The organism is Streptomyces rubellus (assembly GCF_036323805.1).
Classification (GTDB): Bacteria; Actinomycetota; Actinomycetes; order Streptomycetales; family Streptomycetaceae; genus Streptomyces.
The window spans coordinates 1-98,386 of the sequence record NZ_JAZDCX010000025.1 but is presented as its reverse complement, the minus strand read 5'-3'; the positions used below and the strand labels follow the sequence as shown (position 1 = coordinate 98,386).

The following is a 98,386-nucleotide window of genomic DNA, read 5'->3' as shown; positions in this document are numbered from 1 at the left end:
TGCCTCTTCTCGGTTGGTGCGGGGCGGAAAGACGGGTCACGCGCTCGGCGTGGGGTGGCGTGGGCCGCTGAATCCCGGACTGCTGTATCCGGGGCCGGTGGGACCTGGGCCGGGATGCGCCGTCCGTGAATACTCCGTTGGTTCTGGAGCGAGGGTGGAGTGCGGCAGGCGGAGCTGGTCGCGGAGGAAGGGGAGGATGCCGCGTGTCAGGAGAGCCTGCCGCCAGGACTCGTGGAGTCGCCGCAGTTCGGCTTCTCGGTCCCAAGTGCTCCCTGGCGGTGAGGAGTGGTGGCGGGCAACGGTGAGCAGAAGGCAGGCGACGCCGATTGCGATCGAGATCGATGCGGCGATCACCGCTGTGTGTCCCGCGCCTATCAGCGCGTCCGCGAGGGTTCCTTGGGCGCTGCTGAGGCTTATCCCGTAACCGAGGACGAGGAAGAACGCGGCCGCGGCCGAGGAGGGGATCGGTGTGAGGACGACCACCGCTGCCAGGCAACCGTGCCCGTCGGCCGATGCTGTGCCCTCGGCGTGTCCCTTCCAGGATCCCGCCCCGGCGGCTCCGCGCCGCTCGAGGTGTGCCTGGTACTCGGTGGCGGCTGCTGCCGCGATGATGTGCCTCTTCTCCATGGCTCTGTCGCGCAGGTGTCCCAGGGTGAGTTCTCCTGGGACCTGGCGTATGGCGTGTCGGATGTCCGCCCTGCGCAGTGCTTGGTGTACGAGTTGCTCGAACTCGGGTTCTTCTGTTCGTAAGTACGTTGGTGGGATCATGGATGGTTCCTCGGCGGAGTGGTCTGGCTCTGCGGTACGGCTTCCGGGGGCGAATCCCGGCTGTGTGTCCTGCGCCGAACGTGTCCGGGGTGCCGCCCGTGCAGGGCCGGTCCACGGGTTCGGACGCGGACTCAGACGTTCACTCCGAAGTCCTGCGCGATCCCGCGCAGACCGGAGGCGTAGCCCTGGCCGACGGCCCGGAACTTCCACTCGGCGCCGTGGCGGTAGAGCTCGCCGAAGACCATGGCGGTCTCGGTGGAGGCGTCCTCGGTGAGGTCGTAGCGGGCCAGTTCGGCCCTGTTGGCCTGGTTGACCACGCGGATGTAGGCGTTGCGGACCTGGCCGAAGCTCTGCCCGCGTGCCTCGGCGTCGTGGACGGAAACGGGGAAGACGATCCTGTGGATGTCGGCGGGAAGGGTGGCGAGGTTCACCTTGACGACTTCGTCGTCGCCCTCGCCCTCACCGGTGAGGTTGTCGCCGGTGTGCTCGACCGAGCCGTCGGGGCTGGTGAGGTTGTTGTAGAAGACGAAGTGCCGGTCGGAGGCGACTTTCCCTGCCTCGTCGCACAGCAAGGCGCTGGCGTCCAGGTCGTAGTCGGCGCCGGTGGTCGTACGCACGTCCCAGCCAAGGCCGACGAGGACCGCGCTCAGGCCCGGTGCCTCCTTGCTGAGCGAGACGTTGCCGCCCTTGGACAGGGATACTCCCACACTCTCCTCCTGTGGTGCGCGTCGGTCTTAAGATCCTGGGTCTGCCAGGCCCACTGTTTATTCTACATGAATGTAGAAGACCTGGAGGGTGATCGGGCTACCACCCGCTTACGATGTACCGCCGACTTGGCGAGCACAGCGGGAAGTTCTGGAGCTGGAGGGAGAGGGCATGGCGGACCAGGACACGGGCGGGCAGTCCCGTCGGCCCCGTGCGCGTCGGCGCGGCCAGGGCGAGCTGGAGGTGCAGGTGCTGTCGGCGCTGTGCCAGGCTCCGGGGCCGGTGGACACGGCCTGGGTACGGGAGCGGCTCGGCGGCGACCTGGCGTACACCACCGTGATCACCATCCTGACCCGGCTGCTGGCCAAGGGCGCGGTCGTACGGGAGAAGGCGGGACGCTCGTTCCTGTGGTCGCCGACGGCGGACGAGGCGGGGCTGGCGGCGCTGCGCATGCGGCGGGTGCTGGACGGGGAGAGTGACCGTCAGGCGGTGCTGGCGAGTTTCGTGACCTCGCTGCCGCCGGGGGACGAGCGGCTGCTGCGGGAGCTGCTGGAGCGGGCCGAAGAGCTGGGGGAATGAGGCGGTTGTGGGGGTCTTCGTCTTCCTGCCGCTGGTGTTGCCGCTGACGGCCTGGCCGATCGCGCGCCTGGCCGAGCAGCATCTGCATCCGCGCACCGCCACGGTGCTGCTGTCGGTGGCGGCCGGTGTGCTGGCGGTGTGCAGCACGGTGTGCCTGGCACTGCTGATGGTGGTGGGCACCGCGCAACTGCCGGGCAACCCGCTGCCGGACGGCTGGTCGGACGAGGAGGTGCGCGAGGCGGTCCCCTACGACGAGGTCGCGGGCCGGGCGGCCATCCCCGCGCTGCTGGCGGTCGTGGTGGCCTGCGCGCGGACGCTGTGGGCGCACCGCCGGGTGCGGCGCCGGTCGGTACGGGCGCTGGCGGGCGCGCGCGGCCGCTCGGTGGCGGTGCTGCCCGACGGCGAGCCGTACGCGTACGCCCTGCCCGCGGGCCGGGGCGGGCAGGGCCGGGTGGTGGTGTCCACGGCGATGCTGTCGTGTCTGGAGGGCGGGGAGCGGCGGGCCCTGTTCGCGCACGAGCGGGCGCACCTGGCCGGCCGGCACCACCGGTTCCTGCTTGCCGTGCACCTGGCCGCGCGGGCGAACCCGTTCCTGCGGCCGCTGCGGACGGCGGTGTCCTACACCGCGGAGCGGTGGGCGGACGAGGAGGCGGCGGAGGCGGTCGGGAGCCGGCGGACGGTGGCCCGGGCGGTGGGCAGAGCGGCCCTGGTCTCCCGCGCCGCTGGCCGCCCGGCCGCCGCGCCGGTCCACTTCGCCGCGGCAGGACCGGTGCCGCGGCGGGTGGCGGCCCTGCTGGAGCCGGCTCCGGTGGTGCGCAGCTGGCCGCCGGTGTTCACCACGGCGGGGCTGGCGGCCTGGACGGCCGCGGCGGGGACGACTGTCTCGGCGCTGTCGTCGGCGAACTCCGCCGTCACCCTGTTCCTGGTGCTGAAGGCAGCCACCCCGCTGTAGCAGCATCGTGAGTTCTCGGGGACGACCGCCGCGTGGTCCGGATGGCCGCCTCAGGGGGGCGGACAGCCTCAGCGGCCCTTGAGGCGTTCGACGAGCGCGACGCCACCGGCGGCCAGGGTGATCTGGATGACCAGTTCGATCCAGTCGACGCCATCGGTTTCGGACACGCCCAGGCCTGCGGCGATGGCGGTGCCGACCAGGGCGGCGAGGATGCCGACTCCGATGGTCAGCAGCACCCCGGTGCGCTGGCGGCCCGGCAGTGCCAGTCTTCCCAGAATGCCGATGACAATGCCGATCGCAATCGCGCTGATGAGGCCGGAGATTTCCATGCTGTCCCTTTCCGGGGTCGTCCGCTGTGCCTGCGTGTGCCGGTTACAGGTCGAACTCGTGGGGCGGCAGGTTGAGGGCGTAGCAGGCTTCGCGGACCACGGCCCGCTCGGTGGTGTCGAAGTCACCGTCGGCGCCACCGATGACGATGCCGAGCTGGATCACCGCGCGGGCCTCGGCAGGCTTCTTCCTCGCTTTGGCGACCTCCTGCAGGACGCTCACCTTGCCCAGCTCGAAATCCGCGGTCAGCTTGTTCAGGTGGTCGTTGAAGCGGCGCTGGAGGTCCTCCGCGAGAAAGTTCTGCAAGACCTCGTTGTTGGCGATCAGATAGGCGACACGCTGACGCTCGGCCGGGTCGATCGTGCCGTCCGCTGCCGCGACGAGCGCGCACATCGCCATAGAGGCATCCCGGAAGGCGCCGCTTTTGAGATCGTTCTTCTTCGCCTCCAGTTGGGCCTGCATCGTCTGAGCGGATTCCTTGATGCGATCCCACAAGGCCATGGCAACTCCATACATCGCTCGGGTCCGGGCCGCGCAGATGCGGCCCGGACCCAGACTATCTTCTACGGTTCTGTAGAAGAAAAGGATTGGGTGGGCAACCTACGCGTCCTCGTCACCCTCGTCCTCGAAGGCGTCGCCGATCTCATCGACGACCTCGGCGGCCACCAGTCCGCCAGCGACGCCGACGGCCAGTCCGGCCGCGCCTGCGGCGATGGCCGTTCCCATGCCGGGACCGGAGTGGTGGCCGCCGTGGTGCTCGTGCCCGTGGTGACCGTGGTTGTCCTTGTGAGCGGACCCCTCACCGCAGGGACCGGGCTGCCCGTAGGGGGCCGACGCGGCGAGGTGGCCGCGGTGGGCGACCAGCTGACGGACCCAGGCGTCGACGGCGGCGCTCCAGTCGCGGTGCGCCGCGCCCTCGTGGCCGACGGCATGGCGGTTGAGGGCGTCGTGGCCGCCGGAGAAGAAGCCGCCGGGCTTGTCGGCCTCCAGCACCACCTCCATCCCGCCGGGGTTGGCCAGGAAGGTCACCTCCAGTTCCCGCATGGCGTGCGCGTACTGAGGGGCGGGGGCGAGTTCGATCTCCTGGTAGAAGGGGAGGGTCTGGCCGGTGCCGCCGATGTGCCCGTACTCCAGGTCGGCCGATTTGAAGCCGAAGCCGAGCTGCCCGAGTGCCTCCAAGATCGCCTCCTGCGCCGGCAGTGGGCCGATCGTCAGGGGGTCCAGGTCGCCCTTGTCCTTCGCGCCGGCCACTGACAGTTCGGTGCGCACCCCGAGCACGATGCCCAGCGGCTGCCCATGCAGTTCGGTGGCCGGCGTCTCCCACGGCAGCGCCACGGTGAAGGGGAGGCTGCGCCGCTCGCCTTCGGCAAGGCGGAAGCTGCCGGCGACGGTGAAGCGCTCGAAGGCGATGGCGCCCTCGGACTCGCCCTCTTCATGCTCGGCCTCGACGCGGGCGACCAGTTCCAGGGTGATGTGGTCGATGTCGAAGTCGGCGCTGCCTCCTTGGAGGTGGACCTGGCCGGTGAGGCTGCCGCCGGGCAGGAAGGGGCCGGAGTCGAGGACGGTGTCGACCGTGGGCCCGCCCACGCCGAGTGAGCCGAGCAGCCGTTTGAACACCATGGTGGCGTTCTCCTTTGCATGTGCGTGTGAGGGAGCGCGCGGCGCCGTGCCCGGCGGACGGGGGATCCGCTCATGCGGCGCCGCGCGGTCTTCTGGGATTACTTCGCCGCGTTGTCCAGCGCGGCCAGGGCCTGGGCCCAGCGGACGTACTTCAGCTTGGCCAGGTCGGCGACGGTCTTCACGCCGAACGCCTGGTCCAGCAGCTCGCCGTCGCGGTTGGAGACGCCCTTCAGGGCGGAGACGGGTGCGTCCATGATCTCCGGCAGGGCCTTGTCCGCCCATGCCTTGTCCAGCACCTTGTCCAGGTCGATCGAAGCCACGTATGCCCTCCCAGGCTGACGATGCACGGATGGGGTGGCAGGATCGGCCGCCTCGCGGTCGTGCAGCGGCCGGGGCCCTGTCCGGCTGCGGGAACCGCGTGTGCCTGTTGCTCCACTGCTTTTCGCGGACGGAGATGTCTCCATCCATCCCTCCCGCGAGACGTGTATGCCTGCCGGTAGCCGGGAATACCCATGGCCACCCCTCGTATTTTCTACACGAGTGTAGAAGTGTAGAGGGTGCGGAGTCCCGCCCGGTGCACATCCAGGCAGCCGGTCGGGAAAAGTCCGAAAACAGCCCCTCAGGGGCGACCTCATCCCTGAGGGCACGGGGCTTTGCTCCTCCTTTACGATGGCGCGGCAAGACCCTCCAGCCAGCACATCGGGGCCCGTCGGCCCCTTGAGAGACACAAGGAGTACTCACCCCGCCATGGGCGAACCTCCCAGTACCAGCGGTGCCACCCTCCCGGTATCGAGTCGGGGACGGGGGGTGCCACGGTGACCGAGATTCTGCTCCTCCTGCTTGCCCTGGCCCTCACCCTGGGCTGCGCGGTCTTCGTGGCCGCCGAGTTCTCCCTGACCACCGTCGAGCGCGGCGAACTGGAGCAGGCCGCGCGCGAGGGGAAGCGTGGCGCCGACAGCGCGCTGAAGGCGGTCCGGCGCCTGACCTTCCAGCTCTCCGGCGCCCAGCTGGGTATCACCGTCACCTCACTGGTCATCGGCATGCTCGCCGAACCGTCCCTGGCCGCGCTGCTGCGCAGCCCGTTGCGGACCGCCGGCCTGGGCGGTGCCGCAACCCGCACCTCCCGATGGGCCACACGGGGAGAAAAGCACGCCGAACTGCGGGAACTCTGCGGCCGGGGTAGCAATTCCCCCAGAACGGACACCGCAGACCATGCGGTGCAGCGGCGGTCCGGTGGAACGTGTCTGCTGTCGACCTGTGCGGCCGCCGCGGGGCACGGCCGTATCGTCTTCCGTACAGTCCGCCGAAACCGAGGAGCCGTTCTTGCAAGCCCGTCCGCAGGGTGAGGTCTGCTGTACCCGACCCGTCACCCGTCCTGGGGGCGGGGAGCGGTGACCGCCTGGCTCGGTCTGCTCGCCGTCCTCGTGCTCACTGTCGGCACCGGATACTTCGTCGCCCAGGAGTTCGCCTACGTCGCCGCCGACCGGCTCGCGCTGGAGCGGCAGGCCGCCGCCGGTGACAAGCGCGCCGCCCGGGCGGTGAAGGTGCTGGGCCGGCTGTCGTTCATGCTCTCCGGGGCGCAGCTGGGCATCACCGTCACCGGCCTGGTCGTCGGCTTCCTCGCGGAACCGGCGCTCGCCGAGTTGCTGCGCCCGGTTCTGACGGGTGCCGGAGTCCCGGAGGCCGCCGTGGGCGGGGTGGCGCTGACGATCGCGTTCGTCCTGGCCACCGTGCTGCAGATGGTCATCGGCGAACTCGCGCCCAAGAACCTGGCCCTGGCCGTCCCGGACCGGCTGGCCAAGGCCCTGGCCCCCTCCACCCTGGCCTACCTGAAGGTGACCGGTCCGCTGATCCACGTCTTCGACAGCACCGCGAACAGGCTGCTGCGCCGGGTCGGCATCGAGCCGGTGGAGGAACTCCACCACGGGGCGACGCTGGAGGAGGTCGGTCACCTCATCGAGGCCGCGCACGAGCGGGGCCACCTTCCGCGGCACACGGCCGACCTTGTCGACCACGCCCTGGAGTTCGGCGACCGCAACACCGGCACGGTCATGGTGCCCCGGGTGGAGACCACCTTCGTCGCGGCGAATGCCCCGGCGACCGAGGTCATCGAGCTGATCGCCGCCCACGGACACTCCACCTACCCCGTGCTCGGCGACCGCCCCGACGACGTCGTGGGCGTCGTCGGCGTGCGCGACCTCATGCGGCGGGATGCGGCCTCCATCGCGGCGGCGACCGCCGGGGAACTGGCCCGCCCCGCGCTGCTGCTGCCCGAGACCCAGCCGCTGCCGGACGCGGTCGACCAGATGCGCGAGCGGGACGAGGAGTTCGCCGTGGTCCTAGACGAGCACGGCGGTCTCGCCGGGATCATCACCTTCGAGGACATCGCCGAGGAACTGGTCGGCGAGATCGCCGACGAGACCGACCGCCTGGCCGAGACGGCGGTGCCCGACGGCGACGGCTGGCTGGTCGACGCCGGCCGCCGGCTGGACGAGGTCGCCCAGGCCACCGGCATCCACCTGCCCGAGGCCGAGGACTACGAGACGGTCGCCGGACTGGTCATCGACCACCTCGGGCGCTTCCCCACCGTCGGTGACCACGTCGCCCTCGTTCTGCCGACGCAGGACGGGCACGCGGCCGTCGAGGTGCTGTCCCTGGACCGGCACGTGCCCAAACGCGTACGGCTGGCCCGCACCACCGCCACCGATCCCGACACCGACACCGAACAGACCGGCCAGGGGGAGAACGTATGAGCCCGTGGACCGCCGCGCTGGTCACCGTCCTGCTGCTGATCGCCAGTGGCTTCTTCGTCGCCGCCGAGTTCGCCCTCGTCGCGGCCAAGCACCACCGCATGGAGCGTTACGCCGACCAGGGCCGCAGAGGGGCGAAGTCGGCGCTCGCCGGGATGCGGGAGCTGTCGCTGATGCTCGCCGGCGCCCAGTTGGGCATCACGGTGGCCACCCTCGGTCTGGGCAGCATCTCCAAACCGGCGATCTCCTACCGGGTCGAACCGCTGCTGGAGTCCCTGGGACTGCCGGGCGGGCTGGCGTACGGCATCGCCTTCCTCTTCGCCATGACGGTCGTGGTCTTCCTGCACATGGTCGTCGGGGAGATGGCGCCCAAGTCCTGGGCGATCGCGCACCCGGAGAGTTCCGCGATGCTGCTCGCTCCGGCGTTCCGCGGCATCACCCTGCTCGTGCGCCCGCTGCTCTGGGTGCTCAACAAGATCAGCAACGGGCTGGTGCGGCTGTGCCGGGTCACCCCGCGTGAGGAACTGACCTCGGTGCACAACCGGGAGCAGCTCACCCATCTCATCACCGAGTCGCAGCGCCTGGGCCTGATCACCGAGAGCGACTCCGGTCTGCTGACCCGCTCGCTCACCGCACCGCAGGAACCGGTCGGCGCGCTGATGGTCCCCGCCGACCGCGTCGTCGCCGTCCCCGCCGGCGCGGACGCGGACACCGTCCTGGCCACCACCTCCCGGCACGACCGCACCCGGCTGCTGGTACTGGACGGCGCGCAGGTCATCGGCTCGGTCCATGCCCGCGACGCACTGGTGGCCCGCGCCCGCGGCCGCGCCACCACGGCTCGTGCCCTGGCCCGCCCGGTGCCGGAACTGGAACCGCACAACACCGTCGCGGACGGTATCGAGCTGCTCCGGCAGCGCCGCGCGACACTTGCCGTCATCCGGGACGACCGGGGCGGTCTGGCCGGGATCGTGAGCCTGGACGACCTGATCGCCCGCCTGACCCACGCGGCGTGACCCAGCCGGGTCAGCCTTGCGGCCGGGACCCCGGCCCGGCCGCAAGGCTGACCCGGCGCCGACGCGCCGACGGGACGGCGCCGGCCTCCTCGCGGTCACCCCTCGTCGGGGCCGGCCGCCCGCCCACTGTCGTGCCGCGCCTCCCCGCCGGGCCGTCCGCCGTCGGCCGGCCGGAGACGGACCGCGGTGATGGCGTGGTGGTCGACGGCGGCCACCTCGATGCTCCCTCCGGCGACCTCGACGCGCTCCCCGGGCCGCTGCGGGATGTGCCCCAGCTCCGTCAGGACGAGCCCGGCGACGGTGGTGTACCGGTCGTCGGGCCGCTCTCCGATGCCGACGCCGACATCGGGCAGGTCGTGGGCGGGGAAGGTGCCGGGGAGCAGCAGGGCCCCGTCGGGCTCGGTGCGCACCGTCACCAGCCTCACGCGGGTCAATGCATCTAGCAACTGTTCATCATGAAGACCACCGGGGCAACGCCGACGGCTGTCAGGACGCCTTGATCCGCGCATGGACGCGGATCCAGGTCATGTCTGTGCGGCGTGGGCTGCTCAGCAAGGAGTCCATGAGCTCAGCACCGAAAGGACTCGAACCTGCGGCCAAGCGCTTAGAAGGCGCCTGCTCTGTTCTGGTGGTTCGGCCGTCTGGTCGAAACTCGCCGGACGGCCTCCGCGTGGCCGTGAGGGTCGCCGCGATTCGCCGACGGAAGACGCATCGGGGTCGGAAAGGACTGGAAGAGATCGCCGAGCGCAAGTCAACCTGGAGCGGTTCCAGGAAGTCGCAGTGCCGCTCTCTCGGCCCTTTCAGCGTTGATCCGCAGAGCTGGAAGCCTGGTCGCGTCGTGCTTGTAACACGAGAACGCCGGTTAGCCAAACCGGCGATTCTGCAGACCATTGACGCGCTGGTCGGCTGTGCGGCACCGCACAGTGGGCCGACGCTGTGTTCACCTCCCCGAGCCCTGCCCAAAGGAGTTTGTTCATGACCGCCGCGACTGGCGACGAAGCGTTCCTTCTCACGGAACGGCAGTGTTCTGCCATATTGGACGCGGTTGGCGAACGGCCGCAGGACGGCCGCGTACTGCGTGCCTTCCTGGCAACCATCGCTCTCGCGGCGCTGAGGCCGGCGGAGGCGCTGGCGCTGCGGGTCCGGGACCTGGAACTGTCTGACGGAGGGCCCAACGCTCTGCTGGTCCGCCCTCAAGGGCGAACGGGCCATCGCAGCGGAATCAGCGAAGCGGAAGCCGTTCGGAGCGTCCCCGCGTGCTCGGATCTCGTGGCGATCCTCAAGGCGGAGATCACTCGTCGTGGACTCGGGCCGGACGACGCGCTGTTCACCCTCGACGAGGGGCGGCCGCTGACCGGTGAGACCTACCGGAGGGTCTGGAAGCATGCGCGGGCAGCGGTTCTCGAAGCACACGGGATCGACTCGCCGCTCGGCAGGAACGTCTCCGCCCTGCGCGACGCGTGCATCGCGGCCTGGTTGCGCAACGGCGACCAGACGGCGGCGCACATCGCCGCGGTGGCTGAGTGCGCGGGCGTGAGCGCCCCTCGGCTCGCCGAACGCTTTTCGCACTGCCTCCGGAAGCCGACGCCGGCTGAGGTCCCCTGGGACCGCCTCGAAGCCGCTTTCCGCCTTCCCACTCCGCGGAGCGAGCCGATGACCACTGCCCGCCGCCCGTAGCGCGGTGCCGTGCTACGGCTTGTCCGCGAAGTCCCCCGCTACCTCACCACGAGCCACGGGTGGTCGGAGAACCGGTCTCCGCCACCCGGACCCGACCCCTTCTGCACCCCACAGAGAACCTTCCATGCCAGCACAACCGCTTCTTGCTCCTTCCACCGCCCGCACTCCTGCGAGTGCCACACGCACGGCGTTCCTGACCGCGAAGGACGCGGCCGAGTACCTCGGCCTCTCACCCCACACCCTCTACGTCTGGCGCCACCGGCGGCAGGGACCGCCGAGCTTCCGCATGGGGCCACGCGGCCGCGTCATGTACCGGCTGGAGGCCCTCGACGCCTGGGTCCGTGAACAGGAACAGGCCGACTCGCGGTCCAACACGGCCCTGAACCCGCTGAACGCCCGTCCCCAGGAGCGGCCCGCCCGCTTTCCCGGTGCCTGACGCTCCAGGCGCCGTACAGCGCCGTCTCCCTCCACTTTCGTCAAGGAGTTCCACCTGGTCGGCTACATAGAAGACCGATGGCTGAAGAAGCGGCCCAACCCGAAGACCGGCAAGCGCGAGCGCACGGCCATGCACGGCAAGTGCACCCGCCACCGCGTCAAGGGCATCCCCGGCGTCAAGGACCGCTCCTTCGACACCCTTCAGGACGCCAAGACCTGGCTCGCCCAGGCCCAGACCGACGCGCGCCGAGGCGAGTTCGTCGATCCCCGCGACGGAGCCATCTCCCTCAGGGACTACACCGAGACGCACTGGTGGCCCACCCGGAGCGGAGACCCCTCCACCATCGAGCGCACCGAGCAGCAGGTGCGTCGGCACATCCTCCCGCACCTCGGCTCCCAGCCGCTGAACGGGATAGGTGCGGAAGGGCTGCGCAACTGGAAGAAGCGCCTTGAGAAGGATCTCGGCCCGGCCTCGATCCGCCTTGTCTGGGCAACGCTCTCCAGCATTCTCCAGACCGCTGTCGAGGATCGGCGCCTCGCACGCAATCCGTGCCGTTCCAGCACGGTCGGTCCGCCGACCGCTGGACAGGGAAGAGTCGAGGCATGGTCGCCCGAGCGTGTGCTGGCCGTCCGCGCGGCGATGCCGGAGCGCTACCGGGTCCTCGTCGAGCTCGGGGCGGGCCTGGGGCTGCGACAGGGGGAGGCGCTCGGGCTGAGCGTGGAGGATGTCGACTTCGACAAGGAGGTCGTCCATGTCCGGCGCCAGGTGAAGATGGTGCGGGCCAAGCTGTGCTTCGCGCTTCCCAAGGGCCGCAAGGTCAGGGACGTGCCGTTGCCGTCCAGCGTGGCCCGGGCCGTCCAGCGGCACACGGAGCGCTTCGCGCCCGTGCCGGTCACGCTGCCCTGGGACGATCCCCGTCCTCCCGAGACGCCCGTGGAAGCCAAGCACCGGCGGCCGAGGACGTACAGCCTCCTGGTGACGGGACGCGAGCGGAAGGCGATCAACCGGAACTACTTCAACTCCCACGTCTGGAAGCCGGTCCTGACCAAGGCGGGCGTGATCGCTCCGCTGGAGGAGTCCACGGGCGGGTCCCGGGTGTGGGAACCGTCCCGGGAGCACGGCTTCCATGCCCTGCGCCACTTCTACGCCTCCGAGGAACTGGAGGCCGGTGAATCGGTCGTGTCGCTGGCGCGGTGGCTGGGCCACTCCGATCCCGGGTTCACGCTGCGGAAGTACTCCCACTTCCTGCCCCGTGCGGGAGCACGGGGCAGCGCCGCCATCGACGCGATCTTCGCTTAGCGCCGGGCTCGGGAACGGGCCGCGGGAGCCCGGCCCGGGCGCAAAGTCCCAGAGAAGTCCCACGGACGCCGCCGCCCCCTGCCCGGCCTGCGTTTCTGCAGGTCAGACAAGGGGCAGTGGTACTCGCCGATCAGATGTCGAAGTACAGCTCGAACTCGTGCGGGTGCGGGCGGAGCTGGATCGGGGCGATCTCGTTGGTGCGCTTGTAGTCGATCCAGGTCTCGATCAGGTCCGCGGTGAAGACGCCGCCGGCCTGCAGGTACTCGTTGTCCGACTCCAGGGCCTCCAGAACGGCGCCGAGGTTGGTCGGGACCTGCGGGACGTTGGCGTGCTCCTCGGGGGCCAGCTCGTAGAGGTCCTTGTCGATCGGCTCGGCCGGCTCGATCTTGTTCTTGACGCCGTCCAGACCGGCCAGCAGCAGGGCCGAGAAGGCCAGGTACGGGTTGGAGGACGGGTCCGGGGCGCGGAACTCGACGCGCTTGGCCTTCGGGTTGGAGCCGGTGATCGGGATGCGCATCGCGGCGGAGCGGTTGCGCTGCGAGTACACCAGGTTGACCGGGGCCTCGAAGCCGGGCACCAGACGGTGGTAGGAGTTCACCGTCGGGTTGGTGAAGGCCAGCAGCGAGGGGGCGTGCTTGAGGATGCCGCCGATGTAGTAGCGGGCGGTGTCCGACAGGCCCGCGTAGCCCTGCTCGTCGTAGAACAGCGGCTCGCCGCCGGACCACAGCGACTGGTGGACGTGCATGCCCGAACCGTTGTCGCCGAAGATCGGCTTCGGCATGAAGGTCGCGGTCTTGCCGTTGCGCCAGGCGACGTTCTTGATGATGTACTTGAAGAGCATCAGGTCGTCGGCGGCGGCCAGCAGCGTGTTGAACTTGTAGTTGATCTCGGCCTGGCCGGCGGTGCCCACCTCGTGGTGCTGGCGCTCGACCTGCAGGCCGGCCCTGGCCAGCTCCAGGGACATCTCGGCGCGCAGGTCGGCGAAGTGGTCGACCGGCGGGGCCGGGAAGTAGCCGCCCTTGTAGCGGACCTTGTAGCCGCGGTTGTCCTCCAGCGCACCGGTGTTCCAGGCGCCGGCCTCGGAGTCGATGTGGTAGAAGGACTCGTTCGCGCTGGTCTGGAAGCGCGCGCTGTCGAAGACGTAGAACTCGGCCTCGGGGCCGAAGTACGCGGTGTCGGCGATGCCGGAGGAGGCGAGGTACGCCTCGGCCTTCTTCGCCACGTTCCGCGGGTCACGGCTGTACTGCTCGCCGGTGATCGGGTCGTGGATGAAGAAGTTGACGTTGAGCGTGGCGTCCTTGCGGAACGGGTCCAGGCGGGCGGTGGACAGGTCCGGGACGAGGGCCATGTCGGACTCGTGGATGGCCTGGAAGCCGCGGATCGACGAGCCGTCGAACATCAGCTGCTCGGCCGGGTCGAAGGTCTCGGCAGGCACGGTGAAGTGCTGCATGATGCCCGGCAGGTCACAGAACCGGACGTCGATGAACTTGACGTCGTTGTCCGAGATGTACTTCTTTGCCTCGTCGGCGTTCTGGAACATCCAAGTCCTCCTAGTCCCGCCGCGCGAGGGGACGGGGTGACAGCTCTGGTGGCAGTCCAGGGTGCGTCCTGCTGTGCCCGACCTTAGATTTGCGGGATTTCTCAGGCATGACCCGATCGTTTCGGCGATGTTAACCAGGCGGACGGGGCGGCCGGTGTGCCCGGCGTCACTCGGCGCGTCCGCATACGTTCCGCGCGGCGGAGGCGGCCGGGTACCCGGAGACGCGGCACGTTACCGTTTACGGGTGGACAACAGGCAGGCAATCGGATCGTGGCTCTCCGGCCCCCGGGCGGCGGCCGAGCAGATGGGCGCGGACTTCGGCTACCGCGGCGAGCGGCTGGGACTGCCCGAGGAGGGGCCGGGATCCGTCGCCCCGCTCGGCAGACGGCTGGCGGCGATCCTCTTCGACTGGGGTCTGTGCCTGCTGATCGCATACGGCCTGATCACGGGGGGCGACCTCGGCGCGGCCGGGAACTGGGCGCTGGCGGTGTTCGTGCTGCTGGGCGTGCTCACGGTCGGCACGGTCGGTTCCACCCCCGGCAAGCGGCTGCTGGGCCTGCGGGTGATCGCCGTGAACGGCGCGCGGCTCTCGTTCCCCCGCGCGGTGTTCCGTACGGTGCTGCTGGCGCTCGCCGTGCCGGCGCTCGTCTGGGACCGCGACACCCGCGGTCTGCACGACCGGCTCTCGGGCGCCGTGCAGGTGCGCGGCTGACCGTGCCCGACGGGCCCGGCGGCGGACGCGGCCGGCATGCGGAGCGGGTGGTGGCCCGGTGCCCCGCGGGGCACCGGGCCACCACCCGCTCCGGCTCTTTGTTCTCGGCGTTCTCGGCGTTCGACGGCGCGTTCCCGGCTGCTCAGCGGCGGGTCGGCGGCGGGTCAGCGGCGGGTGGTGGGTCCCTTCGGCATCCGCATGCCGCGGCCGCGCGGCATCGGGCCCTTGGGCAGCGGGAGGTTGTTCATCAGGTCGCCCATGGCCCGCAGCCGGTCGTTGATCTCGGTGACCTGGTGCCCCTGGAGCGTCCGGGGCAGCTTGACCAGCTTGGTGCGGAGCTTCCGCAGCTCGGTCTGGCCCTCACCGGTGCCCACCACGATGTCGTGCACCGGGACGTCGCCGACGACGCGTGCCATGCGCTTCTTCTCGGACGCGATCAGGGTGCGCAGCCGGTTGGGGTTGCCCTCGCCGACGAGCACGATGCCGGGCCGGCCGACGGCCCGGTGGACGACGTCCTGCTGGCGGTTCATGGCCACCGCCGGGGTGACCGTCCAGCCCCGGCGCAGGTTCTCCAGGACGGCCGCCGCGGCGCCGAGCTGGCCCTCCATCTGGCCGAAGGCCGCCCGCTCGGCCCGCCGCCCGAAGACGATCGCCATGGCCAGCAGGGCCAGCAGGAAGCCCAGAATGCCCAGATAGACGGGGTGGCCGAGCCAGAAGCCGATCGCGAGAAGGACCCCGAAGGTGACGAGCCCCACGCCCGCGATGACGAAGCCGACCTTCTTGTCGACGCGCTGCGTCATCCTGTACGTCAGGGCGATCTGCTTGAGCCGCCCGGGATTCTCGGATGTTTCCTTCCTCGCCATACGGCGCAGTCTACGTCGCCCGCCTGGCCCCGGTCGCCGCGGCCTCCAGCCGGGCCGCCGCCTCGCCGCGCGCCCGCGCCCGGCGGCGGTCCTCCAGGACCGCGTTCCAGGCGTTGCGGCGCGCGGTCCGCTGCTCACCGGAGAGCAGCAGCCCCTCCAGCCTCTCCAGGACCCGCAGGGTGGTGTGCATCGTGGGTTCCCTCCGCATGATGCTCCTCGCACGGCGAGTGGCGTGGACGATCCGTTCCCCCGATCGTCGTCGGACGGTGTTACCGGGGGATGACACGGCGGTCAAAGCCTCCGGAAAGACCGGACGGCGACGAGGTGAACGGCCGGTCGGCCGGCCGTGCGGCCCGCGCGGGACGCGGGCACCGCGGGTCAGGCCGCGTCGGCGCCCCGGCGCTCGACCGCCTGCCGGTACAGCCGCCCGGCGCGGTAGGAGGAACGGACCAGCGGGCCGGACATGACACCGGCGAAGCCGATCTCCTCCGCCTCCTCCTGCAGCTCCACGAACTCCTGCGGCTTCACCCAGCGCTCCACCGGGTGGTGCCGGGGCGTGGGCCGCAGGTACTGGGTGATGGTGATCAGCTCGCAGCCGGCCGCGTGCAGGTCGAGCAGCGCCCGGGAGACCTCCTCACGGGTCTCTCCCATGCCCAGGATCAGGTTGGACTTGGTGATCAGTCCGTCCGCGCGGGCCCGGGTGAGCACCTCCAGCGACCGCTCGTAGCGGAAGGCAGGGCGGATGCGCTTGAAGATCCGCGGAACCGTCTCGACGTTGTGGGCCAGCACCTCCGGACGGGCGGAGAAGACCTCGGCGAGCTGCTCGGGCACCGCGTTGAAGTCGGGGATCAGCAGCTCGACACCGGTGCCGGGGGTCATCGAGTGGATCTGGCGGACGGTCTCGGCGTACAGCCAGGCGCCGCCGTCGGGCAGGTCGTCGCGCGCCACACCGGTGACGGTGGCGTACCGCAGCTCCATCTGCTTCACGGACTCGGCCACCCGGCGCGGCTCGTCGCGGTCGAACTCGGCGGGCTTCCCGGTGTCGATCTGGCAGAAGTCGCAGCGCCGGGTGCACTGCTCGCCCCCGATGAGGAAGGTCGCCTCGCGGTCCTCCCAGCACTCGAAGATGTTGGGGCAGCCCGCCTCCTGGCAGACCGTGTGCAGCCCCTCGCGCTTGACCAGGGACTGCAGGGCGTTGTACTCGGGGCCCATCTTCGCCCGGGTCTTGATCCACTCGGGCTTGCGCTCGATGGGGGTCTGGCTGTTCCGGACCTCCAGGCGCAGCAGCTTCCTACCGTCGGGTGCGACAGCGGACACGTCCGGTTCCCCTTTTCCGTGTTCTCCGTGTTGCCTGTGGCGTTGCCTTCGAATGTGCGGCGAACACCAGCCTACGCCCCGGGTTTCGCAGTCAGACGGCCCGGGGCGCCGGCTCGGCCCGCTCCAGCACCGCGCGCAGCTGCTTCTCCACCACGGGCAGCACCTCGCCGACCGTCACCCGCCGGCCCAGCTCCCGGGAGAGCGAGGTGACCCCCGCGTCCCGGATGCCGCACGGCACGATGCGGTCGAACCAGGTGTTGTCCGGGTCGCAGTTGAGGGAGAAGCCGTGCATGGTGACGCCCTTGGCGACCCGGACCCCGATCGCGCCGAGCTTGCGGTCCTCGCCGCGCTGGCCGGCGTTGGAGGGCGCGTACTCCGGGCCGCTCAGCCGCGGGTCGAACTCATCGTCCCGCCCGCCGTGGAGCCCGGGGGCGAAGTCCAGTTCCAGCCCGCCCGGCGCGGGTGCGGGCCGCCGCGCCGGGTCGCCCAGCACCCACACCCCGCTGCGGCCCTCCACCCGGGTGGTGGCCAGGCCGAACTCCGTGCAGGCGCGGATCATCGCCTCCTCCAGCCGCCGTACGTGGGCGATGACGTCCACCGGCCGGGGCAGCTTGAGGATCGGGTAGCCGACGAGCTGGCCGGGGCCGTGCCAGGTGATCTTGCCGCCGCGGTCCACGTCCACCACGGGCGTGCCGTCCAGCGGGCGCTCGCTGTCCTCGGTGCGGCGCCCGGCGGTGTAGACCGGCTGGTGTTCCAGCAGCAGACAGGTGTCGGAGATCTCGTCGGCGAAGCGCGCCGCGTGGACCTCGCGCTGCCGCTGCCACGCCTGCCGGTACTCCACGGCCTCGTCGCCGAACCCCAGGTGGACAAAGCGCAGCTCGCGCACGGCGGGATCCTCCTCGCGGTCGGTCGGGTGCCGCCGCGGGGCGCGGCGGTGCCCGGCAACAACTCTACGGCGCCCGGCCGGACGGCGGGGCCGGCCGCCGCGAGCCGGGCGCCCCGCTGCCGCGTGCCGCCCCCTCACACGTATGGATGAAACCTGCGCCCAGACCCCCGGAAAGCCGCTCCGGAAAGCTACATTCGCGCCGTTCCGGCAGGGCGCCCCGGCGTCTGCCGTACCTGGAGCCGTCAGGCAGGAGACCGCAGAGCAGATGTCGACGGAACGACCTGGGAAGCCCTCCCAGCGCACCCCCAACCGCCAGCTGGCCGCGCTCATCGCGGAGGCCGGGTTCTCCAACGCCGGACTCGCGCGGCGGGTCGACCAACTCGGGTTGGAGCACGGACTGGACCTCCGCTACGACAAGACCTCCGTGACCCGCTGGCTCCGCGGCCAGCAGCCGCGCGGCACCACCCCCGCGCTGATCGCCGAGGTCTTCACCCGCCGTCTGGGCCGCCGGCTCACCGCCCAGGACCTGGGGCTGGACGCGTGCGCGCCGGTCTACGCCGGGCTGGAGTTCGCGGCCACCCCCGGCGAGGCGGTGGACATCGTCGGCGGACTGTGGCGCAAGGACAGCGGCAGCCACGCCGAGCTGCGGAAGATCGCCTTCACCCCGGCCGGGCTGGTGGTGCCCAGCCGGGACTGGCTGATCGGCCGCCCGGACGAGCGCGTCGCGCGCGGCGAGTCCGCCCCCGAGCCGCCCGCCCCGCGGGTGCCCCCGCAGGTGCGCGGCCCGGCGGGCGGGCCGCCGCCCGGCGTCCCGCGGGCGCACCGCTCCGACGGCCGTGCCGACAGCCGTGCCGACGGGGTGGAACGCGGCCCCGGGCAGCGGGTCACCCCGGGGGACATCGCCGCGCTGCGCTCGGTCGGCGAGCTGTTCCGCACCCTCGACCACGCCTACGGCGGCGGGCACGCCCGCCAGGCGCTGGTGCGCTATCTGGAGCACGAGGCCGAGCCGATGCTGCGCGGCACCTACGGGGAGCAGACCGGCCGCCGGCTGTTCGGGGCGGTGGCCGACCTGACCCGGCTGGCGGGCTGGACGGCGTACGACATCGCCGCCCACGGGCTGGCGCAGCGCTACTTCGTGCAGGCGCTGCGGCTGTCCCAGGCCGCCGGGGACCGGGCGTACGGCAGCTACGTCCTGGCGACGATGAGCAGGCAGGCGGTGTACCTCGGGCACGGCCGGGAGGCCGTGCAGCTGGCACGGGTCGCCCAGCAGGGCGTCGGATCCTCGGTGCCGCCCGCCGCGCAGGCGCTGCTGCACGCGGCGGAGGCGCGCGGGCACGGGGTGCTCGGGGAGGTGCGGGCCTGCACGGCGTCGCTGGCGCGGGCCGAGCGGGCGCTGGAGCAGGCGCGGCCGGGGGAGGAGGTGCCGCAGTGGGCGAAGGCCTTCGGCGAGACGCACCTCGCCGACGACTTCGCGCACTGCCACCGGGACCTCCAGCAGTACCGGGCGGCGGCCCAGCACGCCGAGCGCGCCCTGCGGATGCGGTGCCCGGGGCAGATCCGCAGCCGGCTGTTCTGCCAGGTGGTGCTGGCCACGGCCCGGCTGGGGCTGGGCGATGTGGAGCAGGCGTGCGCGCTGGCCGCGGAGGCGGCGGAGCAGGCCGCCGAGCTGCGGTCGGTGCGGGCGCACGAGTACGTGCGGGACTTCGAGCGCCGACTGGAGCCGTACCGGGACGCCGCCGCGGTCCGCGGCTACCGGGAGCGGATCGCCGCCCTGAGCTGACACCCCGGTCCGACGCGACGCCCCGGCCGGTGCGTCGGACCACCCGCCCGGTCACCCCGGGCCCCGGGACCGGCAGTGCCGCCGTGCCGCCACGCGGCGGCACTGCCATGTCCTGAGCCTTGCCGGAGTCCCCCGGCCGGGTGCGGGGCCGGATGCGGGACGGTACGCCGGCCGGAGGCGCCGGCCCGGGGCGTCAGGCCGCGGCGGGCAGGGCGGGGACCGCCGTCCTCGCCTGCGGGGCGAAGTCCCGGCGGATCGCCTCCGCGGCCCGGCGGGCCGAGCGCAGCGCCCCCTGCACCCCGGCGGTGTCCCGGTGGTCGCCGCAGACGTACAGACCGCTCAGCATCCGCACCGGGCGCTGCGGGTCGTGCGGTGCGGGCGTCGCCGGGACGGCGCGGGCGTCGTGGCGGACGGCCAGCAGCCGCCAGTGGTCCGTCGGGACCCGGTACAGCGCGGCGAGCTGGCGCCGGGCGGCCTCGTCCAGCGCCTCGGCCGGCCCGGCCGCGGCGGGGCCGAGCACCACAGAGGTGACCAGGGCGCGGCCCGGCCGGGCGCGGGAGGGGTCGACGGCGCTGGCCACGGCGGTGTACGCCACCGGGCCGCGCCGGTCGGCGTCGAGCAGCAGCAGCGGTTCGGCCGCGGGCGCCCCGGGGCCCGCCGGGTCCTCCACCGCGTGGTGCAGCACGGTGACCGGGTGGAACCGCGGTACCCGCAGCCCCGGCAGCAGCCGCGCCGCCTCGTGCGCACCGGTGGCGATGAGCACCGCGCGACAGCGGACGGTGCCGTGCCCGCGCGTCACCACGGCGTTCGTGGCCACCGACAGGACGTGCACGCCGGTGCGCACGGTGCCCGGCGGCAGCCCGGCCGCCAGCAGCCGGGAGACGGCCGAGGCGCCGCCTGCGGGCAGGAACAGGCCGTCGCGGGCGAAGCCGCGCAGTGCCAGGTCGCCGACGCGGCTGGAGGTCGTCAGCTCCGGGTCGCACAGCAGCGCGCCGAGCAGGGCCCGCAGCGGATCCCCACAGGCGCGGGGCAGCGTGCCGCGGACGGCCAGGGCCTGGGCGGCGGACAGCTCGGGCCGCCTGCCCAGTCGCTCGGCGGGGGTCGTGGCGAGCCGGTTGAGCCGGGCGCGCAGCCGGGCCAGGTCCAGCGCGCCGCCGAGCGAGCCCGCCGGGACCCCCGGCACACCGAGTGCGCCGCGGCCGGCCCGGACGTGCCGGGCGGTGCGGGGCGCCCCGATCCGCAGCCGCCGGCCGCCGCTGCGGATGACGACCCCGGAGGAGAAGGGGCGCAGGGCGAGCCGTTCCAGGCCGGGGCAGTGGCGCAGTTCGGATCCGCCGGACCACAGCGGCGGGCCGTCGTCCAGCCGGTAGCCGTCCACCTCCTCGGTCGCCGGGCGGCCGCCGACCCGGTCGGCGGCCTCCAGGACGGTGACCCGCAGCCCGGCGCGGGTCAGATGGTGCGCGGCGGCCAGGCCCGCCGGGCCCGCGCCGATGACGGCGACATCGGGTGTGCCGGGCGGGGTGCCGGGGACGCCGGTCTCCGGTCGGAGTTCGCTGCCGAACATGTGTCCTCCCCTGGTCGGCGCGACCGCGCGACGATGCGCGTCCGCAGGGTTACTGCCCGTACCAGACGCGTTCGATTCGCGTGCTCCGTCCGACCCTAGGGGCCCGGGAGGGACTGGACAGCGCGCACGAACCGGGCACAGTCGCACAACCGGCGCACGCAGTCGCACAACTGGCCACGCAGGCGCGCCCGGCTCAGCGCAGCGCCGCCCGGATGGCGTCCTCGATCCCGGGGAAGGCGAACCTGAACCCCGACTCCAGCAGCCGCCGGGGCAGCACCCGCTGGCTGCCCAGCACGTCCGTGGAGAACTCGCCCAGCACCGTCCGCAGCACGGGCGCGGGCACCCACAGCAGGGCCGGCCGGCGCAGCACCCGGCCCATCGCGGCGGCCACCTCGCGCTGGGTGACCGGTTCGGGGGCGGTGAGGTTGACCGGCCCGGACAGCTCCTCGGTGTCCAGCAGGTGCCGCAGCGCGGCGATGTGGTCGTGCAGCGCGATATGGCTCCAGTACTGGCGGCCGCTGCCCAGCCGGCCGCCGAGCCCCGCCCGGAAGACCGGGAACAGCCGTCCCCAGGCGCCGCCGGAACGCGAGACCACCAGTCCGGTGCGGGCGTACACGGTCCGGATGCCGGCCTCCTCGGCCGCCGCCGCGGCCTCCTCCCACTCCTGGCAGACGTCGGCGAGGAAGCCGTGCCCGGGGGGCGCGCCCTCGTCCACGGCCCGGTCGCCGGTGTCGCCGTAGTAGCCGACGGCGGTGCCGACCACCAGGGTGCGCGGCGGGGTGTCGAGCGAGGCGACGGCCTCGGCGATCGCGGCGGTCCCCAGCACCCGGCTGTCCCGGATCCTGCGCTTGTAGGCCTCCGTCCAGCGGCGGTCCCCGACGCCCGCGCCCGCCAGGTGCACCACGGCCTCGCAGCCCGCCAGCGCGGCGGTGTCCACGTACTGGCCCTCGGGGTTCCACTCCACCTCGTCACCGCTCCGCGCCGGACGCCGCACCAGACGCACCACCTCGTGGCCGTCCGCGCGCAGGGAGCGGAGGAGGGCCTGACCGATGAGACCGGAGGAGCCGGTGATCGCGATACGCATGGGCCCATCCTGATGGACTCCCGGGCCGATCGCGAGGCACAGTGGCCACCATGTCAGCCTCCGTGCCGGCCCGGGCGCCGCAGCAGCCCCTGATACGGCCCGCCGCCGAGGAGGACGGGGCGGCCCTCGGCGAGCTGGACCGGCGTGCCTGGTCGCCGCTGCACGCGGTCCTGCCCCGGCCGAGGCCGCCGTACGACCCGTTCTTCGACTCCACCCACCGGCCCCGGGAGTTCCTCCTCGCCGAGTCGGGCGGCCGGCTCGTGGGATACGTCCGGCTGGTGCGCGCCGGCCGGCTCGCCGCCAAGGCCCATGTCCGCACCCTCCAGGGCCTGGTGGTGGACGACCGGGCGCGCGGCAGGGGAGTGGGCCGGGCACTGGTGCGGGCCGCGCCGGCCGAGGCGCGACGGCAGGGCGCCTCCAGGGTTGCTCTGGGAGTGCTGGGCCACAGCGCGCCCGCGCGGGCGCGCTACGCCTCCGAGGGCTTCGCGGTGGAGGGGGTGCTGCCCGGGGAGTTCCTGCTGGAGACCGGCTTCGCGGACGGTGTGCTGATGGGACGCTCCCTCGGCGCCGCGGCACCGGACGCCGCTCCCGGCACACCGCCCGGCACCGTGCCCGGCGTCACTCCGGGAGCCCCCTGAACCGCTCCCACAGCCGGGGGAAGCGGGCGGCCAGGGCGCGGTCGTCCTCGAAGGGCGGTGCGGTGCCCTCCGGTTCCGGGGGCGGGCCGGGCAGGTCCAGTTCGGGCAGCGGTCCGCCGGTGAGCTGCTCGTAGGCGTCATAGGCGGCGCAGCCGAGGTCCCCGCCCTCGCCGTCCACGTCCGGGTCGAAGTCCTCCAGCAGCTCGGCGAGCGCCTCGGGGTCGTGCAGGGCGCCCTCGAACACCTTCCGGCCCCGGCCCACCAGCCAGCAGCGGAAGGCGTCGAAGACGTCGTCGCTCGCCCCGTCGAGCAGCACCCAGGCCGCGCCCCACAGTTCCCAGCGCCAGGCCCGGTTGACCCGGGTCTCGAAGTGGCGGGCGAAGTCCACGACGGTCTCCGGGTCGAGCCGTGTCAGCCTCTCGACGAGGAGTTCGGCGTGGTCCACCGGGTCGCCTCCGGCGGCCTCGCGGGTCTGGTCGATCAGCTCCCAGAACTCCGTCTCGTGCATCGTCACGCCACCAGCATCCGGCGCGCCGACCCGCTCCGCACGCGCAACGCCGGGGCGGCGGGAGACGGGGACGGAACGGAGGACGGGCCCACCGGAAAACCCGACAGAAGATGTCCGGTATCGGTGGCAGCGTGCCGGTGTAGGCGACTGGAGGAGGAGCACGCACATGAGCACGGAGACGGCACGTACGGCACCGGCCGCGCGGACGACGGGACAGGGGGCCCTGAGCGGCCGGGTGGCCCTGGTGGCGGGAGCCACCCGGGGCGCGGGCCGGGCGATGGCCGTGGAACTGGGCCGGGCGGGCGCGACGGTGTACGCCACCGGCCGCACCACCCGGGAGAGCGTCAGCGAGGTGGGCCGTCCGACCGAGACCATCGAGGAGACCGCCGAACTGGTCACGGCGGCCGGGGGCACCGGCATCGCGGTGCCGACCGACCACCTCGACCCCGCGCGGGTGCGCGCCCTGACGGAGCGGATCGACCGCGACCACGGACGGCTGGACATCCTGGTCAACGACGTCTGGGGCGGCGACCACCTGCTCGACTTCGACCGGAAGGTGTGGGAGGTGGAGCTGGAGCGGGGCCTGCGGATGCTGCGCCTCGGCGTGGAGACCCACCTGATCACCAGTCACTTCGCGCTGCCGCTGCTGATCCGGCGGCCGGGCGGTCTGGTGGTGGAGGTCACCGACGGCACCGCCGAGTACCACCGCGACCAGTACCGCGGCAACCTCTTCTTCGACCTGACCAAGAACGCCCCCATCCGGGCGGCCTTCGGTCTTGCGAAGGAGCTGGCGGAGCACGGCGGCACGGCGGTCTGCGTCTCCCCGGGCTTCCTGCGCTCGGAGGAGATGCTGGACGCCTTCGGGGTGCGGGAGGAGAACTGGCGCGACGCGGTCGCCAAGGAGCCGCACTTCGCCATCGCCGAGTCGCCCGCCTACCTCGGCCGGGCGGTGGCGGCGCTGGCGTGCGACCCGGACCGGGGCCGCTGGAACGGGCAGTCCCTCTCCAGCGGGCAGCTCGCCCTCGAGTACGGCGTCAGGGACACCGACGGCTCGCAGCCGGACGGCTGGCGCTACTTCATCGAGGTCGTCCACGGGGGCAAGCAGGCGACCGCCGAGGACTACCGGTAGGCCCGCCGGCGGGCCTGCCACCGGTGACCGATCACCGCGTTCACCGGTAGCGCGCCGCCATGCGCTCGGCCGCCCGCGCCATGCGCTCCCGCAGCGCGGGCGGTGCGAGCACCTCGCACTCCGGGCCGAGGGCGAGCAGCTGGCTGAAGGCGACGTCCAGGGACTCCACCGGCAGGGTGACGGTGGTCCGCCCCCGCTCGTCGGTCCGGCCCCCGGCCAGCGCCTCCCCGGCCGCCGCCCGGTCGGTGGCGTACCGCAGGGCGCGCGTCCCGGCCTCCGTCAGCCGGAGCACCACGTTCTCCCGCAGGATCGAGCGGGCGAAGGCGGCGGACCGCTCCGCCCAGAAGCCGGGCAGGTCGAACTCCTCGTCCCGCCCGAAGCACTCGTTGAGCGGAACGACCGAGGCGAAGCGGTCCACCCGGTAGACACGGTGCTCGCCCGGGTGCTCGCGGGGGCCGCCGGGGCGCTCGCCGGCGGGGACGGCGCGGGCGACGAGGTACCACACACCCGCCTTGAGCACCAGGCCGTACGGCTCCAGCGTCCGCGCCACCTCCTCGCCGTCCCCGCGGCGGTAGCGGACGGCGAGGCGGCGGTCGTCCCACACGGCCTCGGCGATCGCCGGCAGCCCCTCCGGCGTCCCGGGCGGCTGCCACCAGCCGGGTGCGTCCAGATGGAAGCGCTGTGCGGCGGTGCGCGGGGCGTCGGCGAGCTCGGGGTTGAGGGCCGCCGACACCTTCAGCCGGGCCGCCGACGCCGCGTCCGCCAGGCCCATGTCGCGCAGTGCGGAGGGCACCCCGGACAGGAACAGCGCCTCCGCCTCGTCGCGCCCGAGGCCGGTCAGCCGGGTGCGGTAGCCGCCGACCAGCCGGTATCCGCCGGTACGGCCCCGGTCCGCGTAGACGGGGATGCCCGCCTCCGACAGCGCCAGGACGTCCCGGGACACCGTCCGCTCGGAGACCTCCAGCTGCTCGGCGAGCTCGGCCGCGGTCATCGAGCGGCGGTTCTGGAGAAGCAGCACCATCTTGATCAGCCGGGCAGCACGCATGGGGCCATCATCCCGCCGAAGGAGGCGGTGTCCCGCCGGAGGACGCGACGAGGGGCGCCACTGGGGGCGCTGTCGACACAGAGTCAGCATATAGTGACAGGATCGGAGGAACATATGTAGTGCTTTATAAAGGAAGCCGCACAGGAGAGAGCGCATATGGCCACTGAATCCAGTCGGGGGCGGCCCCGTGAGGCGTGGGGGTCCCGAGCGGGCTTCCTGATGGCGGCGATCGGCTCGGCCATCGGGCTCGGCAACATCTGGCGTTTCCCGTCCGAGGCGTACAAGAACGGCGGCGGGGCGTTTCTGCTGCCCTATCTGCTCGCCCTGCTGACCGCGGGACTTCCGCTGCTGATCCTCGAGTACGTGATCGGCCGCCGGTACCGGAGGTCGCCGCCGGCCGCGTTCCGCCGGATGTCCGCGCCGGCGCAGGTGATCGGCTGGTGGCAGGTGGCGATCTGCTGCGTCATCGCCGCCTACTACGCCGTCATCCTCGCCTGGGCCGTGCGCTACGTCGGGTTCTCCGTCGGCGAGCGGTGGGGGGACGATCCGGACGCCTTCTTCTTCGGTGACTTCCTGGGCACCGCGGAGCAGCCGGGATGGATCTCCTCCTACGTCGGCGGGGTGTTCTGGCCGCTGCTGGTCATCTGGATCGCCGTCCTGGTGGTCCTGGTCCTCGGCGTGCGGCGGGGCATCGAGCTGGCCAACCGGATCTTCATCCCGCTGCTGGTGCTCTTCTTCGTCGCCCTGGTGATCCGGGCGGTCACCCTGGACGGCGCCGCCACCGGTCTGGACGCCCTGTTCTCGCCCGACTGGGGAGCCCTGACCAGGGGCAGCGTCTGGGTGGCGGCCTACGGGCAGATCTTCTTCTCGCTCTCGGTCGGCTTCGGCATCATGATCACCTACGCCTCCTACCTGCGCCGCCGCGCGGACCTCACCGGCTCCGCGCTGGTCGCCGGGTTCGCCAACAGCTCCTTCGAGATCCTGGCGGGCATCGGGGTCTTCGCCACGCTCGGCTTCCTGTCGCTGAACACCGGGACACCGGTGGACGAGACCGTCACCAGCGGCATCGGGCTGGCCTTCGTCGCCTTCCCGACGATCATCTCCAACATGCCGCTGGGCACCCTGTTCGGGCTGCTGTTCTTCGGTTCCCTGGTGATCGCCGGGCTGACCTCGCTGCTGAGCATCGTGCAGGTACCGGTCGCGGCGGTACAGGACCGCACCGGCCTCGGACGCACCCCGGCGGTGCTGGGAGTCGGCGGGGCGATCGCGCTGGCCTCCATCCTGCTCTTCCCGACCGACAGCGGGCTGTACCTGCTGGACGCCGCCGACCACTTCATCAACCAGTACGGCATCGCGCTGGCCTCCCTGGCCGCGGTGGTCACCGTCGCCTGGCTGCTGCGCCGGCTGCCGGCGCTCCAGCGGGACGCGGACGACACCTCGGCGGTCCGGCTGGGCGTGTGGTGGCGGGTGGCACTCGGGGTGATCACCCCGCTGGTGCTGGGCTGGATGATGATCGACAGCCTGCGGGCCGAGTTCGACGAGAACTACGGCGGCTACGAGACCGGCTTCCTGTTCTGGGCCGGCTGGGCGGTCGCCCTCGGCGCGCTGCTCGCCGCCGTCCTGCTCTCCCTCGTTCCGTGGCGGCGCGACCGGGAGCCCACCGACACGGACTCGGACACGCTCTTCGAAAGGGGACGCTGATGTCGGCAGGCGCCGTCGTGATGATGATCGTCGCCATGATCGTGGTGTGGGGCGGGCTGGCCGCGGCCATCCTCATGCTCCGCGGCCACCCCGACGAGCAGCGGGACGGGACCCCGGCCGGGGAGGGCGGCTGACGGGGGACCGCACGCACACCCCCGCCGGCCGCCCGGTCTCCCGTGTCCCGCCGGGCGCCACGGCCGGGCCTCAGGCCAGGCCGTAGCGCCCGGCGGCCTCGCGGACCGTCTCGCGCTTGACCTCGCCGCGCCGGGCCAGCCGGTCCAGGGCGGCGACGGTCACCGACCCGGCGTCCACCCCGAAGTGGCGGCGGGCGGCCTCGCGGGTGTCCGACAGGCCGAAGCCGTCGGTGCCCAGTGAGAACCAGTCCTGCTCGACCCACGGGGCGATCTGGTCCGGCACAGCCCGCATCCAGTCGCTGACGGCGAGGACCGGGCCGGGCGCGCCGCGCAGCGCGCGGGTGACGTACGGGACCCGCTCCTCACCCCTGAGCTGCGCCGCGTCACAGGACAGGGCGTCGCGGCGCAGCTCGCTCCAGGAGGTGGCGGACCACACGTCGGCGGTCACGCCCCAGTCGTCGGCGAGGAGGCGCTGGGCGTCCAGCGCCCAGTGGATCGCGGTGCCGGAGGCCAGCAGCTGGATCCGCGGCGCGTCGCCCCCGGCGGGGGAGACGCCCGGGACGCCCGCGCGGAAGCGGTACAGCCCCTTGAGGATGCCCTCCTCGACGCCCTCCGGCATGGGCGGCTGGACCTTCGGCTCGTTGTAGACGGTCAGGTAGTAGAAGACGTTCTCCGGCTCGGGCCCGTACATCCGGCGCAGGCCGTCGCGCACGATCACCGCGATCTCGTAGGCGAACGCCGGGTCGTAGTTGAGCGAGGCCGGATTGGTGGCCGCGATCAGGTGCGAGTGGCCGTCGGCGTGCTGCAGGCCCTCGCCGGTCAGCGTGGTGCGGCCGGCCGTGGCGCCGACGACGAAGCCGCGGCCGAGCTGGTCGGCGAGCTGCCAGAACTGGTCGCCGGTCCGCTGCCAGCCGAACATCGAGTAGAAGATGTAGAACGGGATCATCGGCTCGCCGTGCGTGGCGTACGAGGTGGCGGCGGCGATGAAGTCGGCCATGGCGCCGGCCTCGGTGATCCCCTCGTTGAGGATCTGCCCGTCGGCGGCCTCCTTGTAGTACATCAGCTGGTCGCGGTCGACCGGCTCGTACGTCTGCCCCCTGGGCGAGTAGATGCCCGCCGAGGGGAAGAGCGACTCCATGCCGAAGGTGCGGGCCTCGTCGGGCACGATCGGCACCCACCGCCGCCCGGTCTCCTTGTCCCGCATCAGCTCCTTGACCAGGCGCACGAACGCCATGGTGGTGGCCATCTCCTGCTTGCCGGACCCCTTGGCCAGGGCCGCGAAACCGCGCTCGGCGGGCTCGGGGAGGGCCGGGACCGGGTGGACGCGGCGGGCCGGGGCGGGTCCGCCGAGCGCGGCGCGGCGCTCGGCGAGGTAGCGGACCTCGGGGGAGTCGGGGCCCGGGTGGCCGTACGGCACCAGGTCGCCGTCGAGGGCGCGGTCCGGGATCGGCAGGCCGAGCAGGTCGCGCATGTCCCTGAACTCGCCGGCCGTGAGCTTCTTCATCTGGTGGTTGGCGTTCTTGGAGGCGAATCCCGGGCCGAGGGTGTGGCCCTTGACCGTCTGCGCCAGGATCACGGTCGGCGCGCCCCTGTGCTCCAGGGCGGCCCGGTAGGCGGCGTACACCTTGCGGGGCTCGTGGCCGCCGCGCGAGGTGCCGAAGCACTCGGTGAGCTTCGCGTCGGACAGCCTCCCCGCCAGCCCGGCCAGGGCCGGATCGGTGCCGAAGAAGTGCTCCCGCAGGTAGCCGGCGTCCCGGGTGGCGTACGTCTGGAACTGTGCGTCGGGCACCTCGCGCAGCCGCCGGACCAGGGCGCCGGTGGTGTCGAGGGCGAGCAGTTCGTCCCAGGCGGAGCCCCACAGCGTCTTGACGACGTGCCAGCCGGCGGCCCGGAACTGCGCCTCCAGCTCCTGCACGATCTTGAAGTTGGCGCGCACCGGCCCGTCGAGGCGCTGGAGGTTGCAGTTGACCACGAAGGTGAGGTTGTCCAGCCCCTCCCGTCCGGCCAGGGCCAGCGCGGCGGTCGACTCCGGCTCGTCCATCTCGCCGTCGCCGAGGAAGGCCCACACGTGCGAGCCGGAGGTGTCCTTGATGCCGCGGCCGGTCAGATAGCGGTTGAAGCGGGCCTGGTAGATCGCCGAGAGCGGGCCGAGCCCCATGGAGACGGTGGGGAACTCCCACAGCCAGGGCAGGCGGCGCGGATGGGGGTAGGAGGGCAGCCCGTTCCCGCCCGCCTCCTGCCGGAAGTTGTCGAGCTGAGCCTCGGTCAGCCGTCCGTCGAGGAAGGCGCGGGCGTAGACGCCGGGGGAGGCGTGGCCCTGGATGTAGAGCTGGTCGCCGGAGCCCGGTGCCTCAGGTGAGTCCTTGCCGCGGAAGAAGTGGTTGAAGCCGACCTCGTACAGCCAGGCGGCGGAGGCGAAAGTGGCGATGTGGCCGCCGACGCCGAACCGGGCGCCGCGGGTGACCATGGCGGCGGCGTTCCAGCGGTTCCAGGCGGTGATCCGCCGCTCCAGCTCCTCGTCGCCGGGGAAGGCGGGCTCGGCGGCGGTGGGGACGGTGTTGACGTACTCCGTCTCCAGCAGCGGGGGCAGTCCCAGACCGGTGCGCCCGGCGTGCTCCAGGGTGCGCCGCAGCAGATACGCGGCGCGGTGCGGGCCGGCCTCGCGGGTGACGGCGTCGAGGGACTCGGCCCACTCGGCGGTCTCCTCACGGTCGCGGTCCACGAGCTGGTCCAGCTCACTGGGCCGGCGTTCGGCGTCGGACATGGTGACCGCCTTCCGGACAGAGGGGCAGGGGCGAACAGGGATGGGGTGTGTCACACCCGGAGCCGACTGTAAGTCATCGATCGATGATCGATCAAAGCATCAGGGCGAGAAAAGTGCTTCACGCGCAAAATTGACATTCAGTGCCAGCTGTTAGGCACGGGGTGCACATCCCAGGACGTGCTCCTTGACCAGCTCGCCCACCCGGGGGTCACGCCGCCGGAACGCCTCGACGACCGCCTCGTGCTCCTCGGCGTACGACTGCTGCCGGGTGCCCAGCCAGCGGATGGCGAGCGTCGTCCACACCCCGATGCCCAGCGACTCCCAGGTGTGCAGCAGCACGCTGTTGCCCGCCGCGCGGACCAGCTCCCGGTGGAAGGCCACCGTGTGCCGTACCTGTGCCTCCCCGTCCCCGGCGCGGTCGGCCCCGTACAGCAGCGCCACCTGCTCCGTCAGCGCCGAGACGTCCTCGGCCAGCCGGCCGGCTGCCAGCTCGGCGGCGATCTGCTCCAGCCCGGCCCGCACCGGGTAGATCTCCTCCAGATCGGCCGCGGTCAGGTTCCGCACCCGCGCGCCCTTGTTCGGGGCCGACTCGATCAGCCGCAGCGCCTCCAGCTCGCGCAGGGCCTCGCGCACGGGGGTCTGGCTGACCTGCAGCTCCGCCGCGATCCGGCGCTCCACCACGCGCTCGCCCGGCTTCCAGCGCCCCTGGACGATGCCCTCCACGATGTGCTCACGGATCTGCTCGCGCAGGGAATGGACGACGGGCGGGGCCATGGACTGCTCCTTGCGGGCTCGTGGCGGGGGACCAACGACGATACGGCGGGACCACCGTGGCGGACACCGTGGCGGACAAGCCGGTGCCCCCGCCCGGCGCCTGCCGGACGGGGGCACGACCGGGGAGCGGTCAGAGACCCAGCTCGCCCTCGAACTCACCGGCCTCCAGCCGGGCCTTGACGTCCGCCAGGTAGCGGGCGGCGTCCGCGCCGTCGACCAGCTGGTGGTCGTAGGACAGGGTCAGGTAGACCATGTCCCGGACGGCGATGGTCTCGCCCAGCTCCGGGTGGTCGATCACGACCGGGCGGCGCACGGTGGCGCCGATGCCCAGCTCGGCCACCTGCGGGTAGTTCACGATGATCGTGTCGAACAGCGCACCGCGCGAGCCGGTGTTGCTGATCGTGAACGTGCCGCCGGACATGTCGTCCGGGCTGAGCTTGCCGGTGCGGACCTTGCCCGCCAGCTCCGCCGTCTTCTTGGCGATGCCGGCCAGGCTCAGGTCGCCCGCGCCCTTGATGACCGGGACCATCAGGCCCTTCTCCGAGTCCACCGCGATGCCGACGTTCTCGACGTCGTGGTAGGTCACGGTGCCGTCGTCGTTGATCTTGGCGTTGATGGCCGGGTGGGCCTTCAGCGCCTCGGCGGCGGCCTTGACGAAGAACGGCATCGGGGAGAGCTTGACGCCCTCGCGGGCCAGGAACTCCTCCTTGGCCCGGGCCCGCAGCCGCATGATCCGCGTGACGTCCGCCTCGACCACGGTGGACAGCTGCGCCTGGTTGTGCAGCGCCTTCATCATGTTCTCGGCGATGACCTTGCGGATGCGGGTCATCGGCACCGTCTGGCCGCGCAGCCGGGACGCGGCGGCCGGAGCCGTGGCGGCCCGCCCGCCGGCCGGCGCGGCCGGGGCCGAGGCGGCCTTGGCCTTGGCGGCCTCGGCGGCGGCGAGGACGTCCTGCTTGCGGACCCGGCCGCCGACACCGGTGCCCTTGACGGTGGACAGGTCGACGCCGTTCTCGGCGGCGAGCTTGCGCACCAACGGGGTCACATAGGCGCCCGCGCCACCCGAGGGCGCCTGCTGCGGCGCGGCCGGGGCCGGGGCGGGCGCGGGTGCCGACGGAGTCGGGGCGGGCGCCGGGGTCTCCCGCTGCTGCGGAGCGGGAGCGGTCGGAGCCTGCGGCTGCGGCTCGGGCTGCGGCTGCTGCTGAGGTTCGGGCTGCGCCTGGGCCTGGGGCTGCGGCTCGGGCTCGGGGGCCGGCTCGGGCTGGGCCTGCGGCTCGGGCTGGGCCTGCTGGGCGGGAGCGGCGCCGGCGGCACCGATCACGGCCAGCTTGGCGCCGACCTCGGCGGTCTCGTCCTCGCCCACCAGGATCTCCACCAGGGTGCCCGAGGCGGGGGAGGGGATCTCGGTGTCGACCTTGTCGGTCGAGACCTCCAGCAGCGGCTCGTCGGCCTCGACCTCCTCACCGACCGACTTCAGCCAGCGGGTGACGGTGCCCTCGGTGACGCTCTCGCCGAGCGCGGGCAGCACCACGTCGGTGCCCTCCGCCGAGCCGCCGCCCCGGGCCTGCGGCTCGGGCTGCGGCTGCTGCTGAGGTTCGGGCTGCGCCTGGGCCTGCGGCTGCGGCTCGGGCTGCTCCTGCCGGGGAGCCGGAGCCTCGGCGGCGGCCGGGGCCTCGGCCTGCTCCGGAGCGGGCGACTCGGCCGGGGCGCCGCTGCCGTCGTCGATGACGGCCAGCTCGGCGCCGACCTCGACCGTCTCGTCCTCGCCCACCTTGATGGCGGACAGGACACCGGAGGCGGGGGAGGGGATCTCGGTGTCGACCTTGTCGGTCGAGACCTCCAGCAGTGGCTCGTCGGCCTCGACGTGTTCACCCTCGGCCTTCAGCCAGCGGGTGACGGTGCCCTCGGTGACGCTCTCGCCGAGCGCCGGAAGGGTTACGGAAACCGCCATGGTTTCGGTTGCTCCTAACGAAAAGTGCGGACGTCGCGATGCTGCCGCGCCCGGAAGGGTCAGTCGTGGGAGTGCAGCGGCTTGCCGGCCAGCGCCAGGTGCGCCTCGCCGAGTGCCTCGTTCTGCGTCGGGTGCGCGTGGACGAGCTGCGCGACCTCGGCGGGCAGTGCCTCCCAGTTGTAGATGAGCTGGGCCTCACCGACCTGCTCACCCATCCGGTCACCGACCATGTGGACGCCGACCACGGCACCGTCACGGACCTGGACGAGCTTGATCTCGCCCTGCGTCTTGAGGATCTTGCTCCGGCCGTTCCCCCCGAGGTTGTACTTCAGTGTCACGACCTTGTCCGCGCCGTGGATCTCCTTGGCCTTGGCCTCGGTGATACCGACGGAGGCGACCTCCGGCTGGCTGTACGTCACGCGGGGCACACCGTCGTAGTCGATCGGCACGACGTCCAGCCCGGCGAGCCGCTCGGCCACCAGGATGCCCTCGGCGAAGCCGACGTGCGCGAGCTGGAGGGTGGGGATGAGGTCGCCGACGGCCGAGACGGTCGGCACGTTGGTGCGGCAGTACTCGTCGACCAGGACGTAGCCGCGGTCCATGTTGACCCCGGCCTCCTCGTAGCCCAGGCCCTGCGAGACCGGGCCGCGGCCGATGGCGACGAGCAGCAGCTCGGCCTCGTACTCCTTGCCGTTGGCGAGGGTGACCTTGACACCGTCCTGGGTGTACTCGGCCTTCTCGAAGAAGGAGCCCAGCGAGAACTTGATGCCGCGCTTGCGGAAGGCGCGCTCCAGCAGCTTGGAGCTGTTCTCGTCCTCGGCGGGCACCAGGTGGGGGAGGCCCTCGACGATGGTGACCTCGGTGCCGAAGGACTTCCAGGCGGAGGCGAACTCGCAGCCGATGACGCCGCCGCCCAGGATGACGGCGGACCGCGGCACCCGGTCCAGGGTCAGCGCGTGGTTGGAGCTGATGATCCGGTTGCCGTCGATCTCCAGACCCGGGATCGACTTGGGCACCGAGCCGGTGGCGAGCAGGATGTGCCGCCCCTCGTAGCGCTGCCCGTTCACCTCGACGGAGGTGGGGGAGGACAGCCGGCCCTCGCCCTCCACATAGGTGATCTTGCGCGAGGCGATCAGCCCCTGCAGACCCTTGTACAGGCCGGAGACCACGCCGTCCTTGTACTTGTGGACGGCGGCCATGTCGATGCCCTCGAAGGTGGCCCGGACACCGAACTCGGCGCTCTCCCGGGCCTGGTCGGCGATCTCACCGGCGTGCAGCAGGGCCTTCGTGGGGATGCATCCGTAGTGCAGACAGGTACCGCCGACCTTGTCCTTCTCGATCAGGGCGACGTCCAGACCCAGCTGCGAAGCCCGCAGGGCAGCGGCATAACCGCCGCTACCGCCCCCGAGGATCACTAGGTCGAAAACGGTGCTGGCGTCGTTCGCCACGTCACGTCCTCCATGCATGGGTACGCCGGAGCCGGTCCATCGGAGACCGGGCGGCTTTATTTCGGCCGCTTCTTGCTCGGCCCTGTGGGTTGAGCGGGCCCTGTCCTGCCGGGACAACATCTTTGCACTTGTTCCCCGGCGGTGGGACGCCGGGCCGCCGTCCGAACCGCTCACACTCGTCTGAACAGGAGGATTGCGAGAGGGGCACGCGTGTCTACCCGGCAGTAGCCCGACGGGGATCGCTCAGGGCGAACACCGGGCCGGAAGCGGGGTGCCGGACCGGCCGTCGTCTTCCCCGTCCGGCCGGTTTCATGTGCCGGGTGTCCACCGGGCGAGACGGCGACCGCCCCGCGTCCTTCCCGGCGCTCCCGCCGGGGCCGGGGGGAGCGAACCGCAGAGAGGGCGGTGCCCGGGCACACTCGTGTGCCCGGGCACCGCCCTCTCCCTGCGCTCCGTGCTCCGCTCAGCGCCGTCCGGCGGCGCTCACACCACGTCGCCGTCCGCCACCCGCTCGGCGAGGCGGACCAGGGTGCGCACCGCGGAGCCGGTGCCGCCCTTGGGGGTGTAGCCGAAGGGGCCGGACTCGTTGAAGGCCGGGCCCGCAATGTCCAGGTGCGCCCAGGTGGTGTCCTCGGCCACGAACTCCTTCAGGAACAGCCCGGCGACCAGGCCGCCGCCCGCCCGCTCCCCCATGTTGGCGATGTCGGCGACGGGCGAGTCCATGCTCTTGCGCAGCTCGGCGGGGAGCGGCATGGGCCACGCCTGCTCGCCGGCCTCGCCGGCCAGCTCGTGGAGGGCGGTGCGGAACGCGTCGTCGTTCGCCATGATCCCGAAGGTGCGGTTCCCCAGGGCCAGCACCATCGCGCCGGTAAGGGTCGCCACGTCCACCACCGCGTCGGGCTTCTCCTCGCACGCCCGGGTCAGGGCGTCGGCCAGGACCAGCCGGCCCTCGGCGTCGGTGTTGAGCACCTCGACCGTCCTGCCGCTGTACATGGTCAGGACGTCGCCCGGCCGGGTCGCGGTGCCGGACGGCATGTTCTCCGCCAGCGCCAGCCAGCCGGTGACGTTCACCCGCAGACCGAGCCGGGCGGCGGCGACCACGGCGGCGAGGACGGCGGCGGCACCGCTCATGTCGCACTTCATGGTCTCGTTGTGGCCGGCGGGCTTGAGCGAGATGCCGCCCGAGTCGTAGGTGATGCCCTTGCCGACCAGGGCCAGGGACTTCTTCGCCCTGGAGGCGGTGTAGGCGATCCGCACCAGGCGGGGCGGGTTGGCCGAGCCCTGGCCGACTCCGAGGATGCCGCCGTAGCCGCCCTTGGCGAGGTCCTTCTCGTCCAGCACCTCCACCGTCAGCCCGTGCTCCTTGGCCGCGGCCTGGGCGGCGGCGGCGAAGGACTTCGGATTGAGGTCGTTGGAGGGGGTGTTGACCAGGTCCCGGGCGCGGTTGACCTCGGCGGCCAGGACGCCGGCGCGCTCGGCCGCGGCCTTGTGGGCCTTGTCGCGCGCTGCGGCGCCGAGGACGACGACCTCGGCGAGGGGGGCGCCGCGGTCCTTGTCCCCGCCCTTCCGCGCCTTCCGGCCCTTGCCGGCCTTCCCGGCCTTCCCGGCCTTCTCCGCCTTGTCGCCCTTGTCGTCCTTGCCGCGGTAGGCGGTGAAGGCGTACGCCCCCAGCAGGGCGCCCTCGCAGACGGCGGCGACCGCTGCCGGGTCCCCGGCCGGGAGCGCGAAGCCGGCCTTCCCGGTCCCGGCCAGCGCGCGGGCCGCCGCACCGGCGGCGCGGCGCAGTGCCTCCGGGTCGTACGCCCCGTCCTCCGACGGGGCGGCACCGAGTCCGACCGCCAGCACCAGGTCCGCCTTCATCCCGTCCGGGGCGGGCAGCTTGACGGTCTCACCCTCGCCGCCCGAGGCACCGAGGGTCTCCAGGGTGGCGGCCAGCGAGCCGCCGAACGCCTCGTCCACGGCCTCTCCGCCGGGGGCGACCGCGGGGCCGTCGGGGCCTTTGACGACACCGACGACGACGGCGTCCGCGCGCAGCGCCGCGGCGGACGAGGTACTGAGAGTGAGAGCAGACACGGTGGTGGGAATCCCTCTTCTGTCGGCAAGCCGAGTTGGTGTGCTCGGCTTCGGGCACGGGCCGAGCCTACGCGGCGGCCCGGGTGGGAGCGGCGGGGGTGCCGGGCGCCGCGGAACCGGCCCGCCGGTACGGGGACCGGCGGGTGTACGGACGTCCGACCGGAATTGTGCGGGGGGTGCTAACCCAGTGCAAGCACCAGCAGGGCGGTGGTGAAGGAGGTTTCGGCCAGGGCGCCGAAGACGTCGCCGGTCACCCCGCCCAGCCGGCGGCGGCAGCGGCCCAGCAGCAGTTCCGCCGCGCCCAGCGCGAGGAGCACCGCCGCGGCGTACCGCACTGCTCCGTACGGCCCCCACAGCGCTCCCGCGCCGGCCGCCGCGAGCACCGCCGCCGCGGCCACGGCGGCCGCGTACCGGCGCGGCACCACACCGGCGACCGCCGCGCCCAGCCCCTCGGGACGGGCCGCGGGGACGCCCTCGCGGGCGGCGAGGGCGAGCGCCGTACGGGCGGTCGCCGCGGCCACCGCGACGGCGGCGGCGCCGTACGCCCAGCCCGCCTCGTACAGCTCGGTGACGGCCGCCACCTGCGCGAGCAGGACCAGGAGCAGGGTGACGGTGCCGAACGGGCCGATGTCGGAGCGCTTCATCACGGCCAGCGCGTCCGCCGCGGGGCGCCCGCTGCCCAGGCCGTCGGCGACGTCCGCCAGGCCGTCCAGGTGCAGTGCCCGGGTCAGGACGGCGGACACCGCGAGGGTGAGGACCGCGGCGAGCAGGGCACCGGCGCCGAGCAGCAGCGCGACGCCCCCGAGCGCCGCCGCGCACAGCCCGACCACCGCCCCGGCCGGCGGCGCGCACACCATGCCGCGCCGGGCGGCGGCCCGGTCCCAGCGGACCCGGGACACCGGCAGCACGGTGAGGGTGCCGAAGGCGAAGCGCAGCCCGTCCGTCAGCCGCCCGGCGATGCCCTGCGGACCACCGCCCGGGCCACCGCCCGAGCCGCCTCCCGGCCCGTCGGCGGGCGGCGGCGGAGGTGGCGGTTCCGGGGGCGGCGGCGGTACGGCCGGCGGTGTGGTGTCCATCGCGGCGCAGGCTACCCGGCGGCGGCGCCGGCCCGTCAGGTCGCGTCGAGCATCTCCGCGGCACCGGGCCGCCCGTCGTCCTGTCCGGACCCGCCCGCACCGTCCGGATCCGCCGCCGCCCGCACCGGCAGTTCGGCGGCCAGCGCCGAGGCGGCCTGGACCAGGGGCAGGGCGAGCAGCGCGCCGGTGCCCTCGCCGGTGGTCACACCGTGGTCCAGCAGCGGGTCGAGCGCCATCCGGTCCAGCGCCCTGGCCTGCGCGGGCTCGCCGCTCGCCTGCCCGGCCAGCCACCAGTCCGGGGCCCGGAACGCCACCCGCTGGGCCACCAGCGCGCACGCCGCGGACACCACACCGTCCAGGACGACGGGGGTGCGGCGCACCGCCGACTGGAGGAGGAAACCGGTGATCGCGGTCAGGTCCGCGCCGGCCACCGTGGCCAGCAGCCGCAACTGGTCGCCGAGCGCGGGCCGGGCGCGGCGCAGCCCGTCCCGGACGGCGGCGCACTTGCGCATCCAGGCGAGATCGTCGATACGTCCGCCGCCGCGCCCGGTGACCACGGAGGCGTCGGTGCCGCACAGGGCGGCCACCAGCACTCCGGCGGCCGTGGTGCCGCCGACGGAGATGTCGCCCAGGAGCACCAGATCCGTGCCGGCGTCGGCCTCCTCGTCGGCGACCGCCATCCCGGCCCGGAAGGCGCGCTCGGCCTCCTGGGCCGTGAGGCTGTCCTCGATGTCGAGCCGGCCGCCGGAACGCCGCACCCGGTACCGGGTGACCTCCTCCGGCAGTCCGCCCGGGTCGCAGTCCAGCGACATGTCGACGATCCGCAGCGGTACGCCGAGCCGCCGGGCCAGCACCGCCGCCGGGCTGGTGCCCTCCAGCGCGGCCCGCACCAGGGTGTGCGCGCCGCCCGCGGGACGGGCGGAGACGCCCAGCGAGGCCACCTCGTGGTCCCCGGCGAACAGCAGGACCTTCGGCCGCGAGACCGGCTCCACGGGGACCCTGCCCTGCGCCGCCGCCAGCCACTCGCCCAGCTCGTCCAGCCGCCCCAGGGCTCCGGCGGGCAGCCCGGTGCGGGCCCGCCGCTCCTCGGCGTCCCGGCGGACGCCGCTGTCGGGACGCTCGATGAGGTCGCCGAAGTCGTCGAGATTCAGGCTGCCGTCGCTCATGCGGCCGACACTATCGCCCCCGCACGGCGCTCCGTCCGCCGTCCGCCCTCCCCTCGTCCGGCCTCGTCCGCCTCGTCCGGTCCCCGCCCGGGGAGCCGGGCGGGGACCGGACGAGGCGGACGGCCTCAGCCGCGCAGCGGCAGGGCGGTGCCCGCCGTGACCAGCAGGACGTGCTCGCACTCGGCCGCCACCGCGGCGTTCAGCCGGCCCAGCTCGTCACGGAACAACCGGCCCGCCGCGGTGCCGGGCACGACCCCCGAGCCGACCTCGTTGCTGACCGCGACCACCGTGCGGGTGGCGGCGCGGAAGGCCGCGACCAGTTCGGCGGTCCGGCCGGCCAGCACACGGGCGGCTTCTGCGGAACGCCGGGGGTCCTCGTCCCAGCAGCCGGCCGAGTCCATGGCGTCGGCCAGCCACAGGGACAGGCAGTCGATCAGCAGGGGCGGGGCGTCGGGCGCGGTGAGCAGCGGCACCAGGTCACAGGTCTCGGCCGTGCGCCAGGAGGCCGGGCGGCGCGACCGGTGGGCGGCGACCCGGTCCGCCCACTCGGTGTCGCCGTCCCGGGAGCCGCCCGTCGCCGCGTACAGCACGCCGGGGAAGGCGGCCAGCCGCCGCTCGGCCTCGGCGGACTTGCCTGAGCGGGCGCCGCCCAGCACCAGGGTGCGCCGCGGCAGATCGGGAACCGCCCGGTAGTCGCCGACCACCGCGGTGGTGCCGTCCGGCACGGTGCGGGCCCCGGCCGCGGCCAGCCGCCGGTGCAGCTCGGGGCCGGGCGGGACACCGTGGTCGATGTGGACGGCCAGCACGTCCGTGGTCGGGCCGACGGCCCCGGCCGCCCGCAGCCGGGCGAGCGCGTCGGGCCGCCCGAGGACGTCCAGGAGCACCAGGGAGTACGGCGCGGCCGGAGCGTACGGCGCGCCCGGCGCACCCTCCCGGACCGGGGAGCCGGGCAGCCCGGCGGGGCCGGCGCCCGGCGGCAGGTAGAGCAGGCGTTCGCCGTCCGGGCCGCCGATCTCGTACCCGGTGCCCGGCGCGTCCAGCGCCACCGCCCGTACCCGGTGACCGCTGATCAGCGTCAGCCTCCGGCCGTCGGCCACCCGCACCGGCGCGGGCAGCCCGGGCGGCACCTCCTGCGCGGGGCCGTCGTGGGGATGGGACAGCAGCAGCTGCCGCACCCCGTGCAGGGTCCGGCCCGCGCGGGCGGCGGCCAGGGCTGGGCCGGGGGTCAGGTCGAGCAGCAGTACGTCGTCCACGAGCAGCGCGGTCGCCGCCCGCGCGTCGGCGCCGACCGCCGTCGCACAGGCCGCGCAGGGACAGCCGGGCCGGGGGAGACCGGCGGGCGCGCCGGTGCCGAGCAGAGTGAGTTCCACGGCACGATCGTCTCGTGTCGGCCGGGCCGCCGCGCGAGCGGCACTAGTCTGCGGCCGACTGGACAGGATCAAGGACACATGACAGGCGGCACCCGGCACCCGGGCGCCGGCAGACACCGGGGAGGCGCACATGGCGTGGACGTGGCGGTTCGAGAAGGCCGACGGCACGGAGACGGAGCCGGCCGTCCGGCCGGAGGAGTTCACCACCCAGGGCGACGCGGAGAGCTGGGTCGGCGAGAACTGGAGGGAACTGCTGGCGGGCGGCGTCGAGCAGGTGACGCTGCTGGAGGACGACACCGAGATCTACGGGCCCATGAGCCTGCGCGCGGCGGAGGAGAGCTGACGGGCCGGGGAACCGCCCGGGCGGGCGCACCGGCTTCCGCCGGCGCGCCCGCCCGGCGGCCGCTCAGCGCTCGCCGAGGGTGACCGTGACGGTCCGCTCGTCCCCACCGCGCCGGTAGGTGACCTCCACCTCGTCGCCCGGTTCCCGGGAGGCCAGCGCCTGCGCCAGCGCGGTCACCTGCGGGGTGTCGGTACCGCCGACCGCTGTGATCACATCGCCCTCGCGCAGCCCGGCCTCGTCCGCCGCGCCGCCGTCCTCCACCTCCACCACGGCGACCCCGGCGGGCCGGTAGTCGTCGCCGAGCACGGTGCGCACCGTGGCCTCGAGCGCCGCCTCGTCGGAGTCGCGCACCTCGCCGTGCTCGATCATCTGGTCGGCCAGGTGGCGAACGGTGTCGGAGGGGATGGCGAAGCCCAGGCCCGGTGCCGTGCCGCCGCCCTGCTCGCCGGCGGCCAGGGTGGGGACGCCGATGACCCGGCCGGAGAGATCCACCAGGGCGCCTCCGCTGTTGCCCGGGTTGATCGGCGCGGAGGTCTGGATCAGGTTCCCGAGGGTGGCCTCGGCGCTGCCCTCGCTGAGCGAGCGGCCGGTGGCCGAGACGATGCCCTCGGTGACGCTGGAGGACAGCCCCAGCGGGTTGCCCATGGCCAGCACGATCTGGCCGACGTCCACCTCGGAGGACTTCCCGAAGGTCGCCGGGCGCAGGTTGCCGGGCGGGTCGGTCAGCTTCACCACGGCCAGATCCTCGTCCGGATAGCTGGCCACCAGTTCCGCCGCCAGGTCGTCCCGGCCGGTGGCCAGGGTGACCCGGAACCGTTCGGCGTCGCCCACCACATGGGCGTTGGTGACGATGTGGCCCTCCTCGTCGTAGACCACACCCGAGCCCAGCCCCTGGCCGGTGGTGACCTGGACGACGGACGGCAGGACCTGGTCCACCACGTCCTGGAAGGCGTCCTGCAGCGCGTCGGCCTCCCCGGGCACGGGTACGGAGGCGCTGGGAGAGGGAGAGCTGCCGGAGTCCTCGTCGGAGCCGCCGCCGGTGCACCCGGTGAACAGGACCGCCGCGGCGCACAGTGCGGCGGCACCGGCGCGGAGCCCGCCGCGCCCGCGGGAGGAAGACATCGTGAGGAGCCCCTTTCCGTAGGTGTCCCGGCCGGCCGGGACACCGGGCCGGGCCGTCACGACCTCGGCCCCTCCGCGTTCCCCGCCTGGTCCGCCGGAAAACGCGCCCCCGCCGGGGGCGCCGGCTCGTGGACCGTGCGCCGGCCGGAGGGCCGCCTCGTCCGGCAGTGATCGCGCCGGGCTTCCGAGGCGGGGAACCGCTCACCGGCGGCGGGTACGGACCGGCCGGGAGGAGGGGGCGGCGGCCCGGCGGGCGCCCCCGGGAGACACCGCGCCGGAACCGCGGGGGAGGCGCCGGGCCCCGGGCTCAGTCGCGCACGGCGCACAGGTGCAGCAGCGCGGCCACCGCGCGGTACGGGTCGGTGCGTCCGGCCCGTTCCTCGGCGGCCAGCAGCAGCTCCCCCTCCTCGCCCCCGGGGAGGGGGGCGCCGGGAGCGGTGAAGACCTGCACCCCGTACCAGCGGTGCAGTGGGGTGCTCATCCCGGCCAGGCCGGCGGCCAGGGCGTCCCGGCGCAGGGCGCGGTCCGCGGGGGCGAGCCGCTCCAGGGCCCCGGCCCAGTCGCCGGCCAGCCCCTGGCGCATGGCCGCCGCCTCGGTGTTGGGCACCACCAGCGACAGCAGCCCACCCGGAGCCAGTACCCGGCCCAGCCCGGCGAGCAGCGGGCCCGGTTCGTCACCGGGGGCCGGCCCCGTGTGGCAGAGCACGACGTCGAAGGAGCCGGGCAGGAAGTGGGCGCCGGTGTTGCGGCTGTCCTCGTGGATGATCCGGGTGCGCTCCCGTATCCCCTCGGGCTCCTCCAGCAGGGTGCGGCGCACCGCGTCGGCCAGCTCCGGGTCGGACTCCAGTCCGGTCACCCGGTGCCCGGCCCGGGCCAGACGCAGTGCCTGGTGGCCGTCGCGCACCGCCACGTCCAGTACCTTCAGGCGCCGCCCCACGGGGAAGCGGGCGGTGATCTGCTCGTCCAGCTGCCGGGCGATCAGCAACTGGCGCAGGCGGTGTCCATCGGTGTCCATCGGTGTCCGCAGGGCTCCGTCAGCGTCCGTCGGTATCCGTCAGCGTCCGTCAGTGTGTGCCGCCGGCCGTGCCGGACACGGCCGGCACCTGGCCGTCGGGGATGGTTGCCCGGAGATCCGGCCGCTCAGCGGCGCGGTGCCTCGCCCCGGGCGATCTGCGGCTTGGGCAGTCGCATACGGCGCATCTGGAGGGTGCGCATCAGCGCGTACGCCACGGCGCCCCGCCGGTTCTCGTCGGGGAAGCGCTCGCGCAGCTGCCGCCGGAGCCGGAACCCGGTGACGAACGAGTCGGCGACGATCATCACGATGACGCCCAGCCACATCAGCAGGGAGGCGTTCTTGACCGCGACCGAGGGCACCATGCTCAGGACCAGGATCAGCACGGCCAGGGGCAGGAAGAACTCCGCCATGTGCCACTTGGAGTCCACGAAGTCGCGCACGTAGCGCCGCACCGGTCCGCGGTCGCGCGCCGGGAGGTAGCGCTCGTCGCCGCCGGCCAGGGCCTCGCGCTGCCGGGCCAGTTCGGCACGGCGGGCCTCACGGGCCCGCTTGGCGGCCTCCTTGCGGGAGGCCGGCGGCTTGACCACGGCGCGGCGCAGGGCCTCGGCCTCGCTGCGCTTGGGCGTGGGGCGGCCCTTGGGGGCCTGCGGGTCGCGTCGCTGTGCGGTCGGCTCCGCAGTCTCCCGGGGGGCCGCGGCCTGGTCGTCTTTGGAACGGCTTCGGAACACAGTGCCAAGAGTACGGGGAGCTCAGGTGTGGACCCCACCCCCACGGGGAACGATCCGGCAACGGTGGGTTGCCTGGCTCCCTACTTCCTGGGCGGGAGAGAGCCGGGCGCCGATCGTCCTGGAGGAGGAGCACATCCGGGCCCGGACAGTGCGGTAATGGAGACAGGGCCCGTAGTGTGGGACCTGTCGATGTGCGAGGCTCAGTCCGTCATGAAGGGGGCGCGCGAAGCCCATGAGCGGTGTCATGAAGCGTATGGGGATGATCTTCCGCGCGAAGGCCAACAAGGCTCTGGACCGGGCCGAGGACCCGCGCGAGACACTCGACTACTCCTACCAGAAGCAGCTCGAACTGCTGCAGAAGGTGCGCCGCGGCGTCGCCGACGTGGCGACCTCGCGCAAGCGCCTGGAGCTCCAGCTCAACCAGCTCCAGGGGCAGTCCGCCAAGCTGGAGGACCAGGGCCGCAAGGCGCTCGCCCTCGGCCGTGAGGACCTGGCCCGCGAGGCGCTGTCCCGCCGTGCCGCCCTCCAGCAGCAGGTGACGGACCTGGAGCAGCAGCACCAGACCCTCCAGGGCGAGGAGGAGAAGCTCACCCTCGCCGCACAGCGCCTCCAGGCCAAGGTGGACGCCTTCCGCACCAAGAAGGAGACGATCAAGGCCACCTACACCGCCGCCCAGGCCCAGACCCGCATCGGCGAGGCGTTCTCGGGCATCTCCGAGGAGATGGGCGACGTGGGCATGGCCATCCAGCGGGCCGAGGACAAGACGGCACAGCTCCAGGCCCGGGCCGGGGCGATCGACGAACTGCTCGCCTCCGGCGCGCTCGACGACCCCAGCGGGATGGCCAAGGACGACATCGCCGCCGAACTGGACCGGATCTCCGGCGGTACGGACGTCGAACTGGAGCTCCAGCGCATGAAGGCCGAGCTGTCGGGCGGCTCCGGCGCCGACCGGCAGGCCATCGAGGGCGGCCAGGAGCAGGCCCAGCAGCCCCAGGCCCAGCAGGCGCAGCAGCCCCAGGCGCAGCAGGCGCCGGACACCCCCCGCTTCGACAAGCAGTAGTACGGACGGGCGGCGGCGGGCGCACCGGGAGCGGAAAGCCGGAGGCGGGGGGCATCACCTCCGGCACACCGGGCACCGGGCCGGAGGAAGCAGGTCCTTCGGGAAGGAGAGCGTCGTGATCGTGCGAATCATGGGCGAGGGCCAGGTCGTCCTCGACGACAGCCATCTGCCCGGGCTGAACGCGCTGGACGACGAACTGCTCGACGAGATGGAGCACGGCGACGAGCCCGGCTTCCGCCGCACGCTGAACGCTCTGCTGGACGCCGTCCGGTCGCTGGGCACCCCGCTGCCGGACGACTCCCTGGAGCCCTCGGAGCTGATCCTGCCCGCGCCCGGGGCCGGCATCGAGGAGGTGCGCGCCATGCTCGGCGAGAGCGGGCTGTTCCCCGCCGACACCACCGGCACCACCGGCGGCACCACCGCCACCGGCACCGTCGCCGACTCCCGCTGATCCCGGCCTCCCGCCCCGCCCGTGCGGCGGGCCCCTCACAGGAACGCGGCGGAGGGGATGTACGGCGTCGGCGGCCGCATGCCGCGCAGGCAGACGTAGCCGGCCGTGCTCACCTCCAGTCCGGCGGCCAGCCCCACGTCCACCGCCCACTGCTGCTCGGCGGTCAGACTGTGGACCAGCACCGGACGGCCCTCGCCGAGGACGCCCAGGGCGGCGGTCAGCAGCCGGGTGGCCAGCCGCCGGGAGGTCGCGGCCAGCAGCTCCACCCCGCCCGCGGTCCCCTCCTCGCGCACGTAGCAGTAGCCGCTGCCGGTGAAGTCGTCGGTCACCAGCAGCCGGGTGTGGCGCAGCAGCTCCTCGTGGTCCGGCCCGTGGGCGCCGCCGCGCAGCCGCCGGTCCACCGAGTCCATCAGGTCCCGGTCACCGGGCCCGCCCTCGGCCACCACGCCGTCCGGGACGGGCAGCCGCTTCACACGGACCGCTCCGGCCAGCCGCATCGCCGGATGCAGTTCGAGGCCCGCCCGGCGGCAGACACGGGCGGCGGCCGGATGGGACGTGCCGCACACGATGCCGCGCAGACAGGCCCGGCCGTGCTCCATGGCCCGCCGCAGCAGGGCCGTCCCCACCCCCCGGCCCTGCGCCTCGGGGCGTACCGCCAGCAGCGACAGGCCCCAGGTGCCCTCGCGCCGGGTGGACAGCGCGGCCCCGACCGTGCGGCCCGCGGCGTCCTCGGCGAGCCAGCACCCCCCGGGGTCGGTGCGGGCCAGATGCCGGATGTGGCTGTGCCACCGCCCGGCGTCGGGGTCGGCGGGAACGGGCAGGGGCGGCCCGCCGCCGGTGCCGTCCGCGGCGGTGCGGGCGGCATGGGCGGCGGACCGTACGGCTTCGGCGTCCTGGCTGGAGTCGCGGACCGGGCGCAGCAGCATGCCGACCATCCTGGCCGACCGCCGTGCACCCGGTCACGGCCCTTCGATCAACGACCTCGTGCGGCGGCCCCGTGGCCCCGTGACCGCGGTCCCGCCGTCACGGCAGGGCGAGCATCTGCTCCAGGGCCAGCCTGGCGAACTTCTCGGTCTCCGGGTCGACCTGGATGCGGTTGACCACCCGGCCGCCGGCCAGGGACTCCAGGGCCCAGACCAGATGGGGCAGGTCGATCCGGTTCATGGTCGAGCAGAAGCAGACCGTCCGGTCGAGGAAGACGACCTCCTTGCCCTCGGGCGCGAAGCGGTTCGCCAGTCGGCGCACCAGGTTGAGTTCGGTGCCGATGGCCCACTTCGAGCCCGCCGGGGCGGCCTCCAGCGTCTTGATGATGTACTCCGTGGAGCCCACGTGGTCGGCCGCCTCGACGACCTCGTGGCGGCACTCGGGGTGCACCAGCACGTTGACGCCGGGGACGCGCTCGCGCACGTCGTTCACCGAGTCCAGCGAGAAGCGGCCGTGCACCGAGCAGTGGCCGCGCCACAGGATCATCCTCGCGTCCCGCAGCTGCTCGGCGGTCAGCCCGCCGCCCGGCCGGTGCGGGTTGTAGACGACGCAGTCCTCCAGGGACATGCCCATGTCCCGTACGGCGGTGTTGCGGCCCAGGTGCTGGTCGGGGAGGAAGAGGACCTTCTCCCCCTGTGAGAACGCCCAGTCCAGCGCCCGCCTCGCGTTGGAGGAGGTGCAGATGGTGCCGCCGTGCCGGCCGGTGAAGGCCTTGATGTCGGCGGAGGAGTTCATGTACGAGACCGGGACGGTGGTGCCGGCGACGCCCGCCTCGGTGAGCACGTCCCAGCACTCGGCGACCTGCTCGGCGGTGGCCATGTCGGCCATGGAGCACCCGGCGGCCAGGTCGGGCAGGACGACCTGCTGGTGGTCGCCGGTGAGGATGTCGGCGGACTCGGCCATGAAGTGCACGCCGCAGAAGACGATGTACTCCGCCTGGGGCCGGGCGGCGGCGTCCCGGGCCAGCTTGAAGGAGTCGCCGGTGACGTCCGCGAACTGGATGACCTCGTCGCGCTGGTAGTGGTGACCGAGCACGAAGACCTTCTCGCCGAGCCGCTCCTTCGCCGCGCGGGCGCGCTCGACCAGGTCCGGGTCCGACGGGGCGGGCAGGTCGCCGGGGCACTCCACACCGCGTTCGCTCCGCGGGTCGGACTCGCGGCCGAGCAGGAGCAGGGCGAGCGGGCTCGGCCGCACGTCGAGTGCGTCCGCGGGCGCCGCGGTGGCAGGTGCGGTGGGAGAGGGCTGGGCGGTGGTCACGGCACACACCCTTTCGTCGGATTCAGCGGGTCTTTTCGTCGGTTTGACGCTATCCATCATAACCGGTTCGTGTCACTTTGACGATGTCGGTCGCGTCGATGTGACGCATCCCCGGTCGTGCGTTTCCGGAGTGGTTCGGAAGTGACCCCGGGGTACCGGGTGTGCGAGCATGAAAGCCGCGACAGACATGCCCGGCCCGGAATGAAACCGGGAGGCCGCTTGTTGCGGCAGGCGGCAAGAGCAGTCCGTACAACCCGGGAGAGAAGCAGATGTCCGTATCGGACGAGACCGCTGTGACGACTGACGGAATCATCCTGTCCGACACCGCCGCGGCGAAGGTCAAGAGCCTCCTCGAACAGGAGGGCCGCGACGACCTGGCCCTCCGGGTCGCCGTCCAGCCCGGTGGCTGCTCCGGCCTGCGGTACCAGCTCTTCTTCGACGAACGTTCGCTCGACGGCGACGTCGTCAAGGAGTTCGACGGCGTCCGGGTCGTCACCGACCGGATGAGCGCCCCGTACCTCAACGGCGCCTCCATCGACTTCGTCGACACCATCGAGAAGCAGGGCTTCACCATCGACAACCCCAACGCCACGGGCTCCTGCGCCTGCGGCGACTCCTTCAGCTGAGCCGGCCGGCCGCCGTGCCGGCGGCCCACCGCGCCGACGACGAGGGCGGCGGTCCCGGACACCCGGGACCGCCGCCCTCGCGCGTACGGCTACTCCCGCGGTTGACGGTCCGGGTCGCCCTCCGGCAGCGGCTCGCCCTCCGCGTCGAGGATCCTCCGGTCGCCCACCGGCTCCTCCAGCGTGACCTCCGCGGTCATCTCCTTGGCGATCTGGACGCAGACCCTGCCCGGCTGCTCGGGCCGCTCGGTGATCCGCACCGTCACCGTCTCCGCGCTCTCCCGCGCGGTCACGTCGTGGCGGTGGCACACCCCGCCCCAGAAGTGAACCGTGAGCGTGCGGTCCCCGGGCGCGTACTCCTCGACGTACCGCGCGGTCCGCGGTGACTTCTCCGGCTCCTGCCCCGGGTCGGCCGGCGCGGCCGTGCCGCCGTCACCGCCGGGATCCCCCGAGGACGGGGCGGGCGGGGCCAGGAACTCCGGCTCCACCGCCGGGTGGGCCACCGTGTACGGGTCCCCGCCGGCCGGTGCCGCCTCGAACAGCCAGGACGGCACCAGGACCGGGCGGCCCTGCGACAGGTACGTCGACAGCCCGAACACCGCCTCCGTCACCTTCACCGGTTCGCGCTTCCCGGGCTTCCCGGACGGGCCGCAGGGCTCAGGGGCCCCCGGCTCCCGGGTGGCGCCGTCCGCCGGACCGACGGCGCCGGGCCCGTCCGCACCGGGCCGTGCCGCCCCGGAGTCCGTGGTGCCGGAGTCCGGGGAGGCGGGAGTGGCGAGCCGCTTCTCCGGTGCCTTCCACGGGGAGCCCTCCTCCAGGGCCTTCCGCTCCGGAGCGCCCTTGTCCGGTAGATCCGGCAGAGGGGCGCACAGCAGGCCCGGCCTGACCCGGCCGCTGCGCTCGTTGAGCGCGGCGAGGGTGTCCTCGGCGCTCAGCACCGGGTACTCGTCCCCGGTCTTCCGCAGCTCGCCCAGCCGCCCGCTGGCCTCGCCCAGTGCTCCCAGATGGCCGATGTGGAACTCGGTCGTCCAGCCGTCGACGGGCAGCCCGTCCTGCCGGGGCTCGACGGTCACGGTCCGGCCGTCCGCCCGCAGCGGGCCGACCTCCGTCCTGGCGTCCTCCAGGCCCAGGACCTCGAGGACGGGAACGACCGCCTCCTCGGCCTGCTCCTCGGAGACCTCCACCTGCCCCGGTTGCGGCACCGGCCCGAGGAACGACCAACTGCCCGTGTCGGCGTCCACCGTGAGCTCCGCGCCATCGTCGGCCGTCCAGGTGCCGTCCTTCTCGCGGAGTCCGCCGTCCACCTCCAGCGCCTCCGCCAGCTCGGCCACCCGCTCCCGGCCGATCTCGCCGGCCGGCCGGTAGGCGGGTGCGCTCCCGGGCCCGTCGGGCAGCGGCACCGCCGCCTTGTAGACGGGGCCCCCGTCCGGGGCCGGTGCGGCGGGGGAGCCGTCCCCCGACTCCGCCGTGGTCCGCCGCTCGCCGTGGCCGCCGTAGCCGTCCAGGACCAGCGGCCTCGGCCTGTCCCCGGCATCCTGCCGGAGGTCCTCCCCGCCGCCAGAAGCGGTCGAGGCCCAGTACGCGCCGCCGCCCCCGGCGAGCAGGACGGCGAGGGCCACCGGGACGGTCGTCAGCCGGTGCCGCCGCGGTCGTGCGGCTTCCGGGGTGTGGTCGGTACTCACCGCATCGCTCCTTCGCTTCCCTGTGCTCGCTGTACTCGCCGTGCCTGCCGTCCCGTGCCGCGTGCCGCCGCACGGGCGGGGACGCCGGTGGGACGGAGCCGGGGCGCGGACGGTTCCCCCGGGCGGTGGCCGGGGGGTGTGTGCCCACCGTGTACCCACGGCGGCGGCCGGAGGAAGTAGCGTGGTGCTGCCCGCCGCCCCACCCGACGACCCGATCCAGGAGCAGCCCGCCGTGCGTATCGCTGTCACCGGCTCCATCGCCACCGACCATCTGATGACCTTCCCCGGCCGCTTCGCCGACCAGCTCGTCGGCGACCAGCTCCACACGGTCTCGCTGTCGTTCCTGGTGGACACGCTCAACGTCCGGCGCGGCGGGGTCGGCGCGAACATCAGCTTCGGCATGGGCCAGCTCGGGGTGCGCCCGGTCCTCGTCGGCGCGGCGGGCGCCGACTTCGGGGAGTACCGGGCCTGGCTGGAGCGGCACGGTGTGGACACCGAGTCGGTGCGCATCTCCGAGGTCCTGCACACCGCGCGCTTCGTGTGCACCACCGACGCCGACCACAACCAGATCGGCTCCTTCTACACCGGGGCGATGAGCGAGGCCCGGCTGATCGAGCTGAAGGCCGTCGCCGACCGGGTCGGCGGTCTGGACCTGGTGCACATCGGGGCGGACGACCCCGAGGCGATGATGCGCCACACCGAGGAGTGCCGCGCCCGTGCCATCCCCTTCGCCGCCGACTACTCCCAGCAGCTCGCCCGGATGGACGGCGAGGAGATCCGCGGCCTGACCGAGGGCGCGGCGTACCTGTTCACCAACGAGTACGAGGCCGCCCTGGTGGAGTCCAAGACCGGCTGGAGCGCCGGGGACCTCCTGGCGAAGGTCGGCACCCGGGTCACCACCCTGGGCGCGCGCGGCGTGCGCATCGAGCGGGCGGGGGAGGAGCCGGTCACCGTGCCCTGCCCCCCGGAGGAGGGCAAGGTCGACCCGACGGGCGTCGGCGACGCCTTCCGGGCCGGCTTCCTGTCCGGCCTGGCCTGGGAGCTGGGTCTGGAGCGGGCCGCGCAGCTCGGCTGCATGCTGGCCACCCTGGTGATCGAGACGCTGGGCACCCAGGAGTACGAGCTGCGGCGCAGCCACTTCCTGGAGCGCTTCACCAAGGCGTACGGCCACGACGCGGCGGCCGAGATCCGGGCCTGTCTGTCCTGAGCCCCGCAGGGGCCGGTCCGCGGGGGAGCCGGACGGTCAGACGAGGCGGCGCACCCGGTGGGCGTGGCCGTCCGAGCCCAGGTACTCGTGGCCGCGCATCCCGCACCAGGCCGGCACGTCCAGCCGGGCCGCCTCGTCGTCGGCGAGCAGCAGCACCGTGCCGCCGACCGGCACCCGGCCGATCACCTTCGCCAGTTCGATGACCGGGATCGGGCACCGCTTGCCCAGGGAGTCGACGGTGAGCGAGGGCGCCTCGGCCGTCTCTCGCGGCTCCTCCGGCGCCGGCGGCCCCCCGGCCGCCGGGTCCGCGGGCTCCGGGGCGACGGGTGCGGCGAGCCGGTCGCGCACCTCCCGTACCGCCTCCGGCAGCACCGCCAGGAAGGCGTCGACATCGGCCCCGGCCGTGCCCGGCGGCAGCGAGACGCGGATGTTGCCCTCCGACAGCACCCCCATCGCGCGCAGCACATGGCTGGGCGTCAGGGTGCCGGAGGTGCACGAGGAGCCCGAGGAGACCGAGAACCCGGCCCGGTCCAGGGCGTGCAGCAGCGCCTCGCCGTCCACGTACAGGCAGGAGAACGTCACCAGGTGGGGCAGCCGCCGCACCGGGTCGCCCACCACCTCCACGTCCGGCACCAGTTCCGGCACCCGGGCGCGTACGCGGTCCACCAGGGCGCGCAGCCGTACCGCCTCGGCGTCCGCCTCGGCCCGCACCGCCCGCAGCGAGGCCGCCGCGGCGACGATCGCGGGCAGGTCGGCGAAACCGGGCGAGCGCCCCGACTCCCGCTCGTCCACCGGGGGCGGCGGAGCGAACCGCACCCCCTTGCGCACCACCAGCAACCCCACTCCGCCCGGGCCGCCCCACTTGTGCGCGCTGGCCGCCAGCAGCGACCACCCGCCGGGCACCGGGCCCCAGGGCAGCGACTGCGCGGCGTCCACCAGCAGCGGCACACCGTCCGCCGCGCAGCGCTCCGCCACCTCGGCCACCGGCTGCTCGGTGCCCACCTCGTGGTTCGCCGACTGCAGACAGGCCAGCGCGGTGCCGTCCCCCGGTGAACCGCCCCCACCGGTGCCGCGCAGCCCGGCACCGAAGTCCTCGGCGCTCACCCGTCCGGAGCGGTCCACGGGGATCTCCACCACCGTGCCGCCGTCCGCCTGATGGGCCTGTGCCGCGTGGAGCACGGCCGAGTGCTCCACCGCGGAGACCACCAGGGTGCGGCCGGCGCGCCGCCGTCCGGCCAGCGCTCCCGCGATGCCGGTGTGCAGGGCCCGGGTCCCCGAAGGGGTGAAGGACAGTTCGTCGGGGCGGCAGCCCACCGCCTCGGCGGCCGCCTCGCGCGCCGCGTCCAGCAGGAGCCCGGCCCGGCGGCCCTCACGGTGCAGCCGGGCCGGATCGGCCCAGCCCTCGTCGAGCGCGGCGAGCAGCGCCTGCCGGGCAACCGGGTGGAGGGGCAGGGAGGAGGCGGCGTCGAAGTAGGGCACACCGGCACGTTAGCCCCTCCGCCCGGAACGACGGAGGACGGTGCCTCCGGCGGGTGCCGCGGGGCGGCGGAAGCGCCCGTTCCGGCCGGGCGGCACTCCATCGGCGGCCCCCGCGGCGCGTTGGGTACCCTCCCCGCGTGCCCCCGGAGGGCGTCGAGTAGGGTTTGGTCCGCATAAACATCCAAACCCCTGCCCGTGCCAGGGCCGGAGCCCGACCACAGCGGCCGAGCCCGGGCCGAGCGGGCGAGACTCTCGGGAAGGCGCTACGTGAGTCCCAACGGCTCGGACCTCCCCCACCGCCCGAAGGGCGTGGGCGGTAACCCCATGCCGCGGCGCCCGATGCGGCGGAAGCTGCCGCAGGCGCTTGCCGCGGGCCTGGTCCTGGCGACCGCGACCGGTTGCACATACAAGGACTTCCCCCGCCTCGGTATGCCCACCCCGGTCACGGAGGAGGCGCCGCGGATCCTCTCCCTGTGGCAGGGCTCGTGGGCGGCCGCGCTCGCCGTGGGCGTCCTGGTGTGGGGTCTGATCCTGTGGTGCGTCATCGTCTACCGGCGGACCAGGACCAAGGTCGAGGTACCTCCGCAGACCCGGTACAACCTCCCCATCGAGACGTTGTACACGGTGGTCCCGCTCATCATCATCTCGGTGCTCTTCTACTTCACCGCCCGGGACGAGACGAAGCTCCTGGAGCTCTCCGAGAAGCCCGACCACGTGATCAACGTGGTCGGCTACCAGTGGAGCTGGGGCTTCAACTACCTCGAGGACGTGGACGGTGACGACTCCACGTCCAACCTGGACTCCATCGAGCTGGAGGGCGTCCCGGACGAGATGCTGGAGCCCGTCCCCGAGGGCGCCGAGGGCGTTCACGTGGTGGGCACCCCGGCCGACAAGAACCCGCAGACCGGCAACCCCGGCCCCACGCTGTGGCTGCCGAAGGGCGAGAAGGTGCGGTTCATCCTGACCTCCAGGGATGTCATCCACTCCTTCTGGGTGGTGCCGTTCCTGTTCAAGCAGGACGTGATCCCGGGTCACACCAACCAGTTCGAGGTGACCCCCGACAAGGAGGGCACCTTCCTCGGGAAGTGCGCCGAGCTGTGCGGCACGGACCACGCCCGGATGCTGTTCAACGTCAAGGTCGTCTCCCCCGAGCGCTACCAGCAGCACCTGGAGGAGCTGGCGGAGAAGGGCCAGACCGGCTACATCCCTGCGGGGGGACCCCGCCAAGAACGAGAAGGCCAGTAACCCGTGAGCATCCTCAACGAACCCCAGGGTGCCGCCGCCGCGACGGCCGAGTCGGCGGACACCCCCGCCCCCCTGCGCCGGCAGGAACGCGGCAACCGTGTGATCCAGTGGCTGACCACCACCGACCACAAGACGATCGGCACGCTCTATCTGGTCACCTCCTTCGTCTTCTTCTGCATCGGCGGCGTCATGGCACTGGTCATGCGCGCCGAACTGGCCCGCCCGGGTCTGCAGATGATGTCGAACGAGCAGTTCAACCAGGCGTTCACCATGCATGGCACGATCATGCTGCTGATGTTCGCCACCCCGCTGTTCGCCGGCTTCGCGAACTGGATCATGCCGCTGCAGATCGGCGCGCCCGATGTGGCGTTCCCGCGGCTGAACATGCTCGCCTACTGGTTCTACTCCTTCGGCTCCCTGATCGCGGTGGCCGGCTTCCTCACCCCGGGCGGCGCCGCCAGCTTCGGCTGGTTCGCCTACACCCCGCTGAGCAACGCCGTCCACAGCCCCGGGGTCGGCTCCGACATGTGGATCATGGGGCTGGCGCTGTCCGGCTTCGGCACGATCCTCGGCGCGGTCAACTTCATCACCACGATCATCTGCATGCGCGCGCCCGGCATGACGATGTTCCGGATGCCGATCTTCACCTGGAACGTGCTGCTGACCGGTGTGCTGGTGCTGCTCGCCTTCCCGGTGCTGGCCGCCGCGCTGTTCGCGCTGCAGTCGGACCGGACGTTCGGCTCCCACATCTTCGATCCGTCCAACGGCGGCGCGCTGCTGTGGCAGCACCTGTTCTGGTTCTTCGGGCACCCCGAGGTGTACATCATCGCGCTGCCGTTCTTCGGCATCGCCTCGGAGGTCATCCCGGTCTTCAGCCGCAAGCCGATCTTCGGCTACATCGGCCTGATCGGCGCGACCATCGCCATCGCGGGCCTGTCGATCACCGTGTGGGCGCACCACATGTACGTCACCGGCGGTGTGCTGCTGCCGTTCTTCGCCTTCATGACGTTCCTGATCGCGGTGCCCACCGGAGTGAAGTTCTTCAACTGGCTCGGCACGATGTGGAAGGGCTCGCTGTCCTTCGAGACGCCGATGCTCTGGACGATCGGCTTCCTGATCACCTTCCTGTTCGGCGGTCTGACCGGTGTCATCCTGGCCTCCCCGCCGCTGGACTTCCACGTCTCCGACAGCTACTTCGTGGTGGCGCACTTCCACTACGTGGTCTTCGGCACGGTGGTCTTCGCGATGTTCGCCGGCTTCCACTTCTGGTGGCCGAAGTTCACCGGGAAGATGCTCGACGAGCGGCTCGGCAAGATCACCTTCTGGACGCTGTTCATCGGTTTCCACGGCACCTTCCTGGTCCAGCACTGGCTGGGCGCCGAGGGCATGCCGCGCCGGTACGCCGACTACCTGGCGGCCGACGGCTACACCGCGCTGAACACGTTCTCCACGATCAGCTCGTTCCTGCTCGGCCTGTCGATCCTGCCGTTCCTCTACAACGTCTGGAAGACGGCCAAGTACGCGCCGAAGATCCAGGTGGACGACCCCTGGGGCTACGGCCGCTCGCTGGAGTGGGCCACCTCCTGCCCGCCGCCGCGGCACAACTTCCTCACCCTGCCGCGGATCCGCTCCGAATCCCCCGCGTTCGACCTGCACCACCCGGACGTCGCGGCCGTCGACCAGTTGGAGAACACCCAGGGTCCCGACGGTCCGGTGCTCTCCGGGGCCAAGGAGGCCGGCAAGTGAAGATCCAGGGACACATGTTCATCTGGCTGTCGGTCTTCATCCTGGCCGTGGCCGTCGTCTACGGGGTGTGGTCCAAGGAGCCGGTCGGCACCACGGCACTCCTCCTGTCCTTCGGCCTGGCCCTCATGGTCGGCTTCTACCTGGCCTTCACGGCTCGCCGGGTGGACACCGGGGCGCAGGACAACAAGGACGCGGACGTCGCGGACGACGCCGGTGAGCTGGGCTTCTTCAGCCCGCACAGCTGGCAGCCGCTGGGCCTGGGCCTCGGTGCCGCGATCGCCTTCCTGGGCGTCGCCATCGGCTGGTGGCTGGTCTACGTCTCGCTGCCGATCATCCTGCTGAGCATCTTCGGCTGGGTGTTCGAGTACTACCACGGGGAGAACCAGAACCAGTAGGTCCTCCCGCCGCGAACGGGCCGCCTCCGGAGCGTCTCCGGAGGCGGCCCGTTCGTACGTGTCCGGGATGCCGCCCGGACGCCGCTCCTGCCGTGACAGCACGGCTCGTGGAGCGCGCGGGACGGCGGCGGGCCGCCTCCCCGGCGATGGGTGCCGCCGCTCGTGGTGGGACCCGCGGCCCGCGGCGACGACGGCAGGCCCACGGACAACTGGTCCGCACGGCCGGCGGACCGGCGAGGGGCTGCGCGGCGCACCGACGGGGAACCGCGCCCGCCGGGCGGAGGCCGTCGTGGACAGCGCGGAGACGGCGACGGTGCCGGCCGTGCGCCGGGACGGCGGGCCCTGCGGACACCCGGTCACCACCGGCGGGCCCGGGTGCCGCAACCGGAAGGGCACCACGGTGGTCCCCGGCCGGCCGCCGTACGGATCACCGGTACCGGCGGCACCGGCCTTCCGGAGGGCGGCGAGTTCGCACACCGCGCCCCGGCCGGGGCGCGGCCGGCCACGGTCGCACGGGGCATGAGCACCGCGGACGCCCACCGGTTCCCCCGCACCGCGCGTCCGGGCGGCCCCGCCCGGACGCGCGGGAAGAAGGAGCGGGACCGGGCGCCGGCCCCCGGCGACGGCCACGGCGACCGGATCCTGTCCCGGCGGGAGCGGCGGGAGCGCGGCGTTCTGCGGGGCCCCGCGGGCCCGCCGCGGCACGCCGCCTCCGGTGCCGGTGCGCCCGGCGGCACGCCGAGCGTCCGGCCGTTCCCGGCGGCCCGGGACGGCGCGGGCCGCCCGGGTCAGGCGGCCGTACGCGACGCCCTGCCGCGCAGCAGGGCGGCCAGCGCGTCGGCCAGCGCCACCGGGTCGACCGGGTGCGGGACCGCGGCCTCGGCCCGGCTCCAGGTGGCCAGCCAGGCGTCCTGCGGACGGCCGATCAGCAGCAGTACGGGCGGGCAGTCGAAGATCTCGTCCTTGATCTGGCGGCACACGCCCATCCCGCCGGCGGGCACCGCCTCGCCGTCCAGCACGCAGACGTCGATGCCGCCCTCCTCCAGGGCGGCGAGCACCGCGGGGAGAGTGGCGCACTCCACGTACTCGACCGGCGGCACGTCGGCGGCCGGACGGCGCCCGGCGGCCAGCCGCACCTGCTCGCGGGTGTTGGCGTCGTCGCTGTAGACCAGCACCGTGGCGGTCGGCTGCATGGTTCCTCCGTGTCCTCAGGGGTCCATGGGGCCGCGGGGCCGCGGGGGCCATGGGGGCGTCCATGGTGCGAATAGCCGTCGTTGGCGGATGCTACTCCGTTCCTCCGGCGCCCGTCAGCGTCCCGGAGCGCGCCGCGGGGGGCCGTCTGAGCAGGAAACCGGCGGGTGGACACACCGAAGGGCACCCCCCGAGGTGAGGGCTGGATAAGCGACCGACATAATGTCGGCGTGGCGACAGCAACAGCAGTAGATACCGGGCACGCGCACCCGTCGGTCAACCGGCCGAACCTCACCAGCGTCGGAACCATCATCTGGCTGAGTTCCGAGCTGATGTTCTTCGCGGCCCTCTTCGCGATGTACTTCACCCTGCGGTCGGTGACGGGATCCGAGTACTGGCAGGAGCAGGCGAGCTCCCTGAACCTGCCGTTCTCGGCGACGAACACCACGATCCTGGTGCTCTCCTCCCTCACCTGCCAGCTGGGTGTCTTCGCCGCCGAGCGCGGCGACGTGAAGAGACTCCGCATGTGGTTCGTGGTCACCTTCGTGATGGGTGCGATCTTCATCGGCGGCCAGGTCTTCGAGTACACGGAGCTGGTGGAGCACGAGGGGATCACGATCTCCTCGGGCCCCTACGGTTCGGCGTTCTACCTGACCACCGGCTTCCACGGCCTCCACGTGACGGGCGGCCTGATCGCGTTCCTGTTCGTCCTGGGCCGGACGTACGCGGCCAGGCGGTTCACCCACCACCAGGCCACCGCGGCCATCGTGGTGTCCTATTACTGGCACTTCGTCGATGTCGTCTGGATCGGCCTCTTCGCCACGATCTACCTGATCAAGTGATCCGGTAGATCCGGTCCCGCCGGCGGTCAGCGCGGCGGACAGCCACAGCCAGAAGCATCGACGCAGAAGATCCTGACACCGGGGTAATCCGTGAAAAAGCTCTCCGCACGACGGCGCCATCCGCTGGCGGCGCTCGTCGTCCTACTCTTCGCGCTGGCGGCCACCGGGGGGCTGTACGCCGCGTTCGCCCCCGCGGACGAGGCGAAGGCCGACACCACGTCGGCCCAGTCCCTCGCCATCGAGGAGGGCAAGAAGCTCTACGCCACCGGCTGCTCCAGTTGCCACGGGACCGGCGGCCAGGGCACGAGTGACGGTCCCAGCCTGGTGGGCGTCGGCGCCGCAGCCGTGGACTTCCAGGTGGGTACCGGCCGCATGCCGGCGCAGTCGCCGGGCGCTCAGGCGCCCAAGAAGCCGCAGGTCTACACGCAGGCGCAGATCGACCAGCTCGCGGCGTACATCGCCTCGCTGGGCCCCGGTCCGAGCATCCCGACCGAGGAGGAGTACGACCCCTCGGGCGCCGACAGCGCACGGGGCGGTGAGCTGTTCCGCACCAACTGCGCGCAGTGCCACAACTTCACCGGTGAGGGCGGCGCCCTCACCCACGGCAAGTACGCCCCCGACCTCGGCGGCGTCTCCGACAAGCACATCTACGAGGCCATGCTCACCGGCCCGCAGAACATGCCCGCCTTCCCCGACAGCGTGCTGCCGGAGAAGGAGAAGAAGGAGATCATCGCCTACGTCAACGAGGTCCAGGGCGAGGAAGCCAAGTCCCCCGGCGGCTTCAAGCTGGGCGGCTTCGGCCCGGTCGCCGAGGGCATGTTCGGATGGACGATCGTCCTCGCCCTTATGATCGCCGTCGCCGTGTGGGTCGCGGCACGCACCGCCAAGGCCAGGAAGTCATGAGTAGCCAGACCGGATCCAACCCAGACGCCCCGGGCGAGAACCTGCCGGGCAAGCACACCCACGCCGGTGAGGCGGCGGAGAAATCCGACAGCCCCTTCGCCGACCCCGGTCTGCCGCCCCACGAGCCGCGTGTCCAGGACATCGACGAGCGGGCCGCCAAGCGCTCCGAGCGCACGGTCGCCCTGTTGTTCACGGTGTCGATGCTGGCCACCATCGGCTTCATCGCCTCGTACGTGCTCTTCCCGATCGACCAGTACGTGCAGATCTGGCCGCTCGGCCGGATCAGCGCGCTGAACTTCGCGCTCGGCACGACCCTGGGCATCGCCCTGTTCTGCATCGGCGCCGGCGCGGTCCACTGGGCCCGCACGCTGATGTCGGACCACGAGCTGATCGGCGAGCGGCACCCGATCGAGGCCGACGAGCCCACCAAGGCCACGGTCCTCGCCGAGTTCCAGCAGGGCGCCAAGGAGTCGCAGCTCGGCCGGCGCAAGCTGATCCGCAACACCATGTTCGGCGCGCTGGCCCTGGTGCCGCTCTCCGGTGTGGTGCTGCTGCGCGACCTGGGCCCGCTGCCCGAGGACAAGCTGCGCCACACCGCGTGGGAGCGGGGCAAGCTGCTGGTCAACCAGAACACCGACGAGCCGCTGCGCCCGGAGGACATCACCGTCGGCTCGCTGGTCCTCGCCAAGCCCGAGGGCCTGGAGGAGGGCACCCACGAGTTCATGGCGGAGATCGCCAAGGCCGCGGTGATGCTGGTCCGGCTGGAGCCCGGCGACATCAAGGACAAGCAGGAGCTCGACTGGTCCCACGAGGGCATCGTCGCCTTCTCCAGGATCTGCACCCATGTCGGCTGCCCGGTCACCCTGTACGAGCAGCAGACGCACCACGTCCTGTGCCCCTGCCACCAGTCGACGTTCGACCTGGCCGACGGCGCACGGGTGATCTTCGGCCCGGCCGGCCACCCCCTGCCGCAGCTGCGGATCAGTGTCAACGAAGACGGTTTCCTCCAAGCGCAGGGTGACTTCGCGGAGCCCGTCGGCCCGAGCTTCTGGGAGCGCGGATGAGTACTGTGAGCGACGCCCCGAAGCGCCGGGGCAAGGCACCCGCCGGTGAGCGGGTCGCGGACTGGGCCGACGGCCGGCTGGGCGTCTACAGCCTGGCCAAGGCCAACATGCGCAAGATCTTTCCGGACCACTGGTCCTTCATGCTCGGTGAGGTCTGCCTCTACAGCTTCATCATCGTCCTCCTGACCGGCGTCTACCTGACGCTGTTCTTCGTGCCGAGCATGGCCGAGGTGGAGTACCACGGCACCTACGTGCCGATGCACGGTGTGCACATGTCGGAGGCGTTCGCCTCGACGCTGGACATCAGCTTCGACGTCCGCGGTGGTCTGCTCGTGCGGCAGATCCACCACTGGGGCGCGGTGATCTTCGTGATCGGGATGTTCGTGCACATGATGCGCGTCTTCTTCACCGGCGCGTTCCGCAAGCCGCGCGAGATCAACTGGCTGTTCGGCTTCCTGCTGCTGGTGCTGGGGATGTTCACCGGCTTCACCGGCTACTCCCTGCCGGACGACCTGCTGTCGGGCACCGGCCTGCGGTTCGTGGAGGGCGCGATCCTCTCCGTCCCCGTGGTCGGCAGCTACCTGCAGATGTTCATGTTCGGCGGCGAGTTCCCGGGAACGGAGATCATCCCGCGGCTCTTCGTGGCGCACGTCCTGCTGCTGCCCGGCCTCATGCTGGGCCTGGTGGTGGCGCACCTGATCCTGGTCTTCTACCACAAGCACACCCAGTTCGCCGGGCCGGGCCGGACCGAGAAGAACGTCGTCGGCATGCCGCTGCTGCCGGTCTACATGGCCAAGGCGGGAGGCTTCTTCTTCCTGGTCTTCGGCATCATCGCGTTCGTCGCGGGGACGGTCAGCATCAACCCGGTCTGGGTGCTGGGCCCGTACCGGCCGGACCAGGTGTCCACCAACGCGCAGCCCGACTGGTACATGGGCTTCTCCGAGGGCCTGATCCGGGCGATGCCCGCGTGGGAGATGGTGCTGCCCGGCGGCTACACCCTCAACCTGGGCGTGGCGCTGCCGCTGCTGGTCATCTTCCCGCTGATCCTGGCGTCGATGGCGCTGTACCCGTTCATCGAGTCCTGGGTCACCGGCGACAAGCGCGAGCACCACATCCTGGACCGCCCGCGCAACGCGCCGACGCGCACCGCGTTCGGCGCGGCCTGGATCAGCGTGTACTTCCTGCTGCTGGTCGGCGGCGGGAACGACCTGTGGGCCACCCACTTCCACCTGTCGATCAACGCCATCACCTGGTTCATCCGGATCGGCTTCTTCGTGGTGCCGGTGATCGTCTTCATCGCCACCAAGCGGATCTGCATGGGGCTGCAGCGGCGCGACCGGGAGAAGGTGCTGCACGGCCGGGAGAGCGGCATCATCAAGCGGCTGCCGCACGGCGAGTTCGTCGAGGTGCACGAGCCGCTCTCCCAGGAGCAGCTCCACACCCTCACCGCGCACGAGCAGTACCGGCCGCTGGAGATCGGTCCGGAGACGGACGAGAACGGCGTGCGGCGCAAGGTCGGCCCGGTGCAGAAGCTCCGCGCCAGGCTCAGCCGCGGCTACTACGGCGAGGGCAGCCAGGTGCCGAAGCCCACGACGGAGGAGTACAAGGAGCTCACCAGCGGTCACGGCCACGGCCACTGAGAGCGGACGGCACACCGGTCGCCACACGAGGGGCCCCGGTCCTCCTCCGGGAGGGCCGGGGCCCCTCGGCCCGTCCGGCTCCCGTGCCCGGCCCGGTGTGTCCGGAGTACGGGCAGCGCACGTCGCGGCCGCGCCGCGCCGCTAGGCTGGCCGCGAGCCGTGCCGCCGGCTCCGCCCGTCCCCGCCGCTCCCCGGAGAGCGGCGGCCACCGTCCGACGACGCCAGGAGTGATCCCCATGAGCGCTGCTACCCCCACCGGAGGCGACACCGTGGCGGCGCACACCTGGCCGGACGTGCTGAGCGCGCTGCTGGCCGGTGAGGACCTGACCGCGGAGAGCACCGCCTGGGCGATGGACCAGATCATGCGCGGTGAGGCGACCGACGCCCAGATCGCCGGCTTCGCGGTGGCGCTGCGCGCCAAGGGCGAGACGGTCGACGAGGTCACCGGGCTGGTCCGGGCGATGTACGAGCACGCCAACGTGATCGAGGTGCCGGGTCCCACGGTCGACATCGTCGGCACCGGCGGCGACCGGGCCAGGACGGTGAACATCTCCACCATGTCCTCGATCGTGGTGGCCGGCACCGGCGCCCGGGTCGTCAAGCACGGCAACCGGGCGGCCTCCAGCGCCAGCGGCGCCTCGGACGTGCTGGAGAAGCTGGGAGTCAATCTGGAGCTGACGCCCGAGCGGGTCGCCGAGGTCGCGGCCGAGGCCGGGATCAGCTTCTGCTTCGCGGTGAGGTTCCACCCCTCGCTGCGCCACGTGGGCGCCGCCCGGAAGGAACTGGGCATCGCGACCGTCTTCAACTTCCTGGGTCCGCTGACCAACCCGGCCCGGGTGGGCGCCCAGGCCACCGGGGTCGCCGACGCCCGGATGGCGCCGATCATGGCGGGGGTGCTGGCCGAGCGGGGCACCTCCGCGCTGGTCTTCCGCGGCGACGACGGCCTGGACGAGCTGACCGTCACCGGCACCTCCACCGTGTGGGTGGTCAGGGACGGCAAGGTCCGCAGCGAGGTCTTCGACCCCCGGGACGTCGGTGTCCCCCTGGTGCCGCTGGAGGCGCTGCGCGGCGCCGACCCGGCCCACAACGCGGACGTGGCACGGCGGCTGCTGGACGGCGAGACCGGCCCCGTACGGGACGCGGTCCTGCTGAACTCCGCCGCCGCGCTGGTCGCCCTGGAGCCGGGTGACGCGCCGCTGGCCGAACAGCTCGGGGCGGGGATGGAGCGGGCCGCGGCGTCCATCGACTCCGGTGCCGCCAGGGCCGTGCTGGACCGCTGGGTGGCCGCCAGCAACGCCTGACGGGCCCGGAGCCCCGCTCCCCCCGGGACCCGGGGGCCTACGAGTCGAGCCCGATGGCGAAGGCCGCCTCCAGGTCGTGCTGGGAGTAGGCCCGGAAGGCGATGTGGGTCTCGGTGGACTCCACACCGGGAACCTTGCTGATGCGTCCCGGGATGACCTCGGCCAGATCGTCGTGCCGGGCCACCCGCACGATGGCGATCAGATCGTGTGCCCCGGTGACCGAGTAGACCTCGCTGACCCCGTCCAGCTCGGCGATCTGCCGGGCGATCTCCGGGATGCGGTCGGTGCTGGTCCTGATGAGCACGATCGAGGTGATCACGGTCTTCCCTTCCTCGGGGGCGGCCCGCTCACTGTAGCCCGCCGCCGGTGCGGCACCGCGTATCCGGGAGGGGCGGCCGGGTACGGGGACTGCCGCCCGGCCCCCGGGGAAGGCAGACGGGAACGCGTTCCGCCCCGGCCGGTTCCCGGGGGGCGGGCGGGAGACGGCACGCGGCGCGGTACGGCCCCGGCATGGAGGGTGTCGGCTCGGATACGGACCGTGTGCAACGGCGCACCGGAAGGTCACCAGGCCGTAGGGTTGCGGGGACATCCCCGCACCGGGGCGCCTTCGGGCGCCCCGGTGCGGGACATCGGGAGCGTTTCGGGGCACTCGGAGTGCCCGGGATGCGGAGGAACAGCGGGACAGCAGGAGCGCCGGTGCCGCACAGGGCGCCGGCGGAGCGGAAGAGACCGCGGAAGAGGAAGACGAGGAGAGGACGAGAAGATGCCGGTTCCCCGACCGAACGAAGGAACGCGGTGGCGCTGCACGATGTGCGGCAACCTCACCCGCTTCGACGTGACGCGCTCCAGCAGGGTGGTGGAGTACGTCCACCTGGACCTGGCGGGGGAGTCCCGGGTCGAGGAACGCGAGGTGCTCAGTGAGACGATCGAGTCGGTGCGCTGCCGCTGGTGCAACGCGGTGGACCAGGTCGAGCTGGTGGACCGGCCCGGCGCTCAGGTGTGACGACGGGCGGGTGTGAGCGGTGGTGGAACGGACGGGCGGTGAGCGTACTCCGGAGGAGGAGACGCTCGACCGTCCGCTGCCCGAGAAGGTGCGCCGCAGGGTGGTGGCGCTGACCGGGGACGCGCTCGGCGGGTTCACCGTCGCCGAACTCCCCGCCCCTCTGCGGCAGTACGCCCGTTTCACCCCCCAGCGGCGGATCAAGTTCGCGGGCAACGCCATGGCCGCCTCGCTGGAGAGCGACCCGGTCTTCCGGCAGCGGGTCGCGGAGCGGCTGCGGGAGGTGCTGCCGGAGCTGTCCGAGGCGGTGGAGGACGGTACGCTGCCGGCCGCCGCGGACCCGGTGGACGTGGCGGCGGTCGCGTACGTGCTGCGCCCGGAGGGCTGGGTCAAGCTGGTGGCCGCCGCCGGCGAGGAGGCCCAGCGGGCCCAGGCCGAGCGCGCCGGCGAGGAGGCCCAGCGCGAACTGGCCCGGCTGCGTGAGGAGCTGGCGCAGGCGAGGACGGCCGAGCGCACCGGCACCGAACAGCTCCGCACGGAGCTGGCGGCGGCCCGCAAGGAGGCCGACGTCCTGCGGCGCAGGCTGCGCAGCGCGCAGAGCGACGTCAAGCGCGGCGAGGCCGAGGTGCGCAGGATACGGGCCGAGCTGGAGACGGCGCGGTCCGCGGCCGCCGCGGAGAAGGCGAGCGCCGAGAGCGAGGCGCGGCGGCTGCGGGCCCGGCTGGCGGAGGCGGAGTCCGCCCTGGAGGCCGGCCGCCGCGCGGCGCGGGAGGGGCGCAGCGTGGCGGACATGCGGCTGCGGCTGCTGCTGGACACGGTGCTGGACGCCGCCCAGGGGCTGCGGCGCGAACTCGCCCTGCCGCCCGTCACACACCGCCCGGCGGAGGGCGTGGAGGCGGTCGAGCCGGGCCGGATGACCCCGAAGGACATCGCGCGGCGCGCCTTGGCCGAGGACGATCCGGCGCTGCTCGACCAGTTGCTGGCACTGCCCCAGGCGCATCTGGTGGTGGACGGCTACAACGTCACCAAGACCGGCTACCCGTCGCTGCCCCTGGAGAAGCAGCGGCTGCGGCTGCTGGGCGGGCTGGCGGGGCTGGCGGCCCAGACGGGCGCCGAGGTGACCTGTGTGTTCGACGGCGCGGAGCTGGCGGCTCCGGTGCTGCTGGCACCCCCGCGGGGGGTGCGGGTGCTGTTCAGCAAACCCGGGCAGACCGCCGACGAGCTGATCCGGCGGCTGGTGCGCGCCGAGCCGCCGGGGCGCCCGGTGGTGGTGGTCTCCGCGGACCGTGAGGTGGCCGACGGGGTGGCGGCGGCCGGCGCCCGGCCGGTGGCCTCGGTCCTGCTGCTGCGGCGGCTGGGCCGCACCTGAGACGGGCGGGTACCGGGCGGTCCGGAATCTGTCCGAAAATCGCCCCCGGTATCGGGAAGGTTCCGGGGACGGCCGGAACGGGAGTCCGGAATGTCCGAAGACCGGGCACACAGGGTCAGGCCGTGACCGCGGGCGGTGGCGCGATGGTAAAGGATGTGGCCGGTGGACGAGTTTTTTCCTATGAGGATTTGAAGCGATCAGCGCACATGGCTAGTGTCTGGCGCGAGCCTCCGCGCAGGTGATCGCCCAACCGGGGCGGCAGCGGAGGGACCGCCGATTCCGCGGCGCTCATCGCGGAGCCGGGAACTGGCCCCCAACCACTTCCGGCAGGCGGCTGAGGAAGAAGGAGCTCGCCCCAGTGGCGTCCCACCGTCGACCCAAGCAGCCGAACCGCACCCGGGTGACCGTACTCACCGCGACCGCCGCCGCGGCGGTCGCGCTGTCCTCCCAGGCGGCGCAGGCCGAGCCGACCCCCTCCAAGAAGGACGTCAAGGCCAAGGTCGACAAGCTCTACGAAGAGGCCGAGCACGCCACGGAGAAGTACAACGGCGCCAAGGAGAAGCAGGAGAAACTGGAGAAGCAGGTCGGCAATCTCCAGGACAGCGTCGCGCGCGGCCAGGGCGAACTGAACAAGCTGCGCGACAGCCTCGGTTCGATGGCCACCGCCCAGTACCGCTCCGGGGGCATCGACCCCTCGCTGCAGCTGTTCCTCTCCTCCGACCCCGACAGCTACCTCGACAAGGCCTCCGCGCTCGACCAGCTCAGCAGCAAGCAGACCGAGGCGCTGAAGAAGATCCAGGCCAAGCAGCGGACCCTCGCGCAGCAGCGCGAGGAGGCCTCCGACAAGCTGGCGGACCTGGAGGCCACCCGCAAGGAGCTCGAGGGCAAGAAGAAGAAGATCCAGGGCAAGCTCTCCGAGGCCCAGCGACTGCTGAACACCCTCACCGCCCAGGAGCGCGCCGCGCTGGCCAAGGAGGAGGAGCGCGCCAACCGCGCCTCCGCGGAGCGGGTCGACCTCGGCAGCACGGCCCCCTCCAGCGGGCGGGCCGGGGCGGCCTTCAGCGCCGCCCAGAGCAAGGTCGGCTCGCCCTACGTCTGGGGCGCCACCGGCCCCAACTCCTTCGACTGCTCGGGGCTGACCTCCTGGGCGTACAGCCAGGCCGGTGTCTCCCTGCCGCGCACCTCGCAGGCCCAGGCGAACGCCGGGACGCGCATCTCCAAGGGCGAACTGGCCGTGGGCGACCTGGTCTTCTTCTACAGCGACCTGCACCACGTCGGCCTCTACGCCGGCAACGGGCAGATCCTGCACGCTCCCAAGCCGGGCGCGAACGTGCGCTACGAGTCCATCAACAACATGCCGTTCATGTTCGGCGTGCGGGTCTGACGGCCACCGGGGCCCGTACCGAGGTCTCCGCCGCTTTCCTCCCCATCCCCCGTCCGGGTGAACCCGGACGGGGGATGTTTCTGTCCGCCCCGCCGGTGACCTGCACCGGGGCGGAGTGCCGGGTGCCGCGCGGGGACACCGCGCGTGAACGGTGAGTGCCTGGGCGGATACTGTCTGCGTTCGCCGTTTCCCGTGCCGGCCGTCCCCCTCCGGACGGCGCGGGGGACGGCACGCAGCAGTTCCGCAGCGGAAGGGAGAGCGGCCCCACCGTGGTCTCGCACCGGTCCACCCGACACGGCTCTCGTCGGCGTACTTCCCCCGCCGTCGCCCGCCCCGGCGCTCCCGGCTCGGTCCTCCGGGCCGCCGCGCTGTCCGCCGCCGTGCTGTCGGTGGTGCCCGCGGCACCGGCGGGCGCCGACCCCGGCACCGGCGGCCCGGCCGCGGTGAGCGCCCGGGTGGACCGGCTCCACGCACAGGCGGAGCGGGCCACCGAGCGGTACAACGCGGCGGCCGAGCGCGTGGCGGAGCTCCGCGAGCAGGTCGAGCGGGCACAGGACGGCGCCGCCCGCGACCAGGCCAGGGTCAACCGTCTGCGTGACACCCTGGGCAACCTGGCGAAGGCCCAGTACCGCTCCGGCGGCATGGCCCCCGCACTCGCCCTGGTGCTCTCCGACGATCCCGAGGACTACCTCGCCAGAGCCGCCGTCCTGGACCGGATCACCAGCCGCGAGGCCGCCCGGCTGAGGCTGTTCCAGCACGCCAGGCAGGCGCTGGAGCAGCGGCGTACCGAGGCCCGTGGAAAACTCGCCGAACTGGCGCGGCAGCACGAGAGCCTGCGCCTGCACCGGGCGGCCGTGCAGCGCAGGCTCGGGGCGGCACAGCGGCTGCTCAACCGGCTGTCGGCCGAGGAGCGCGCGTCCCGCGAGCGTGCCCCGCGCGGCACGGGCCGGATCCCGCGCGAGACACCGGCGGGCGTTCCGGCGCGGGCCGCGGCGGCGCTGGCTGCCGCACGGCGGGCGGTCGGTTCGCCGTACGCCTGGGGTCAGGCCGGTCCCCATTCCTTCGACTGCTCGGGGCTGACCTCCTGGGCGTACGGCCGGGCCGGCGTCTCCCTGCCGCGCACCTCGCAGGGACAGCTGCACGCCGGGCGGCACGTACCACTGGGCCAGGCCCGTCCGGGCGATCTGGTCGTCTACCGGTCGGACGCCAGCCACGTCGGGATGTACGCCGGCGGCGGCCAGGTGGTGCACGCCCCGTACCCCGGGGCGCGGGTGCGGTACGACCCGGTGGGGATGATGCCGGTCGCCGCCGTGGTCCGGCCCTGAGCCGCCGCACCGCCCACCGCCCGGCCGGGTCCGTACGATCGGCGTATGAGATGGCGGAGCCGGACGGTGTCACGGGTGGCCGCGCCGGCGGCCGGGCTGCTGGTGCTCCTGAGCGGCTGCGGCGGCCCGCCGACCGACCGGGACGCGTCGCACGCGCCGCTCCAGGCGCTTCTGGACCGGCAGGCCGAGGCCGTCCTCACCGGTGACCGGGCGGCCTATCTGGCGACCGTCGACCCCCTGGCGGACCGTTACCGCGCCGCCCAGCGCACGGTGTTCGGCAATCTCGCCCGGCTGCCGCTGAGCCAGTGGTCCTACCGGGTCACCGCCGTCGGCGACGACGCCTTCCCGCTCCCGGAGCGCGGGGGCGGGGCGCGCCGGATCGCCGTACGGGCCGAGCTGAGCTACCGCGTGACGGGGTACGACACCGCGCCCGTGCGGGCCGAGGAGCGGCTGACCCTCACCGAGCGGCAGGACCGCTGGTACGTCTCCTCGGACGGCGACGGCACCGAACAGCTGTGGGAGCAGGGCGGGATGACCGTCGTCCGCGGTGAACGCAGCCTGGTCCTCGGCGTCGGCCGGCCCGAGGAGGAACTGCGTGCCCTGGCGGCCGACGCCGACCGCGCGGTGCCCGCGGCCGCCGCCCGCTGGCCGCGCGACTGGTCCCGCCGGGTGCTGGTCGAGGCACCCGCCTCGGTGGAGGGGATGGCGGCGCTCCTGGGCGGCGACCCCGCCTCCTACCGGGGCATCGCGGCCGTCACCACCGGTGAGGCGGGCGGCTCCGGCCGGGACGCGAAGCCCGCGGAGCGGATCGTGGTCAACCCGCGGGCGTACGGGGTGCTCGGCGAGCGGGGCCGGCGGATCGTCATGACCCATGAGACGACCCATGTCGCCACCCGCCGGTACACCACCGCTGCCACCCCGATGTGGCTCTCGGAGGGCTTCGCCGACTGGGTCGCCTACCACGGCACCGGACGGCCTCCCGCCCTCGTCGCGCCCCGCCTCACCGAGGCCGCGCGCCGCGGCGAGCTGCCCCGGGAGCTTCCCGCGGACGAGGACTTCGGCTTCGCCGGGGACGGCGGCCGGCTCGCCCGGGCCTACGAGGGCGGCTGGCTGGCCTGCCGGATGGTGGCGGAGCGGTGGGGCGAGGAGAAACTGACCGAGCTGTACCTGCGGACGGGCCGGGACGGCCCGCCCGGCGACGGGGACGGTGGGGAGGCGCGGAAGCGCGCGCTGGACGCCGCGCTCCGCGAGGTCCTCGGTACGGACCTGGCGGGGTTCACCGCGTCCTGGCGCGACCACGTCCGCCGGGAACTGGGCGGCTGACGGCGGATCACCGGGACAGCAGCCGGTCCTCCGCCGGTTCCCGGCCCGCCGCCTCGCCGGCGCCGGCGGTGCCGTCCCCGTCCCGGCCGCCCGCGGCCCGCCGCCGGGGCTCGGTCACCGTGGTACGCCACAGCCGTGCGCACGCCAGTACCGCGGCGGCCAGCAGCAGCCCGTTGCGCAGCACCAGCAGCGTCACCCCCAGCGCGTCACTCGCCACCACGTTCCCGAAGTACACCGGGAACTCCAGCAGCGTCACCCCGGTCGCCACCACCACCAGCAGCGCGGGCAGTCCCTGGCGGCCGGTGCGCAGCACCGTGCACACCGCCGCCAGACCCACCAGCCAGACCATGTACTGCGGGCTGATCACCCGGCTGGTGACGGTGAACAGCAGCACCGCGGCGAAGGCGGCGTCCGCCGCGGTGCTCGCGGTCCACTCCACCGCGCGCAGCCGCCACAGCAGCAGCCAGCCGAACGCGGCGGCCGAGCACACCATCGCCACGGTGCTCACCGTCTCCACATGCGGGCCCAGGAACTCCACCGACCCGTAGTTCAGCAGCACCTGCCCCTCCCAGCCGAAGTGCCGGGCCACATGGAAGACCAGGGCCCCCAGCGACTCCACCTCGGTGCCCCGGTCGCGCTGATGGGTGAGGAAGTCCAGCGCGCCGGGCATGGCGGCGGCGAAGAGGGCGGTCAGCACCAGCCCCGTCGCCACGGCCGTGCCCCACGCCACCCGGGTCGTCCGCCCGCGCGGGGTGCCCGCCAGCAGCAGCGCGGGCCACACCTTCAGCAGCGCGCCGAAGGCCGCCAGCGCCCCGGCCGCGCGCGGACTGCGGGACAGGGCCAGCAGCGCGGCCACCGCGACCGCGGTGACCATCAGGTCGTAGCGGGCGTACACGGTCGGGCCCAGCAGCGGCACCCCGGCCACCCACACCCACACCCCGGCACGGCCGCGCCCGCGCTCGGGAGCCCGCCGGGAGGCGTACAGCAGCATCGCGAACACCACCGCGTCGGCGGCGCAGACCAGCGTGTAGAAGGCCGCCGGATAGGCCAGGAAGGGCAGCAGCGCGGGGGAGAGGACCGCCAGCGCGGCGGCGGGCGGGTACTGCCAGGTGACGTCGCCCGCCGGGAAGGAGCCGGTGCGCAGCACCTCGTACCAGCCGTGGTAGATCACCGACACGTCACTGGTGACGTCCGGCCCCGGCACCGTGATCACCTTGAACACGCACAGGAGCAGTACGGTCCGGGTGGCGGCCCAGGCCGCGAGGGAGAGACGCATGGGCCGACCGTACCGGGTGGGCACCCGGCCCCCGGCGGGTGCCGGGCCCGGCCGGGGTACTGTCGGCGGCGATGGACAAGACGCTGATCGTCACCAACGACTTCCCGCCCCGCCCCGGCGGCATCCAGGCGTTCCTGCACAACATGGCGCTGCGGCTGGACCCCGAGCGGGTCGTGGTCTACGCCTCCACCTGGAAACGGGGCCGTCAGGGCGCCGGGGCCACCGCCCGTTTCGACGCCGAGCAGCCCTTCACCGTCGTGCGCGACCGCGCCACCATGCTGCTGCCCACCCCGCGCGTGACGCGCCGCGCTGCGGAGCTGCTGCGCGAACACGGCTGCGGCTCGGTGTGGTTCGGGGCGGCGGCGCCGCTCGGCCTGATGGCGCCCGCGCTGCGCCGGGCGGGCGCGGAGCGGCTGGTGGCCACCACCCACGGCCACGAGGCGGGCTGGGCGCGGCTGCCCGCCGCCCGGCAACTGCTGCGCCGCATCGGCGAGGGCACCGACACCCTCACCTACCTCGGCGAGTACACCCGCTCCCGGATCGCCGGCGCGCTCACCGGACAGGCGGCGGCCCGGATGGTCCACCTGCCGCCCGGCGTCGACGAGAAGACCTTCCACCCCGGCTCCGGCGGTGACGCCGTACGCGCCCGGCTCGGGCTGGCGGACCGGCCGGTGGTGGTGTGCGTGTCGCGGCTGGTGCCGCGCAAGGGCCAGGACACCCTGATCCGCGCCATGCCCCGGATACTGGCCGAGGTGCCCGACACGGTGCTGCTGATCGTCGGCGGCGGACCGTACGGGGAGACGCTGCGGAGGCTGGCGGAGGCCACCGGCGTCGCCGGCTCGGTGCGCTTCACCGGCCCGGTCCCCTGGGAGGAACTGCCCGCCCACCACGGCGCGGGCGACGTCTTCGCCATGCCCTGCCGCACCCGCCGGGGCGGGCTCGACGTGGAGGGGCTGGGGATCGTCTACCTGGAGGCGTCGGCGACCGGCCTGCCGGTCGTCGCGGGCGACTCCGGCGGCGCACCCGACGCCGTGCTGGACGGCGAGACCGGCTGGGTGGTGCGCGGTGGGGCCGGGGGCGGTGAGGCCGAGCGGGAGACGGCCGAGCGGATCGTCACGCTGCTGAGGGACCCGGAGCTGCGCCGCCGGATGGGTGAGCGCGGCCGGGCGTGGGTGGAGGAGCGCTGGCGCTGGGACCTGCTGGCCGAGCGGCTGCGGGAACTGCTGTAGCGGCCCCGTCCCGGGGCCCGGGCACGGGGTGCGTGTCCGGACTGGCCCCGACCCCACCCGACACCGCATCCGTACCCACCGCACCCCGGGCGCAGCCCGGACACTACTTCGCGTACAGTGCTTCGATCTCCGCCGCGAAGTCCCTGGCGACCACGGCGCGCTTGAGTTTCAGCGAGGGCGTCAGGTGCCCCGACTCCTCGGTGAACTGAGCCGGCAGCAGCCGAAAACGGCGGACCGACTCCGCCCGGGAGACCGCCGCGTTGCCGTCGTCCACCGCCTGCTGCACGACGGCCAGCAACTCGGGGTCGGCGAGCAGTTCGCCCCGCGACAGCCCGGACTTGCCGTGCTTGGCGGCCCAGCCGTGCAGGAACTCCTCGTCCAGGGTGATCAGCGCGGCGACGAACGGGCGCCCGTCACCCACCACCATGCATTCGGCGACCAGGGCGTGGGCCCGGATGCGGTCCTCGATGACGGCCGGGGCGACGTTCTTGCCGCCCGCCGTCACCAGGATCTCCTTCTTGCGGCCGGTGATGGCGAGGTAGCCGTCCGCGTCGAGGGTGCCGATGTCGCCGGTGTGGAACCAGCCGTCCGCCATCGCCTCGGCGGTGGCGGCCTCGTTGTTCCAGTAGCCGCTGAACAGGTGCTCACCGCGCAGCAGCACCTCGCCGTCGTCGGCGATGCGGACGGCCGAGCCCGGCAGCGGCTGGCCGACCGTGCCGATCTTCGGCCGGTCGTACGGGTTGAAGGCGGTCGGCGCGCAGGACTCGGTGAGCCCGTAGCCCTCCAGCACGGTGAAGCCGATGCCGCGGTAGAAGTGCCCCAGCCGCTCGCCCAGCGGGGCACCGCCGGAGATGGCGTGGGTGGCCCGGCCGCCGAGCACCGCGCGCAGCTTGCGGTAGACCAGTCTGTCGAACAGCCGGTGCTTCAGCCGCAGTCCGAGGGAGGGGCCCGACGGGGCGTCCAGTGCGCGGCTGTAGGCGATCGCGGTCTCCGCGGCCCGGTCGAAGATCTTCCCCTTGCCGTCCGCCTGCGCCTTGGCCCGCGCCGAGTTGTAGACCTTCTCGAAGACCCGGGGCACGCCCAGGATCAGCGTCGGGCGGAAGCCGGCCAGATCCTCGGCGAGGTGCTTGACGTCGGGGCTCAGGCCGAGCCGGATCGGCGCCATCACGGACGCGACCTGCACCATGCGGCCGAAGACATGGGCTATCGGCAGGAACAGCAGGACCGAGCCCTCGCCGGTCACGAACAGCGGCTTCAGCCGCTCCACCACGTTGCCGCAGTCCGCGAAGAAGGCGCGGTGGGAGAGCACGCAGCCCTTGGGACGGCCGGTGGTGCCCGAGGTGTAGACGATGGTGGCGGGGGAGTCGGCGTCGGCGGCGGAGGAGTGCTCCTCCAGGACCGCGTCGGTGATCTCCGTACCGGAGTCGGCCAGTTTCTGCACCGCGCCGTCGTCGACGGTCCACAGGTGCGCCAGCTCCGGCAGGCCGTCGCGCACCGACTCCACCGCGGTGGCGTGGGCGCCGGTCTCGACGACGCAGCCGACGGCCCCGGAGTCGCCGAGGATCCACTCGACCTGCTCGGGCGAGCTGGTCTCGTAGATCGGCACGGTCACCGCGCCCGCGCTCCACACCGCGAAGTCCAGCAGCGTCCACTCGTAGCGGGTGCGCGACATCAGGCCGATCCGGTCGCCGGGCCGGATGCCCGCGGCGATCAGGCCCTTGGCCACCGCCCGCACCTCCGCCAGGAACTCCGCGGCGGTCAGGTCCTCCCAGCGGCTGCCGCCGGAGGGATCCTTCGAGGGGGCCTTGCGGGCGATGACGGGGACGTCCGGATGCTGTACGGCGTTGCGGCGGACGAGGTCGGTCAGGTTTCCGTCCGCGGGAACCTCGTACAGGGCCGGAAGGCTGAACTCGCGCAAGACTGATGCTCCTCGACGGCGCCGCCGAGGGACCGCCGGGTGACGGCCTCGGTCGGCTCTGGCCCAAGACACGGGGAGTCTTGAGGGGACGGCCACGGACGTTACCCACCGGTACAGGGCCTGGGGTAGGGGCGGCGGCGATATGTTCGGTGCGTCACACACTACGGTTCTGTCGTACGGCAGCGTAGTCCACACACCTGACAGCCGGGAGATCGCCGCAGGTCCGGCGGTTGCGTGGGCACCCGGTGCAGGCCGGTGGGCACGCGAGGACAGCAGGCCGGGGCCGCCCTCCGGCGCCTTAGGGTGGGCGCCATGCGAGTCCACGTGGTGAGCGATGTGCACGGCAACAGCCGGGACCTGGCCGTGGCCGGTGACGGCGCGGACGCGCTGGTCTGCCTGGGCGACCTCGTCCTGTTCGTCGACTACGCCGACCACGGCCGCGGCATCTTCGCCGACCTGTTCGGCGCCGGGAACACCAGGCGGTACGTCGAACTGCGCACCGCGCGCCGCTTCGCCGAGGCCCGTGAGCTGACGGCCCGGCTCTGGGAGGGCGTCGACCGGGGCGCCGCCCTGGAGGAGGCGGTGCGCCGCCAGTACGCCGAGTTGTTCGCCGCCTTCCCCACGCCCACGTACGCCACCTACGGCAACGTCGACGTCCCCCGGCTGTGGCCCGAGTACGCGGCGGAGGGCACCACCGTCCTGGACGGGCGGACCGCCGACATCGGCGGGTGGCGCTTCGGCTTCGTCGGCGGCGGGCTGCCCTCGCCGATGCGCACCCCCTACGAGGTGGACGAGGAGGCCTACGCCGCGAAGGTCGCCGCGCTCGGCGAGGTGGACGTGCTGTGCTCGCACATCCCCCCGCAGGTGCCCGAGCTGTGCTACGACACCGTCGCCCGCCGCTTCGAGCGGGGCAGTGAGGCACTGCTGGAGGCGGTCCGCGCGGTGCGCCCCCGGTACGCCCTCTTCGGCCATGTGCACCAGCCGCTGGCGCGGCGTACCCGGATCGGCCGCACCGAGTGCGTCAACGTCGGCCACTTCGCCGCCACCGGCAGGCCCTGGGTGCTGGAGTGGTGACCGTGCCGGGGCGTGCGCGGGAGGGCGGGGGCGGACGGACCGCCCGGCCGCGCGCGGTAGCCTTCCCCCGCAGACGGCCTCGCGGAGGGCAGCCGACCGCGGGGCGAGCGCAGCAAGCGGAGGAGCCACAGGGATGGCCGAACACACCAGGTCGAGCATCATCGTCGAGGCGGCACCGGCCGAGGTGATGGAAGTGATCGCCGACTTCGCCCGCTATCCGGAGTGGACCGGCGAGGTCAAGGAGGCCGAGGTGCTCTCCACCGACGACCGGGGCCGCGCCGAGCAGGTCCGGCTGCTGCTCGACGCCGGGGCGATCAGGGACGAGCACACCCTCGCCTACGAGTGGGCCGGTCCCCACGAGGTCCGCTGGTCCCTGGTGCGCTCGCAGATGCTGCGTGCCCTGGACGGCGTGTACAGCCTGCGGCCCCTGGACGGCGGCGGCCGCACCGAGGTGACCTACCAGCTCACCGTGGACGTGAAGATCCCCATGCTCGGGATGATCAAGCGCAAGGCCGAGAAGGTCATCATCGACCGGGCCCTGGACGGCCTGAAGAAGCGCGTCGAGAGCGGTGGCACGCCCTGAGCGCCGACCGTACGCACACCCTCCTGGTCACCGGCGGCGGGGGGAGCGGCCGTACCACCGTTGCCGCCGCCACCGCGCTGGCGGCGTCCCGGCGCGGACACCGCACACTGCTGCTGAGCGACGAGGACCCCGGGGTGCTGGACGGGCTGCTCGGCCCCGAGGCCGGTCCGCGGGTCGTCCGGATCGACTCCGGGGCCGACTTCCGGCTCCGCGCCGCGGCCCTCCAGGAGCGCTCCCGCACCGCCCTGGACCTGCTGGGCGCCGAACCGCTGGACGACGACGAGCTGGCGGAACCGCCGGGCGCCGACGCCCTCGCCCTGCTGGGCGCGGTGCGCGCCGCGCACACCCCCGGGCACCCGACCGCCGGGTACGACCTGGTCGTGGTCGACATGCCGCCCGCCGAGCAGGCCGTACGGACGCTGGCGGCGCCGGAGCAACTGCGGCGCTGGCTGCGGCGGCTGCTGCCGCCCGAGCGGCAGGCCGCCCGTGCGCTGCGCCCGGTCCTGGCCCAGCTCGCCGGGGTGCCGATGCCCGCGCGGTCGCTGTACGAGGCCGCCGGGCGGATGGACCGCGAGCTGGCCGCCGTCCAGGGGGTGATCACCGCGCCGGAGACGGCCGTCCGGCTGGTCACCGAACCGGGACCGGCGGCCGTCCGGGCGCTGCGCGCCGTCCGGGCCGGACTGGCGCTGCACGGTCTGACCGTGGAGGCGGTGGTCGCCAACCGGCTGCTGCCCACCGCCTCGTCCGACCCCTGGCTCGCCTCCCTGGCGGCCCGGCAGCAGGAGGCGCTCAAGATCCTGCTGGACGAGTGCCCGGCCGGCGGTGCGGCCGTGTGCGAGCTGCCGCATCTGGGGCGGGACCCGGCCGGTCCGGAGGACCTGGCCGGGCTGGGGGAGCGGATCCTCCCCGATCCGCTCCGGGGCGCCGGGGAGGCGGAGGCGGCGGACCGGGCCGTCCGTGAGCCGTGGACGGTGGAGGACCGGCTGGCCGACGACGGGGTGCTCGTGTGGCGGCTGCCGCTGCCCGGTGCCGTGAAGAAGTCCCTGGCGCTGGTGCGGCGCGGGGACGAGGTGATCGTCACCACCGGGCCGTTCCGCCGGGCGCTGCCGCTGCCCGCCGTGCTGCGCCGCTGCACGGTGGCCGGGGCCCGGCTGGCCGGCGGTGAGCTGGCGGTGCGCTTCGAGCCCGAGCCCGGGCTGTGGCCCGGGGAGGACTGAGCCGTACCCAGCCGCACAGGCCGGGGGCTCGTGGCACTCAACGGCGAGTGGGCGTTCGGGTAACGTCGGGGGAAAGAGCCCGTCCGCCGCGGACGACCACGGACGGGCCCCGGTTCTCCGGTCCCGCACGGTCCCACCGCGATTCACCGCCCCAGGAGCCCGCCATGAGCGATGCCACCGAGCGCCCCGCAGGCGCCGATCCCGACGCCGATCCCGATGCCTGGGCCGCCGCCTGCGAGGAGGACCTCGCGGCCGAGCGGGCGCGCCGCCGCGAGCGGTACGGGACTCCGCCCGGCAGCGCGGCCGAGGAGCTGCGCCGCCTCGCCGACGCGGTCACCGGGAAGCTCGCCGAACTCGGCGGGCCGGTGGCCCGCGGGGTGGTACAGCAGTTCGTGACCCAGGCCAGGGCGGCGGTGGAGCCCGTCGTCGAACGGAACCCGCGGGTCTTCGACCACCTCGCCGCCGCCGGGGGCGAGTTGCTGGCCGCCTACCGGGCCGCCGTCGAGGACCAGGAGCGCCGCTGGACCAGTCCCGGCACGGACCGCGAGCGGATCGACCTGGAGGAGACCGGCCCGGGCGGGCCCGGCGGCGAGGGCCGGGGCGGGACCCGGGAGGGGGACCGCGAGCGCGGCGGGGAGGACGGTCCCGCGGGTTCCGAGCGGATCGATCTCGACTGAGCACCCGCCGCCCGGCCGGGCCCGCGTCCGGGCCGGTCCGGGCCCCGATCCGGTCCGTTCCGGTCCCCGCCCTCCGGTACGGTGTGCACAGCGGGGATCGACCGAGTAACTGAGGGACACATGGGACTCACCATCGGCGTCGACATCGGCGGTACGAAGATCGCGGCCGGCGTGGTCGACGAAGAGGGCACGATCCTCGAAACCAGCAAGGTGCCCACCCCGTCCACCGCCGAGGGCGTCATCGACGCCATAGCGGAGGCGGTCCGCACCGTCAGCACCGGGCACGAGATCGAGGCCGTCGGCATCGGCGCGGCCGGTTACGTGGACGACAAGCGGGCCACCGTGCTCTTCGCCCCCAACATCAACTGGCGGAACGAGGCGCTCAAGGACAAGGTCGAGCAGCGCGTCCACCTGCCGGTCGTCGTGGAGAACGACGCCAACGCCGCCGCCTGGGGGGAGTACCGCTTCGGCGCGGGCCAGGGCCATGACGACGTCGTGTGCATCACCCTGGGCACCGGCCTGGGCGGCGGCATCATCATCGGCGGGAGGCTGCACCGCGGGCGCTTCGGCGTCGCGGCGGAGTTCGGCCATGTCAGGGTCGTCCCCGACGGTCTGCTGTGCGGCTGCGGCAGCCAGGGCTGCTGGGAGCAGTACGCCTCGGGCCGCGCCCTGGTCCGCTACGCCCGGCAGCGCGCCGCCGCCACCCCCGACAGCGCGGAGATCCTGCTCGCCCTGGGCGACGGCACCCCCGCGGGCATCGAGGGCCGGCACATCAGCCAGGCCGCCCGGCGGGGCTGCCCGGTGGCCGTCGACTCCTTCCGGGAGCTGGCCCGCTGGGCGGGTGCGGGACTGGCCGACCTGGCCTCGCTGTTCGACCCGTCCGCGTTCATCGTCGGCGGTGGCGTCTCGGACGAGGGAGACCTCGTCCTGGAGCCGATCCGCAAGTCCTTCCGCCGCTGGCTGGTGGGCGGACAGTGGCGGCCGCACGCCCAGGTGCTCGCCGCCCAGCTCGGCGGCCGGGCCGGGCTGGTGGGCGCGGCCGACCTGGCGCGCCAGGGCTGAGCCCGGCGGGCGGGGGAGGACACGCGCAGGACATGGAGGACGCCGGACCATGACGCTCGACGACCTGCCCGCCTCCCGCACCGAGCCCGACGGCTCGGCCGTGGTCCGGCTGCTCAGCTACAACGTCCGCTCCCTGCGCGACGACACGGAGGCGCTGGCCCGGGTCGTCCGGGCCTGCGCCCCCGACGTCGTCTGCGTCCAGGAGGCCCCCCGCTTCTTCCGGTGGCGCAAGTACGCGTCCCGGCTCGCCATGGCTACGGGCCTGGTGTACGTCACCGGCGGGGCGACCGCCACCGGACCGATGATCCTGTCCTCGCTGCGCGCCACGGTGGAGCGCAGCGAGGACGTCCTGCTGCCGCGCACCCCCGGGCTGCACCGCCGGGGGCTGGCGACGGCGGTGCTGCGCTTCGGGCGGGCCGCCCGGCTGGCGGTGGTCTGCTGCCATCTCAGCCTGGCCGAGGAGGAGCGGTACGCCCAGGCCGGTCTGGTCCTGGAGCGGCTGGCGGACATGGGCGCGGACGCCGCGGTGGTGGCCGGGGACCTCAACGACGAGCCGGACGGCCGGGCCTTCCGCCGGCTGGCCGGGACCCTCCGGGACGGCTGGGCCGCCGCGCCCTGGGGCGGCGGGCCCACCTGGCCCGCGGGCGCGCCGCGCAAGCGCATCGACGCCGTGCTGGCCTCCGGACCGGTCGGGGTGCTGGGCTGCGGGGTGCCCGCCGGCCTCGCGGGGGTCGGCGACGCGGATCTGCGGGTGGCCACCGACCACCTGCCGGTCCTGGCCGCCCTGCGCGTCCCCGCGGACCCGGGCGGTACGGGCGGCCGTACGGGCTGAGGCCTGCGGCGGCCCCGTCACCGCGGCCGGCCGTACCGCCGGCCGGCTACACCACGGCGCCGCGCCCGGGGTCGTCGAAGCCGTCGTCCTCGTCGTCGCGCATCCGCATCACCAGGGTGGCGAAACCGCCCAGGAAGCCGCCGACGCCCAGGGTGGTGATCCACCAGGTCACCTCCTGCTGGAACAGGACGGTGAGCACCAGCAGCAGCGGACCGCCCAGCACCGCCAGCCAGGCGAACCTGGAGGTGGTGTCGCCCCGGGGGAGCGGCGGGGGCTCGGGCGGCACGAAGTGGCCCTCGCCGTCCTCGCCGGGGGTGCCGTCGGAGGGTTCCGCGGGGCTCCAGTCGCGCGGCCCCGAACCCGCCGCGTACACGGTGAGGCTGCGCACCGGTGGATCACCGGCCGCGCCGTCGTCCCCGCCGCGGTCGCCGTCCCCGGGTTCCGTACCGTCTCCCCGGTCCCCGCCGGGCTCCTTCTCCCCGGCGTCCCCGGCGTCCCCGGCGTCTGCCGTGCTCTCCGTCTCTCCGGTCTCTCCGGTCTTCTCCCCGCCGGGTCCTTTGGTCATGGGCAGGACGTCCGGCGGCGGGTCGGCCGGCTCCTCGCCGTAGGCGGCCACGATCCGGGCCCAGGCCTCCTCCTCGTTCAGGGGCTCGGGACCCTCGCCGCGGCCCTGTTCACGCTCCGTCACGTGCCGTCTTCCTCGCTGTGAGGCGGGTGATGAATCCGTACGAGTCCGCGAAGATCCGTTCCGCGTCGTGGTCCAGGGTGGCCACGTGGTAGCTCCGCTCCAGGACCGTCTCCGTCACGTCGCGGGAGGAGACCCGCTCCAGCACCAGCGCCGAGTCCGACGGCGGCACGACGTGGTCGACCCGGCTGTGCAGCACCAGCAGCGGCTGGGTGACCCGGTGCAGTTCCCCGCGCACCTCCCGGAAGAGGTCCCACAGGGAGTGGGCGGCGTGCAGCGGCACCCGGTCGTAGCCGACCTCCGTCACGCCCTCCCTGGCGATGTCGCTGGCGATACCGGGCGCGGTGGGCACCAGATGGCGCAGGAAGGGCAGCAGGTACCCCTGGGTCCTGGGCAGGGTCACCGCGGGGTTGACCACCACGGCCCCGTCGACCGCGTCGCCGTGCCGGGCGGCCAGCCGCAGCGCCAGTGCCCCGCCCATCGACAGACCGCAGACGAAGACCCGCTCGCAGCGCCCGCGCAGCAGCCGCAACTCCGTCTCCACCGCCGCGTACCAGTCCTGCCAGCCGGTGACCGCCAGGTCCTGCCAGCGCGTGCCGTGGCCGGGCAGCAGCGGCAGTGAGACGGTCAGGTCCCGCTCGGCCAGGTACTCGGCCCAGGGACGCAACGACTGCGGGCAGCCGGTGAAGCCGTGGCACAGCAGGACGCCGACCCCACCGCCGTCGTGGCGCAGTGGTTCGGCACCGGGAAGCAGGGGCACCGCGATCTCCGTTCGTGGGCGTGTCGGTGGACGGTTCCGGGGGCCGCCCCGGCGCACCCCGCCGGGGCGGACGGGATGGCGGACGGGAGTGCTGCCACCCTACGCGCGCGCCGGGGGACCGGGTAGGCCGGACGGCGCGGGCGGGAACCGGAACGGCCCGGCGAAGCGACGGGGCGGAACGGCGGGGGCGGGATATGGTCTGTCCGTCGGATACAGGAGGTTCCCGGTTGTTGTACGGCGTCATGAAGATCTCCGTCGGAAACGGGCTCAAGCTCGCCTTCCGCCCCTGGGTGGAGGGTCTGGAGAACGTCCCCGCCGAGGGACCGGCCATTCTGGCGAGCAATCATCTGTCGTTCAGCGACTCCTTCTTCCTGCCCGCGGTCCTGGACCGCAAGGTCACCTTCATCGCCAAGGCCGAGTACTTCACCACGCCGGGGCTCAGGGGCAGGCTGACGGCCGCGTTCTTCAGGGGCGCCGGACAGCTGCCGGTGGACCGCTCCGGGGTGCGCGGCGCGGGGGAGGCGGCGATCAGGAGCGGTATCCAGGTGCTGGAGCGCGGTGAGCTGTTCGGCATCTACCCGGAGGGCACCCGCTCCCCGGACGGGCGCCTCTACCGCGGCAAGCCGGGTGGTCTGGCCCGGGTCGCGCTGGCCACCGGGGCGCCGGTCCTCCCGGTCGCGATGATCGACACGGAGAAGATCCAGCCGCCGGGCAAGGTGGTCCCGAAGCTGATGCGGCCCGGCATCCGGATCGGCAGGCCGCTCGACTTCGACCGCTACCGGGGGATGGAGGGCGACCGCTTCGTGCTGCGGGCCCTGACCGACGAGGTCATGTACGAGATCATGAAGCTCTCCGGCCAGGAGTACGTGGACATGTACGCGACAGCCGCCAAGCGGCTCATCGCCGAGCGGGAGAAGGCCGAGAAGGCCGAGAAGACGGGGAAGCCCCCGGCGTCCGGGGGCTCCGGGCGGGCGCCGGAGGCCGGGCCGGACGGGCACGGCGCGCCGGGCGGGGCGGACAGGGCGGCCTGAGGGGCCGCGGGATCGGGGGGTTCGATGACCGCGAGGATGTCGGTGGAGCAGCCGCTGTGGAGCGCGCTGACCGGCTACCGGGTGCTCACCGCGGGGTACGCGCTGGCGCTGTACGCCTACGCGTACGACGAGTACACCCACCCCCTCGGCGCGGGCGCCTACCTGGCCCTTCTCGCCCTGTGGACGCTCGCGACCGTCCGCCGGGTCTCCTCCGCCGAGCGCTGCACCCTGCCCTTCCTGGTGGCCGACCTCTCCGTCGCCCTCACCGGGATCCTGCTGACCCCGGTGGTGGACACCGCCGAGCGCATCGAGGCGGGCGGCCCCACCCTGCCGACCATCTGGACGGCCGGCGCGGTGCTCGGCTTCGCCATCAGGAACGGCTGGCGCTGGGCGGCCGGCGCCTCGGTACTGGTCGGTGCCGCGAACGTGACGGTGGGCGGCCTCGCCGAGGACACCGTGCACAACGTGCTGCTGGTGTGCATCGCCAGCATCGCCATCGGCTATGTCGCCGAGGTGGCCCGGGCCAGTGAGCGGACCCTGGCCCGGGCGCTGCGGATCGAGGCCGCCACCCGGGAGAGGGAGCGGCTGGCCCGCGACATCCACGACAGCGTGCTCCAGGTGCTGGCCATGGTGCAGCGCCGGGGGGCCGCCGTCGGCGGCGAGGCGGCCGAACTGGGACGGATGGCCGGGGAGCAGGAGGCCGCGCTGCGCTCCCTGGTCTCCAGCGGAGTGGCGCCGGGGATCCCCGCGCCCCGCGGCGCGGCCGTCCCCGCCGCGGCGGCGGCCGGCGCTTCCGCCGGCGCCCCCCGCGGCGCGGCGTTCCCCGGCACCGGCACCGGAGGGGACGACGCGGGCGCGGACGGTGCCGGGGCCCGTGACGTACGGCCGCTGCTGGCCGCCTTCTCCGGCCCCCGGGTGTCCTTCGCGGAACCGGGCGCACCGGTGCCGCTGCCCGCGGCGGCCGCCGGGGGACTGGCGGCGGCGGTCGGCGCCGCCCTGGACAATGTGCGCGCGCACGCGCGGGGGCCGTCCGGGGAGGAGGCCCGGGCCTGGATCCTGCTGGAGGACGAACCGGACGCGGTGGTGGTGACCGTACGGGACGACGGCCCCGGCATCCCGCCCGGCCGGCTGGCGGCCGCCGAGGCCGAGGGCCGGCTGGGGGTGGCACTGTCCATCCGAGGCCGGCTGCGGGAGCTGGGCGGCAGCGCGGAGTGGGTGTCGGTGCCGGGACAGGGAACGGAAGTCGAGCTGAGGGTGCCCAGGAGATGACCAGCGAATCCAGTGAGCCAGGGGACGGCCGGCCGGTGCGGGTGATGGTCGTCGACGACCATCCGATGTGGCGGGACGCGGTCGCCCGGGATCTGTCCGAGGCCGGTTTCGAGGTGGTGGCCACGGCCGGGGACGGCCCCCAGGCCGTGCGCCGGGCGAAGGCGACCGGGCCGGACGTGCTGGTCCTCGACCTCAACCTGCCCGGACTGCCGGGGGTGGAGGTGTGCCGGCAACTCGTCGGCTCCGGTTCCGGGACCGGTTCCGCCGCCGCGCCCCGGGTGCTGGTGCTCTCCGCCAGCGGCGAGCACGCGGACGTACTGGAGGCGGTGAAGTCCGGGGCCACCGGCTATCTGGTGAAGTCGGCCAGCACCGCGGAACTGCTGGACGCGGTGCGCCGGACGGCCGCCGGGGACCCGGTGTTCACCCCGGGGCTGGCCGGGCTGGTGCTGGGCGAGTACCGGCGGCTGGCCGGCGAGCACTCCTCCGGACGGCCCGGCGGGTCCGACGAACCGGACGCGCCGCGGCTGACCGAACGGGAGACCGAGGTGCTGCGCCTGGTCGCCAAGGGGCTGTCGTACAAGCAGATCGCCGAACGGCTGGTCATCTCGCACCGCACCGTGCAGAACCACGTGCAGAACACCCTCGGCAAGCTCCAGCTCCACAACCGGGTGGAGCTGGTGCGCTACGCGATAGAGCGCGGCCTGGACGACGCCTGACCGGTGCCGCGCCACCGTCCGGCGTTCCGCGCCGCCGTCCGGCCCGCGCCCCGCTAGCGTGATCCGCGCGGCGAACAGCCGGTGGGAGGCGTCGGTTGCGGGAAACCGGCGGGAGACACCGGTTCGGGCCGGAACCGGAATCCAGGCGGAGAAGGGAATCTCATGCGGGTCGGAGTGCTGACCGGCGGCAGTGACTGCCCCGGGCTCAACGCGATGCTGCGCGCGATCGTCCGCAAGGGCGTGCAGGAGTACGGCGACGAGTTCATCGGTTTCCGCGACGGCTGGCGCGGTGTGCTGCGGGACGAGACGGTGCCGCTCGACATCCCCGCGGTGCGCGGCACCCTGCCCCGCGGCGGCACCATCCTCGGCTCCTCGCGCACCGACCCCTTCCGGGCGGACGACGGACTCGACCGGATGCTCGGCACCCTCGCCCGGCACCGGGTGGACGCGCTGGTCGTGGCCGGCGGGACGGCCACGCTCACCGCCGCCGCCCGGCTCGCCGACGACCACGGCGTCCCCCTGGTGGGCGTCCCCAAGACCATCGACAACGACATCCCCCTGACCGACTACACCATCGGCTTCGACACCGCCGTCGGGGTGGCCACCGAGACCATCGACCGGCTGCACACCACCGCCGAGTCCCACAAGCGGGTACTCGTGGTCGAGGTGATGGGGCGCAGCGCGGGATGGATCGCCCTGCACGCGGGGCTGGCGGGCGGCGCCAACTGCATCCTGATCCCCGAGCGGCCCTTCGGCGTGGCGCAGGTGTGCGAGTGGGTCGAGTCCCGCTTCAAGGCCACCTACGCCCCGATCGTCGTCATCGCCGACAGCGCCCTTCCCGACAGCGGCGAGATCGCCCTGCACGGCGTCACCCCGCCGCCGGACGGCGGCCCCCGTGACCGGCTCTCCGGTGTGGGCGAGTGGCTCGGCCGGGAGATCGAGCGGCGCACCGGCAAGGAGGCTCGCACCACCGTGCTCGGCTACATCCAGCGCGGCGGCTCGCCCAGCCCGTTCGACCGCTGGCTGGCCACCCGTTTCGGACTGCACGCCATCGACGCGGTGCACGAGGGCGACTGGGGCTCGATGATCGCCCTGCAGGGCACCCGGATCACCCGGGCGCGGCTGGCCGCGGCGACCTCCACGCTGAAGACGGTCGATCCGGCGCTGTACGAGGAGGCGAGCGTCTTCTTCGGCTGACCGGCCGGCCCCGCGGCCGTGCCCCGGGAGGGGCACGGCCGCGGGCGCCGTCGGGCCGGTTCCCTCAGACCGGCTCCCGCGGGGCGGCCGCCGCCAGCAGCTCCGCCACGATCACCGAGCCCCGGAGGGTCAGCACCGACTCCGGATGGAACTGCACACCCGCGAAACGGGGGCCGCGCAGCGCGTGGACGTCCCCGCTGCCGGGGTCGCGGCTCAGCGCGACGCCGCGCGCGGCCAGTGCCCGGGCCGCCGCCTCGTCGCAGCGGGCGGTGTAGGAGTTGTAGAAGCCCACGGTCCGCACCGTCCCGAACAGGTCGATCCGCTCCTGCGCGCCCTGGTACGGCTGGTCCTTGCGGACCAGCGGCAGGCCCAGCTCCGCCGCGATCAGCTCGTGCCCCAGACAGACGCCGAGCAGTCCGTGCCGGTGGCCGCGGAGCAGTCCGGCGGCGAGCGAGCGCAGCAGCCGCATCCTGGGGTCGGCGGAGTCGCGCGGATCACCGGGGCCGGGGCCGAGCACGACCGGACCCGGATGGCCGAGCGCCGCCTCGTACAGCCCCGGTTCGTCGTACCGCCGCACCGTCACGGTCAGGCCGGTGGAGCGCAGCAGGTGGGCCAGCATCGAGGTGAAGGTGTCCTCGCCGTCCACGACCAGCGCCTCGCCCCGGCCGGGGCCGTGTCCGGCGGGCGGTGCGGCGGGCGTGCGCATCCGCAGCCAGAACGGGGCGAGACCGGCGCGCCGGGAGTCGAGGGCGGCGCGCACCCGGGAGTCGTCCGCCAGCCGCGGCCGTACCGCCGCTCCCGTCTGCCCGGCCCGCTCCGCCGGGCGCGCCGGAGCGGCGCGCACGCCCAGCGCGGCCAGCACCCCGGCCGCCTTGGCATGGGTCTCGGCGACCTCGCCCGCCGGGTCGGAGGCGCGCACCAGCGTGGCGCCCACCGGCACCCGCAGGGCTCCGGTGGCCGCGTCGATGTCGGCGGTGCGGATGAGGATGGGGGAGTCCAGTGTCTGCTGTCCGTTCCCGTCGCGGCCGAGCAGGGCCAGCGCGCCCGCGTAGTAGCCGCGGCCGCCCCTCTCGTGGCGGCCGATGACCCGGCAGGCGTTCTCCACCGGGCTGCCGGTGACGGTCGCGGCGAACATCGTCTCGCGCAGCACCTCGCGCACGTCCAGGGTGCTGCGGCCGCGCAGCTCGTACTCGGTGTGCGCCAGATGGGCCATCTCCCGCAGCCGCGGCCCGACCACCACCCCGCCCATGTCGCCGACGGTGCACATCATCTTCAGTTCCTCGTCGACGACCATCGACAGTTCCTCGGTCTCCTTGCGGTCGCCGAGGAAGTCCAGCAGGCCCGCCACCGAGGGGCCCTGCGGGGGATAGCGGTAGGTGCCGCTGATCGGGTTCATCACCACGGTCCCGCCGCTCATGCGGACATGGACCTCGGGGCTGGCGCCCACCAGCGTCCGCTCCCCGGTGTGGACGGCGTACGTCCAGTACGCCCCGCGCTCCCCGGCCAGCAGCCGCCGGAACAGCGCCAGCGCGTCGGCGCGGCCGTAGTCCTCGATCACCCCCCGGTAGGTGCGGCGGATGACGAAGTTGGCGCCCTCACCGGTGCCGATCTCGTCCTCGACGACCCGGCGGACGATCTCCTCGTACGCCGCGTCACCGATGTCGAAGCCGCCGCCGGTGACGCGCACCGGATGCCGGGGGAGCGCGTCCAGCACCGCGTCCAGGGGCAGCTCGTACGTCTCGTCGGGCACCAGCACGGACAGCGGGGTGCCGTCGTCGGTGACCTCGAAACCGCGCTCGCGGATCTGCCGGAACGGCACCAGGGCCAGGGTGGGCCGCTCGCCGAGGGGGATGTCGGCCAGCAGGTCCACCCCGGTGACCGGGCCGACCAGCACCTCGACGGTGTCGTCGGCGGTCCCGGCGTTCCGTCCGGGGGTGCGTCTGAGCAGCAGGGCGAAGGGCGGGCAGTCGTCGGCCAGCAGCCGTTCCAGCACCGCGGCGGCCTGCGGGGTGCCCGGGGCGCTCCGGGTGTTCGGGATGTCCATGGCGGGGCGTTCCTTCCTGCCGGGAGGTGCCGGGAGGAGCGGTCCGCGCGCCGGGGACGCCGGCGGACATGACGGAGGCCGCCCCTCGGGCGGCCTCTTCGTCGATTGCGCGGGTCGTGCGGTACGCGCCGTCAGTGGGCCGCCGGGGAAGCGGGCCACCACCAGGACGCGGCCGTCACGGCCGTCTGCGCGAACATGCCCCGCACCCTACCCGAGGGCCCCGGGTCCCGGTGGTCTCCGTCTCACCAAGCGAGCAGTGGCCGGGCCGCCGGGGCCCAGCCCGTAGTCTGGGGTTGTGACCGTGAACGCCAATCCCGACGCCGGTGTGAACACCTGGCGAGACCTGACCGCGGCGCAGCAGCCCGACTGGCCGGACCCCGAGGCTCTGCGCGACGTGATCGCCGAGCTCGAGTCCTATCCGCCGCTCGTCTTCGCGGGCGAGTGCGACCAATTGCGGGACCGGATGGCCTCCGTGGCCCGCGGTGAGGCGTTCCTGCTCCAGGGCGGCGACTGCGCCGAGGCGTTCGACGCCGTCTCCGCGGAGCAGATCAGGAACAAGCTCAAGACGCTGCTCCAGATGGGGGCCGTCCTGACCTATGCCGGGTCCGTTCCCGTGGTCAAGGTGGGCCGGATCGCCGGCCAGTACAGCAAGCCGCGCTCGAAGCCGACCGAGACCCGGGACGGGGTCACCCTGCCGTCGTACCGCGGCGACTCGGTGAACGGCTTCGAGTTCACGCCCGAGGCCCGCACCCCGGACCCCCAGCGGCTCAAGCGCATGTACCACGCGTCCTCCGCGACGCTGAACCTGGTGCGCGCCTTCACCACCGGCGGCTACGCCGACCTGCGCCAGGTGCACGCCTGGAACCAGGACTTCGTGCGGAACTCCCCCTCCGGCCAGCGCTACGAGGCGCTGGCCAGGGAGATCGACCGGGCGATGAACTTCATGAACGCCTGCGGGGTGGACCCGGAGGAGTTCAAGACCGTCGAGTTCTACGCCTCGCACGAGGCGCTGATCCTCGACTACGAGTCCGCCCTGACCCGGGTGGACTCCCGTACCGGCAGGCTGTACGACGTCTCCGGCCACATGGTCTGGATCGGCGAGCGCACCCGGCAGCTGGACGGTGCGCACATCGAGTTCGCCGCCCGCATCCGCAACCCGATCGGGGTCAAGCTCGGTCCGTCGACCACGCCCGAGGACGCCCTGACGCTGATCGACCGGCTGGACCCGGAGCGCGAGCCGGGCCGGCTGACCTTCATCACCCGGATGGGTGCCGACAAGGTCCGCGACCGGCTCCCCACCCTGGTGGAGAAGGTCACGGCCTCCGGCGCCCAGGTCGCCTGGGTGTGCGACCCGATGCACGGCAACACCTTCGAGGCCGCCAGCGGTCACAAGACGCGGCGCTTCGACGACGTGCTGGACGAGGTGAAGGGCTTCTTCGAGGTCCACAAGGGCCTGGGCACCCACCCCGGCGGCATCCATGTGGAGCTGACCGGGGACGACGTCACCGAGTGCGTGGGCGGCGGCCACGAGATCTTCGTCGACGATCTGCACCAGCGCTACGAGACCGCCTGCGACCCGCGGCTGAACCGCAGCCAGTCGCTGGACCTGGCGTTCCTCGTCGCGGAGATGTACCGCGACCAGTAGCGGCACCGCAGGCGCACAGAACGGCGCACACAACACCGTGGGGCGTGGGTCACAGCGATCCGCGCCCCACGGTGCTGTCGCGCACAGTGGTACACAGCTAAGGTAAGGTTTACCTCACCCACTCGGGGTGGGTGTCCGACCCCGTACCGGCGGAGGTGGCCGCGTGTACATCTGCTCCTGCTTCGGCATCACGGAGGCGCAGATCCGTGAGCACGCGGCGGCCGGAGCCTGTACTCCGCGCCTGCTCGCCTCGGCGAGCCGGGCGGGCACCGACTGCGGCTCCTGTGTGCGCCGCATCCAGGGGCTGCTGGGCCGCGGCGCGTGTCCGCGGCGGGAGGGCGCCGGGCTTCCCGCGGAGGAGCGGGGCGGCGCCGTCGCCCCGGTTGCCGGGGGCGGTTCCGGTGTGACCGCCGTGCCGCCGGCGCCCGCGGCGGCCTGATCCCGGGCCGGGTCAGTCGGAGCCCGGGCCGGAGCCCGTCGAGTCGGGCTGCTCGATCTGCTGTGCGAGGTACAGCGGCTCGCCGAGCTTCTCGATCAGCTCCAGCTGGGTGTCGAGATAGTCGATGTGGTGCTCCTCGTCGGCGAGGATGTACTCGAAGATGTTGGCCGAGGTGATGTCCCCCTTGGTCCGCATGACCTCGATGCCGCGCCGCAGCCGGTCGATCGCCTCGGCCTCGATCTGGCGGTCCGCCTGGAACATCTCGGTGACGGTCTGGCCCACCCGGACGTGGAAGAGCCGCTGGTAGTTGGGGAGTGCCTCCAGGAAGATGATGCGGTCGGTCAGGCGCTCCGCGTGCCGCATCTCGTCGAAGGACTCCTCCCGCGTGTACTTCGCGAGCCTGGTCCACCCGTTGTTCTCCTGCAGTTTCGCGTGCAGGAAGTACTGGTTGATCGCCGTCAGCTCGGCGGTGAGCTGCTCGTTGAGGAACTCGATGACCTCGGGGTCGCCCTGCATGCCGGGGTGCCTTCCGCGTGGGGGGATGCCGATGCGCGCATCTTCGCACCGTCCGCACACCGCAGTCCAGTAAGTGATACTTTGTCGGATTTTGTCCGGAAGAAGGACTTCCCGGGAGTGGGGTGGTCATCGGTGCCTTTCGGGGTCTGTCACCATGGGGGGCATGGTTCAGCCGGAAAGCCGCGAAGGGGAGTATCCGCAGCTTCCGCCGGGACAGCGGCTCCAGCGCGGCTGGCCGGTGACCCACTACGGCCCGGTGCCCAGGTTCCGGCCCGAACGCTGGGAGTTCCGCGTCTTCGGGGCCACCGCCGACGGCGGGACGCGGCGCTGGAACCACGAGGAGTTCTCGGCGCTGCCCCACGAGACCGTGGTCGGGGACCTGCACTGCGTCACCCGGTTCAGCATGCTGGGCGTGGAGTGGGGCGGGGTGCGGGCCCGTACGGTCCTCGAGCTGGTGCCGCCCGCCGAGGAGGTCACGCACGTGATGGTGTGGGCCGAGTACGGGTACAGCGCCAACCTGCGGCTGGCGGACTTCGCGGCCGACCGTACGGTCTTCGCCACCCACCGGGCCGGCGAGCCGCTCACCGCCGAGCACGGCTTCCCGGTACGGCTGGTCGTGCCGCAGCTGTACGCCTGGAAGGGGCCCAAGTGGGTGCGGGGAGTGGAGTACATGACCGCCGACCGCCGGGGGTTCTGGGAGGAGCGGGGCTACCACAACATCGGTGACCCCTGGCGGGAGCAGCGCTATTCGTACCAGGAGGAGCCGGGCGACGGTCCCGAGCCGTGACCCGGTGCCCGCCGTCCGGCTCCCCGGGCGGTCCGCCCGGGGGCGCTCAGTGGTACCGGTGCACCACCGCGTGCCCCCTGCCGCGGCCGATCAGCCAGCGGTTGACCGGGGTCGTCACCACGAAGGCGACGGCGAAGGCGAAGGCGAGCGCACCCCAGAACAGCCAGTCCGAGAGATGGGCGTCCAGCGCGCCCGGCGTCAGGGCGATGACCCCGTTGTCGACCAGTTCCATCACGGTGATCGAGACGGTGTCGGCGGCGAGGGCGACCCGGACGGCGTTGCGGAGGCCGACACCGGCCCGCAGGACGGCCCAGAGCGTGAAGCTGTAGCCGAAGAGGAACGCCAGGACGATGGCGAGGGCCATGGTGGGCACGGTGTGCCAGCCGAGGGCGGTGCCGATGACCATGCCCAGCACCTCGCCGAAGGCGCAGCCGGTGAGGCAGTGCAGGGTGGCCTTGGCCGCCGTGGCCCAGGAGGCCGTGCCGGAGACGGTGTGCTCCCCGTGCTCCGCCCGGCCCGCGGGATCCGGGTGGCCTGTGTGCTCCGCGTGCCCTGCGTGTTCCATGTGACCGGTGTGGCCGTGGTGGCCGTGGTGTCCTTCGGAGGAGCGGTACGACTGCGAGGACATGGAACGACACCTCCGTGACAGGAAGGGGCGGCTGTCCGCCGCGCGGCGTCGAGTCTATACCCCCCTGGGGTATGTGGTCATCCCCTGAGCTCCTTCAGCCGTGCCACGTCCGCGGCATGCCCCTCCTTGCCGCCCGGCGTCTCGATGACCAGGGGCACCCCCTCGGTCGCCGGGTGGCGGAACAGTTCCCGGAACGGCTCCGCCCCGATGTGCCCCGCGCCGATGTTCGCGTGGCGGTCCCGGTGCGCCCCGGCGGTGTCCTTGGAGTCGTTGGCGTGGATCAGCCGCAGCCGTCCCTCGCCCACCACGGCCGTCACCTCGTCCAGCAGCGCCTTCATCCCTCCCTCGGCGGCCGTGTCGTGCCCGGCGGCGAAGGCGTGACAGGTGTCCAGGCAGACGCCGAGCCGGGGATGGCGCTCCAGGGCGTCGACGTACGGCCCCAGGTCCTCGGCCAGGGCGCACAGCGAGGCACCCTGGCCGGCGGTCGGCTCCAGCAGCAGCCAGGGGTCCTCGGAGGTCTCGGAGGCGTCCAGCTCCGCCAGCAGCGGCAGCAGCAACTCCCGGACCTGGGCCAGTGCGGTGGCGCGGTCGCGCCCGCCGGTGGCCGAGCCGGTGTGGACCACCACCCCCAGGGCGCCGATCCGCCGGGCGCGGCGCAGCGAGTGCCGCAGCGAGGCCACGGACAGTTCGGCCGTGGCCTCGTTGTGCGAGCCGAAGTTGATCAGGTAGGGGGCGTGGACGTAGGCCGGGATGCCCTCTTCCGCGCAGGCCGCGCGGAACGCCTCGTCCTGCCGGGGGTCGCCGGCCGGAGTGGCCCAGCCGCGCGGATTGGCGACGAAGACCTGCACGGTCTCCGCGCCGATCTCGCGGGCGTAGGCCAGCCCCTTGGCGGCGAGCCCGCCGGCCACCGCGACATGGCTGCCCACGGGGTTGCGGGCGCGGCGGGCGGGGGCGGGGCCCAGGGGGGAGGACGGGGCGGAGGAGTTCCGGGCGGAGGGGGACGATGAGCTGCTCACACCCGAAGGGTGCCAGGCCCGCGGCGGGAACGGCCCGGCGGCCCGTCGCGCCGGCGGGGACGGGAGCGGGCGCCCGGCCGGTCAGTAGGCCGAGTAGACGTTGTCCATCGAGCCGTACCGGTCGGCCGCGTAGTTGCAGGCCGCGGTGATGTTGGCCACCGGGTCGTAGATGTCCCAGGAGGTGCCCTCGACGTGGTACGCCGCGAAGGTGGGCGGGATCACCTGGAGCAGGCCCTTGGAGGGGATGCCGTTCCGGGCGTTGATGTCCCAGTTGTTGATCGCCCGCGGGTCGCCGCTGGACTCGCGGATGATGTTGCGGTGGATCCCCGCGTAGCTGCCGGGGATGCCCTCGCGCTTCATGACCGCCAGGGCCTCGCGGATCCAGCCGTCGAGGTTGTCCGGGTAGGAGGCGGCCCGCTCCCGGGCCCGCGCCGGGCGGTCGGCGGAGCGGGTGGCGCGCCCGTCCGTCCCGGCGCTCTGGCGGGCCGCGGGCTTTCGCTCCTCCTCCAGGGCCTCGGCCTGCGCCTCCTGGTAGGCGGTCGCCGACCGCTCCGCGAGAGCGCCCTGCTGGAGGGGACCGGCGCCGGTGGCCGGGGCGGTCAGCTCGACGGGGGCCCCCGCCGCGGGGGCGGCCTGAGCCGCCTGGGACGGCTCCGGGCCCGGAACGAGGCCCAGGGCCACGGTGGCCGCGCCGGTGGCGGTGGCCACGCCGACGGCCGAGATCCTGTGGGCGCCGGCCGCGCGGAGCCGGCCGAGAACGCTGGCAACGGTCATGGGGGAGGAGAACCTCTTCCGATCGCTGGTGCCGCACAGCCGGACCGGCCGGTGCCGGCGGGGGCGCGCCGGGTCCTGCTCCCGGCGCCGCGACCGTTGCATTGTTAGCGCTCGGAACTTATCCGGACAAAGGCCGGAAATACTAACCTGCCTAGTAGCCCTCGGGCTCTCCGGCCTCTCCGGGGCCCCGGACGGCGGGTACGGCCGCTTGGGCGGCCGTGCGCGCCCACTAAGGGGGTTAGTAAGTGATCCGGGTCCTATGGGGCGTCTCACAGCGCACGCGTCCCCGGACCACCGTACGTGTCCGGGTCAGCGCACCCAGACGGTGATCTCCGAACCGCGCGGGGCCCGCTCGCCGCCGTCCACGGACTGGTCGAAGACGGTGCCGGTGATGAAGACCTTGCGGACCTTCACCTCGAAACCCGCGTCCTCGAGCGCCTGCCGGGCCTCGCTCTCGTCCATGCCCTCCACACCGGGGACCTCCACCAGCTCCGGGCCCTTGGAGACGGTCAGCGTGACGGTGTCGCCCTCGGCGGCGACCGAGCCCTGTGCGGGGGACTGCCGGGCGACACCGCCCGCCTCCTCCTCGGAGAACACCCGCTCCGGCGCCACCTCGGTCTTCAGACCGGCCTCGGTCAGCCGCTGCCGCGCGGTGCCCTCGTCCTGTCCGACGACGTCGGGCACCTCGATCCGCTCACCCTTGGACACCACCAGCGCCACGGCCGCGCCGGGCCGCCGCCCGGTGCCCGCCTCCGGCTCCGTGCGGATCACCGAGCCCCGCTCCACCTCACCGGAGAACTCCCTGGTCACCATGCCCGGCTCCAGTCCGGCCGCCTTGATCCGGCGGCGCGCGTCGGCCAGGGACGCGCCCTTGGCGTCGGGGACCTCGACCCGCTCCGGGCCCCGGGAGACGGTGATGGTCACCGTGCCGTTGCTGCGGATGCGCTCGCCGCGGCCGGGGTCGGTCGAGACCACCCGGCCCTTCGCCACGGTCTCGCTGTGCTCCCGGGCGATCTTCCAGTCCAGGCCGGCCTTCTCGACGGCCCGCTTCGCCTCGGACTCGGTCATCGAGAGCACCCCGGGGGTCCGGGTGAACTGGCCGGAGTTGATGTACCACACCCCCAGGCCCGCGCCGAGGACCAGCAGGACGGCGACGACCACCGCCTGCACCGAGCGGCGTGGCAGCCGCCGGCCCGTACGGGCGGCCGGACCGGCCGGCGGCCCCGGGGGCGCGGGCGGCACGGCCAGCACACTGGTGCGGTTCAGGGAGTCGTCCGCCGCCGTGTCCCGCGGCACGCGGCGGGACAGGACGGCGGTGCTGTCCTCGGCGCCGGCCGCCCCGGCCCCGGCGCCCCCGCCGGCGGCGGCCGGGGGCAGGACGTCGAGCTGCCCGTCGGTCAGCGACCGCCGCACCGCGCCGACCTCGGCGAGCAGTTCCACGGCGTCGGCCGGCCGATGCCGCGGATCGCGGGCGGCGGCACGGGCGACCAGGGCGTCGAGCGCGGCGGCCAGGCCGGGCACGGCCGCGGACGGGGCCGGGACGTCCTCGTTCAGATGCTGGTAGAGCACCTGGGCCGGGGTGTCGCCGGAGTGCGGCTTGGCGCCGGTCAGCATCTCGTACAGCATCACGCCGCAGGCGTAGACGTCCGCCCGGGCGTCGGCGGTGCCGTGCTCGATCTGCTCGGGGGCCAGATAGGAGACGGTGCCCAGCAGCGAACCGGTGGAGGCGGAGGTCTGCTGGTCCACCGCCCGCACCAGCCCGAAGTCGGCGACCTTGACCCGTCCGTCGTCCCCGATCAGGACGTTCTCCGGCTTCACGTCGCGGTGCACCAGCCGGTCCAGATGGGCGGCACCCAGCGCGGCGAGCACCGCCTGGAGGATGTCCAGGGCGGCGCGCGGCTGGAGCGCCCCGCGCTCGCGCAGCAGATCGCGCAGTGTGCAGCCCTCGACGTACTCCATCGCCAGGTACACGTAGCCGCCGTCCGCGCCCTGGTCGAAGACCCCCACCACGTTGGGGTGGGCCAGCCGGGCGGCCGACTTGGCCTCCCGGATGAACCGCTCGACGAAAGAGCCGTCCACCGCGAGGGAGGGGTGCATCACCTTCAGGGCGAGCACCCGGTCCAGCCGGGTGTCCAGGGCCCGGTAGACCGTGGCCATGCCGCCGACGGCGATCCGCGCGTCCACGCGGTACCGGCCGTCGAGCACGTGCCCGAGCAGCGGGTCCTGAAGGGTGGTGTCCACGGCGCAGAGTCTACGAGCCCGCCCCGGCACCGGTGCCCGGGTCCGCGGCGGGCGCCCCGGAGTGCAGCGGAACGGTGACGAAACCGCCGCCCGGGCGCGATACGCGCGCCCGGGCACGCGCCGCGGCCGCGCGGGCCCCGCCGTGCCGGCCCCTACCGGAACGCCGGGCGCTCCGGGTCGAGGTCGGCCGTCCCCTCCACCGGCGAGGACGCCAGGGAGAAGTGGCGGCGCGGGATGCGGCCCGCCCGGTACGCCAGCCGCCCCGCCTCCACCGCGTGCCGCATCGCCTCGGCCATCAGCACCGGCTCCTGGGCCCGGGTGACCGCGGAGGCCAGCATCACCGCAGCGCAGCCCAGCTCCATGGCGAGCGCCACGTCCGAGGCGGTGCCCGCGCCCGCGTCGAGGACGACCGGCACCGACGCCCGCTCGGTGATCAACTGGAAGTTGTGCGGGTTGCGGATGCCCAGGCCCGAGCCGATCGGCGAACCCAGCGGCATGATCGCCGCGCAGCCCACGTCCTCCAGCTTCCGGGCCACGACGGGGTCGTCGTTGGTGTACGGCAGGACGGTGAAGCCGTCGTCCACCAGTGTCTCGGCGGCCTCCAGCAGCTCCACCGGGTCGGGCAGCAGGGTGCGCTCGTCGGCGACGACCTCCAGCTTGACCCAGTCGGTGCCCAGCGCCTCGCGGGCCAGCCGGGCGGTGAGCACGGCCTCCCCGGCGGTGAAGCAGCCGGCGGTGTTGGGCAGCACCCGGATGCCGTGCCGCTTCAGCACCGACAGCACCGAGCCGGAGACCGAGGGGTCCACCCGCCGCATCGCGACGGTGGTCAGCTCGGTGCCGGAGGCCAGCAGCGCCCGCTCCAGGACGTCCAGGCTGGGCGCGCCGCCCGTGCCCATGATCAGCCGGGAGGCGAAGGCGGTGCCGCCGATGGTGAACGTGTCGTCGGCCATGCGGGAAGTCAGCCTCCTTGGACGGCGGTGAGGACCTCGACGCGGTCGCCGTCGCCGAGTTCGGTGGCGGGCCACTGCCCGCGCGGTACGACGGTTTCGTTGACCGCCGCGGCCACCCCCGTGGTCGCGGCGGTGAGACCGGCCACGAGCCGGTCGAGGGTGAGCCCGTCCGCGATCTGCCGGGGCTCCCCGTTGAGGCGGATGGTGACCGGTGCGCTCACGCGTGACTCCTCTGTACGGTGCTCTCCCGGGGGGCGTCCTGCCGGGCCGTGTGCTCGAAGCGCCGGGGGCTGAACGGGCGGATCTCCCCGGGGATCCCGCCGTCGGTCAGCACCCGGGCCAGGGCGTCGCCGGTGACCGGGGCGAGCAGTACCCCGTTGCGGTGGTGGCCGGTGGCCAGGTGCAGGCCGGGCAGGGCGGTCGGGCCGAGCAGCGGCGCGTTGTCGGGGGAGCCGGGACGCAGCCCCGCCAGGGTCTCCACCAGCGGCAGTTCGGTGATGCCGGGCACCAGCTCGTGCGCGTCGCGCAGCAGCTCGTAGACGCCGCCCGCGGTCACCGTGGTGTCCCAGCCCTGTTCCTCGCTGGTGGCGCCCAGGACCAGTTCGCCGTCCGCCCGCGGCACCAGGTAGACGTGGCCGCCACGGACCAGGGCCCGCACGGTGCGGGAGAGGAACGGCGCGTACACCGGCGGGACGCGCAGCCGCAGGATCTGGCCCTTGACCGGACGCACCGGCGGCAGCACCTCACCGGGCACGCCCGCCAGCCGCCCGCTCTCGCTGCCCGCCGCCAGCACGACCCGGTCGGCCGCCACCTCGGTGCCGTCCTCCAGGGCCACCCCGGCCGCCCGGTCGCCGGTCACCGTCAGCCGGCCGGCCCGCCGCCGGACGAAGTCCACCCCGGCCCGCTCGCAGGCGGTCAGCAGCGCGGCCGTCAGCCGGCGGGGATCGACCTGGTGGTCGCCGTCCACCCGCAGCCCGCCCCGCACCCCCGGGGCGAGCATCGGCTCCAGCCTGCGGCACTCCCGGCCGGTCAGCCAGGCCGAGTCCAGCCCGCAGCGCCGGTGCAGCGCGTGCAGCTCCCGCAGATGGGCGCGGTCGTCGGCGTCCAGGGCGACCGCGAGGGTGCCGCAGGTGCGGTAGCCGGTCTCCTGCCCGGATGCCTCCGAGAGTTCGGCCGTGAACTCCGGGTAGCGGCGTGCCGAGGTCAGGTTGAGGGCGAGCAGGGCCTCCTCGCCGTAGTGCAGTTCGGTGACGGCGGCCAGCATCCCGGCCGCGACCCGCGCCGCCCCGCCGCCCGGCGCCGGGTCGACGACCGTGACCCGCGCCCCCCGCTGCGCGGTGCGCCAGGCCGTGACCAGCCCGATGACGCCACCGCCGATGATCACTACGCGCATGGGCGCGCACCCTCCCTTCGCCGGCATGACCCGGATCAGGTTCGTACGGTCGGAGGCCGCGCAAGCCTCCCTCTCAGCCCGGTGCGCCGGGCTCCCGCGAGTCGTTCCACTGCTGCCGTCCGGGCCGCGGCTGGCGTTCCCGGACTGCCGCCACCCTACTGCGGGCTCCGGCGCGGCTGAAGGGCGGTCCGGAAGCGCGGCCGCGCCGGGCGGCTTCGCGCCGGTCCGCGGCGGTCTCCTACAGTGAGCGCGTGAGCGCGCGAACCGAGCAGAGCGGGCAGCGGGTCCTGATCGCCGGGGCCGGGATGGCCGGGGTGCAGACCGCCGTACAGCTGCGGGAGCGGGGCTGGCCCGGAGCGGTCACCCTGCTCGGCGCCGAGCCCCACCGGCCGTACGACCGGCCGCCGCTGTCCAAGGCGGTGCTGACCGGCGGGGCCGGTTCCGGCACCACCCCCGGCAGCACCCCCGGCAGCACCTTGGAGAACTCCTTCGGCGCCGCATTCGATGTCGCCTTCGACGTCGACTTCGACGTGCTCGGCGTGGAACTGCTCCTGGGGCGGACGGCCACCGGGGTGCGCCCCGCGGACCACGAGCTGGACACCGACGCCGGGCCGCTGCCGTACGACCACCTGGTCCTCGCCACCGGCGCCGAGCCGGTTCCCCTGCCCGGCGGCGGTGCCGGGGTGCATCTGCTGCGCACTCTCGACGACGCCGAGCGGCTGCGCCCGGTGCTCGCGGCCCGGCAGCCGCTCGTGGTCGTCGGGGCGGGCTGGATCGGCGCGGAGTTCGCCACCGCCGCCCGCGAGGCGGGCTGTCCGGTGACGGTGGTCGAGGCCGCCGGGCACCCGCTGGCCGGGGTACTGTCGCCCGAGGTCGCCGGCCGGCTGCGCCGCTGGTACGAGGAGGCCGGTGCCGTGCTGCTCACCGGGCGCACGGTCACCGGAGTGCGGCCCGGCGGCACGCAGCCGTACGAGGTGGAGCTGTCCGACGGCTCCGCGCTGCCCGCCCGGGCCGTGGTGGCCGGGATCGGCGCCCGCCCGGCCACCGGCTGGCTGGCGGGTTCGGGTGTGGCCCTGGACGCCTTCGGCGCGGTGCTCGCCGACGACCGGCTGCGCTCCTCCGTCCCCGGTGTGTACGCGGTCGGGGACTGCGCCTCCTTCCCCTCGGCCCGGTACGGCCGGCGCCTGCTGGTGCACCACTGGGACAACGCGCTCGTCGGGCCGCGGACGGTCGCCTCGCTGCTGACCGCGGGCGAGGCCGGGACCCCGCCGTACGACCCGGTGCCGTACTTCTGGTCCGAGCAGTTCGGCCGCTTCGTCCAGTACGCGGGCCACCACGGCGAGGGCGACGAACCGCTGTGGCGCGGCGACCCGGACGGCCCCGCCTGGTCGGTGTGCTGGCTGCGCGGCGGTGTGCTGCGGGCGCTGCTGGCGGTGGGACGGCCCCGGGACATCGCCCAGGGGCGCAGGCTGATCGAGCGCGCCGCGGTGCTGGACCCGGTCCGGGCCGCCGACCCGGCCGTTCCCCTGAAGAGCGCCGTGCGCTAGTGGCTGTCGGTCCCGGATGGCAGGCTTGTGCCCGTGAACGAGATTGACGCGAAGACCGATGCTCTCGTCCCGGCCTGGCTCACCCTCCCCGATGTCGCGGAGAAGCTGGGCGTCGAGGTGACCCGCGTACGGCAGCTCGTCAAGGAGGGGCAGCTGATCGCGGTGCGCCGGGAGAACGGCGGAGACGGCGGAAACGTCGGGAACAAGGTGCTCCAGGTTCCCGCCGACTTCATCGGCGAGGGACGGATCGTGAAGGGGCTGACCGGGACCATCACCCTGCTCAAGGACGACGGCTTCAGTGACGAGGAGATGTTGGAGTGGCTGTTCACACCCGATGACACCCTGCCCGGCACCCCGGCGCAGGCGCTGCGCGAGAACCGCGGGACCGAGGTGAAGCGGCGCGCCCAGGCGCTCGCCGTCTGAGCGACCCGGACCGGGGCACCGGTCCGCCGGTCCACCGAAACCACGAGAACCGCGGCAGACCGCACGTCCGATCCACCGGTGTGGGGGGGGGGGGGGGCGGCCCCGCGGCGCCCCCCCCCCCCCCCCCCC

Annotated in this window: 92 protein-coding genes, 2 pseudogenes and 1 riboswitch; of the genes and pseudogenes, 48 read left to right on the top strand and 46 right to left on the bottom strand. The window is 73.5% G+C overall.

Annotated elements, in window-relative coordinates; translation table 11 throughout:
- Positions 1–36: 36 nt before the first annotated feature.
- Positions 37–768 (bottom strand): hypothetical protein, encoded by a 732-nt coding sequence (locus V1L54_RS24585; protein WP_330120298.1) that lies wholly within the window; start codon positions 766–768, stop codon positions 37–39.
- Between the two features lie 131 nt (positions 769–899).
- Entirely contained in the window at positions 900–1,475 is a 576-nt protein-coding gene (locus V1L54_RS24580; protein ID WP_330120297.1) for a TerD family protein, read from the bottom strand.
- A gap of 169 nt (positions 1,476–1,644) precedes the next feature.
- On the opposite strand from V1L54_RS24580, the gene V1L54_RS24575 reads away from it, so the two are divergent.
- Both V1L54_RS24575 and V1L54_RS24570 read left to right on the top strand, forming a co-directional pair.
- A complete protein-coding gene (locus V1L54_RS24575; RefSeq protein WP_330120296.1) occupies positions 1,645–2,052 on the top strand; it encodes a BlaI/MecI/CopY family transcriptional regulator in 408 nt (135 codons plus the stop codon).
- A 7-nt stretch (positions 2,053–2,059) separates the two neighbouring features.
- The gene (locus V1L54_RS24570) at positions 2,060–3,004 is read left to right on the top strand and encodes a M56 family metallopeptidase (RefSeq protein WP_330120295.1); all 945 of its coding nucleotides are present in this window, start codon (positions 2,060–2,062) and stop codon (positions 3,002–3,004) included.
- Between the two features lie 68 nt (positions 3,005–3,072).
- Here the strand turns inward: V1L54_RS24570 and V1L54_RS24565 are convergent, their stop codons facing one another.
- From V1L54_RS24565 to V1L54_RS24550, 4 genes are all read right to left on the bottom strand, one after another.
- Positions 3,073–3,333 carry a GlsB/YeaQ/YmgE family stress response membrane protein gene (locus V1L54_RS24565; protein ID WP_330120294.1) on the bottom strand — a complete coding sequence of 87 codons (261 nt, stop codon included), beginning with the start codon at positions 3,331–3,333 and terminating at the stop codon, positions 3,073–3,075.
- A gap of 43 nt (positions 3,334–3,376) precedes the next feature.
- Entirely contained in the window at positions 3,377–3,832 is a 456-nt protein-coding gene (locus V1L54_RS24560; protein WP_330120293.1) for a tellurite resistance TerB family protein, read from the bottom strand.
- Between the two features lie 99 nt (positions 3,833–3,931).
- The gene (locus tag V1L54_RS24555; RefSeq protein WP_330120292.1) at positions 3,932–4,951 is read right to left on the bottom strand and encodes a sporulation protein; all 1,020 of its coding nucleotides are present in this window, start codon (positions 4,949–4,951) and stop codon (positions 3,932–3,934) included.
- Between the two features lie 98 nt (positions 4,952–5,049).
- Entirely contained in the window at positions 5,050–5,271 is a 222-nt protein-coding gene (locus V1L54_RS24550; protein WP_330120291.1) for a hypothetical protein, read from the bottom strand.
- Between the two features lie 495 nt (positions 5,272–5,766).
- Between V1L54_RS24550 and V1L54_RS24545 the strand changes: the two are divergent.
- The 3 genes and pseudogenes from V1L54_RS24545 to V1L54_RS24535 form a co-directional block, all read left to right on the top strand.
- A pseudogene (locus V1L54_RS24545) lies at positions 5,767–6,063 on the top strand (CNNM domain-containing protein); the annotation flags it as partial.
- A 279-nt stretch (positions 6,064–6,342) separates the two neighbouring features.
- On the top strand, positions 6,343–7,704 hold the full coding sequence (locus V1L54_RS24540) for a hemolysin family protein (RefSeq protein ID WP_330120290.1): 1,362 nt from the start codon (positions 6,343–6,345) through the stop codon (positions 7,702–7,704).
- Complete coding sequence (locus V1L54_RS24535) at positions 7,701–8,714, top strand: hemolysin family protein (protein ID WP_330120289.1); 1,014 nt, start codon at positions 7,701–7,703, stop codon at positions 8,712–8,714. Before V1L54_RS24540 ends, V1L54_RS24535 begins: the two co-directional genes overlap by 4 nt.
- 95 nt (positions 8,715–8,809) lie before the next feature.
- On the opposite strand, the gene V1L54_RS24530 is transcribed toward V1L54_RS24535, so the two are convergent.
- A complete protein-coding gene (locus V1L54_RS24530; RefSeq protein ID WP_330120288.1) occupies positions 8,810–9,139 on the bottom strand; it encodes a transporter associated domain-containing protein in 330 nt (109 codons plus the stop codon).
- A gap of 550 nt (positions 9,140–9,689) precedes the next feature.
- On the opposite strand from V1L54_RS24530, the gene V1L54_RS24525 reads away from it, so the two are divergent.
- The 3 genes from V1L54_RS24525 (at position 9,690) to V1L54_RS24515 (ending at position 12,126) form a co-directional block, all read left to right on the top strand.
- Positions 9,690–10,391 (top strand): site-specific integrase, encoded by a 702-nt coding sequence (locus V1L54_RS24525; protein WP_330120287.1) that lies wholly within the window; start codon positions 9,690–9,692, stop codon positions 10,389–10,391.
- A 124-nt stretch (positions 10,392–10,515) separates the two neighbouring features.
- The gene (locus V1L54_RS24520; RefSeq protein WP_330120286.1) at positions 10,516–10,827 is read left to right on the top strand and encodes a helix-turn-helix transcriptional regulator; all 312 of its coding nucleotides are present in this window, start codon (positions 10,516–10,518) and stop codon (positions 10,825–10,827) included.
- A gap of 129 nt (positions 10,828–10,956) precedes the next feature.
- Positions 10,957–12,126 carry a tyrosine-type recombinase/integrase gene (locus V1L54_RS24515; protein ID WP_330120285.1) on the top strand — a complete coding sequence of 390 codons (1,170 nt, stop codon included), beginning with the start codon at positions 10,957–10,959 and terminating at the stop codon, positions 12,124–12,126.
- 130 nt (positions 12,127–12,256) lie between these two features.
- Here V1L54_RS24515 and glnA read toward each other — a convergent pair whose 3' ends face one another.
- Complete coding sequence (glnA, locus tag V1L54_RS24510) at positions 12,257–13,666, bottom strand: type I glutamate--ammonia ligase (RefSeq protein ID WP_330120284.1); 1,410 nt, start codon at positions 13,664–13,666, stop codon at positions 12,257–12,259.
- 244 nt (positions 13,667–13,910) lie between these two features.
- Between glnA and V1L54_RS24505 the strand changes: the two genes are divergently transcribed.
- Entirely contained in the window at positions 13,911–14,378 is a 468-nt protein-coding gene (locus tag V1L54_RS24505) for an RDD family protein (protein ID WP_330120283.1), read from the top strand.
- Between the two features lie 164 nt (positions 14,379–14,542).
- Here V1L54_RS24505 and V1L54_RS24500 read toward each other — a convergent pair whose 3' ends face one another.
- The 4 genes from V1L54_RS24500 to lipB all read right to left on the bottom strand — a co-directional run bounded on the left by V1L54_RS24500 (position 14,543) and on the right by lipB (position 17,444).
- Complete coding sequence (locus V1L54_RS24500) at positions 14,543–15,241, bottom strand: DUF4191 domain-containing protein (RefSeq protein ID WP_330120282.1); 699 nt, start codon at positions 15,239–15,241, stop codon at positions 14,543–14,545.
- Between the two features lie 10 nt (positions 15,242–15,251).
- Positions 15,252–15,449, bottom strand: coding sequence for a hypothetical protein (locus tag V1L54_RS24495; protein WP_330120281.1), 198 nt, complete (start codon positions 15,447–15,449; stop codon positions 15,252–15,254).
- A 170-nt stretch (positions 15,450–15,619) separates the two neighbouring features.
- Positions 15,620–16,558 carry a lipoyl synthase gene (gene lipA / locus V1L54_RS24490; RefSeq protein ID WP_330120280.1) on the bottom strand — a complete coding sequence of 313 codons (939 nt, stop codon included), beginning with the start codon at positions 16,556–16,558 and terminating at the stop codon, positions 15,620–15,622.
- A 91-nt stretch (positions 16,559–16,649) separates the two neighbouring features.
- Positions 16,650–17,444: a lipoyl(octanoyl) transferase LipB gene (lipB, locus tag V1L54_RS24485; protein ID WP_330120279.1), complete on the bottom strand. Its 795-nt coding sequence runs from the start codon at positions 17,442–17,444 to the stop codon at positions 16,650–16,652.
- Between the two features lie 265 nt (positions 17,445–17,709).
- Here lipB and V1L54_RS24480 point away from each other — a divergent pair, with 265 nt between their 5' ends.
- On the top strand, positions 17,710–19,224 hold the full coding sequence (locus V1L54_RS24480) for an NsdA family TPR-like regulatory protein (RefSeq protein WP_330120278.1): 1,515 nt from the start codon (positions 17,710–17,712) through the stop codon (positions 19,222–19,224).
- Positions 19,225–19,417: 193 nt separating this feature from the next.
- On the opposite strand, the gene V1L54_RS24475 is transcribed toward V1L54_RS24480, so the two are convergent.
- Positions 19,418–20,788: an FAD-dependent oxidoreductase gene (locus tag V1L54_RS24475; RefSeq protein ID WP_330120277.1), complete on the bottom strand. Its 1,371-nt coding sequence runs from the start codon at positions 20,786–20,788 to the stop codon at positions 19,418–19,420.
- Positions 20,789–20,981: 193 nt separating this feature from the next.
- On the bottom strand, positions 20,982–21,872 hold the full coding sequence (locus V1L54_RS24470) for a TIGR01777 family oxidoreductase (protein ID WP_330120276.1): 891 nt from the start codon (positions 21,870–21,872) through the stop codon (positions 20,982–20,984).
- Between the two features lie 50 nt (positions 21,873–21,922).
- Here V1L54_RS24470 and V1L54_RS24465 point away from each other — a divergent pair, with 50 nt between their 5' ends.
- Entirely contained in the window at positions 21,923–22,510 is a 588-nt protein-coding gene (locus V1L54_RS24465; protein ID WP_330120275.1) for a GNAT family N-acetyltransferase, read from the top strand.
- Here V1L54_RS24465 and V1L54_RS24460 read toward each other — a convergent pair.
- Entirely contained in the window at positions 22,491–23,018 is a 528-nt protein-coding gene (locus V1L54_RS24460) for a DUF4240 domain-containing protein (RefSeq protein WP_330120302.1), read from the bottom strand. The two genes, V1L54_RS24465 and V1L54_RS24460, sit on opposite strands and share 20 nt — an antisense overlap.
- A gap of 166 nt (positions 23,019–23,184) precedes the next feature.
- Between V1L54_RS24460 and V1L54_RS24455 the strand changes: the two genes are divergently transcribed.
- Complete coding sequence (locus tag V1L54_RS24455; protein ID WP_330120274.1) at positions 23,185–24,147, top strand: SDR family oxidoreductase; 963 nt, start codon at positions 23,185–23,187, stop codon at positions 24,145–24,147.
- Between the two features lie 40 nt (positions 24,148–24,187).
- Here V1L54_RS24455 and V1L54_RS24450 read toward each other — a convergent pair whose 3' ends face one another.
- Positions 24,188–25,192: a helix-turn-helix transcriptional regulator gene (locus V1L54_RS24450; protein WP_330120273.1), complete on the bottom strand. Its 1,005-nt coding sequence runs from the start codon at positions 25,190–25,192 to the stop codon at positions 24,188–24,190.
- Between the two features lie 156 nt (positions 25,193–25,348).
- Between V1L54_RS24450 and V1L54_RS24445 the strand changes: the two genes are divergently transcribed.
- The gene (locus V1L54_RS24445; RefSeq protein WP_330120272.1) at positions 25,349–26,893 is read left to right on the top strand and encodes a sodium-dependent transporter; all 1,545 of its coding nucleotides are present in this window, start codon (positions 25,349–25,351) and stop codon (positions 26,891–26,893) included.
- Positions 26,893–27,027 carry a methionine/alanine import family NSS transporter small subunit gene (locus tag V1L54_RS24440; protein WP_330120271.1) on the top strand — a complete coding sequence of 45 codons (135 nt, stop codon included), beginning with the start codon at positions 26,893–26,895 and terminating at the stop codon, positions 27,025–27,027. Before V1L54_RS24445 ends, V1L54_RS24440 begins: the two co-directional genes overlap by 1 nt.
- 70 nt (positions 27,028–27,097) lie before the next feature.
- Here the strand turns inward: V1L54_RS24440 and aceE are convergent, their stop codons facing one another.
- The 8 genes from aceE to V1L54_RS24400 all read right to left on the bottom strand — a co-directional run bounded on the left by aceE (position 27,098) and on the right by V1L54_RS24400 (position 39,649).
- Complete coding sequence (gene aceE, locus V1L54_RS24435; protein WP_330120270.1) at positions 27,098–29,791, bottom strand: pyruvate dehydrogenase (acetyl-transferring), homodimeric type; 2,694 nt, start codon at positions 29,789–29,791, stop codon at positions 27,098–27,100.
- Between the two features lie 150 nt (positions 29,792–29,941).
- The gene (locus tag V1L54_RS24430; protein ID WP_330120269.1) at positions 29,942–30,565 is read right to left on the bottom strand and encodes a GntR family transcriptional regulator; all 624 of its coding nucleotides are present in this window, start codon (positions 30,563–30,565) and stop codon (positions 29,942–29,944) included.
- Between the two features lie 130 nt (positions 30,566–30,695).
- Positions 30,696–32,516 (bottom strand): 2-oxoglutarate dehydrogenase, E2 component, dihydrolipoamide succinyltransferase, encoded by a 1,821-nt coding sequence (sucB, locus tag V1L54_RS24425; protein WP_330120268.1) that lies wholly within the window; start codon positions 32,514–32,516, stop codon positions 30,696–30,698.
- A 59-nt stretch (positions 32,517–32,575) separates the two neighbouring features.
- Positions 32,576–33,964, bottom strand: coding sequence for a dihydrolipoyl dehydrogenase (lpdA, locus tag V1L54_RS24420; protein WP_330120267.1), 1,389 nt, complete (start codon positions 33,962–33,964; stop codon positions 32,576–32,578).
- Between the two features lie 483 nt (positions 33,965–34,447).
- Positions 34,448–36,037, bottom strand: a complete 1,590-nt coding sequence (locus V1L54_RS24415; RefSeq protein ID WP_330120266.1) for a leucyl aminopeptidase — start codon at positions 36,035–36,037, stop codon at positions 34,448–34,450.
- Positions 36,038–36,216: 179 nt separating this feature from the next.
- Positions 36,217–37,113, bottom strand: coding sequence for an adenosylcobinamide-GDP ribazoletransferase (locus V1L54_RS24410; protein WP_330120265.1), 897 nt, complete (start codon positions 37,111–37,113; stop codon positions 36,217–36,219).
- 35 nt (positions 37,114–37,148) lie between these two features.
- Positions 37,149–38,279 (bottom strand): nicotinate-nucleotide--dimethylbenzimidazole phosphoribosyltransferase, encoded by a 1,131-nt coding sequence (locus V1L54_RS24405; protein ID WP_330120264.1) that lies wholly within the window; start codon positions 38,277–38,279, stop codon positions 37,149–37,151.
- Between the two features lie 125 nt (positions 38,280–38,404).
- Positions 38,405–39,649 (bottom strand): bifunctional adenosylcobinamide kinase/adenosylcobinamide-phosphate guanylyltransferase, encoded by a 1,245-nt coding sequence (locus tag V1L54_RS24400; RefSeq protein WP_330120263.1) that lies wholly within the window; start codon positions 39,647–39,649, stop codon positions 38,405–38,407.
- Between the two features lie 130 nt (positions 39,650–39,779).
- On the opposite strand from V1L54_RS24400, the gene V1L54_RS24395 reads away from it, so the two are divergent.
- Positions 39,780–39,992 carry a hypothetical protein gene (locus V1L54_RS24395; RefSeq protein ID WP_330120262.1) on the top strand — a complete coding sequence of 71 codons (213 nt, stop codon included), beginning with the start codon at positions 39,780–39,782 and terminating at the stop codon, positions 39,990–39,992.
- Positions 39,993–40,055: 63 nt separating this feature from the next.
- On the opposite strand, the gene V1L54_RS24390 is transcribed toward V1L54_RS24395, so the two are convergent.
- The 3 genes from V1L54_RS24390 to V1L54_RS24380 all read right to left on the bottom strand — a co-directional run bounded on the left by V1L54_RS24390 (position 40,056) and on the right by V1L54_RS24380 (position 42,857).
- Entirely contained in the window at positions 40,056–41,114 is a 1,059-nt protein-coding gene (locus V1L54_RS24390; protein WP_330120261.1) for a S1C family serine protease, read from the bottom strand.
- A 307-nt stretch (positions 41,115–41,421) separates the two neighbouring features.
- The gene (locus V1L54_RS24385; protein WP_330120260.1) at positions 41,422–42,129 is read right to left on the bottom strand and encodes a class I SAM-dependent methyltransferase; all 708 of its coding nucleotides are present in this window, start codon (positions 42,127–42,129) and stop codon (positions 41,422–41,424) included.
- 125 nt (positions 42,130–42,254) lie between these two features.
- A complete protein-coding gene (locus V1L54_RS24380; RefSeq protein ID WP_330120259.1) occupies positions 42,255–42,857 on the bottom strand; it encodes a DUF3043 domain-containing protein in 603 nt (200 codons plus the stop codon).
- A gap of 232 nt (positions 42,858–43,089) precedes the next feature.
- Here V1L54_RS24380 and V1L54_RS24375 point away from each other — a divergent pair, with 232 nt between their 5' ends.
- Together V1L54_RS24375 and pspAA are read left to right on the top strand one after the other, a co-directional pair.
- The gene (locus tag V1L54_RS24375) at positions 43,090–43,917 is read left to right on the top strand and encodes a PspA/IM30 family protein (RefSeq protein ID WP_330120258.1); all 828 of its coding nucleotides are present in this window, start codon (positions 43,090–43,092) and stop codon (positions 43,915–43,917) included.
- 115 nt (positions 43,918–44,032) lie between these two features.
- A pseudogene (pspAA, locus tag V1L54_RS24370) lies at positions 44,033–44,305 on the top strand (PspA-associated protein PspAA); the annotation flags it as partial.
- 98 nt (positions 44,306–44,403) lie between these two features.
- On the opposite strand, the gene V1L54_RS24365 reads toward pspAA, so the two are convergent.
- Positions 44,404–45,294, bottom strand: coding sequence for a GNAT family N-acetyltransferase (locus V1L54_RS24365; protein ID WP_330120257.1), 891 nt, complete (start codon positions 45,292–45,294; stop codon positions 44,404–44,406).
- Between the two features lie 97 nt (positions 45,295–45,391).
- A complete protein-coding gene (gene nadA / locus V1L54_RS24360) occupies positions 45,392–46,666 on the bottom strand; it encodes a quinolinate synthase NadA (protein ID WP_443076778.1) in 1,275 nt (424 codons plus the stop codon).
- A gap of 212 nt (positions 46,667–46,878) precedes the next feature.
- Between nadA and erpA the strand changes: the two genes are divergently transcribed.
- A complete protein-coding gene (gene erpA / locus V1L54_RS24355; protein WP_330120255.1) occupies positions 46,879–47,235 on the top strand; it encodes an iron-sulfur cluster insertion protein ErpA in 357 nt (118 codons plus the stop codon).
- Positions 47,236–47,324: 89 nt separating this feature from the next.
- On the opposite strand, the gene V1L54_RS24350 is transcribed toward erpA, so the two are convergent.
- The gene (locus V1L54_RS24350) at positions 47,325–48,914 is read right to left on the bottom strand and encodes a hypothetical protein (RefSeq protein ID WP_330120254.1); all 1,590 of its coding nucleotides are present in this window, start codon (positions 48,912–48,914) and stop codon (positions 47,325–47,327) included.
- A gap of 232 nt (positions 48,915–49,146) precedes the next feature.
- Between V1L54_RS24350 and V1L54_RS24345 the strand changes: the two genes are divergently transcribed.
- Positions 49,147–50,121 carry a carbohydrate kinase family protein gene (locus V1L54_RS24345; RefSeq protein ID WP_330120301.1) on the top strand — a complete coding sequence of 325 codons (975 nt, stop codon included), beginning with the start codon at positions 49,147–49,149 and terminating at the stop codon, positions 50,119–50,121.
- Between the two features lie 36 nt (positions 50,122–50,157).
- Here the strand turns inward: V1L54_RS24345 and V1L54_RS24340 are convergent, their stop codons facing one another.
- Positions 50,158–51,600, bottom strand: a complete 1,443-nt coding sequence (locus V1L54_RS24340; protein ID WP_330120253.1) for a cysteine desulfurase/sulfurtransferase TusA family protein — start codon at positions 51,598–51,600, stop codon at positions 50,158–50,160.
- A 267-nt stretch (positions 51,601–51,867) separates the two neighbouring features.
- On the opposite strand from V1L54_RS24340, the gene ctaC reads away from it, so the two are divergent.
- Genes ctaC through V1L54_RS24325 form a run of 3 tightly spaced genes read left to right on the top strand, consistent with a single transcriptional unit; the run spans position 51,868 to position 54,986 of the window.
- Positions 51,868–52,845, top strand: a complete 978-nt coding sequence (gene ctaC, locus V1L54_RS24335; protein ID WP_443076776.1) for an aa3-type cytochrome oxidase subunit II — start codon at positions 51,868–51,870, stop codon at positions 52,843–52,845.
- Positions 52,846–52,848: 3 nt separating this feature from the next.
- On the top strand, positions 52,849–54,591 hold the full coding sequence (ctaD, locus tag V1L54_RS24330; RefSeq protein ID WP_330120251.1) for an aa3-type cytochrome oxidase subunit I: 1,743 nt from the start codon (positions 52,849–52,851) through the stop codon (positions 54,589–54,591).
- Positions 54,588–54,986, top strand: coding sequence for a cytochrome c oxidase subunit 4 (locus tag V1L54_RS24325; RefSeq protein ID WP_330120250.1), 399 nt, complete (start codon positions 54,588–54,590; stop codon positions 54,984–54,986). The genes ctaD and V1L54_RS24325 overlap by 4 nt, the downstream gene beginning before the upstream one ends.
- 788 nt (positions 54,987–55,774) lie before the next feature.
- On the opposite strand, the gene V1L54_RS24320 is transcribed toward V1L54_RS24325, so the two are convergent.
- Complete coding sequence (locus V1L54_RS24320) at positions 55,775–56,179, bottom strand: hypothetical protein (protein WP_330120249.1); 405 nt, start codon at positions 56,177–56,179, stop codon at positions 55,775–55,777.
- Between the two features lie 228 nt (positions 56,180–56,407).
- Here V1L54_RS24320 and ctaE point away from each other — a divergent pair, with 228 nt between their 5' ends.
- From ctaE to trpD, 5 genes are all read left to right on the top strand, one after another.
- Positions 56,408–57,019, top strand: a complete 612-nt coding sequence (ctaE, locus tag V1L54_RS24315) for an aa3-type cytochrome oxidase subunit III (protein WP_330120248.1) — start codon at positions 56,408–56,410, stop codon at positions 57,017–57,019.
- A gap of 90 nt (positions 57,020–57,109) precedes the next feature.
- The gene (gene qcrC / locus V1L54_RS24310; RefSeq protein WP_330120247.1) at positions 57,110–57,922 is read left to right on the top strand and encodes a cytochrome bc1 complex diheme cytochrome c subunit; all 813 of its coding nucleotides are present in this window, start codon (positions 57,110–57,112) and stop codon (positions 57,920–57,922) included.
- Entirely contained in the window at positions 57,919–58,986 is a 1,068-nt protein-coding gene (gene qcrA / locus V1L54_RS24305) for a cytochrome bc1 complex Rieske iron-sulfur subunit (protein ID WP_330120246.1), read from the top strand. Before qcrC ends, qcrA begins: the two co-directional genes overlap by 4 nt.
- The gene (qcrB, locus tag V1L54_RS24300; RefSeq protein ID WP_330120245.1) at positions 58,983–60,626 is read left to right on the top strand and encodes a cytochrome bc1 complex cytochrome b subunit; all 1,644 of its coding nucleotides are present in this window, start codon (positions 58,983–58,985) and stop codon (positions 60,624–60,626) included. Before qcrA ends, qcrB begins: the two co-directional genes overlap by 4 nt.
- A gap of 236 nt (positions 60,627–60,862) precedes the next feature.
- Positions 60,863–61,927 (top strand): anthranilate phosphoribosyltransferase, encoded by a 1,065-nt coding sequence (gene trpD / locus V1L54_RS24295; protein ID WP_330120244.1) that lies wholly within the window; start codon positions 60,863–60,865, stop codon positions 61,925–61,927.
- A gap of 37 nt (positions 61,928–61,964) precedes the next feature.
- Here the strand turns inward: trpD and V1L54_RS24290 are convergent, their stop codons facing one another.
- On the bottom strand, positions 61,965–62,246 hold the full coding sequence (locus tag V1L54_RS24290) for an Lrp/AsnC ligand binding domain-containing protein (protein ID WP_330120243.1): 282 nt from the start codon (positions 62,244–62,246) through the stop codon (positions 61,965–61,967).
- Between the two features lie 444 nt (positions 62,247–62,690).
- On the opposite strand from V1L54_RS24290, the gene V1L54_RS24285 reads away from it, so the two are divergent.
- From V1L54_RS24285 to V1L54_RS24265, 5 genes are all read left to right on the top strand, one after another.
- Positions 62,691–62,930 carry a hypothetical protein gene (locus V1L54_RS24285; RefSeq protein ID WP_100201405.1) on the top strand — a complete coding sequence of 80 codons (240 nt, stop codon included), beginning with the start codon at positions 62,691–62,693 and terminating at the stop codon, positions 62,928–62,930.
- Positions 62,931–62,949: 19 nt separating this feature from the next.
- Positions 62,950–64,296 (top strand): NYN domain-containing protein, encoded by a 1,347-nt coding sequence (locus V1L54_RS24280; RefSeq protein ID WP_330120242.1) that lies wholly within the window; start codon positions 62,950–62,952, stop codon positions 64,294–64,296.
- A 358-nt stretch (positions 64,297–64,654) separates the two neighbouring features.
- The gene (locus V1L54_RS24275; RefSeq protein ID WP_330120241.1) at positions 64,655–65,680 is read left to right on the top strand and encodes a C40 family peptidase; all 1,026 of its coding nucleotides are present in this window, start codon (positions 64,655–64,657) and stop codon (positions 65,678–65,680) included.
- 269 nt (positions 65,681–65,949) lie between these two features.
- Complete coding sequence (locus V1L54_RS24270; RefSeq protein WP_330120240.1) at positions 65,950–67,005, top strand: C40 family peptidase; 1,056 nt, start codon at positions 65,950–65,952, stop codon at positions 67,003–67,005.
- 45 nt (positions 67,006–67,050) lie between these two features.
- On the top strand, positions 67,051–68,328 hold the full coding sequence (locus tag V1L54_RS24265; RefSeq protein ID WP_330120239.1) for a hypothetical protein: 1,278 nt from the start codon (positions 67,051–67,053) through the stop codon (positions 68,326–68,328).
- Positions 68,329–68,335: 7 nt separating this feature from the next.
- Here the strand turns inward: V1L54_RS24265 and V1L54_RS24260 are convergent, their stop codons facing one another.
- The gene (locus V1L54_RS24260; protein WP_330120238.1) at positions 68,336–69,604 is read right to left on the bottom strand and encodes a glycosyltransferase 87 family protein; all 1,269 of its coding nucleotides are present in this window, start codon (positions 69,602–69,604) and stop codon (positions 68,336–68,338) included.
- A gap of 71 nt (positions 69,605–69,675) precedes the next feature.
- Between V1L54_RS24260 and V1L54_RS24255 the strand changes: the two genes are divergently transcribed.
- A complete protein-coding gene (locus V1L54_RS24255) occupies positions 69,676–70,833 on the top strand; it encodes a glycosyltransferase family 4 protein (protein ID WP_330120237.1) in 1,158 nt (385 codons plus the stop codon).
- A gap of 103 nt (positions 70,834–70,936) precedes the next feature.
- Here V1L54_RS24255 and V1L54_RS24250 read toward each other — a convergent pair whose 3' ends face one another.
- Positions 70,937–72,751, bottom strand: a complete 1,815-nt coding sequence (locus V1L54_RS24250) for an AMP-dependent synthetase/ligase (RefSeq protein ID WP_330120236.1) — start codon at positions 72,749–72,751, stop codon at positions 70,937–70,939.
- A gap of 312 nt (positions 72,752–73,063) precedes the next feature.
- Between V1L54_RS24250 and V1L54_RS24245 the strand changes: the two genes are divergently transcribed.
- The 6 genes from V1L54_RS24245 to V1L54_RS24220 all read left to right on the top strand — a co-directional run bounded on the left by V1L54_RS24245 (position 73,064) and on the right by V1L54_RS24220 (position 78,196).
- The gene (locus tag V1L54_RS24245; protein WP_330120235.1) at positions 73,064–73,825 is read left to right on the top strand and encodes a metallophosphoesterase family protein; all 762 of its coding nucleotides are present in this window, start codon (positions 73,064–73,066) and stop codon (positions 73,823–73,825) included.
- A gap of 133 nt (positions 73,826–73,958) precedes the next feature.
- Complete coding sequence (locus tag V1L54_RS24240) at positions 73,959–74,408, top strand: SRPBCC family protein (RefSeq protein ID WP_100201397.1); 450 nt, start codon at positions 73,959–73,961, stop codon at positions 74,406–74,408.
- Positions 74,405–75,625: an ArsA family ATPase gene (locus V1L54_RS24235; RefSeq protein WP_330120300.1), complete on the top strand. Its 1,221-nt coding sequence runs from the start codon at positions 74,405–74,407 to the stop codon at positions 75,623–75,625. The genes V1L54_RS24240 and V1L54_RS24235 overlap by 4 nt, the downstream gene beginning before the upstream one ends.
- A 164-nt stretch (positions 75,626–75,789) precedes the next feature.
- Positions 75,790–76,302, top strand: coding sequence for a DUF5304 family protein (locus V1L54_RS24230; protein WP_330120234.1), 513 nt, complete (start codon positions 75,790–75,792; stop codon positions 76,300–76,302).
- Positions 76,303–76,422: 120 nt separating this feature from the next.
- Positions 76,423–77,364, top strand: a complete 942-nt coding sequence (locus V1L54_RS24225) for an ROK family glucokinase (RefSeq protein WP_330120233.1) — start codon at positions 76,423–76,425, stop codon at positions 77,362–77,364.
- Positions 77,365–77,413: 49 nt separating this feature from the next.
- Positions 77,414–78,196 (top strand): endonuclease/exonuclease/phosphatase family protein, encoded by a 783-nt coding sequence (locus V1L54_RS24220; protein ID WP_330120232.1) that lies wholly within the window; start codon positions 77,414–77,416, stop codon positions 78,194–78,196.
- Positions 78,197–78,242: 46 nt separating this feature from the next.
- Here the strand turns inward: V1L54_RS24220 and V1L54_RS24215 are convergent, their stop codons facing one another.
- Complete coding sequence (locus V1L54_RS24215) at positions 78,243–78,884, bottom strand: hypothetical protein (RefSeq protein ID WP_330120231.1); 642 nt, start codon at positions 78,882–78,884, stop codon at positions 78,243–78,245.
- A complete protein-coding gene (locus V1L54_RS24210; RefSeq protein WP_330120230.1) occupies positions 78,871–79,641 on the bottom strand; it encodes an alpha/beta hydrolase in 771 nt (256 codons plus the stop codon). The genes V1L54_RS24215 and V1L54_RS24210 overlap by 14 nt, the downstream gene beginning before the upstream one ends.
- Before the next feature lie 242 nt (positions 79,642–79,883).
- Between V1L54_RS24210 and V1L54_RS24205 the strand changes: the two genes are divergently transcribed.
- The 4 genes from V1L54_RS24205 (at position 79,884) to V1L54_RS24190 (ending at position 83,854) form a co-directional block, all read left to right on the top strand.
- Positions 79,884–80,672 (top strand): lysophospholipid acyltransferase family protein, encoded by a 789-nt coding sequence (locus V1L54_RS24205; RefSeq protein ID WP_330120229.1) that lies wholly within the window; start codon positions 79,884–79,886, stop codon positions 80,670–80,672.
- A 24-nt stretch (positions 80,673–80,696) separates the two neighbouring features.
- Positions 80,697–81,941, top strand: coding sequence for a MacS family sensor histidine kinase (macS, locus tag V1L54_RS24200; protein WP_330120228.1), 1,245 nt, complete (start codon positions 80,697–80,699; stop codon positions 81,939–81,941).
- Positions 81,938–82,657 (top strand): response regulator, encoded by a 720-nt coding sequence (locus V1L54_RS24195; RefSeq protein ID WP_330120227.1) that lies wholly within the window; start codon positions 81,938–81,940, stop codon positions 82,655–82,657. The genes macS and V1L54_RS24195 overlap by 4 nt, the downstream gene beginning before the upstream one ends.
- 162 nt (positions 82,658–82,819) lie before the next feature.
- Positions 82,820–83,854, top strand: coding sequence for an ATP-dependent 6-phosphofructokinase (locus tag V1L54_RS24190; protein ID WP_330120226.1), 1,035 nt, complete (start codon positions 82,820–82,822; stop codon positions 83,852–83,854).
- Positions 83,855–83,918: 64 nt separating this feature from the next.
- Here the strand turns inward: V1L54_RS24190 and V1L54_RS24185 are convergent, their stop codons facing one another.
- The gene (locus V1L54_RS24185) at positions 83,919–85,898 is read right to left on the bottom strand and encodes an anthranilate synthase family protein (RefSeq protein ID WP_330120225.1); all 1,980 of its coding nucleotides are present in this window, start codon (positions 85,896–85,898) and stop codon (positions 83,919–83,921) included.
- Positions 85,899–86,193: 295 nt separating this feature from the next.
- Here V1L54_RS24185 and V1L54_RS24180 point away from each other — a divergent pair, with 295 nt between their 5' ends.
- Together V1L54_RS24180 and V1L54_RS24175 are read left to right on the top strand one after the other, a co-directional pair.
- The gene (locus V1L54_RS24180; RefSeq protein ID WP_330120224.1) at positions 86,194–87,543 is read left to right on the top strand and encodes a class II 3-deoxy-7-phosphoheptulonate synthase; all 1,350 of its coding nucleotides are present in this window, start codon (positions 86,194–86,196) and stop codon (positions 87,541–87,543) included.
- A 163-nt stretch (positions 87,544–87,706) separates the two neighbouring features.
- Positions 87,707–87,982, top strand: coding sequence for a (2Fe-2S)-binding protein (locus V1L54_RS24175; protein WP_330120223.1), 276 nt, complete (start codon positions 87,707–87,709; stop codon positions 87,980–87,982).
- 12 nt (positions 87,983–87,994) lie between these two features.
- Here the strand turns inward: V1L54_RS24175 and bfr are convergent, their stop codons facing one another.
- Positions 87,995–88,498 carry a bacterioferritin gene (bfr, locus tag V1L54_RS24170; RefSeq protein ID WP_330120222.1) on the bottom strand — a complete coding sequence of 168 codons (504 nt, stop codon included), beginning with the start codon at positions 88,496–88,498 and terminating at the stop codon, positions 87,995–87,997.
- 163 nt (positions 88,499–88,661) lie between these two features.
- Here bfr and V1L54_RS24165 point away from each other — a divergent pair, with 163 nt between their 5' ends.
- Positions 88,662–89,285, top strand: coding sequence for a sulfite oxidase-like oxidoreductase (locus tag V1L54_RS24165; protein ID WP_330120221.1), 624 nt, complete (start codon positions 88,662–88,664; stop codon positions 89,283–89,285).
- Between the two features lie 46 nt (positions 89,286–89,331).
- On the opposite strand, the gene V1L54_RS24160 is transcribed toward V1L54_RS24165, so the two are convergent.
- The 7 genes from V1L54_RS24160 to thiO form a co-directional block, all read right to left on the bottom strand.
- Positions 89,332–89,913, bottom strand: coding sequence for a DUF4396 domain-containing protein (locus V1L54_RS24160; RefSeq protein WP_330120220.1), 582 nt, complete (start codon positions 89,911–89,913; stop codon positions 89,332–89,334).
- Between the two features lie 77 nt (positions 89,914–89,990).
- Positions 89,991–90,929: a deoxyribonuclease IV gene (locus tag V1L54_RS24155; protein WP_443076774.1), complete on the bottom strand. Its 939-nt coding sequence runs from the start codon at positions 90,927–90,929 to the stop codon at positions 89,991–89,993.
- 81 nt (positions 90,930–91,010) lie between these two features.
- Positions 91,011–91,703: a transglycosylase SLT domain-containing protein gene (locus tag V1L54_RS24150; RefSeq protein ID WP_330120219.1), complete on the bottom strand. Its 693-nt coding sequence runs from the start codon at positions 91,701–91,703 to the stop codon at positions 91,011–91,013.
- 309 nt (positions 91,704–92,012) lie between these two features.
- The gene (gene pknB / locus V1L54_RS24145) at positions 92,013–93,944 is read right to left on the bottom strand and encodes a Stk1 family PASTA domain-containing Ser/Thr kinase (RefSeq protein WP_330120218.1); all 1,932 of its coding nucleotides are present in this window, start codon (positions 93,942–93,944) and stop codon (positions 92,013–92,015) included.
- Positions 93,945–94,096: 152 nt separating this feature from the next.
- Positions 94,097–94,894: a thiazole synthase gene (locus tag V1L54_RS24140; RefSeq protein WP_330120217.1), complete on the bottom strand. Its 798-nt coding sequence runs from the start codon at positions 94,892–94,894 to the stop codon at positions 94,097–94,099.
- 8 nt (positions 94,895–94,902) lie between these two features.
- Entirely contained in the window at positions 94,903–95,115 is a 213-nt protein-coding gene (thiS, locus tag V1L54_RS24135) for a sulfur carrier protein ThiS (RefSeq protein WP_330120216.1), read from the bottom strand.
- Complete coding sequence (gene thiO, locus V1L54_RS24130) at positions 95,112–96,287, bottom strand: glycine oxidase ThiO (protein ID WP_330120215.1); 1,176 nt, start codon at positions 96,285–96,287, stop codon at positions 95,112–95,114. Before thiO ends, thiS begins: the two co-directional genes overlap by 4 nt.
- Positions 96,283–96,395: riboswitch (TPP riboswitch) on the bottom strand. Its footprint overlaps the gene before it by 5 nt.
- Before the next feature lie 143 nt (positions 96,396–96,538).
- Between thiO and V1L54_RS24125 the strand changes: the two genes are divergently transcribed.
- Together V1L54_RS24125 and V1L54_RS24120 are read left to right on the top strand one after the other, a co-directional pair.
- Positions 96,539–97,834, top strand: coding sequence for an NAD(P)/FAD-dependent oxidoreductase (locus V1L54_RS24125; protein ID WP_330120214.1), 1,296 nt, complete (start codon positions 96,539–96,541; stop codon positions 97,832–97,834).
- Between the two features lie 33 nt (positions 97,835–97,867).
- The gene (locus V1L54_RS24120; protein ID WP_330120213.1) at positions 97,868–98,257 is read left to right on the top strand and encodes an Rv2175c family DNA-binding protein; all 390 of its coding nucleotides are present in this window, start codon (positions 97,868–97,870) and stop codon (positions 98,255–98,257) included.
- Positions 98,258–98,386 lie beyond the last annotated feature (129 nt).

Excerpts from the sequence above, each read along its gene's own strand:
- V1L54_RS24585 (WP_330120298.1), bottom strand. The coding sequence starts at position 768 with ATGATCCCACCAACGTACTTACGAACAGAAGAACCCGAGTTCGAGCAA.
- V1L54_RS24575 (WP_330120296.1), top strand. The coding sequence starts at position 1,645 with ATGGCGGACCAGGACACGGGCGGGCAGTCCCGTCGGCCCCGTGCGCGT.
- V1L54_RS24565 (WP_330120294.1), bottom strand. The coding sequence starts at position 3,333 with ATGGAAATCTCCGGCCTCATCAGCGCGATTGCGATCGGCATTGTCATC.
- V1L54_RS24560 (WP_330120293.1), bottom strand. The coding sequence starts at position 3,832 with ATGGCCTTGTGGGATCGCATCAAGGAATCCGCTCAGACGATGCAGGCC.
- V1L54_RS24555 (WP_330120292.1), bottom strand. The coding sequence starts at position 4,951 with ATGGTGTTCAAACGGCTGCTCGGCTCACTCGGCGTGGGCGGGCCCACG.
- V1L54_RS24535 (WP_330120289.1), top strand. The coding sequence starts at position 7,701 with ATGAGCCCGTGGACCGCCGCGCTGGTCACCGTCCTGCTGCTGATCGCC.
- V1L54_RS24525 (WP_330120287.1), top strand. The coding sequence starts at position 9,690 with ATGACCGCCGCGACTGGCGACGAAGCGTTCCTTCTCACGGAACGGCAG.
- V1L54_RS24520 (WP_330120286.1), top strand. The coding sequence starts at position 10,516 with ATGCCAGCACAACCGCTTCTTGCTCCTTCCACCGCCCGCACTCCTGCG.
- V1L54_RS24515 (WP_330120285.1), top strand. The coding sequence starts at position 10,957 with ATGCACGGCAAGTGCACCCGCCACCGCGTCAAGGGCATCCCCGGCGTC.
- glnA (WP_330120284.1), bottom strand. The coding sequence starts at position 13,666 with ATGTTCCAGAACGCCGACGAGGCAAAGAAGTACATCTCGGACAACGAC.
- V1L54_RS24500 (WP_330120282.1), bottom strand. The coding sequence starts at position 15,241 with ATGGCGAGGAAGGAAACATCCGAGAATCCCGGGCGGCTCAAGCAGATC.
- V1L54_RS24495 (WP_330120281.1), bottom strand. The coding sequence starts at position 15,449 with ATGCGGAGGGAACCCACGATGCACACCACCCTGCGGGTCCTGGAGAGG.
- V1L54_RS24480 (WP_330120278.1), top strand. The coding sequence starts at position 17,710 with ATGTCGACGGAACGACCTGGGAAGCCCTCCCAGCGCACCCCCAACCGC.
- V1L54_RS24475 (WP_330120277.1), bottom strand. The coding sequence starts at position 20,788 with ATGTTCGGCAGCGAACTCCGACCGGAGACCGGCGTCCCCGGCACCCCG.
- V1L54_RS24470 (WP_330120276.1), bottom strand. The coding sequence starts at position 21,872 with ATGCGTATCGCGATCACCGGCTCCTCCGGTCTCATCGGTCAGGCCCTC.
- V1L54_RS24465 (WP_330120275.1), top strand. The coding sequence starts at position 21,923 with ATGTCAGCCTCCGTGCCGGCCCGGGCGCCGCAGCAGCCCCTGATACGG.
- V1L54_RS24460 (WP_330120302.1), bottom strand. The coding sequence starts at position 23,018 with ATGCACGAGACGGAGTTCTGGGAGCTGATCGACCAGACCCGCGAGGCC.
- V1L54_RS24455 (WP_330120274.1), top strand. The coding sequence starts at position 23,185 with ATGAGCACGGAGACGGCACGTACGGCACCGGCCGCGCGGACGACGGGA.
- V1L54_RS24450 (WP_330120273.1), bottom strand. The coding sequence starts at position 25,192 with ATGCGTGCTGCCCGGCTGATCAAGATGGTGCTGCTTCTCCAGAACCGC.
- V1L54_RS24445 (WP_330120272.1), top strand. The coding sequence starts at position 25,349 with ATGGCCACTGAATCCAGTCGGGGGCGGCCCCGTGAGGCGTGGGGGTCC.
- V1L54_RS24440 (WP_330120271.1), top strand. The coding sequence starts at position 26,893 with ATGTCGGCAGGCGCCGTCGTGATGATGATCGTCGCCATGATCGTGGTG.
- aceE (WP_330120270.1), bottom strand. The coding sequence starts at position 29,791 with ATGTCCGACGCCGAACGCCGGCCCAGTGAGCTGGACCAGCTCGTGGAC.
- V1L54_RS24430 (WP_330120269.1), bottom strand. The coding sequence starts at position 30,565 with ATGGCCCCGCCCGTCGTCCATTCCCTGCGCGAGCAGATCCGTGAGCAC.
- sucB (WP_330120268.1), bottom strand. The coding sequence starts at position 32,516 with ATGGCGGTTTCCGTAACCCTTCCGGCGCTCGGCGAGAGCGTCACCGAG.
- V1L54_RS24410 (WP_330120265.1), bottom strand. The coding sequence starts at position 37,113 with ATGGACACCACACCGCCGGCCGTACCGCCGCCGCCCCCGGAACCGCCA.
- V1L54_RS24405 (WP_330120264.1), bottom strand. The coding sequence starts at position 38,279 with ATGAGCGACGGCAGCCTGAATCTCGACGACTTCGGCGACCTCATCGAG.
- V1L54_RS24395 (WP_330120262.1), top strand. The coding sequence starts at position 39,780 with ATGGCGTGGACGTGGCGGTTCGAGAAGGCCGACGGCACGGAGACGGAG.
- V1L54_RS24390 (WP_330120261.1), bottom strand. The coding sequence starts at position 41,114 with ATGTCTTCCTCCCGCGGGCGCGGCGGGCTCCGCGCCGGTGCCGCCGCA.
- V1L54_RS24385 (WP_330120260.1), bottom strand. The coding sequence starts at position 42,129 with ATGGACACCGATGGACACCGCCTGCGCCAGTTGCTGATCGCCCGGCAG.
- V1L54_RS24375 (WP_330120258.1), top strand. The coding sequence starts at position 43,090 with ATGAGCGGTGTCATGAAGCGTATGGGGATGATCTTCCGCGCGAAGGCC.
- V1L54_RS24365 (WP_330120257.1), bottom strand. The coding sequence starts at position 45,294 with ATGCTGCTGCGCCCGGTCCGCGACTCCAGCCAGGACGCCGAAGCCGTA.
- nadA (WP_443076778.1), bottom strand. The coding sequence starts at position 46,666 with ATGGATAGCGTCAAACCGACGAAAAGACCCGCTGAATCCGACGAAAGG.
- erpA (WP_330120255.1), top strand. The coding sequence starts at position 46,879 with ATGTCCGTATCGGACGAGACCGCTGTGACGACTGACGGAATCATCCTG.
- V1L54_RS24320 (WP_330120249.1), bottom strand. The coding sequence starts at position 56,179 with ATGCAGCCGACCGCCACGGTGCTGGTCTACAGCGACGACGCCAACACC.
- qcrA (WP_330120246.1), top strand. The coding sequence starts at position 57,919 with ATGAGTAGCCAGACCGGATCCAACCCAGACGCCCCGGGCGAGAACCTG.
- qcrB (WP_330120245.1), top strand. The coding sequence starts at position 58,983 with ATGAGTACTGTGAGCGACGCCCCGAAGCGCCGGGGCAAGGCACCCGCC.
- trpD (WP_330120244.1), top strand. The coding sequence starts at position 60,863 with ATGAGCGCTGCTACCCCCACCGGAGGCGACACCGTGGCGGCGCACACC.
- V1L54_RS24285 (WP_100201405.1), top strand. The coding sequence starts at position 62,691 with ATGCCGGTTCCCCGACCGAACGAAGGAACGCGGTGGCGCTGCACGATG.
- V1L54_RS24265 (WP_330120239.1), top strand. The coding sequence starts at position 67,051 with ATGAGATGGCGGAGCCGGACGGTGTCACGGGTGGCCGCGCCGGCGGCC.
- V1L54_RS24260 (WP_330120238.1), bottom strand. The coding sequence starts at position 69,604 with ATGCGTCTCTCCCTCGCGGCCTGGGCCGCCACCCGGACCGTACTGCTC.
- V1L54_RS24255 (WP_330120237.1), top strand. The coding sequence starts at position 69,676 with ATGGACAAGACGCTGATCGTCACCAACGACTTCCCGCCCCGCCCCGGC.
- V1L54_RS24245 (WP_330120235.1), top strand. The coding sequence starts at position 73,064 with ATGCGAGTCCACGTGGTGAGCGATGTGCACGGCAACAGCCGGGACCTG.
- V1L54_RS24240 (WP_100201397.1), top strand. The coding sequence starts at position 73,959 with ATGGCCGAACACACCAGGTCGAGCATCATCGTCGAGGCGGCACCGGCC.
- V1L54_RS24230 (WP_330120234.1), top strand. The coding sequence starts at position 75,790 with ATGAGCGATGCCACCGAGCGCCCCGCAGGCGCCGATCCCGACGCCGAT.
- V1L54_RS24225 (WP_330120233.1), top strand. The coding sequence starts at position 76,423 with ATGGGACTCACCATCGGCGTCGACATCGGCGGTACGAAGATCGCGGCC.
- V1L54_RS24220 (WP_330120232.1), top strand. The coding sequence starts at position 77,414 with ATGACGCTCGACGACCTGCCCGCCTCCCGCACCGAGCCCGACGGCTCG.
- V1L54_RS24205 (WP_330120229.1), top strand. The coding sequence starts at position 79,884 with ATGAAGATCTCCGTCGGAAACGGGCTCAAGCTCGCCTTCCGCCCCTGG.
- macS (WP_330120228.1), top strand. The coding sequence starts at position 80,697 with ATGACCGCGAGGATGTCGGTGGAGCAGCCGCTGTGGAGCGCGCTGACC.
- V1L54_RS24195 (WP_330120227.1), top strand. The coding sequence starts at position 81,938 with ATGACCAGCGAATCCAGTGAGCCAGGGGACGGCCGGCCGGTGCGGGTG.
- V1L54_RS24190 (WP_330120226.1), top strand. The coding sequence starts at position 82,820 with ATGCGGGTCGGAGTGCTGACCGGCGGCAGTGACTGCCCCGGGCTCAAC.
- V1L54_RS24185 (WP_330120225.1), bottom strand. The coding sequence starts at position 85,898 with ATGGACATCCCGAACACCCGGAGCGCCCCGGGCACCCCGCAGGCCGCC.
- bfr (WP_330120222.1), bottom strand. The coding sequence starts at position 88,498 with ATGCAGGGCGACCCCGAGGTCATCGAGTTCCTCAACGAGCAGCTCACC.
- V1L54_RS24165 (WP_330120221.1), top strand. The coding sequence starts at position 88,662 with ATGGTTCAGCCGGAAAGCCGCGAAGGGGAGTATCCGCAGCTTCCGCCG.
- V1L54_RS24160 (WP_330120220.1), bottom strand. The coding sequence starts at position 89,913 with ATGTCCTCGCAGTCGTACCGCTCCTCCGAAGGACACCACGGCCACCAC.
- V1L54_RS24150 (WP_330120219.1), bottom strand. The coding sequence starts at position 91,703 with ATGACCGTTGCCAGCGTTCTCGGCCGGCTCCGCGCGGCCGGCGCCCAC.
- V1L54_RS24140 (WP_330120217.1), bottom strand. The coding sequence starts at position 94,894 with ATGGCCGACGACACGTTCACCATCGGCGGCACCGCCTTCGCCTCCCGG.
- thiO (WP_330120215.1), bottom strand. The coding sequence starts at position 96,287 with ATGCGCGTAGTGATCATCGGCGGTGGCGTCATCGGGCTGGTCACGGCC.